106 protein-coding genes and 1 tRNA gene are annotated in these 113,814 nt (G+C 70.2%); 55 read left to right on the top strand and 52 right to left on the bottom strand.

The features are described 5' to 3' along the window. Positions 1-116 precede the first annotated feature (116 nt). Positions 117-1,082, top strand: coding sequence for a DUF5926 family protein (locus ACWCV9_RS23490; RefSeq protein WP_450789417.1), 966 nt, complete (start codon positions 117-119; stop codon positions 1,080-1,082). A gap of 243 nt (positions 1,083-1,325) precedes the next feature. Here ACWCV9_RS23490 and ACWCV9_RS23485 read toward each other — a convergent pair whose 3' ends face one another. Both ACWCV9_RS23485 and ACWCV9_RS23480 read right to left on the bottom strand, forming a co-directional pair. Further along, positions 1,326-1,970, bottom strand: coding sequence for a hypothetical protein (locus ACWCV9_RS23485; protein WP_450789247.1), 645 nt, complete (start codon positions 1,968-1,970; stop codon positions 1,326-1,328). A gap of 55 nt (positions 1,971-2,025) precedes the next feature. After that, positions 2,026-2,700 carry a bifunctional DNA primase/polymerase gene (locus tag ACWCV9_RS23480; RefSeq protein ID WP_450789246.1) on the bottom strand — a complete coding sequence of 225 codons (675 nt, stop codon included), beginning with the start codon at positions 2,698-2,700 and terminating at the stop codon, positions 2,026-2,028. 642 nt (positions 2,701-3,342) lie between these two features. Here ACWCV9_RS23480 and ACWCV9_RS23475 point away from each other — a divergent pair. The 3 genes from ACWCV9_RS23475 to pdxR all read left to right on the top strand — a co-directional run bounded on the left by ACWCV9_RS23475 (position 3,343) and on the right by pdxR (position 7,805). Further along, positions 3,343-4,743, top strand: a complete 1,401-nt coding sequence (locus ACWCV9_RS23475) for a PP2C family protein-serine/threonine phosphatase (RefSeq protein WP_450789244.1) — start codon at positions 3,343-3,345, stop codon at positions 4,741-4,743. A gap of 146 nt (positions 4,744-4,889) precedes the next feature. After that, the gene (locus tag ACWCV9_RS23470) at positions 4,890-6,374 is read left to right on the top strand and encodes an aminopeptidase P family protein (protein WP_450789242.1); all 1,485 of its coding nucleotides are present in this window, start codon (positions 4,890-4,892) and stop codon (positions 6,372-6,374) included. A 66-nt stretch (positions 6,375-6,440) separates the two neighbouring features. Beyond that, complete coding sequence (gene pdxR, locus ACWCV9_RS23465) at positions 6,441-7,805, top strand: MocR-like pyridoxine biosynthesis transcription factor PdxR (RefSeq protein WP_450789241.1); 1,365 nt, start codon at positions 6,441-6,443, stop codon at positions 7,803-7,805. Positions 7,806-7,827: 22 nt separating this feature from the next. On the opposite strand, the gene ACWCV9_RS23460 is transcribed toward pdxR, so the two are convergent. Next, a complete protein-coding gene (locus ACWCV9_RS23460) occupies positions 7,828-8,274 on the bottom strand; it encodes an ATP-binding protein (RefSeq protein ID WP_450789239.1) in 447 nt (148 codons plus the stop codon). A gap of 197 nt (positions 8,275-8,471) precedes the next feature. Here ACWCV9_RS23460 and ACWCV9_RS23455 point away from each other — a divergent pair, with 197 nt between their 5' ends. From ACWCV9_RS23455 to ACWCV9_RS23415, 9 genes are all read left to right on the top strand, one after another. After that, positions 8,472-9,323 (top strand): hypothetical protein, encoded by an 852-nt coding sequence (locus tag ACWCV9_RS23455; RefSeq protein WP_450789238.1) that lies wholly within the window; start codon positions 8,472-8,474, stop codon positions 9,321-9,323. Positions 9,324-9,427: 104 nt separating this feature from the next. After that, the gene (locus tag ACWCV9_RS23450; protein ID WP_450789236.1) at positions 9,428-10,132 is read left to right on the top strand and encodes a YcnI family copper-binding membrane protein; all 705 of its coding nucleotides are present in this window, start codon (positions 9,428-9,430) and stop codon (positions 10,130-10,132) included. Between the two features lie 107 nt (positions 10,133-10,239). Next, complete coding sequence (locus ACWCV9_RS23445; protein ID WP_450789235.1) at positions 10,240-10,896, top strand: SCO family protein; 657 nt, start codon at positions 10,240-10,242, stop codon at positions 10,894-10,896. Continuing rightward, positions 10,893-11,348 carry a copper chaperone PCu(A)C gene (locus ACWCV9_RS23440; protein WP_450789233.1) on the top strand — a complete coding sequence of 152 codons (456 nt, stop codon included), beginning with the start codon at positions 10,893-10,895 and terminating at the stop codon, positions 11,346-11,348. Before ACWCV9_RS23445 ends, ACWCV9_RS23440 begins: the two co-directional genes overlap by 4 nt. Before the next feature lie 13 nt (positions 11,349-11,361). Next, the gene (locus ACWCV9_RS23435) at positions 11,362-13,296 is read left to right on the top strand and encodes a copper resistance CopC/CopD family protein (RefSeq protein ID WP_450789231.1); all 1,935 of its coding nucleotides are present in this window, start codon (positions 11,362-11,364) and stop codon (positions 13,294-13,296) included. An 8-nt stretch (positions 13,297-13,304) separates the two neighbouring features. After that, positions 13,305-14,582: an iron uptake transporter deferrochelatase/peroxidase subunit gene (gene efeB / locus ACWCV9_RS23430; RefSeq protein WP_450789229.1), complete on the top strand. Its 1,278-nt coding sequence runs from the start codon at positions 13,305-13,307 to the stop codon at positions 14,580-14,582. A gap of 140 nt (positions 14,583-14,722) precedes the next feature. Beyond that, positions 14,723-15,655, top strand: coding sequence for a prephenate dehydratase (pheA, locus tag ACWCV9_RS23425; protein ID WP_450789227.1), 933 nt, complete (start codon positions 14,723-14,725; stop codon positions 15,653-15,655). A gap of 589 nt (positions 15,656-16,244) precedes the next feature. After that, complete coding sequence (gene serS, locus ACWCV9_RS23420) at positions 16,245-17,522, top strand: serine--tRNA ligase (protein ID WP_385841485.1); 1,278 nt, start codon at positions 16,245-16,247, stop codon at positions 17,520-17,522. Then, a complete protein-coding gene (locus tag ACWCV9_RS23415) occupies positions 17,519-18,319 on the top strand; it encodes an HAD family hydrolase (protein WP_450789225.1) in 801 nt (266 codons plus the stop codon). The genes serS and ACWCV9_RS23415 overlap by 4 nt, the downstream gene beginning before the upstream one ends. Before the next feature lie 189 nt (positions 18,320-18,508). Here ACWCV9_RS23415 and ACWCV9_RS23410 read toward each other — a convergent pair whose 3' ends face one another. From ACWCV9_RS23410 to ACWCV9_RS23390, 5 genes are all read right to left on the bottom strand, one after another. After that, positions 18,509-18,757, bottom strand: a complete 249-nt coding sequence (locus tag ACWCV9_RS23410; protein ID WP_450789224.1) for an SGM_3592 family protein — start codon at positions 18,755-18,757, stop codon at positions 18,509-18,511. Positions 18,758-18,837: 80 nt separating this feature from the next. After that, positions 18,838-19,557: an ABC transporter permease subunit gene (locus ACWCV9_RS23405; RefSeq protein ID WP_385841488.1), complete on the bottom strand. Its 720-nt coding sequence runs from the start codon at positions 19,555-19,557 to the stop codon at positions 18,838-18,840. Positions 19,558-19,567: 10 nt separating this feature from the next. Beyond that, the gene (locus tag ACWCV9_RS23400) at positions 19,568-20,479 is read right to left on the bottom strand and encodes an ABC transporter ATP-binding protein (RefSeq protein ID WP_450789223.1); all 912 of its coding nucleotides are present in this window, start codon (positions 20,477-20,479) and stop codon (positions 19,568-19,570) included. After that, positions 20,476-21,384, bottom strand: a complete 909-nt coding sequence (locus ACWCV9_RS23395) for an ABC transporter permease subunit (RefSeq protein WP_450789221.1) — start codon at positions 21,382-21,384, stop codon at positions 20,476-20,478. Before ACWCV9_RS23395 ends, ACWCV9_RS23400 begins: the two co-directional genes overlap by 4 nt. Then, positions 21,374-22,354 carry an ABC transporter ATP-binding protein gene (locus ACWCV9_RS23390; protein ID WP_450789415.1) on the bottom strand — a complete coding sequence of 327 codons (981 nt, stop codon included), beginning with the start codon at positions 22,352-22,354 and terminating at the stop codon, positions 21,374-21,376. The genes ACWCV9_RS23395 and ACWCV9_RS23390 overlap by 11 nt, the downstream gene beginning before the upstream one ends. A gap of 227 nt (positions 22,355-22,581) precedes the next feature. Between ACWCV9_RS23390 and ACWCV9_RS23385 the strand changes: the two genes are divergently transcribed. From ACWCV9_RS23385 to ACWCV9_RS23365, 5 genes are all read left to right on the top strand, one after another. After that, positions 22,582-23,424, top strand: a complete 843-nt coding sequence (locus tag ACWCV9_RS23385; RefSeq protein ID WP_450789220.1) for a M24 family metallopeptidase — start codon at positions 22,582-22,584, stop codon at positions 23,422-23,424. After that, entirely contained in the window at positions 23,421-25,175 is a 1,755-nt protein-coding gene (locus tag ACWCV9_RS23380; protein WP_450789219.1) for an SDR family oxidoreductase, read from the top strand. Before ACWCV9_RS23385 ends, ACWCV9_RS23380 begins: the two co-directional genes overlap by 4 nt. 222 nt (positions 25,176-25,397) lie before the next feature. Further along, positions 25,398-25,961: an RNA 2'-phosphotransferase gene (locus ACWCV9_RS23375; RefSeq protein ID WP_450789413.1), complete on the top strand. Its 564-nt coding sequence runs from the start codon at positions 25,398-25,400 to the stop codon at positions 25,959-25,961. 112 nt (positions 25,962-26,073) lie between these two features. Next, positions 26,074-26,976, top strand: coding sequence for an LLM class flavin-dependent oxidoreductase (locus ACWCV9_RS23370; RefSeq protein WP_450789217.1), 903 nt, complete (start codon positions 26,074-26,076; stop codon positions 26,974-26,976). A 59-nt stretch (positions 26,977-27,035) separates the two neighbouring features. Then, on the top strand, positions 27,036-27,920 hold the full coding sequence (locus tag ACWCV9_RS23365; protein ID WP_450789215.1) for a Cof-type HAD-IIB family hydrolase: 885 nt from the start codon (positions 27,036-27,038) through the stop codon (positions 27,918-27,920). A gap of 38 nt (positions 27,921-27,958) precedes the next feature. Here the strand turns inward: ACWCV9_RS23365 and cydD are convergent, their stop codons facing one another. From cydD to ACWCV9_RS23350, 3 genes are read right to left on the bottom strand one after another with little or no spacing between them, the layout of a single operon-like run. Continuing rightward, entirely contained in the window at positions 27,959-31,552 is a 3,594-nt protein-coding gene (cydD, locus tag ACWCV9_RS23360) for a thiol reductant ABC exporter subunit CydD (RefSeq protein WP_450789214.1), read from the bottom strand. Between the two features lie 59 nt (positions 31,553-31,611). Next, a complete protein-coding gene (gene cydB, locus ACWCV9_RS23355; protein WP_450789212.1) occupies positions 31,612-32,631 on the bottom strand; it encodes a cytochrome d ubiquinol oxidase subunit II in 1,020 nt (339 codons plus the stop codon). A 15-nt stretch (positions 32,632-32,646) separates the two neighbouring features. After that, entirely contained in the window at positions 32,647-34,155 is a 1,509-nt protein-coding gene (locus tag ACWCV9_RS23350; RefSeq protein WP_450789210.1) for a cytochrome ubiquinol oxidase subunit I, read from the bottom strand. 207 nt (positions 34,156-34,362) lie between these two features. On the opposite strand from ACWCV9_RS23350, the gene ACWCV9_RS23345 reads away from it, so the two are divergent. Beyond that, entirely contained in the window at positions 34,363-34,740 is a 378-nt protein-coding gene (locus ACWCV9_RS23345) for a cyclophilin-like fold protein (protein ID WP_385841499.1), read from the top strand. A 61-nt stretch (positions 34,741-34,801) separates the two neighbouring features. Here ACWCV9_RS23345 and hisC read toward each other — a convergent pair whose 3' ends face one another. Continuing rightward, positions 34,802-35,881, bottom strand: coding sequence for a histidinol-phosphate transaminase (gene hisC / locus ACWCV9_RS23340; RefSeq protein WP_385841500.1), 1,080 nt, complete (start codon positions 35,879-35,881; stop codon positions 34,802-34,804). Positions 35,882-36,300: 419 nt separating this feature from the next. On the opposite strand from hisC, the gene ACWCV9_RS23335 reads away from it, so the two are divergent. The 3 genes from ACWCV9_RS23335 to ACWCV9_RS23325 all read left to right on the top strand — a co-directional run bounded on the left by ACWCV9_RS23335 (position 36,301) and on the right by ACWCV9_RS23325 (position 39,902). Next, a complete protein-coding gene (locus ACWCV9_RS23335; RefSeq protein WP_385841501.1) occupies positions 36,301-37,413 on the top strand; it encodes a LacI family DNA-binding transcriptional regulator in 1,113 nt (370 codons plus the stop codon). Between the two features lie 366 nt (positions 37,414-37,779). After that, positions 37,780-38,859, top strand: coding sequence for a metallophosphoesterase (locus ACWCV9_RS23330; protein ID WP_385841502.1), 1,080 nt, complete (start codon positions 37,780-37,782; stop codon positions 38,857-38,859). A 182-nt stretch (positions 38,860-39,041) separates the two neighbouring features. Beyond that, positions 39,042-39,902 (top strand): hypothetical protein, encoded by an 861-nt coding sequence (locus ACWCV9_RS23325; protein ID WP_450789207.1) that lies wholly within the window; start codon positions 39,042-39,044, stop codon positions 39,900-39,902. 167 nt (positions 39,903-40,069) lie between these two features. On the opposite strand, the gene thiC is transcribed toward ACWCV9_RS23325, so the two are convergent. Next, positions 40,070-41,854 carry a phosphomethylpyrimidine synthase ThiC gene (gene thiC / locus ACWCV9_RS23320; RefSeq protein WP_450789206.1) on the bottom strand — a complete coding sequence of 595 codons (1,785 nt, stop codon included), beginning with the start codon at positions 41,852-41,854 and terminating at the stop codon, positions 40,070-40,072. 241 nt (positions 41,855-42,095) lie between these two features. Here thiC and ACWCV9_RS23315 point away from each other — a divergent pair, with 241 nt between their 5' ends. Further along, the gene (locus ACWCV9_RS23315) at positions 42,096-43,526 is read left to right on the top strand and encodes a YibE/F family protein (RefSeq protein ID WP_450789204.1); all 1,431 of its coding nucleotides are present in this window, start codon (positions 42,096-42,098) and stop codon (positions 43,524-43,526) included. 107 nt (positions 43,527-43,633) lie between these two features. Here the strand turns inward: ACWCV9_RS23315 and ACWCV9_RS23310 are convergent, their stop codons facing one another. The 4 genes from ACWCV9_RS23310 to ACWCV9_RS23295 all read right to left on the bottom strand — a co-directional run bounded on the left by ACWCV9_RS23310 (position 43,634) and on the right by ACWCV9_RS23295 (position 45,837). Next, positions 43,634-44,071, bottom strand: coding sequence for an SsgA family sporulation/cell division regulator (locus tag ACWCV9_RS23310; RefSeq protein WP_385841507.1), 438 nt, complete (start codon positions 44,069-44,071; stop codon positions 43,634-43,636). 97 nt (positions 44,072-44,168) lie between these two features. Next, positions 44,169-44,882: an IclR family transcriptional regulator gene (locus ACWCV9_RS23305; RefSeq protein WP_450789411.1), complete on the bottom strand. Its 714-nt coding sequence runs from the start codon at positions 44,880-44,882 to the stop codon at positions 44,169-44,171. Positions 44,883-45,167: 285 nt separating this feature from the next. Beyond that, complete coding sequence (locus ACWCV9_RS23300; protein WP_385841510.1) at positions 45,168-45,380, bottom strand: DUF5326 family protein; 213 nt, start codon at positions 45,378-45,380, stop codon at positions 45,168-45,170. A gap of 139 nt (positions 45,381-45,519) precedes the next feature. After that, positions 45,520-45,837, bottom strand: coding sequence for a cupin domain-containing protein (locus ACWCV9_RS23295; RefSeq protein WP_450789409.1), 318 nt, complete (start codon positions 45,835-45,837; stop codon positions 45,520-45,522). Between the two features lie 59 nt (positions 45,838-45,896). On the opposite strand from ACWCV9_RS23295, the gene ACWCV9_RS23290 reads away from it, so the two are divergent. The 5 genes from ACWCV9_RS23290 (at position 45,897) to ACWCV9_RS23270 (ending at position 49,597) form a co-directional block, all read left to right on the top strand. Continuing rightward, positions 45,897-46,274 carry a phage holin family protein gene (locus ACWCV9_RS23290; RefSeq protein WP_385841512.1) on the top strand — a complete coding sequence of 126 codons (378 nt, stop codon included), beginning with the start codon at positions 45,897-45,899 and terminating at the stop codon, positions 46,272-46,274. A gap of 7 nt (positions 46,275-46,281) precedes the next feature. Continuing rightward, positions 46,282-46,773, top strand: coding sequence for a low molecular weight protein-tyrosine-phosphatase (locus tag ACWCV9_RS23285; RefSeq protein WP_450789201.1), 492 nt, complete (start codon positions 46,282-46,284; stop codon positions 46,771-46,773). Next, positions 46,770-47,918, top strand: coding sequence for a cystathionine gamma-lyase (locus ACWCV9_RS23280; RefSeq protein ID WP_450789200.1), 1,149 nt, complete (start codon positions 46,770-46,772; stop codon positions 47,916-47,918). The genes ACWCV9_RS23285 and ACWCV9_RS23280 overlap by 4 nt, the downstream gene beginning before the upstream one ends. A 204-nt stretch (positions 47,919-48,122) precedes the next feature. Continuing rightward, entirely contained in the window at positions 48,123-49,028 is a 906-nt protein-coding gene (locus ACWCV9_RS23275; RefSeq protein ID WP_450789199.1) for a LysR family transcriptional regulator, read from the top strand. Between the two features lie 86 nt (positions 49,029-49,114). Beyond that, a complete protein-coding gene (locus ACWCV9_RS23270; RefSeq protein ID WP_450789197.1) occupies positions 49,115-49,597 on the top strand; it encodes an NUDIX domain-containing protein in 483 nt (160 codons plus the stop codon). Between the two features lie 74 nt (positions 49,598-49,671). Here the strand turns inward: ACWCV9_RS23270 and ACWCV9_RS23265 are convergent, their stop codons facing one another. Then, positions 49,672-50,304, bottom strand: a complete 633-nt coding sequence (locus ACWCV9_RS23265) for an HAD family hydrolase (RefSeq protein ID WP_450789196.1) — start codon at positions 50,302-50,304, stop codon at positions 49,672-49,674. Positions 50,305-50,442: 138 nt separating this feature from the next. On the opposite strand from ACWCV9_RS23265, the gene ACWCV9_RS23260 reads away from it, so the two are divergent. Further along, entirely contained in the window at positions 50,443-51,309 is an 867-nt protein-coding gene (locus ACWCV9_RS23260; protein WP_450789195.1) for a GNAT family N-acetyltransferase, read from the top strand. A gap of 69 nt (positions 51,310-51,378) precedes the next feature. On the opposite strand, the gene ACWCV9_RS23255 is transcribed toward ACWCV9_RS23260, so the two are convergent. Together ACWCV9_RS23255 and ACWCV9_RS23250 are read right to left on the bottom strand one after the other, a co-directional pair. Next, positions 51,379-51,798, bottom strand: a complete 420-nt coding sequence (locus tag ACWCV9_RS23255) for a GlcG/HbpS family heme-binding protein (protein ID WP_450789193.1) — start codon at positions 51,796-51,798, stop codon at positions 51,379-51,381. Positions 51,799-51,898: 100 nt separating this feature from the next. Continuing rightward, positions 51,899-53,107 carry an MFS transporter gene (locus ACWCV9_RS23250; RefSeq protein ID WP_450789192.1) on the bottom strand — a complete coding sequence of 403 codons (1,209 nt, stop codon included), beginning with the start codon at positions 53,105-53,107 and terminating at the stop codon, positions 51,899-51,901. Positions 53,108-53,251: 144 nt separating this feature from the next. Between ACWCV9_RS23250 and ACWCV9_RS23245 the strand changes: the two genes are divergently transcribed. Next, positions 53,252-53,710: a MarR family winged helix-turn-helix transcriptional regulator gene (locus ACWCV9_RS23245; protein WP_450789190.1), complete on the top strand. Its 459-nt coding sequence runs from the start codon at positions 53,252-53,254 to the stop codon at positions 53,708-53,710. A gap of 9 nt (positions 53,711-53,719) precedes the next feature. Next, complete coding sequence (locus ACWCV9_RS23240; protein WP_450789189.1) at positions 53,720-54,172, top strand: GNAT family N-acetyltransferase; 453 nt, start codon at positions 53,720-53,722, stop codon at positions 54,170-54,172. Positions 54,173-54,232: 60 nt separating this feature from the next. On the opposite strand, the gene ACWCV9_RS23235 is transcribed toward ACWCV9_RS23240, so the two are convergent. After that, positions 54,233-55,618, bottom strand: a complete 1,386-nt coding sequence (locus ACWCV9_RS23235) for a serine hydrolase domain-containing protein (RefSeq protein WP_450789187.1) — start codon at positions 55,616-55,618, stop codon at positions 54,233-54,235. 74 nt (positions 55,619-55,692) lie between these two features. After that, positions 55,693-57,168, bottom strand: a complete 1,476-nt coding sequence (dnaB, locus tag ACWCV9_RS23230; protein WP_385841527.1) for a replicative DNA helicase — start codon at positions 57,166-57,168, stop codon at positions 55,693-55,695. Between the two features lie 474 nt (positions 57,169-57,642). On the opposite strand from dnaB, the gene ACWCV9_RS23225 reads away from it, so the two are divergent. Further along, positions 57,643-58,989, top strand: coding sequence for an MATE family efflux transporter (locus ACWCV9_RS23225; RefSeq protein WP_450789186.1), 1,347 nt, complete (start codon positions 57,643-57,645; stop codon positions 58,987-58,989). Positions 58,990-59,072: 83 nt separating this feature from the next. Here the strand turns inward: ACWCV9_RS23225 and rplI are convergent, their stop codons facing one another. The 4 genes from rplI to rpsF form a co-directional block, all read right to left on the bottom strand. Further along, the gene (gene rplI, locus ACWCV9_RS23220) at positions 59,073-59,519 is read right to left on the bottom strand and encodes a 50S ribosomal protein L9 (RefSeq protein ID WP_385841529.1); all 447 of its coding nucleotides are present in this window, start codon (positions 59,517-59,519) and stop codon (positions 59,073-59,075) included. A gap of 18 nt (positions 59,520-59,537) precedes the next feature. Next, positions 59,538-59,774, bottom strand: coding sequence for a 30S ribosomal protein S18 (rpsR, locus tag ACWCV9_RS23215; protein ID WP_003949403.1), 237 nt, complete (start codon positions 59,772-59,774; stop codon positions 59,538-59,540). Between the two features lie 78 nt (positions 59,775-59,852). Further along, positions 59,853-60,434, bottom strand: a complete 582-nt coding sequence (locus ACWCV9_RS23210; protein ID WP_385841530.1) for a single-stranded DNA-binding protein — start codon at positions 60,432-60,434, stop codon at positions 59,853-59,855. 74 nt (positions 60,435-60,508) lie between these two features. Further along, complete coding sequence (gene rpsF / locus ACWCV9_RS23205) at positions 60,509-60,799, bottom strand: 30S ribosomal protein S6 (protein ID WP_014673750.1); 291 nt, start codon at positions 60,797-60,799, stop codon at positions 60,509-60,511. Positions 60,800-61,072: 273 nt separating this feature from the next. On the opposite strand from rpsF, the gene ACWCV9_RS23200 reads away from it, so the two are divergent. From ACWCV9_RS23200 to ACWCV9_RS23190, 3 genes are all read left to right on the top strand, one after another. Further along, a complete protein-coding gene (locus ACWCV9_RS23200; protein WP_450789184.1) occupies positions 61,073-61,387 on the top strand; it encodes a hypothetical protein in 315 nt (104 codons plus the stop codon). A 121-nt stretch (positions 61,388-61,508) separates the two neighbouring features. Further along, complete coding sequence (femX, locus tag ACWCV9_RS23195) at positions 61,509-62,630, top strand: peptidoglycan bridge formation glycyltransferase FemX (RefSeq protein ID WP_385841533.1); 1,122 nt, start codon at positions 61,509-61,511, stop codon at positions 62,628-62,630. An 81-nt stretch (positions 62,631-62,711) separates the two neighbouring features. After that, complete coding sequence (locus ACWCV9_RS23190; RefSeq protein ID WP_450789182.1) at positions 62,712-63,743, top strand: alanine racemase; 1,032 nt, start codon at positions 62,712-62,714, stop codon at positions 63,741-63,743. A 103-nt stretch (positions 63,744-63,846) separates the two neighbouring features. On the opposite strand, the gene ACWCV9_RS23185 is transcribed toward ACWCV9_RS23190, so the two are convergent. Both ACWCV9_RS23185 and ACWCV9_RS23180 read right to left on the bottom strand, forming a co-directional pair. Next, entirely contained in the window at positions 63,847-65,391 is a 1,545-nt protein-coding gene (locus ACWCV9_RS23185; protein WP_450789180.1) for a glycosyltransferase family 87 protein, read from the bottom strand. 128 nt (positions 65,392-65,519) lie between these two features. After that, the gene (locus ACWCV9_RS23180; RefSeq protein ID WP_450789179.1) at positions 65,520-68,246 is read right to left on the bottom strand and encodes a transglycosylase domain-containing protein; all 2,727 of its coding nucleotides are present in this window, start codon (positions 68,244-68,246) and stop codon (positions 65,520-65,522) included. 396 nt (positions 68,247-68,642) lie between these two features. Between ACWCV9_RS23180 and ACWCV9_RS23175 the strand changes: the two genes are divergently transcribed. From ACWCV9_RS23175 to ACWCV9_RS23165, 3 genes are all read left to right on the top strand, one after another. Continuing rightward, positions 68,643-69,326, top strand: coding sequence for a PadR family transcriptional regulator (locus ACWCV9_RS23175; RefSeq protein ID WP_385841539.1), 684 nt, complete (start codon positions 68,643-68,645; stop codon positions 69,324-69,326). Positions 69,327-69,369: 43 nt separating this feature from the next. Further along, positions 69,370-70,452, top strand: coding sequence for an inositol-3-phosphate synthase (locus tag ACWCV9_RS23170; protein ID WP_014673757.1), 1,083 nt, complete (start codon positions 69,370-69,372; stop codon positions 70,450-70,452). Positions 70,453-70,556: 104 nt separating this feature from the next. Beyond that, positions 70,557-71,819 carry an MFS transporter gene (locus tag ACWCV9_RS23165; RefSeq protein WP_450789177.1) on the top strand — a complete coding sequence of 421 codons (1,263 nt, stop codon included), beginning with the start codon at positions 70,557-70,559 and terminating at the stop codon, positions 71,817-71,819. A gap of 116 nt (positions 71,820-71,935) precedes the next feature. Here the strand turns inward: ACWCV9_RS23165 and ACWCV9_RS23160 are convergent, their stop codons facing one another. Beyond that, the gene (locus ACWCV9_RS23160; protein ID WP_450789175.1) at positions 71,936-73,378 is read right to left on the bottom strand and encodes a CCA tRNA nucleotidyltransferase; all 1,443 of its coding nucleotides are present in this window, start codon (positions 73,376-73,378) and stop codon (positions 71,936-71,938) included. A 256-nt stretch (positions 73,379-73,634) separates the two neighbouring features. Here ACWCV9_RS23160 and ACWCV9_RS23155 point away from each other — a divergent pair, with 256 nt between their 5' ends. The 7 genes from ACWCV9_RS23155 to trxA all read left to right on the top strand — a co-directional run bounded on the left by ACWCV9_RS23155 (position 73,635) and on the right by trxA (position 83,452). Continuing rightward, entirely contained in the window at positions 73,635-76,007 is a 2,373-nt protein-coding gene (locus ACWCV9_RS23155) for a DUF6049 family protein (RefSeq protein ID WP_450789174.1), read from the top strand. Positions 76,008-76,052: 45 nt separating this feature from the next. After that, positions 76,053-78,425, top strand: a complete 2,373-nt coding sequence (murJ, locus tag ACWCV9_RS23150; protein WP_450789173.1) for a murein biosynthesis integral membrane protein MurJ — start codon at positions 76,053-76,055, stop codon at positions 78,423-78,425. A gap of 118 nt (positions 78,426-78,543) precedes the next feature. Next, positions 78,544-80,259, top strand: coding sequence for a protein kinase family protein (locus tag ACWCV9_RS23145; protein ID WP_450789171.1), 1,716 nt, complete (start codon positions 78,544-78,546; stop codon positions 80,257-80,259). A 26-nt stretch (positions 80,260-80,285) separates the two neighbouring features. Next, on the top strand, positions 80,286-81,017 hold the full coding sequence (gene sigM / locus ACWCV9_RS23140) for an RNA polymerase sigma factor SigM (RefSeq protein WP_450789170.1): 732 nt from the start codon (positions 80,286-80,288) through the stop codon (positions 81,015-81,017). Further along, complete coding sequence (locus ACWCV9_RS23135) at positions 81,014-81,922, top strand: hypothetical protein (RefSeq protein WP_450789169.1); 909 nt, start codon at positions 81,014-81,016, stop codon at positions 81,920-81,922. Before sigM ends, ACWCV9_RS23135 begins: the two co-directional genes overlap by 4 nt. Positions 81,923-82,103: 181 nt before the next feature. Next, entirely contained in the window at positions 82,104-83,075 is a 972-nt protein-coding gene (gene trxB / locus ACWCV9_RS23130; protein ID WP_450789168.1) for a thioredoxin-disulfide reductase, read from the top strand. A 50-nt stretch (positions 83,076-83,125) separates the two neighbouring features. Further along, a complete protein-coding gene (gene trxA, locus ACWCV9_RS23125) occupies positions 83,126-83,452 on the top strand; it encodes a thioredoxin (RefSeq protein ID WP_450789166.1) in 327 nt (108 codons plus the stop codon). A 70-nt stretch (positions 83,453-83,522) separates the two neighbouring features. Here trxA and ACWCV9_RS23120 read toward each other — a convergent pair whose 3' ends face one another. The 9 genes from ACWCV9_RS23120 to rpmH form a co-directional block, all read right to left on the bottom strand. Then, positions 83,523-84,140: a GNAT family N-acetyltransferase gene (locus ACWCV9_RS23120; protein ID WP_385841549.1), complete on the bottom strand. Its 618-nt coding sequence runs from the start codon at positions 84,138-84,140 to the stop codon at positions 83,523-83,525. Between the two features lie 322 nt (positions 84,141-84,462). After that, positions 84,463-85,563, bottom strand: coding sequence for a ParB/RepB/Spo0J family partition protein (locus ACWCV9_RS23115; RefSeq protein WP_450789164.1), 1,101 nt, complete (start codon positions 85,561-85,563; stop codon positions 84,463-84,465). Further along, complete coding sequence (locus tag ACWCV9_RS23110; protein ID WP_385841805.1) at positions 85,560-86,633, bottom strand: ParA family protein; 1,074 nt, start codon at positions 86,631-86,633, stop codon at positions 85,560-85,562. Before ACWCV9_RS23110 ends, ACWCV9_RS23115 begins: the two co-directional genes overlap by 4 nt. Positions 86,634-86,882: 249 nt before the next feature. Then, a complete protein-coding gene (gene rsmG / locus ACWCV9_RS23105) occupies positions 86,883-87,599 on the bottom strand; it encodes a 16S rRNA (guanine(527)-N(7))-methyltransferase RsmG (protein WP_450789163.1) in 717 nt (238 codons plus the stop codon). 115 nt (positions 87,600-87,714) lie between these two features. Then, positions 87,715-88,227 (bottom strand): Jag family protein, encoded by a 513-nt coding sequence (locus tag ACWCV9_RS23100; RefSeq protein ID WP_385841553.1) that lies wholly within the window; start codon positions 88,225-88,227, stop codon positions 87,715-87,717. Positions 88,228-88,242: 15 nt separating this feature from the next. Further along, the gene (gene yidC, locus ACWCV9_RS23095; protein WP_450789161.1) at positions 88,243-89,520 is read right to left on the bottom strand and encodes a membrane protein insertase YidC; all 1,278 of its coding nucleotides are present in this window, start codon (positions 89,518-89,520) and stop codon (positions 88,243-88,245) included. 3 nt (positions 89,521-89,523) lie between these two features. Further along, entirely contained in the window at positions 89,524-89,898 is a 375-nt protein-coding gene (gene yidD / locus ACWCV9_RS23090; protein WP_450789159.1) for a membrane protein insertion efficiency factor YidD, read from the bottom strand. Next, complete coding sequence (gene rnpA, locus ACWCV9_RS23085; RefSeq protein ID WP_078611778.1) at positions 89,895-90,266, bottom strand: ribonuclease P protein component; 372 nt, start codon at positions 90,264-90,266, stop codon at positions 89,895-89,897. The genes yidD and rnpA overlap by 4 nt, the downstream gene beginning before the upstream one ends. A gap of 21 nt (positions 90,267-90,287) precedes the next feature. Beyond that, positions 90,288-90,425: a 50S ribosomal protein L34 gene (rpmH, locus tag ACWCV9_RS23080; RefSeq protein ID WP_003956500.1), complete on the bottom strand. Its 138-nt coding sequence runs from the start codon at positions 90,423-90,425 to the stop codon at positions 90,288-90,290. A 395-nt stretch (positions 90,426-90,820) separates the two neighbouring features. On the opposite strand from rpmH, the gene dnaA reads away from it, so the two are divergent. From dnaA to ACWCV9_RS23035, 9 genes are all read left to right on the top strand, one after another. Next, complete coding sequence (gene dnaA / locus ACWCV9_RS23075) at positions 90,821-92,797, top strand: chromosomal replication initiator protein DnaA (RefSeq protein WP_450789157.1); 1,977 nt, start codon at positions 90,821-90,823, stop codon at positions 92,795-92,797. Positions 92,798-93,775: 978 nt separating this feature from the next. Continuing rightward, positions 93,776-94,906 carry a DNA polymerase III subunit beta gene (gene dnaN / locus ACWCV9_RS23070; protein ID WP_059250041.1) on the top strand — a complete coding sequence of 377 codons (1,131 nt, stop codon included), beginning with the start codon at positions 93,776-93,778 and terminating at the stop codon, positions 94,904-94,906. A gap of 197 nt (positions 94,907-95,103) precedes the next feature. Then, positions 95,104-95,979 carry a phosphogluconate dehydrogenase (NAD(+)-dependent, decarboxylating) gene (gene gnd / locus ACWCV9_RS23065; RefSeq protein ID WP_385841559.1) on the top strand — a complete coding sequence of 292 codons (876 nt, stop codon included), beginning with the start codon at positions 95,104-95,106 and terminating at the stop codon, positions 95,977-95,979. A 54-nt stretch (positions 95,980-96,033) separates the two neighbouring features. Next, positions 96,034-97,155, top strand: coding sequence for a DNA replication/repair protein RecF (recF, locus tag ACWCV9_RS23060; RefSeq protein ID WP_450789155.1), 1,122 nt, complete (start codon positions 96,034-96,036; stop codon positions 97,153-97,155). Next, positions 97,152-97,685: a DUF721 domain-containing protein gene (locus ACWCV9_RS23055; protein WP_450789153.1), complete on the top strand. Its 534-nt coding sequence runs from the start codon at positions 97,152-97,154 to the stop codon at positions 97,683-97,685. Before recF ends, ACWCV9_RS23055 begins: the two co-directional genes overlap by 4 nt. A gap of 352 nt (positions 97,686-98,037) precedes the next feature. Then, positions 98,038-100,107 carry a DNA topoisomerase (ATP-hydrolyzing) subunit B gene (gyrB, locus tag ACWCV9_RS23050; RefSeq protein ID WP_450789151.1) on the top strand — a complete coding sequence of 690 codons (2,070 nt, stop codon included), beginning with the start codon at positions 98,038-98,040 and terminating at the stop codon, positions 100,105-100,107. Between the two features lie 42 nt (positions 100,108-100,149). Continuing rightward, positions 100,150-102,747 carry a DNA gyrase subunit A gene (gene gyrA, locus ACWCV9_RS23045; protein ID WP_450789149.1) on the top strand — a complete coding sequence of 866 codons (2,598 nt, stop codon included), beginning with the start codon at positions 100,150-100,152 and terminating at the stop codon, positions 102,745-102,747. A 19-nt stretch (positions 102,748-102,766) separates the two neighbouring features. Continuing rightward, entirely contained in the window at positions 102,767-103,549 is a 783-nt protein-coding gene (locus ACWCV9_RS23040) for a DUF3566 domain-containing protein (RefSeq protein ID WP_450789147.1), read from the top strand. Between the two features lie 112 nt (positions 103,550-103,661). Then, positions 103,662-103,738: transfer RNA gene (locus ACWCV9_RS23035), tRNA-Ile, on the top strand. Between the two features lie 78 nt (positions 103,739-103,816). On the opposite strand, the gene ACWCV9_RS23030 is transcribed toward ACWCV9_RS23035, so the two are convergent. The 14 genes from ACWCV9_RS23030 to ACWCV9_RS22965 all read right to left on the bottom strand — a co-directional run bounded on the left by ACWCV9_RS23030 (position 103,817) and on the right by ACWCV9_RS22965 (position 112,522). Then, entirely contained in the window at positions 103,817-104,974 is a 1,158-nt protein-coding gene (locus ACWCV9_RS23030; protein ID WP_450789146.1) for a tyrosine-type recombinase/integrase, read from the bottom strand. Continuing rightward, positions 104,974-105,150: a helix-turn-helix domain-containing protein gene (locus tag ACWCV9_RS23025; protein WP_450789144.1), complete on the bottom strand. Its 177-nt coding sequence runs from the start codon at positions 105,148-105,150 to the stop codon at positions 104,974-104,976. The genes ACWCV9_RS23030 and ACWCV9_RS23025 overlap by 1 nt, the downstream gene beginning before the upstream one ends. Further along, a complete protein-coding gene (locus ACWCV9_RS23020; protein WP_450789143.1) occupies positions 105,143-106,447 on the bottom strand; it encodes a replication initiator in 1,305 nt (434 codons plus the stop codon). Before ACWCV9_RS23020 ends, ACWCV9_RS23025 begins: the two co-directional genes overlap by 8 nt. Before the next feature lie 131 nt (positions 106,448-106,578). Beyond that, complete coding sequence (locus ACWCV9_RS23015) at positions 106,579-106,836, bottom strand: SpdD protein (RefSeq protein WP_450789141.1); 258 nt, start codon at positions 106,834-106,836, stop codon at positions 106,579-106,581. A gap of 14 nt (positions 106,837-106,850) precedes the next feature. Next, entirely contained in the window at positions 106,851-107,045 is a 195-nt protein-coding gene (locus ACWCV9_RS23010; protein WP_450789139.1) for a hypothetical protein, read from the bottom strand. Between the two features lie 9 nt (positions 107,046-107,054). Beyond that, positions 107,055-107,246 carry a mobile element transfer protein gene (locus ACWCV9_RS23005; RefSeq protein ID WP_450789137.1) on the bottom strand — a complete coding sequence of 64 codons (192 nt, stop codon included), beginning with the start codon at positions 107,244-107,246 and terminating at the stop codon, positions 107,055-107,057. After that, the gene (locus tag ACWCV9_RS23000; protein WP_450789135.1) at positions 107,246-107,446 is read right to left on the bottom strand and encodes a hypothetical protein; all 201 of its coding nucleotides are present in this window, start codon (positions 107,444-107,446) and stop codon (positions 107,246-107,248) included. Before ACWCV9_RS23000 ends, ACWCV9_RS23005 begins: the two co-directional genes overlap by 1 nt. A 20-nt stretch (positions 107,447-107,466) precedes the next feature. Then, positions 107,467-108,096 carry a DUF2637 domain-containing protein gene (locus tag ACWCV9_RS22995; RefSeq protein WP_450789133.1) on the bottom strand — a complete coding sequence of 210 codons (630 nt, stop codon included), beginning with the start codon at positions 108,094-108,096 and terminating at the stop codon, positions 107,467-107,469. Continuing rightward, complete coding sequence (locus ACWCV9_RS22990; RefSeq protein ID WP_450789132.1) at positions 108,096-108,302, bottom strand: hypothetical protein; 207 nt, start codon at positions 108,300-108,302, stop codon at positions 108,096-108,098. The genes ACWCV9_RS22995 and ACWCV9_RS22990 overlap by 1 nt, the downstream gene beginning before the upstream one ends. Before the next feature lie 83 nt (positions 108,303-108,385). Continuing rightward, positions 108,386-109,759, bottom strand: a complete 1,374-nt coding sequence (locus ACWCV9_RS22985; protein WP_450789130.1) for an FtsK/SpoIIIE domain-containing protein — start codon at positions 109,757-109,759, stop codon at positions 108,386-108,388. 5 nt (positions 109,760-109,764) lie between these two features. Then, positions 109,765-110,115, bottom strand: a complete 351-nt coding sequence (locus tag ACWCV9_RS22980) for an SCO3933 family regulatory protein (protein WP_450789129.1) — start codon at positions 110,113-110,115, stop codon at positions 109,765-109,767. Positions 110,116-110,248: 133 nt separating this feature from the next. Beyond that, positions 110,249-110,980, bottom strand: a complete 732-nt coding sequence (locus ACWCV9_RS22975) for a GntR family transcriptional regulator (RefSeq protein ID WP_450789127.1) — start codon at positions 110,978-110,980, stop codon at positions 110,249-110,251. A gap of 88 nt (positions 110,981-111,068) precedes the next feature. Then, complete coding sequence (locus ACWCV9_RS22970; RefSeq protein WP_450789125.1) at positions 111,069-111,506, bottom strand: ATP-binding protein; 438 nt, start codon at positions 111,504-111,506, stop codon at positions 111,069-111,071. 275 nt (positions 111,507-111,781) lie between these two features. Next, the gene (locus ACWCV9_RS22965; RefSeq protein WP_450789123.1) at positions 111,782-112,522 is read right to left on the bottom strand and encodes a GntR family transcriptional regulator; all 741 of its coding nucleotides are present in this window, start codon (positions 112,520-112,522) and stop codon (positions 111,782-111,784) included. Positions 112,523-112,602: 80 nt separating this feature from the next. Here ACWCV9_RS22965 and ACWCV9_RS22960 point away from each other — a divergent pair, with 80 nt between their 5' ends. After that, entirely contained in the window at positions 112,603-113,700 is a 1,098-nt protein-coding gene (locus tag ACWCV9_RS22960) for a DUF1152 domain-containing protein (protein ID WP_450789121.1), read from the top strand. Positions 113,701-113,814: the final 114 nt, after the last annotated feature.

Below are 113,814 nucleotides of genomic sequence, written 5' to 3'. Positions count from 1 at the left end.
AAGTTCACACCACCGGCCTCGAACGCACGTGGGTTGTCCACAGGTTCCCGTCGGTCATGGCCGCAGCGGCTAGGCTCGCGCCGTACGAGTTGAGCCGTAACCGGGAGACACCCACGATGGCCAAGAAGCGACCCCAGACGAAGGCCCAGCGGCCGCAGCTCACGGACGGTGAGATCCCGGTCGTCGGTGCCCGCGAGCCCTGCCCGTGCGGCAGCGGCCGTCGGTACAAGGCGTGCCACGGCCGGGCGGCGGCCCAGGCCTCGACCGAGCTGGTGCACCGCCCGTTCGAGGGGCTGCCGGGCGAGTGCGACTGGGTCGCACTGCGCGAGCTGGTCCCGGCGGCGACGGCCGGGCTGACCCTCAAGGAGGGCCTGCCCGAGGACGTCCCGTCCGTCACGCTCGCCACGGTGCTGCCGATGGCCTGGCCCGCGCTGCGCCGCGACGACGGCTCGGTCCTGATCGGTCTCCAGAACGACACGGCGTCCGGCGACATCAGCCGCGACCTCGCCGACACCCTCCAGCGGGCGCTCGTGGCGCAGCCCGGCACCCCGGTGCAGGGCCGCCGCGCCCCGGCCGACGGTCCGCGGCTCCAGGACCTGCTGGACCTCGAGGCCCCGTTCGAGCCGGTCGTGCACAGCGGCTTCGAGTTCTGGGTGCCGGACGCGGAGAACGCCACCCCGGAGGTGGCCGCCTCCCTCGAGCGGGCCAACTCCGCCGCCATCCCGACGGCGAAGCTGGCCGGCGTGGACGCCGCCTACTGGTGCGAGACCCCGGAGAAGAACCACCTGCGCTGGGTCATGCCGCACCCGGAGGAGCAGCTTCTGGACGCTCTCGCGCGGCTGCACGCGGCGGGCCGCTCCAACCTCGGCGAGGGCACCCGGCTCGTGGGCTCCTTCCGTGCTCACGGCCTCACCGTGCCGGTGTGGGACCTGCCGAGCGGGGTCGGTGCCGACGATGTGGAGAAGCCGGCCGCCGAGTTCGCCGAGCGGCTCGCCGCCGCCCTCGCGGTGACGGAACCGCTCACCGCGGACGAGCGCCGGGCGCGCGGCGGACTGACCAACCGGCAGGTCACGCTCAGCTGACGGGCCACGCGGCGGGGTCGCGGCTGACCGGTCGGTCAGCCCCGGCCCCGGGCGGCGGAACGGGTGACTCCTGTCACAACTCCCCTCCTTGAGGGCGAATTCGATGGCCGAATGCCCCGGCAGGAATTTGCGAACGGGCGATCTCTTGTTACCGTTCCAGTAGCCCGGTTGCTGGTGCATCCCCCGTCGCCAGCAACCGGGCCTTTCCATGCCCGCGTCCGCCGGCCGTCCGGCCCCCGGATGTCAACTCCCGCCGGGCCCTTCCGTGTTGCCGTCCCCGGCCGCCGCGTTGCTGCCCGAGCGCAGCAGCAGCTCGCCGTCGGCCCCCGGCTCGGCGAACTCCGTGACGGCCGTATACGCGTCGGGCGCGCCCCTGCTGGGTTCGCGGGGTGTCTCGCAGGTGGCGGGCTCGTCGTCGGCGCCCATGGCGCAGCGCGTCTCGATGCTGCGGCCGCCCGGACCCATGAGGCTCAGCACGGAGTCCAGCGCCGCCCCGGTGGCGTTGCGGTAGTAGGTGCGCGCCCAGGTGTCGGTGCCCTGGGTCAGGACACAGGTCTGCGCCTCGACGCCCTCGGGCGAGCTGAGTTCCGGACCGCAGCGCGCGGCGGTGGCCAGGCCGAGGCCGAGCAGCCGGGGAGCACGGGTACCTGCCGAAGAGCGCTTGGCATCCGCATCCCCCTCGCGGCCCGCCTGCTGTCCGCCCGCGCCGCTCGGCGCGGTCCGCGGAGACGTCCGTACGGCCGTCCGCCCCGCGTCGCCCACCTGCCCGGCGGACGCCACGGCCAGCGGCAGCACGACCGCGGCCAGCGACACGCCCATCAGGGCGAGCAACCGGATCCTTCGGGGGTCCGGGGAGTGTGCGGGGCGGCCCCCGGGGCGATGCAGCATGAGCGGACGATACAGAGCAGGCGGGTCCCGGCCGTCCCCCGCGCGCCGGACACTCCTACAACTCGGGCGCGCTCACACCCGTACGAGTGAGGGCGTCGACCACGGCGTCCACCACGGCCTCCACATCCGGCACCCAGGGCGCGGCCGAACCCGGCAGCGGGGCCCGCTCCCAGCGGACGGCGCCCTGGCCGGTCTCGGACGGCGGCAGGGCGAGATAGCCGCCCTCGCCGTGGAAGCGCAGCGATCCGGGGACGAAGTCCTTGGCGTACAGCAGCTCGCCCAGCTGTTCCAGGGAGTACGGCTTGACCAGCAGCGCCCAGCGGGTCGGCGAGGCCACCACCGGGCCGAGGCGCATGCCCCGGCGGTCGAGCAGGGTCAGGGCGCGGGCGGCGGCGAGCGCCGGCAGGCTCACCGCGCAGGGCGCCTTCCCGCCGGTGGCCAGGACGATCGGCGCGCCGGGCCGGTTGGTCCACCACCAGCGCACCATGCGCTCGTCCGTGGTGGCCGCGAGCAGACCCGGGTCGAAGGGGTGCGCACCGGGCACCGTGCACTCGGGGTCGGGGCAGCCGCACCGGCCCCGCCCCTGCGGGTCCGGGCCCACGCCCGGGAGTACGGGCCACTGCCACCCGGTCGCGAAGGTCAGGGCCGCGCCGATCAGCTCGGTGCTCCCCTCGTTCCGCCTGTTCCGCCTGGACAGGAGCCTGCGTCGCCTTCCGGGGATCTCGCGCATGAGCGCTCGTCCTTTCCGTTGCACCGCTGGCAACACCGTGGTCCACATCACAACATGTGTCGATCACTTCACTGTGCGTACCTGTTGGCGCATCACGCCCCCGCGTCCGGCAGGGGGAACCCCAAGGGGTCGAGCTCGGGCCGCGTCCGCGTCGGTGGCGGGGCCCATGGGGTCCATGGTGCGTCCATCAGCAGAGCGGGTGCGGCCTGGGGGTGGCGAAGTCTGGCGTTTTGCCGTCGCGCGTGGTTCTCTCCGCCTCCGCCACGGGAGGATGGGGCTCGGCCGTCGGTGGCTATGACGCCCGGGTCCGTCGCCAGGTTCCGGGTGGTCCCCAACCACCCCTGGCCTTCTCCGAGTACGTACCCATCACGACCGCTGTGACGCTCCGTGGAGCGAGCCCAGTCGACCGCAATAGGGCGATACCTAAGGCAGTTTTTAGCCAACTTGCCAGTAAGGCAAGGGGTTCGGGAAAAGCGCTGCCAAAACCCCACCCGGCTCACGGACACCAGGAATCCTCGCAGGACAATGCTGGACATCCCCTCACGAGTGCGTGTACATGTGGAGACACTGCTAGCGGCGCAGAATGACATGGGGGTTTGCGATGCTTTTCAGCAATACGCACCGGTCTGAGAGCCGGACGCCATGAACGCCCCGCACCCTCCGAAAGTGGCCGGAATCGATCCCACACTCCCCCCACCCGCACAGACTGTCGCGCCGACCTCTCACACCTCGGGCACCACCCCCGTCCCGGGCGGCCCCGCGGTCCCCGCCCCGAACACCCCCGCTCCCGGCACCCTCCTCCAGGACCGGCTGGCCGGCTGGGTCTCGGACCTCACGACCCTGCACGAACTCACCGAGCGCCTCTCCCGCACCCACGCGCTCGACCCCGCCCTCCACGAACTGCTGCGCGCCGGAGCCGCCCTCGTCGGCGCCCGCCGCGGCCTGGTCGTCCTGGAACCGGGCGACGGACTCGGCCCCCGCACCACCCTCGGCCTCGGCCTCGGCCGCGCCGACCTCGGCCACATCGAGACCGTTCCGCACGGCGCCCTGCCGTACGACACCGCCGCCGCCGGCGAGACGGTCCACGCCGACCTGTTCGCCGAGGACGGCCTCGACCCGCGCCACCGCGAGGTCGCCGCCCGCCTCGGCTACGCCGCCAGCTACGCCCTGCCCCTCGCCGGCGACTGTGCCGGCCGCCTCGGCGCCGCCGTCTGGCTCTACGACGAACCCGCCGAACCGCACGAGCGCCGGCGCCACCTGGCCCGCCTCTACCTGCGCCACGCGGCGGAGCACCTGGCCCGCCTGGTCGAGGTGGAACGCGCACGCGCGCGCGTGGCGACCCTCACCGAGGAACTGCTGCCCTCCCGGCTGCCCCGGGTGGCCGGCGTCCAGCTCGCCGCCCGGCACCGCACCGGCCCGCGCGGCGGCGGCGACTGGTACGACGCGCTGCCGCTGCCCGACGCCGCCCTCGGCCTGGCCGTCGGCTCGGTCACCGGCTCCGGACCGAGCGCCGTGGCCGCCATGGGCCGGCTGCGCGCCAGCCTGCGCGCGTACGCCGTGATGGAGGGCGAGGACCCGGTCGCCGTCCTGTCCGACCTGGAACTGCTGCTGCGGCTGACCGAGCCCGCCCGGTCGGCCACCGCGCTGTTCGCCTACTGCGAGCCCGCCCTGCGCAAGATCACCCTGGCCGGTGCCGGGCACAGCCCGCCGCTGCTGATCGGCGAGCGGCGCACCGAGTTCGCCGAGACCTCCGTCTCCGCGCCGCTCGGCATGCTGGCCTGCTGGGAGGCGCCCAGCGTGGAGATCGAGGCCCAGCCCGGCGAGACGGTGCTGTTCTACACCGACGGGCTGCTGCACCGTACCGGCGACCCCGTGGACCGCGCCTTCACCCGGCTGCACGCCGCCGCCGCGAGCGTGCCGCGCGCGGCCCGCCACGATCCGGCCGCGGTCGCCGACCACGTCCTGCGCACCGTCCTGCCGGACGGCCTGGACGCGGCCGAGAGCGAGGAGGACGTGGTCCTGCTGGCGGCCCGCTTCGACTGAGCCCACCTGCGATGACCGGGCATAACAGGTCATCCGACCCTGTCCCGCCACGGATACGACCGTACGATGATGGGGGTCCCCGCTCGGCCACAAGCAGGAGCGTCGCGGGCCCGGGGGAGATCATCAGGCGTATCGAGGAGGATCACGTGTCCGACGAGCTCAACCCGGCTGTGCCCGACTCCGCTACCGCGGAGGGCCCCGAGACCGAGTCCGAGGAGCCCATCAAGCAGCGGAAGAACGGCCTGTACCCGGGCGTCTCCGACGAGCTGGCCGAGAACATGAAGTCCGGCTGGGCCGACACCGAGCTGCGTGACCTGGAGCCGATCCCGCAGGCCGCCGAGACCGCGCGCCGCCGCGCCGCACTCTCCGCCCGTTTCCCGGGCGAGCGCCTGGTGATCCCGGCGGGCAACCTGAAGACCCGCTCGAACGACACGGAGTACCCCTTCCGCGCCTCGGTCGAGTACGCGTACCTCACCGGCAACCAGACCGAGGACGGCGTCCTGGTGCTGGAGCCGAAGGACGAGGGCCACCAGGAGACGATCTACCTGCTGCCCCGCTCCGACCGCGAGAACGGCGAGTTCTGGCTGTCCGGCCAGGGCGAGCTGTGGGTCGGCCGCCGCCACTCCCTCACCGAGTCCGAGGCGCTCTACGGCATCCCCGCCGCCGATGTGCGCGAGCTGGCCGGCGCGCTGCGCGAGGCCACCGGCCCGGTCCGCGTGGTGCGCGGCTACGACGCCGGCATCGAGGCCGCCCTGACCGACAAGGTCACCGCCGAGCGCGACGAGGAGCTGCGCGTCTTCCTCTCCGAGATGCGGCTGGTCAAGGACGAGTTCGAGATCGGCGAGCTCCAGAAGGCCGTCGACTCGACGGTCCGCGGCTTCGAGGACGTCGTGAAGGTCCTGGACAAGGCCGAGGCGACCAGCGAGCGCTACATCGAGGGCACCTTCTTCCTCCGCGCGCGCGTGGAGGGCAACGACGTCGGTTACGGCTCCATCTGCGCCTCCGGCCCGCACGCCTGCACCCTGCACTGGGTCCGCAACGACGGCCCGGTCCGCTCCGGCGACCTGCTGCTGCTGGACGCGGGCGTGGAGACGCACACCCTCTACACCGCCGACGTCACGCGCACGCTGCCGGTCAACGGCACGTACAGCGAGATCCAGAAGAAGATCTACGACGCCGTGTACGAGGCCCAGGAGGCCGGTATCGCGGCCGTGCAGCCGGGCGCCAAGTTCCGCGACTTCCACGACGCCGCCCAGCGGGTGCTCACCGAGAAGCTGGTCGAGTGGGGCCTGGTCGAGGGCCCGGTCGAGCGCGTCCTGGAGCTGGGCCTCCAGCGCCGCTGGACCCTGCACGGCACCGGCCACATGCTCGGCATGGACGTCCACGACTGCGCGGCCGCGCGGACCGAGACGTACGTCGAGGGCACGCTGGAGCCGGGCATGGTCCTCACCGTCGAGCCGGGTCTGTACTTCCAGGCCGACGACCTGACCGTCCCGGAGGAGTACCGCGGCATCGGCGTCCGTATCGAGGACGACATCCTCGTCACCGAGGACGGCAACCGAAACCTTTCGGCCGGTCTGCCGCGCCGCTCCGACGAGGTCGAGGCATGGATGGCGTCGCTGAAGGGCTGATCTGAGATTCAATGGCCGGGTACCGGGAAGGTGCCCGGCCATTGACATGCCTAGGGGGAGGCTTTCATGGACGACTTCTGGTCGAGCGTCGGTGTGGACCTGCATCTCGAACCCGACGCCGCGGACGGCCGCAGAGCCGGGTTGGAGCGGGCGCTCAGGGACGCCGTACGGGACGGCCGGCTCGCCCCCGGCACCCGGCTGCCGGCCACCCGGCGGCTCGCCGCCGACCTCGGAGTCTCGCGCGGCACGGCAAAGGCGGCGTACGACCAGCTCGTCGCCGAGGGCTATCTGACGGCGCGACAGGGCTCCGGCACCCGGGTCGCCGAGCTGCCGACCGTGGAGTCGGTGGCACCCGGCACGGCGACCCGCAGCCACGCCCCCCGCTTCGACCTGCGCCCCGGCAGCCCGGACGTCGGCGCGTTCCCGGCCGCGGCCTGGCTGCGCGCCCTGCGCCGCGCGATCGCGACGGCACCCTCACTGGCGTACGACTACGGCGACCCGCGCGGCCGGGTCGAACTGCGCACCGCCCTGTCCGGCTATCTGGGCCGGGCGCGCGGGGTCATCGCGCCCCCCGAGCGGATCGTCATCACCTCCGGATACGTGCAGGGGCTCGCGCTCCTCACGCGCGTGCTGGACGGCGCCACCGTCGCCATGGAGGACCCGGGGCTGCCCTTCCACCGGGAGGTCGTCCGGCGCAACGGCTCCCCGGTGCGCCCGGTGCCGGTCGACGCGCGCGGGGTGCGCCCCGAGGAGCTGGGCGAGGCACGGGCCGTGGTGGTCACCCCGGCCCACCAGTACCCGACCGGGGTGACCCTGCACCCGGAGCGGCGCCGCGCGCTCGGCGACTGGGCACGCGCGCACGACGGACTGATCGTGGAGGACGACTACGACGGCGAGTTCCGCTACGACCGTCAGCCGGTCGGCGCGCTCCAGGGCATGGCACCGAACCGGACGGTCTACCTCGGCACCGCCTCCAAGACGCTCGGCCCCGCCCTGCGCCTCGGCTGGATGGTGCTGCCGCCGCACCTGGTCGACGCGGTCGCCGACGCCAAGCTCCACACCGACCTGCACACCGAGACCATCGGCCAGCTCGCCCTCGCCGAGCTGATCGACAGCCACGCCTACGACCGGCACGTGCGCGCGTGCCGACTGCGCTACCGGCGCCGCCGGGACCAGCTCCTGGACCGGCTGGGGGCGCGGCGGGGCGTGCGCGGGATCGCGGCGGGGCTGCACGCGCTGATCGACGTGCCCGACGAGGCGGAGGTGCTGGCCCGGGCGGAGACGGCGGGCCTGGCCGTCGGCGCCCTCGGCGACCACTGGCACACCCCCGCCCCGGACCGCCCCCAGGGCCTGGTCATCGGCTACGGCACCCCGCGCGAGCGGGCCTACCCGGAGGCGCTGGAGGCGCTGGCGAAGGTGCTGGAGGCCTGAGCCGGCCGGCGCGGTGCGGGTGTCAGGCCGTCAGCAGGGAAGGGTCCTTCGTCCACTTGAGCATCTTGTCGAAGCTGACCACCGTCCCGCGGCGGCCCGGTCGCGCGCCGATGTGGACGTGGTCCGCCAGCTCCCGGATCAGCCCGAGCCCCCGGCCGTGCTCGGCGTCCGTGCGGGCCGGGCGGATCTCCTGCACACCACCGAGACCGGGACCGGAATCGGCCACTTCGATCCGGCACTTCTCCCCGTCGAGGTACGCGGTCACCCGGTACGCCTCCGAGGCGCCGCCCCGCACGGCGCCCCCGCCGTGCTCGACGGCGTTCGCGCACGCCTCGCTGAGGGCGACGGACAGGTCGTAGGAGATCTCCGGGTCGACGCCCGCCGTCTCCATGGTGCCGAGCAGCAGGCGCCGGGCCAGCGGCACGCTCGCGGCCTCGCGCCTCAGATGGAGTGACCACCAGATGCTCATGCTCCAGCCTCCTGGCCGCGGCTCGACATACCGATACGTATTGCCGTCCGTAGGGGGCCGTAAGCACGCTGTTGACGTGAGTCCGCTCATTCGGCCGATGCGCGCGGGGAGGAACCGGTGTATGAGGGGCGCGTCGGACGTCGCTGCCGTGCCCTGCCGTACGACGGCGGTAAAGGCAGTGGGATGATGAGCCCGCCATGACTGCCCCCCACCCCCGCACAGCGCGCCCCGGAGCCGGCCTCCGGATGCTGCGGGCCGCGGTGTTCGCCGCGGTCTGCGTCGTGCTGGCCGCGGCCGGGCACACCCTGGCCTCCTGTGCGCGGGTGCCCCTGTGGACGCTCGGGGCGGGCTTCCTCGGCTCGCTGCTGCTGGTGGCTCCGCTCGCCGGGCGGGCCCGCTCGCTGCCGGGCATCGCCGCGCTGCTCGCGCTCGGCCAGACCGTGCTGCACACGCTGTTCGGGCTGGGCCAGCACGGCACCGCGATGTCCATGGGCTCGATGCCCATGGGGTCGGCCGTGGCGGGCTCCCGCGGCTCCGCGGTGAGCGGCGCCGCCCTGGTCGAGCAGGCCGCCCGGCTGGTGTGCGGATCGAGCCCCGCCACCCTCACCCCCGGGCACGCCTACCGGCTGCTGCTGGACGCGCACCTGATCGACCGCTCCGCCCGGCCCCCGGCCGCGTCCGGCGCCCTGCCGCACGCGTACGACGCCGCCGGAGCCTCCGCCTCCCTGCTGCCCTCGCTGCCGATGCTGCTCGGCCACCTCCTCGCGGCCGTCGCCGCGGGCTGGCTGCTGCGCCGGGGCGATCTCGCCCTGCTGCGGCTGATCGAGCTGTCGGCGCACGGAGTCGCCGAGGGGGCGCTCGTACGATCCCTGCGCGCGGCGCTCGCGCTGGCGCACGCCCTGTGTGCGGGTCTGCTGCCCGCCGCCGGGCCCGGCCCGCGCGCACGTCGTACCGACCGGGACGAGGTGCCCGCCCCGCACACCACCGCGCTCCAGCACACGGTGATCCGGCGCGGCCCGCCCGCCGCCGCCTTCCTTCTCGCCGCCTGACGCGACGCGAGCACTCCGCCCCGCTGCCGGGGAGAGGCCGCCGTCGCGCGGCACGCGCATGCGTACCTCTCCTCAGCATCTCTCCCAGTGGAGTACTCCCTGCCATGAAGGCTTCCCGTATCACCGCCGCCGCTGCCGTCGCGGGCACCGCCGTCCTCGCGCTCGCCGCCCCGGCCTTCGCCCATGTCTCCGTGCAGCCCGAGGGCACCGCGGCCAAGGGCGGTTTCGCGGTCGTGGACTTCAAGGTCCCCAACGAGCGCGACAACGCCTCCACCACCAAGCTCGAGGTGACCCTCCCGGCCGACCACCCGCTGGCCTCGGCCATGCCCGAGCCACTGCCCGGCTGGACCGTGCAGGTCACCAAGTCCAAGCTGGACAAGCCGCTGACCCTGCACGGCGAGAAGATCGCCGAGGCCGTCACCAAGGTCACCTGGACCGCCGACGGCAAGGGCATCCAGCCCGGCTACTTCCAGAAGTTCCCGCTCTCCCTCGGCGCGCTGCCCGAGAACACCGACCAGCTGGTGTTCAAGGCGGTCCAGACGTACTCCGACAAGGAGGTCGTCCGCTGGATCGAGGTGCCGCAGCAGGGCCAGGCCGAGCCGGAGAACCCGGCCCCGGTGCTGGAGCTGTCCGCCGCGGCCGACGACCACCACGGCACGACCGTCGCCGGCCGGACCGAGAACGTGGCCGCCGCGACCGCCTCCGACGACACCGACACCACCGCCCGCGTGCTCGGCGTGGCGGGCATCGTCATCGGCGCCGCGGGTGTGGCGTACGGCGTCCTCGCCGGCCGCCGCCGCTCCGCCTAGCCCCCTTCCGGACCGCGCACCGGGGCCGTACCCGCCCGCCCTGCCTGGTCGTGCCCGTCGTACGACCCCGGTGTGCGCCGGAGTTCACACATCTGGGACATTTCTCTATGCGCAAGAAGACGTTCGCCGCGGCCGCCACCCTGCTCGCCGCCGCCACCCTGACCCTGACCGCCTGCGGGAGCGGGAACGACACCGCGTCACCGGTCACCGTCGTCTCGGCGGATTCCGGCTCGGGCAAGGCCGCCACCGTCCTCGACCAGCCGTTCACCAAGCCGGACCTGGTCCTCACCGACACCCACGGCCGTCAGTACGACCTCCGCAAGGAGACCAAGGGCCACCCGACCCTGGTCTACTTCGGCTACACGCACTGCCCGGACATCTGCCCCACCACGATGAGCAACATCGCCGTCGCCAAGAAGGCGCTGCCCAAGGCCGAGCAGGACAACCTCCGGGTCGTCTTCGTCACCACCGACCCCGGCCGCGACACCCCCGCCGAGCTGGGCAAGTGGCTCAAGGGCATCGACCCCCAGTTCATCGGTCTGACCGGTGACTTCGCCACCGTCCAGGCCGGCGCCCGCTCCCTCGGCATCTCCGTGGAGCCGACCACGAAGGACAAGAACGGCAAGACCGTCTCCGTCCACGGCACCCAGGTCATCGCCTTCTCCCCGAAGACCGACGCCGGGTACGTCCTCTACGGCGAGAGCGCCACCGTCGACGACTACACCAAGGACCTGCCCAAGCTCGTCAAGGGGGCCAAGCCGTGAGGCGCCGCGCCGTTCTCGCACCCGCCGCGCTCGCCGGTGCCCTGATCCTCACCGGCTGCTCCGGCTCCCACTCCGCGAAGGCCGAACTGTCGGTGAGCGGGCCCTACATGCCCCAGCCGGTCTCCGCCGACATGGCCGCCGGGTTCCTGACCATCACCAACAAGGGCGGGGCGGACGACCGGCTGACCTCGGTCACCAGCGAGGTGGCCGGCCAGGTCACCATGCACAGCACCGTCGGCGGAGCCATGGCGGAGAAGACCTCCTTCGCCATACCCGCCCATGGTCAACTCGTGTTCAAAAGCGGTGGCAACCACCTGATGTTCGAGAAGCTGAAGCGCGCGCCCAGGCAGGGCCAGACGGTCGCCGTGAAGCTGACCTTCGCCACGTCCGGGCCCCTGACGGTCGAGATGCCGGTGAAGTCCGCCACGTACCACCCACCGACCGGCCACTGAGGGAGGGACCACCGTGATCCGGACCATCACCCCCCGTCTGCGGGCAGTGGTGCTGCTGCTCCTCACCGTCGCCGGCGCCCTGCTGGCGGGCGCCGCACCGGCCTCCGCGCACGCCGCGCTGACCGGCAGCGACCCCGCCCAGGGGGTGGTGGTCAAGCAGGCTCCCACCCAGGTGTCGCTCACCTTCTCCGAGAAGGTGGCGATGAACGACGACTCGCTGCGCGTCCTCGACCCGCGGGGCAGGCCGGTGCAGACCGGCGCCCCCGCCGAGACCGGCGGCACGACCTACGCCGTACGGCTCAAGAGCGGCCTCGGCAAGGGCACCTACACGGTCACCTACCAGGTCGTCTCCGCCGACAGCCACCCCGTCGCCGGCGCCTACACCTTCTCCGTCGGGGCGCCCTCGCCGACCGTGGTCACCGGCACCGGGCCGACCGCGGGCGGCGGCGCCGTCGGCTGGCTCTACGCCCTCGGCCGGTACGCCTCGTACGCGGGGTTCATCGTGCTCGCGGGCGGCGCGGCCTTCGTCCTCGCCTGCTGGCGGCCCGGCGCGGGCGTACGGCCCGTGCAGCGGCTGGTCGTCGGCGGCTGGCTCACCCTCACCGCGGCCACCCTGTGGCTGCTGCTCCTGCGCGGCTCCTACACCACCTCGGGCAAGCTCGCCGACGTCTTCGACCTCGATCTGCTCGGCCAGGTGCTCCAGACCAAGACCGGTGCCGCGCTGGTCTCCCGGCTGCTGCTGCTCGCCGCCGCCGCGCTGTTCATCGCCGTCCTCTTCGGCGCCTACCAGCGGCGCGAGGAGGGCGCGGAGAAGCGGGACCTGACCTTCGGGCTCGCGGTCGGCGGGCTGGTCGTCGCGGCCGGGCTGGCGGCGAGCTGGGCGATGGCCGAGCACGCCTCCACCGGGCTCCAGCCGGGCATCGCCATGCCCGTCGACGTCGTCCATCTGCTCGCCGTCGCCGCCTGGCTGGGCGGGCTCGCCGCCCTGCTGGTGGCGCTGTACCGGGCGCCCGCCGAGACCCCGGTCGAGGCCGCCGCCGTCCACCGCTTCTCCCGGCTGGCCTTCGGCTCCGTCCTCGCACTGGTCGCCACCGGCGCCTATCAGTCCTGGCGCCAGCTCGGCTCCTGGTCGGCGTTCACCGGCACCCGGTACGGCCAGCTGCTGCTGGTCAAGATCGGGCTGGTGGCGCTGATGACCGGTATCGCGGCGGTGTCCCGGCGGTGGACGGCACGGCTCGCCGACCGGGACGCCGATGACACCCTCGCGTCCAGGGCCGCCGTCGCCGCCGCCGAGCAGGCGAAGGAGCCCGCGGCAGCCAAGCGCAGGAGCACTGGCACCAGCAAGACCCGCTCCGGCTCCGGTGACTCGCAGCGTGCCGCCCAGCTCGCCCGGCAGCGGGCCGCGATGGATGCCGCTCGGCAGAAGCGGCTGAGGGACGCCGATCCGAACCGCTTCGGACTGCGCCGCTCGGTGCTGGCCGAGGCCGGTGTCGCCGTCGTCCTGCTCGCCGTCACCACCGCACTGACCCAGACCGAGCCGGGCCGCACCGAGCAGGAGGCCAGGGCCGCCACCTCGTCGTCCGGCACCGCCGCGGTGCCGTCGAACGGCGCACTCACCCTGGACATGCCCTTCGACACCGGCGGCACGGGCGGCAAGGGCGTCGTCAGCGTCGATCTCGACCCCGCGCGCGTCGGCGCCAACGAGATGCACGTCTACGTCCAGAAGCCCGGCGGACAGGCCTTCGACGTCCCCGAGGTGAAGATCGCCTTCACCCTCGACGCGAAGAAGATCGGCCCGCTCCCCGTGACCCCCGACCACATCACCACCGGCCACTGGGCCGCGGAGGGGGTGCAGATCCCGATGGCCGGCGACTGGAAGATCGCCGTCACCGTGCGCACCTCCGACATCGACCAGGTGACCGTCTCCAAGAACGCGCAGATCGGCTGAACGACACCATGCCCGAGCACCAGTCCATTCCGCAGCCCCGCACCTCCGACGCGCCGGTGCAGGAGACCGCTCCCGCGGGCGTCTCCCGGCGCACGCTGCTCGGCACCGCCGGCGCCACCGGGCTGATGCTCGGCGCGGCCGGCGGAGCCGCGGGCTACGCCGCCGCGCCCGCCCGGGCCACCCCGCTGACCTCCGTCGGCACCGGCCGCGCGATGTTTCACGGGAAACATCAGCCCGGCATCACCGAAGGCCTCCAGGCGCGCGGACATCTGATCGCCTTCGACCTGGCGCCGGGCGCGGGCCGCAAGGAGGCGGCGGCCCTGCTGCGCCGCTGGTCGGCGACGGCCGAGCGGCTGATGGCGGGCGAGGCCGCGCCGCACGGCGACACCGACGTGGCCCGGGACGCCGGCCCCTCCTCGCTGACCATCACCTTCGGCTTCGGCCACAGCTTCTTCGGCCGCACCGGACTGGAGAAGCAGCGGCCCACCGCCCTGGACCCGCTGCCCGACTTCTCCTCCGACCGGCTCGACAAGGCGCGCAGCGACGGCGACCTGTGGGTGCAGATCGGCGCGGACGACGCCCTGGTGGCCTTCCACGCCCTGCGCGCCGTCCAGAAGGACGCGGGCGACGCGGCCCGGATCCGCTGGCAGATGAACGGCTTCAACCGCACCCCGGGCGCCACCTCACACCCCATGACCGCCCGCAACCTCATGGGCCAGCTCGACGGCACCCGCAACCCCAAGCCGGCCGAGGCCGACTTCGACCAGCGGATCTTCGTGCCGGCCGGCGGTGAGCCCGCCTGGATGGCGAACGGCTCCTACGCCGTCGTACGCCGGATCCGGATGCTGCTGGACGACTGGGAGAAGCTGTCCCTGTCCGCGCAGGAGCAGGTCATCGGGCGGCGCAAGGACAACGGGGCGCCGCTGTCCGGGGGCACGGAGACGACCCCGATGGACCTGGAGAAGACCGACGCCCGGGGCGGGTACGCGGTCCCGGTCAACGCGCACGCCCGGATCTCCCGGCCCGACCAGAACGGCGGGGCGGCCATGCTGCGGCGCCCCTTCTCCTACCACGACGGCTTCGCCGCGGACGGCACCCCGGACGCCGGTCTGCTCTTCGTCTGCTGGCAGGCGGACCCGCTGCGCGGCTTCGTCCCGGTGCAGCGCAAGCTCGACCGGGGCGACGCGCTGTCGAAGTTCATCCGGCACGAGTCGAGCGGGCTGTTCGCGGTGCCGGGCGGCACGGCGAAGGGCGAATACGTGGGGCAGCGGTTGCTGGAGGGGTGATCCGGGCTGCTACAGGGGGCTCCGGGTTGCGCAAGCGCGGCGCGGCAATTCTGTGCTGATCACGCTTTCAAACCACCCGGTCGAGTGGCGTTTATGAGACGCGGCCGCCGCTTTTCCCTGCGGCCATTAGGGTGAGGGACATGCCAGCCAGCTATGCGTATCTCGGTCCCGAGGGCACCTTCACCGAGGTGGCCCTGCGCACGCTGCCGGAATCGGCCACCCGGGAGCTGATCCCGTATGTGTCGGTGCAGTCCGCGCTGGACGCGGTGCGGGCCGGCGAGGCCGAGGCGGCGTTCGTGCCGATCGAGAACTCGGTCGAGGGCGGTATCACCACCACGCTGGACGAGCTGGTCGCGGGCGAGCCGCTGATGATCTACCGCGAGGTGCTGCTGTCCATCACCTTCGCCCTGCTGGTACGGCCCGGGACCACGCTCGCGGACATCAAGACGGTCTCCGCCCATCCGGCGGCCCAGCCGCAGGTGCGCAACTGGCTGCGGGCCAACCTCCCGGACGCCACCTGGGAGTCCGCCGCCTCCAACGCGGACGCCGCCCGGCTGGTCCAGGAGGGCCGCTACGACGCCGCCTTCGCCGGCGAGTTCGCCGCCGCCCGGTACGGCCTCACGGCCCTGGAGACCGGGATCCACGACGCGGAGAACGCGCAGACCCGGTTCGTGCTGGTCGGCCGCCCGGCCCGGCCCGCCGCGCCGACCGGCGCCGACAAGACCTCGGTGGTGCTGTGGCAGCGCGACGACCACCCCGGCGCGCTGCGCGATCTGCTCGGCGAGTTCGCCACCCGCGGGATCAACCTGATGCTGCTCCAGTCCCGGCCGACCGGCGCCGGTATCGGCAACTACTGCTTCTGCATCGACGCCGAGGGGCACATCACCGACCGGCGGATGGCGGAGGCGCTGACCGGGCTGAAGCGGATCTGTCTCCAGGTGCGTTTCCTCGGCTCCTACCCGCGCGCGGACATCACGGCGAAGGAGGCCCGGCCGGCGCTGCCGGGGACCTCGGACCAGGAGTTCATCGCGGCGGCCGACTGGGTGGCACGCTGCCAGGACGGCCGGTTCTAGGCCGGTTCCAGCCAGTCGCACCCGGGCCGGCGTTATCCACAGACGTTATCCACAGGTCCTCTTCTCGACCTGGGGACAAGTCGACAAGGACGGGCCGGTCGGTCGACAAATCCCCCTTCGCCCCACAGGCGGGTCTACCGACGCATCGGCCACCCTTCGTCCACCTGTTTCCTTTGGTTCATCTTTCAGGGCGACCGTTTTCCACCGAAAGTGGGTGTCGAAGCGGTTTGAGCGGGGAATTCTTCGCTGCGTTCGACACTTCCGGAGTGATCGATTCCGAAATCCACAGATCTTCCGCACAGCCTGTGGATAACTCATCGGAGAGGGGTGAGTCCCTGTGGACAACAGGGGTGCGGCCGGCCCGCCAAGTGCCGCTCTCCACAAGGAAATCCGGTCAACCAGGCACCTCGGACCTGCCCCGTCCCAGGGAGTGAGACACTTTCCCTTGACCGGACTCGTTCCCTTGATCGGGACTCGACCGGACTCGACACAGTCGGCAATTACCGCATAGCGGAACGTATGGAGCGAATCAGAACTCCCCGGAATTGTGATTCGTGAGCGGCAACCCCGCACCGGTAGCCTTGGCCCTGTGATTGACCTTCGCCTGCTTCGTGAGGACCCCGACCGTGTGCGCGCGTCTCAGCGTGCCCGTGGAGAGGATGTCGCGCTCGTCGACGCTCTCCTGTCTGCCGACGAGCGGCGCAGGTCCTCCGGCGTCCGCTTCGACGAGCTGCGCGCCGAGCAGAAGCAGCTCGGCAAGCTCATCCCCAAGGCCACCGGCGACGAGAAGGCCGAACTGCTCAAGCGCGCCGAGCAGCTGAAGGCCGACGTCAAGGCCGCCGACGCCGAGCGCGACGCCGCCGACGCCGAGACCCAGGAACTGCTGCTCCGGCTCGGCAACCTCGTCCACCCCGACGTGCCCGTCGGCGGCGAGGAGGACTTCGTCACGCTGGAGACGCACGGCACCATCCGCGACTTCGCCGCCGAGGGCTTCGAGCCCAAGGACCACCTGGAGCTGGGCCAGCTGCTCGGCGCCATCGACGTCGAGCGCGGCGCCAAGGTCTCCGGCTCCCGCTTCTACTTCCTCACCGGCGTCGGCGCCCTGCTCGAGCTGGCCCTGGTGAACGCGGCGATCGCCCAGGCCACGGCGGCCGGCTTCACCCCCATGCTCACCCCGGCGCTGGTCCGCCCGCAGTCCATGGCGGGCACCGGCTTCCTCGGCCAGGCCGCCCAGGACGTCTACCACCTCGACAAGGACGACCTGTACCTGGTCGGCACCTCCGAGGTCCCGCTGGCGGCCTACCACATGGACGAGATCATCGACGCCGACAAGCTGCCGCTGCGGTACGCGGGCTTCTCGCCCTGCTTCCGCCGCGAGGCCGGCTCGCACGGCAAGGACACCCGGGGCATCTTCCGCGTGCACCAGTTCGACAAGGTCGAGATGTTCTCGTACGTCGCGCCCGAGGACTCCCAGGCCGAGCACCAGCGCCTGCTGGAGTGGGAGAAGCAGTGGCTGACCTCGCTGGAGCTGCCGTTCCGCGTCATCGACGTCGCCTCCGGTGACCTCGGCGCCTCGGCCGCCCGCAAGTACGACTGCGAGGCGTGGGTCCCGACCCAGGGCAAGTACCGCGAGCTGACCTCGACCTCGGACTGCACCGAGTTCCAGTCCCGCCGGCTGTCCATCCGGGTCCGCGACGGCAAGCAGGTCAAGCCGCTCGCCACCCTCAACGGCACGCTGTGCGCCGTACCGCGCACCATCGTGGCGATCCTGGAGAACCACCAGCAGGCCGACGGCTCCGTCCGGGTCCCCGAGGTGCTGCGCCCGTACCTGGGCGGCCGGGAGGTCCTGGAGCCGGTCGCCAAGTGACCGGGTTCCCCTTCCGGCTCATCGCCACCGACCTCGACGGAACGCTCCTGCGCTCCGACGAGTCGGTGTCGCAGCGCACCCGTGAGGCGCTCGCCGCGGCCACCGCGGCGGGCGCGGCCCATATCGTCGTCACCGGCCGCGCGGTCCCCTGGACCCGGCACATCCTGGACGACCTCGGCTACGACGGCCTCGCCGTCTGCGGCCAGGGCGCCCAGGTCTACGACGCCGGCGCGCACCGCCTGCTGACCTCGGTCACCCTGGACCGGCAGCTGGCGGGCGTGGCCCTGGCCAAGATCGAGGCCGAGGTCGGCCCGCTCTATCTGGCGGCCAGCCGGGACGGCCTCGACGGCGAGGTGCTGGTGGGCCCGGGCTACGCGGTCACGGGCAGGCTGCCGGCCACCCCCTTCACCGACGCGTCCGACCTGTGGTCGGCCCCGCTCGGCAAGATCTACATACAGCATCCGACGCTGAGCGACGACGAGCTGGCCGAGGCCGCACGGATCGCGGCCGGCGGTTTCGTCAGCGTGGCCATGGCGGGTGAGGGCATCGTGGAGCTGCTCCCGCTGGGGCTGTCCAAGGCCACGGGTCTGTCTCTCGCCGCCCGCCGCCTCGGTCTGAAGGCCGCCGACACGCTCGCGTTCGGCGACATGCCCAACGACATCCCGATGTTCGCCTGGTCCGCCCGAGGGGTGGCCATGGCCAACGCCCACGAGGAACTGCGCGCGGTGGCCGACGAGGTGACCACCTCCAACGAGGAGGACGGCATCGCGGTGGTGCTGGAGCGGTTGCTGGCGTGACCCGGGGCAGAGTGCCCCCCTTGTGACAAGGGGGGCACTAGGGAGGGCGGCCCACGCGGGCGCGAGGCTCACATGCTCGAAGCGGCCGCCGACAATCCCAGCCCATCCCGCTCGGACACTCCCGGCAGATGGTGCACAACCACTCTGCGCCGACACCGAGTCGACTGCCACCGAATAACGGCGGCTCGGCTAGCGCCGACGCCATCTGCGTCTGCGCGCCTTGCTGAAGAACCAGCCGGCCGGCGGCTCGTCGGACCGCCAGGGCTGCGGCTCAGGCGCCTCGCCCCGCCAGCGGGCGGCGAGCATCCGGGCCCGCGCGGACGGTTCGGCGGTCCCGGCGGCGCGGACGAAGTCCTCGTCCAGGACGAGGTCGTCCCAGGCGTCGCTCCCGGCCGGCGGCTGCCCGCGACCGTCCTGCGGCTCCCTTTCCCCTGCCATTACCGGCCTCCTCGCCGTGTCCGCCGTATCCAGTCTGCGCCAGCCCCGGATGAAGTCCCCGTCAAGGCCGCCGCCGGGGCCTACTCCTCGCCCGCCAGCTTCAGCGAGCGCAGCTTCTGGCCCGCGTACCAGGTGGCCAGCACGGTGACCGCCACCAGCAGCACCACCGCGGTCGGCAGGCCCACCTCGGAGGTGACCAGGTCGCCGCCGGCCAGCTTGTGGGCGACGGCCAGCGACCACTGCTGGACGCTCAGCGTGCGCGCCCCGGGCACCAGGGAGCCGAACAGCGCCTCCCACACGAGCGCGTAGACCAGCCCGAAGACCACGGCGTGCCGGGAGACCGTGCCGAGCAGCAGGAACAGGGCCGAGTACGCGATGGAGGAGACCAGCGCGGCGACGGTGTAGGCGACGGCGATCTGCTGGCCGTTGCCGTTCAGGATCAGACCGGCGATCAGGGTCGGCACCGCCGAGAACACCATGGTCACCGCGATGGCGACGATCAGCTTGGTGAAGATGATCGTCGGCCGCTTCAGCGGCTTGGCCAGCAGATAGACGACGGAGCCGTCGTCTATCTCGGGGCCGATCGCACCGGTGCCCGCGATGACACCGATGATCGGCACCATGGTGGCGAGCGCGAACCCGCCGAGGACGTCGGCGGCGGTCTGGTCGTCCGCGCCGGTCAGGGAGCGCACCACCACGGAGATCACGATGAGCAACAGCGGCAGCGCGCCGAGGATGAGGGCCCGACGGCGGCCGAGCAGGGCCCGGTAGGTGAGCCGGGCGACGGTGGGGTCGTACATCTTCGGCCTCCTACGCCGCGACCAGGTACGAGAAGACGGACTCCAGGGACTCGTCGGACGGCGAGACCGTGAGCAGCCGGATGCCGTGGTCCCTGGCGACCTTCGGCAGCAGGGTGGTGAAGCGGCCGAAGTCGACGGCCTGGATGCGCAGCGCGCCCTCGGCGTGGTCGACCTCGATCCCCGAGGTGGACGGGTCGGCGATCAGCGCGGCGGCGAGGGCGCGGTCGTCGCTGGAGCGGACCAGGTAGCGGTGCGGGCGGTCGGTCATCAGGCGGCGGATCCTGCGGAAGTCGCCGCTGGCCGCGTGCCGTCCGGCGACGACGACCTCGATGTGCCGGGCCAGCTGCTCGACCTCTTCGAGGATGTGCGAGGAGAACAGCACGGTGCGGCCCTCGTCGCCCATCTTCCGCAGCAGTTCCATGAGTTGCAGGCGCTGCCGCGGGTCCATGCCGTTGAACGGCTCGTCGAGCAGCAGCAGCGACGGGTCGTGGACGAGGGCGCTCGCCATCTTCACGCGCTGCCGCATGCCCTTGGAGTAGGTGGAGATCTTCCGGTCCTGCGCGTACTCCATCTCCACCGTGGCGAGGGCGCGCTGGGCGGCCGTGGCGCCGAGGCCGTGCAGCTCGGCGTTGGCGAGCACGAACTCGCGGCCGGTGAGGAAGTCGTACATCGCCTCGCGCTCGGGGACGATGCCGATGTGCCGGTAGATCTCCTCGTTGCGCCAGACCGGCCGTCCGTCGAGGGTGACCGTGCCGGTGGAGGGGGCGAGGAAGCCGCCCATCATGTTGATGAGGGTGGACTTGCCGGCGCCGTTCGGGCCGAGCAGGCCGGTGACTCCGGGGCCGATGGTCATGGTGATGTCGTTGACGGCGACCACGTTGCCGAACCAGCGGGAGACGTGGTCGAGGCTCAGTGTGGTCACAGTCCCACCTTCTTGTAGCGGCGCAGCAGGAGGCCGTAGCTGCCGGCGATGAGGCCGAGGACCACCAGGACGTACACCACGCCCTGTCCGGCCGACGGGTCGACGCCTCCGGGGTTGCGGGCGGTCGCGCCCAGGAAGGCCGACTGGACCCCGTCGATCAGGGTGACCGGCGAGAACAGGCCGATCCAGGGGATGACCCCGCTGTGTCCCTGGGTGTAGGCGATGGCCTGGAGCGTGGAGACCGCGCCATAGGAGATGACCATGACCGCGATCACGGCGGCGATGCCGAAGCCGCGGCGCGGGGTGACGGCTGCGATGACCAGGCCGATACCGGCGAAGAGCAGGGAGAGCAGGGCCACGGAGACCAGTCCCTCGGCGAATTCCTTCGTCTGGTGGGCGAAGTCCAGCTTGGACAGCAGGGCGCCCGCGTACATCACGACCAGCAGGGCGGCGGTGAGGACGAAGACCGCCGAGGCGAGCGCCGCGTACTTGGCACGGACGTAGTCGGCGGTCTCGATGGGCCGCGAGAAGTACAGCGGTACGGTCTTGAACCGCAGGTCGCGGGAGACGGACTGCGGTGCCTGCGCGGCGACGAACAGGCTGATCACGGCCTGGAGCATGATCCCGTAGCGTGTGTAGGCCACCGGCAGTTCGTGCGCCTTGGTGGCGACCGCGACGGCCACCATGATGGCCGCGGGCACGCACATCACCGTGAACAGCAGCATCGGCAGCACCTTGGACTTGGCCGAGCGGCCGAGGCCGTAGGAGCCGCGCAGGGACTGCGAGTACAGCGAGCGGCGGGCGTAGGCGCGGCCGAGGCGGGGGCCGTCGTAGCCGCGGTAGCCGATGTCGTGGATGCGGGTCTGGTCGCCCGCGGATGTGGTCAGGGGCTGCTCAACCGCCATGGCCGACGGCCTCCTTCCGCTGCTCGTCACTGTTGTGTGCGTCCTCGCCGGTGAACACCTCGGAGATGTGGTGCCGGCGCTGCTCCATGCGCACCAGGCCGAGGCCGAGGTCGGCGACCACGTCCCGGACCAGGTCGTAGGTCTCCTCGCCCTGTGCGGTGAGCAGCAGGATGTGGCCCGCGCCGGGCAGTCCGGCGCCCTCCGCGCGGGTGTCCACCCCGCGCGCGTGGAGCGCCTCGCGGACCGCGCGGGTGCCGTCCGGGTGGGTGTCGCTGTCGGTGACCTCGATCGCGAGGGTGGCGGTGCTCTGGGTGAAGTCGGTGGTGGAGCTGGAGCGCAGCAGCTTGCCGCCGTCGATGACGACGACGTGGTCGCAGGTGCGCTCCAGCTCGCCGAGCAGATGGGAGGTGACCAGGACGGAGATGCCGAACTCGGTGTGCACCCGGCGGATCAGGCCGAGCATCTCGTCGCGGCCGACCGGGTCGAGGCCGTTGGTCGGCTCGTCCAGGAAGACCAGCTGCGGGTCGTGCACCAGGGCCTGCGCGAGCTTGACCCGCTGTTTCATGCCGGTGGAGTAGCCGCCGATGGGGCGGTAGCGCTCCTCGTACAGCCCGACGTGGCGCAGGGTGTCCGCGGTGCGCTCGCGGGCCGCGGTGGGCGGCAGGCCGGACATGCGGGCCATGTGGACGACGAACTCGGTGGCCGAGACGTCCGGCGGCAGGCAGTCGTGTTCCGGCATGTAGCCGACGCGCTCACGGATGGCGGCGCCCTCGGTGGCGACGTCGAGGCCGAGCACCGCGGCGCGGCCCTCCGTGGCGGGGGACAGACCCAGCAGGATCTTGATCAGGGTGGACTTGCCGGCGCCGTTGGCCCCGACGAGTCCGGTCACACCGGGTCCGATGTCCACGGACAGCCGGTCGAGCGCGGTCACCCGGGGGAACCGCTTGCTCAGGCTTTCGGTCGCGATCAAAGTCACGTCTACGACGGTAGTGATCCCGGACACGTCCGTCGTCAGACCACAGAGCCGTCTTCACCTCAGACCCAGGTATTACGGGGCCCTAGGGGATTCCCCCCTGCGGGGCCGTTCGGGGGGCCGCCGGCACCCTGCCGACACGCCTATTGACGCCGACTCTAACAAGTGCGAGTGTCACCAGAGTCAAGTTACTGACGCGTACCGCGGACGACGGGACGGGCGGCATGACGACGGCAGTGAGCAGGGAACTCTCCGCGGAACTGCGGGGGTTCAGGCGGGTGCAGCGCCTCGCCTACGAGTGCGCGGAGGCGGTCGCGGCACGCCTGGAGCCGGGCGTGACCGAGCGCGAGGCGGCACGGATGCAGCGTGAGTGGCTGCGCGAGCGCGGGGTGCGGGACTGGTTCCACCTGCCCTTCGCCTGGTTCGGGGACCGTACGGCGTTCGTGAACTTCCGCATCCCGCTCCAGTTCTTCCCCACCGACCGCGCGCTGGCGCCCGGGATGCCGTTCATCCTGGACATGGCGCCGGTGTACGAGGGATACACGGCGGACATCGGCTACTCGGGCTCGCTCGGCGTGAACCCGGTGCAGGACCGGCTGCTGGCCGACCTGGAGGCGCACCGCGAGCTGATCCTGCGCGAGGTGCGCGAGCGGCGCCCGCTGCGGGACATCTACGAGGACGTGGACCGGCTCATGGTCCGCCAGGGCTATGCCAACCGGCACCGGGCGTATCCGTTCGGCGTGATCGCCCACAAGGTGGACCGGGTCGGGCAGCGCCGCTTCTCCCCGCATCTGTTCGGGTTCGGCACCCAGTCCCTGAAGGGCCTCGCCGCCGACGCGCTGCACGGCCACCGCGAGGGCTGGTCGCCCCTGTGGTCGCCGTACCGCTTCTCGGACCACCCGCCGCAGCCGGGCCTGTGGGCGGTCGAACCGCACCTCGGCTTCCGCGGCACGGGCGCCAAGTTCGAGGAGATCCTCGTGGTCACCGACTCGAAGGACCCCGAGGAGAGCGCGTTCTGGCTGGACGACGATCTGCCGCACGTGCGGCGCTGGGCGGAGGAGAAGTGACACTCGAGGGTGCGCGTGAGCGCTGGGTGCGGACCGGCGGGGTCGAGCTGTGCGTGGCCGAGCTGGGCGACCCGGAGCAGCCGACGGTGGTGCTGGTGCACGGCTATCCGGACAGCAAGGAGGTCTGGTCACCGGTCGCGCAGCGCCTGGCCGGCCGCTTCCATGTGGTCCTCTACGACGTCCGGGGCCACGGCCGGTCGACGGCTCCCGAGCCGCTGCGCGGCGGCTTCACGCTCGCCAAGCTGACGGACGACTTCCTGGCCGTGGCGGACGCGGTCAGTCCGGACCGGCCGGTGCACCTGGTCGGCCACGACTGGGGCTCGGTGCAGTCCTGGGAGTTCGCCACGACCGGCCGCACCGAGGGCCGTATCGCCTCCTTCACCTCCATCTCCGGACCGTCCCTGGACCACTTCGGGCACTGGATCAACGCGCGCGTGAAGCGTCCGACGCCCCGCCGGGTGGGCCAGCTCCTCGGCCAGGGCGCCAAGTCCTGGTACGTCTATCTGCTGCACACACCCGCGCTGCCGGAGCTGGCCTGGCGCGGCCCGCTCGGGAAGCGCTGGCCGGGGATCCTGCGGCGCGTCGAGCAGGTCCCCGCCGGCGACTACCCGACCGCCTCCCTGCCCTCGGACGCCGCCCACGGCGCCTGGCTGTACCGGGACAACGTCCGCGCCCGGCTGCGCCGGCCCCGCCCGGACGCGTACGCACACGCGCCCGTGCAGCTCATCACGCCCCAGGGGGACGCGTTCCTCTCCGAGCGCCTCTACGACGACCTGGACGCGTGGGTGCCCCGGTTGACCCGCCGCACCCTCCCGGCCAAGCACTGGGTGCCGCGCACCCGCCCCGACCAAGTGGCCGGCTGGATCGAGGAGTTCGCCACCGGCGTCGAGGGCGGCCGGCCGGACGAGCGGGCCACCGGACGCCACGCCGACCGGTTCGCGGGCCAGTTGGTGCTGGTGACCGGGGCGGGCAGCGGAATCGGCCGGGCCACCGCGTTCGCCTTCGCGGAGGCGGGCGCGCGCGTGATCGCCGTGGACCGCGACGCCGAGACGGCGGCCCGCACCGCCGAACTCGCCCGGCTGATCGGCGCGTCCGGGGCATGGGCCGAGACGGCCGACGTCGCCGACGAGCAGGCCATGGAGAAGCTCGCCGAGAAGGTGCACCGCGAGTACGGCGTACTGGACGTGCTGGTCAACAACGCGGGGATCGGGCTGTCCGGCTCCTTCTTCACCACGACGACCGACGACTGGCGCAGGGTCCTGGACGTCAACCTCTGGGGTGTGATTCATGGTTGCCGCCTCTTCGGCGCCCGCATGGCCGAGCGCGGACAGGGCGGCCATATCGTCAACATCGCGTCGGCGGCCGCCTTCCAGCCGTCCCGCGCGCTGCCGGCCTACAGCACCTCGAAGGCAGCCGTGTTGATGCTCTCCGAGTGCCTGCGCGCCGAACTCGCCGCGCAGGACATCGGGGTGAGCGCGCTCTGCCCCGGCCTGGTCAACACCAACATCACCGCGACCGCCCGCTTCACCGGCGTCGACGAGGCGGAGGAACGCCGCCGCCAGAAGAACTCCGCCCGCTTGTACGGCCTTCGGAACTACCCGCCGGAGAAGGTGGCCGACGCGGTGCTGGACGCGGTCGCCCGCAACAAGGCGGTCGTCCCGGTGACTCCGGAAGCCCGGGGCGCCCATCTGCTGTCCCGCTTCCTGCCGGGTGCGCTGCGCCGACTCGCGCGTGTGGAACCGAAGTTGTGAGAGTGCCTTGAGCGGCTGGGGAGTTGGCCAAACATCCCCATTCCCCGGGCACTTGTCCACAGATCTGCCAACTGGGCTTGTGGATAACTGCACTTGCTTGTGGATCAAACCTCGGAAGGAAAACAACCTGCGTGATCCGCGTCTCTCCCGCACGCTGGACGTATGAACGAGAGACAGGTGAGCGGGAAACGCGTGAGCGAGGGACAGGTGAGCGACAGACGTGTGAGCGAGGACCGGCCGGACGAGAGACGTGCCGTGAAGGTGTCCAAGTACCTCTCCAAACACCTCCGGCACCAGCCCGAGCGCATCGGCCTCACACTGGACCGCGGCGGCTGGGCGGAGATCGACACACTGATCGCCGCGGCCGCCGCGCACGGGTTCCGGTTCACCCGTGCGGAGCTGGACCACGTGGTGGCCGGCAACGACAAACAGCGCTTCGCGATCGAGGGCACCCGCATCCGCGCCAGCCAGGGCCACAGCATCGACGTCGATCTCGGCCTGCCGCCCGCGACCCCGCCGCCGTACCTGTACCACGGCACGGTCGCCCGCAGCCTCGACGCGATCCGCGCCGACGGGCTCAAGCCCATGAACCGGCACGCCGTGCACCTGTCCGCCGACCGGGAGACCGCCACCCGGGTCGGTGCCCGCCGGGGCCGTCCCGTGGTGCTCGCCGTCGACGCCGGTGCCATGCATCGCGACGGCCACGTCTTCCACGTCAGCGCCAACGGCGTCTGGCTGACCGACGCCGTACCGCCCCGCTACCTGCGCTTTCCCGGCCCGCGCTGACGGCGGCCCCATCCATGCGGACCAGCCCCGGCCCCCTGCCCGTCCGTGGTGGAGCGGGCGCGCACGGTGACCGTTTCGTCCGCTGTCCGTGGTGCCGCTTAGTCTCGGACGCATGAGCCTGCGTCTGAGCACCGTGATCCTGCCCTACCGCCGCTGGAGCGAAGGCGGCCGCGCGGCCTGGACGCGCGCCGAGGAGCTCGGCTTCCACACCGCGTACACCTACGACCACCTGTCCTGGCGCAGCTTCCGCGACGGCCCCTGGTTCGGCGCGGTACCGACGCTGACCGCCGCCGCGGCCGCCACCGACACCCTCCGCCTCGGCACCCTGGTCACCTCGCCGAACTTCCGCCACCCGGTGACCCTCGCCAAGGAGCTGATCTCCCTCGACGACATCTCGGGCGGCCGGATCACCCTCGGCATCGGCGCCGGCGGCACCGGCTTCGACGCCACCGCCCTCGGCCAGGAGCCCTGGTCCCCGCGCGAGCGCGCCGACCGGCTCGCCGAGTTCATCCCGCTGCTCGACCGGCTGCTCACCGAGGACGCGGTGACCCAGGAGGGCCGCTTCTACTCGGCGCACGAGGCACGGAACATCCCCGGCTGTGTGCAGCGCCCCCGGCTGCCGTTCGCGGTGGCGGCCACCGGCCCGCGCGGCCTCCGCCTCGCCGCGCGGCACGGCCAGGCCTGGGTGACCACCGGCGACCCGAAGCTGTACGAGACCGGCACCCCCGAGCAGTCCGTAGCGGCCCTGCGCGGGCAGCTCGGCAAGCTGTCCGAGGCGTGCGCGGCCGCCGGGCGCGACGTGGCGGACCTGGACAAGATCCTGCTCACCGGCTTCACCCCGGACCGGAACCAGCCGCTTCGGTCGCTGGACGCCTTCGTGGACTTCGCCGGCCGCCACCGCGAGCTGGGCTTCACCGAGATCGTCGTCCACTGGCCGATCCCGGACTCCGACTTCGCCGCCGACGAGAAGGTCTTCGAGCAGATCGCCATGGAGGCCCTGGCCCAGCTGGGCTGACGGCTCCGGACGTCATCTGTGTCTCATCTGTGCGGAGTTCCGCACGGGCGTGATGGCATATGCGCGACAATGGCCGGGTGACCTCAGCGACCAGACAGCCCGGGACCCCGTCCGCCGCCGTACGGCCGCGGCTGATCGCCACCGACCTCGACGGCACCCTGCTGCGCGACGACAAGTCGGTCTCCCCGCGGACCGTCGCCGCGCTGGCCCGCGCCGAGGAGGCCGGCATCGAGGTCTTCTTCGTCACCGGCCGCCCGGCCCGCTGGATGGACGTCGTCAGCGACCATGTCCACGGCCACGGCCTGGCGATCTGCGGCAACGGCGCCGCCGTCGTCGACCTGCACGGCGGCCCCGGCGCCCACCGCTTCGTGAAGGTGCGCGAACTGGACCGCAAGAACGCCCTGAGTGCCGTCGGACTGCTGCGCGACGCGGCTCCCGGCACGGTGTTCGCGATCGAGCAGACGTACGGCTTCCACCAGGAACCGGCCTATCCCAAGCTGCACATGGAGATACCCGACCGGCTGCTGCCCGCCGAGGACCTCCTCGCTCCCGACGGCCCGGACGCCGACCAGCCCGTCCTGAAGATCCTCGCCTACCACCCCGACCTCGACCCCGACGCCTTCCTGGGCCTCGCCCGGCTCGCCGTCGGCGGCCATGCCAACGTCACCCGCTCCAGCCCCAGCGCCCTGCTGGAACTGAGCGGCCCCGAGGTCTCCAAGGCCAGCACGCTCGCGCTGTGCTGCGCCGAACGCGGCATCTCGCACGAGGAGGTCGTCGCCTTCGGCGACATGCCCAACGACGTCGAGATGCTCACCTGGGCCGGACAGTCGTACGCGATGGGCAACGCCCACCCCGAGGTGATCGCCGCCGCCTCGGGCCGCACGGTCGCCAACAACGACGACGGCGTCGCAGTGATCATCGAGCGCCTGCTGGCGGACCTCTAGCGCATTTCCTCCGCCGGCAAGCTCCGGAAGGAGAGGCCCTAGAAGGACGAGTAGGACGCCCCCACCAGCGACTCCGCCTCCGCCTCCCGGCGTGCCATCGTCCGCAGCGGCCCGTCCACCGCGGCCAGCTCCGCGTACGGACCCCGCTGCACCACCCGGCCGCCGTCCAGCACGATCACCTCGTCCACCGCCTCCAGACCCGCCAGCCGATGGGTGATCAGCAGGGTCGTACGGCCCTCCGTCGCGGCCAGCAGATCGGCAGTGAGCGCGTCGGCCGTCGGCAGGTCCAGATGCTCGGCCGGCTCGTCCAGGACCAGTACGGGGAAGTCGGCCAGCAGGGCGCGGGCCAGCGCCAGCCGCTGCCGCTGACCGCCCGACAGCCGGGCCCCGTGCTCTCCCACCAGCGTGTCCAGGCCGTCGGGCAGCCCGTCCAACCAGTCCAGCAGCCGCGCCCGCGCCAGCACCCGGCGAAGCTCGTCCTCGGTGGCGTCCTTCCTGGCCAGCAGCAGGTTCTCGCGCACCGAGCTGTCGAAGAGATGCGCGTCCTGCGCGCACAGTCCGACCAGCCGCCGTACGTCGTCGTCGGCCACCGTGTGCGCGTCCACACCGGCGAGCGTGTACGAGCCCGCTTCGGCGTCGAGGAACCGCAGCAGCACCTGGGCGAGAGTCGTCTTGCCGGAACCCGACGGCCCCACCACGGCGATCCGGCGGCCCTGCTCCAGCGTGAGATCGACCCCGGCCAGCGCCTCCCGCCGCTGTCCCTCGTGCCGCGCGGACAGCCCCTTGAGGACCACGGGGAAAGGCACGGCGGGCGCCTGCCGCGGCCGCTCCGGCTCGCGCACCGGCTCCGGGGCGTCCAGCACCTCGTACACCCGCTCCGCGCTGCCCCGCACCCGCTGGCGGTAGCGCACGGCGAGCGGCAGCCCCAGGACGGCCTCGAAGGCGGCCAGCGGAGTGAGGACCACCACGGCCATGGCCACCCCGCCGAGCCGGCCCGCGGCCACCGCCTGGGCGCCGAACAGTGCCGCGGCGGTGACGGTCAGGCCGGAGACCAGGGCGGTGAGCCCGTCGCCGAGCGCGGTGACGGCCGCCGCCCGCGAGGCGATCCGGGTGAGGGTCGCGTCGGCCCGCCGGGCCGCCTCGGCACGGGCGGGCAGCGCACCGGCGACGGTCAGCTCGGCGGTGCCGGTGAGCAGGTCGGTCACCCGGGTGGCGAGCACCCCCCGCGCGGGCGCCAGCCGCCGCTCGGTGCGCCGGGCCGCCGTCGCGGTCACCAGCGGCACCCCCACGCCGGCCACCAGCAAGCCGGCCGCAAGGGCGGCCCCCGCCTCGGGCAGCAGCCACGCCGTGAAGCCGACGGAAGCGGCGGAGACGACCAGAGCGACCCCGGCCGGCAGCAGCCAGCGCAGCCAGTAGTCCTGAAGCGCGTCCACATCGGCGACCAGCCGGGTGAGCAGGTCACCCCGGCGCACGGTCCGGAGCCCGGCGGGCGCGAGCCGCTCCAGCCGCCGGTACACCGCGACCCGGGTGTCGGCCAGCATCCGCAGTACGGCGTCGTGCGACACCAGCCGCTCCGCGTACCGGAAGACGGCCCGCCCGATACCGAAGGCCCGGGTCGCCGTCACGGCCACCATCAGATACAGCACCGGCGGCTGCTGCGAGGCCCGCGAGATGAGCCACCCGGAGGTCGCCATCAGCCCGACGGCACACCCCAGCGCCAGACTCCCGAGCCCCAGGGCCAACCCCAGCCGCCCCCACCACTCCCCGGCCAGCCCCCGAACCCACCTCAACCCCCGAGCCCTCGCCGCGGAAGACGCAGCAGGCTCACCATCCAGCCGAGCGAGCGGAGACGCCGTGGGCTCACCATCCAGCCGACCGAGTCGGGTGGCGGGTGGTCGAGGACGGGGGTCCAGGGGGCGGAGCCCCCTGGAACGCTCACTGCCACCCCGGCCACCCAACATCTCCGCGCCACTCACCACCCCACCGCCCACACCCAACCGCACCACCCGCCCGGCAACCCCCAGCAACGCCGGCCGATGCACCACAAGCAACACCGTCCGCCCAGCGGCCAGCCTCCGCACCGCCGCCACAACCTCCGCCTCCGTCGCCCCATCCAGCGCAGCCGTCGGCTCATCCAGCAACAGCACCGGCCGATCCGCCAGAAACGCCCGCGCCAACGCGAGCCGCTGCCGCTGCCCCGCCGACAACCCGGCCCCGTCCTCACCGAGAACCGTCTCGGCCCCCTCCGGCAGCGCATCCACGAACTCCAGCGCCCCCGCGTCCCGCAGCGCCTGCCGCACCGCAGCGTCGTCCGCACCGGGCTGGGCCAGCCGTACGTTCTCCGCGATGGTCCCGGCGTACAGATGCGGCCGCTGCGGCACCCAGGCGATCCGCGCCCGCCACGCCTCCGGGTCGAGGTCGGCGAGATCGGCTCCCCCGACCCGCACCCGGCCCCCGGTGGGCCGGACGAACCCCAACAACACGTTCAGCAGCGTCGACTTACCCGCCCCGCTCGGCCCGACCAGCGCCACGGTCTCACCCGGCTCCACCCAGAAGGACACATCGGTCACGGCATCGGCCGACCGCCCCGGATAGCGAACGGTGACCCCCTCGAAGACCACCGCACCCACCGAGCCCTCCGCGGACACCGGCACCGCACCCTCGCCCGCCGCCGGAACCGGCGTCTCCAGCACCGAGAAGATCTCCTCCGCAGCGGCGAGCCCCTCCGCCGCCGCGTGATACTGCGCCCCCACCTGCCGCAGCGGCAGATACGCCTCGGGCGCCAGGATCAGGATCACCAGACCGATGGACAGATCCATCTCGCCATGGACGAGCCGCATCCCGATCGTCACGGCGACCAGCGCGACCGACAGCGTGGCCAGCAGTTCCAGCGCGAAGGAGGACAGGAAGGCGATCCGCAGGGTCCGCATGGTCGCCTGCCGGTACTCCCCGGTGATCCGGCGGACGGACGCGGCCTGTGCCTTGGCCCGGCCGAACACCTTCAGCGTGGGCAGCCCTGCGACGACGTCCAGGAAATGGCCGGACAGCCGGGACAACAGCTGCCACTGCCGGTCCATCCGGGACTGCGTGGCCCAGCCGATCAGCACCATGAAGAGCGGGATCAGCGGCAGCGTGCCGACGATGATCGCCGCCGACACCCAGTCCTCGGTGACGATCCGCGCCAGCACGGCCACCGGTACGACCACCGCAAGCCCCAGCTGCGGCAGATAGCGCGCGAAGTAGTCATCGAGGGCATCGACGCCCCGCGTGGCCAGAGTGACGAGCGAACCCGTCCGCTGACCGCTCAGCCACCCGGGGCCAAGAGCGGCCGCCCGCTCGAGGAGCCGCCCCCGCAGCTCCGACTTCACCGCCGCACTGGCCCGGTGGGCCGCGCGTTCGGTGAGCCACGCCACCACCGACCGCCCCACCGCCACGCCCGCCAGCAACAGCAGTGGACTGCGCAGCTCAGCGACCGACTGCCCCTGCTGGAAGGCCCCGACGACGATGTCGGCGATGAGCATCGCCTGAGCGATGACCAGCCCGGCACCGACCGCCCCGAGGGCGATGACCGCCACCAGGAAGACGCGGGTGGCGCGGGCGTACCGCAGAAGACGCGGATCGATGGGTTTCACGTGAAACATGCCCTTCGGTCCAGAGGGTGTGTTTCACGTGAAACACACCCTCGGCGGACTCAGTGTGCGGCGCCGGCAGCAGCGTCAGGAGCGATGTGCTGCGTACCGATCCGCTTGCGGAACACCCAGTAGGTCCAGCCCTGGTAGAGCAGGACGATCGGCATGGCGATCGCTGCGCACCAGGTCATGATCTTCAGGGTGTAGGGGCTCGACGAGGCGTTGGAGACCGTCAGGCTCCACTCCCCGTTGAGCGTCGACGGCATGACGTTCGGGAAGAGCGAGAGGAAGAGCATCGCCACGGCGGCCACGATGGTGACCCCGGACAGTGCGAATGACCAGCCCTCCCGGCCTGCCTGGTTGGCCACGAGGGCGGCCACCAGCGCGACGACCGCGACGATCAGAGCCACCAGGCTCGCGCTGTCACCGCTGTGGGCCTGTGTCCACAGCAGGAAGGCGAGTGCCACCACGGCCGTGGCCAGACCGACCCAGAGCGCCAGCTTCCGCGCCCGCACCCGGATGTCACCGACGGTCTTGAGCGCGGTGAACACCGCTCCGTGGAAGGTGAACAACGTGAGCGTCACCAGGCCGCCCAGCAGGGCGTAGGGGTGGAGCAGATCCCCGACGCTGCCGACGTACTCGAAGTTCCGGTCGATCTTCACGCCCCAGGCGATGTTCGCGAAGGCCACGCCCCACAGGAACGCCGGGATCAGCGAGGTCCAGAAGATCGCCGTCTCCCAGTTGCGCTGCCAGTTCTCCTCAGGTCGCTTCGCCCGGTACTCGAAGGCGACCCCCCGGATGATCAGGCAGACCAGAATGACCAGCAGGGGCAGGTAGAAGCCGGAGAAGAGGGTGGCGTACCACTCGGGGAAGGCGGCGAAGGTCGCGCCGCCGGCGGTGAGCAGCCACACCTCGTTGCCGTCCCAGACCGGGCCGATGGTGTTGATCAGCACCCGGCGCTCGGACCGGTTCCGGGCCAGCAGCTTGGTGAGGATGCCGACCCCGAAGTCGAATCCCTCCAGGAAGAAGTAGCCGGTCCACAGGACGGCGATCAGGACGAACCAGACGTCGTGAAGTTCCATGACTGTCCCCTCGGCCTAGTACGAGAAGGCCATCGGCTTGTCGGCGTCACGGGTGTCGCCGCCGATCTTCGTGGGCGGGTTGAGGTCGGCTTCGGTCAGCTCGGGCGGACCGGCCTTGACGTACTTCGCGAGCAGCTTGACCTCGACCACGGCGAGGACCGCGTACAGCGTCGTGAAGACGATCATCGAGGTGAGGATCTCGCCCTGGGAGACACCGCGGGAGACCGCCTGCCGGGTCTGGAAGACGCCGTAGACGACCCACGGCTGCCGGCCCATCTCGGTGAAGATCCAGCCCCAGGAGTTGGCGATCAGCGGGAAGGCCAGGGTCCAGGTCGCGATGTGCCAGTACCAAGGGGTGAGCTTCGGGCTGAGCGCCTTGCTCTTGAAGAGCACCAGGTGCGGCACCTCGTCCTCACCGACCCGCAGATGCCGGGGGAGCATGAACTTCTTGCGGGTCAGCCAGAGCCCGGCCAGGCCCAGGGCGAAGGAGGCCATGCCGAAGCCGATCATCCAGCGGAAGCCCCAGAAGGCGACGGGGATGTTGGGCCGGTAGTCACCGGGCCCGAACTTCTGCTGCTCGGCCTTGTTGACGTCGTTGATACCGGGGACGTACGAGGTGAAGTCGTCGTTGGCGAGGAAGGACAGCAGGCCGGGGATCTCCACGGCCACGGTGTTGTGGCCCTTCTGCACATCGCCGTACGCGAAGATCGAGAACGGCGCCGGCTTCTGGCCGTCCCACAGCGCCTCGGCGGCCGCCATCTTCATCGGCTGCTGCTTGAACATCACCTTGCCGAGCACATCGCCGCTGACGGCGGTGAGCAGACCGGCGATGACCACCGTGACCAGGCCCAGCCGCAGCGAGGTCTTCATCACGCGCACATGCTTCTTGCGGGCCAGGTGGTAGGCCGCGATGCCCACCATGAAGGCGCCACCGGTCAGGAAGGCGGCGGACAGGGTGTGGAAGACCTGGCTCAGTGCGGTGTTCTGGGTCAGCACGGCCCAGAAGTCGGTCAGCTCGGCACGGCCCTTGGCCTTGTTGATCCGGTAGCCGACGGGGTGCTGCATCCAGGAGTTGGCCGCGAGGATGAAGTACGCCGACAGGATCGTGCCGATCGACACCATCCAGATGCAGGCCAGGTGGATCTTCTTGGGCAGCTTGTCCCAGCCGAAGATCCACAGCCCGATGAACGTGGACTCGAAGAAGAACGCGATCAGCGCCTCGAAGGCGAGCGGCGCGCCGAAGATGTCACCGACGAAGCGGGAGTACTCGGACCAGTTCATGCCGAACTGGAACTCCTGCACGATGCCGGTGACCACACCCATGGCGATGTTGATCAGGAAAAGCTTGCCCCAGAACTTGGTGGCCCTGAGGTACTTCTCCTTGTCCGTTCGGACCCAGGCGGTCTGGAGCCCGGCCGTGAGCGCGGCCAGGGAGATCGTCAGCGGGACGAACAGGAAGTGGTAGACGGTGGTGATGCCGAACTGCCAGCGCGCCAGTGTCTCCGGCGCCAAAGCCAAGTCCACGTCGTCAGCTCCTTACTTCGCCGTGGTAGCGGCGGTTTGCCCCTTTTGTCGCGCACATAGTGGAGCAACCGGGACACGCTTGTGAACGCGTTCACATTCACAAGCCATTATGACGCACTGATTTTCAGCCTGGCAGGGCGGGGTGGCTCTATCGCCATGGCGTCAAGGTCTTGGCAGCGACTTCAACATCTTGTTGAATTGCGCGCCATGCAGATACGGATCTCCTGGCCCGCGGGAAACCTCACGGCGACCCTCGACGGCACCACACCGACCGCGCAGGCCCTGGCGAAGGCACTGCCTCTCACCTCCACCGCCCAGACATGGGGCGAGGAGGTCTATTTCGACACAGGCGTCTCTGTTTCACGTGAAACGGACGCCCGGCAGGTCGTGGAGCCGGGCACGGTGGCGTTCTGGACGGACGGCGACTCGCTCGCCCTCCCCTACGGCCCCACACCGATCTCACGAGGGACCGAGTGCCGCCTCGCGAGCCCGTGCAACATCCTCGGACGGGTGGACGGGGACGCCGGCGTCCTGGCGACCGCACGGGCCGGCGACCCCATCCGGGTGGAACTGATCGACGAGTAGAGCGGGGAGCGAGGCACCCGCCCCCCGCCGACGTCGGGCTACAGCCACTGCGGACGCGGAGCTACAGCTCCTTGTGGAACGCCTCCGTCACCTTAAGGAAGATGTCGTTCGCCTCGGTCTCGCCGATCGTGACCCGCACACCCTCGCCCGGGAACGGCCGGACCACCACTCCGTGCTCCTCACAGGCCTGCGCGAACGCGACCGTCCGCTCCCCCAGCCGCAGCCACACGAAGTTGGCCTGCGTCTCCGGCACCGTCCAGCCCTGAGCCCGCAGCGCGTCGACCACGCGCGTGCGCTCGCACACCAGCGAGCCGACCCGGCCCAGCAGTTCGTCCTCGGCCCGCAGCGAGGCGATCGCCGCCTCCTGCGCCAGCTGGCTCACGCCGAACGGCACCGCCGTCTTGCGCAGCGCCGCCGCCACCGGCTCATGGGCGATCGCAAACCCGACACGCAGCCCGGCAAGGCCGTACGCCTTGGAGAACGTCCGCAGGACGCAGACGTTGGGCCGCTCCCGGTACAGCTCGACACCATCGGGCACCTCGGGATCCCGGATGAACTCGCGGTACGCCTCGTCCAGCACCACCAGCACATCGCTGGGCACCCGGTCGAGGAAGCGCTCCAGCTCGGCCCGCCGCACCACCGTGCCGGTCGGGTTGTTCGGGTTGCAGACGAAAATCAGCCGGGTCCGGTCGGTGATCGCCTCCGCCATCGCGTCCAGGTCGTGCACATCGCCCGGCGTGAGCGGCACCGGCACCGCCCGGGCACCGCTGATCTGCGTGATGATCGGGTACGCCTCGAAGGAGCGCCAGGCGAAGATCACCTCGTCGCCGGGTCCGCTGGTCGCCTGGAGCAGCTGCTGGGCCACACCGACCGAGCCGGTGCCGGTGGCCAGGTGGGAGACCGGGACGCCGAACCGGTCCGACAGCTCGTCCATCAGGCCGGTGCAGGCCATGTCGGGGTAGCGGTTGAAGTTGCAGGCCGCCGCGGTCACCGACTCCATGACGCCCGGCAGCGGCGGGTACGGGTTCTCGTTGGAGGACAGCTTGTAGGCGACCGGCCCGCCGGCCGCGGCGGGCTTGCCCGGCTTATAGGTGGGGATACCCTCCAGCTCGGCGCGCAGCTTGGGGCTCGTCTCGCTCACCGCAGTCCTCCTCGCGACCACCGGCGGACCGTCGACGCCGCCGGCTTCCAATACTCCTCACCTTATGAGGATTCGGCAGTCCTGAGTACCGGCTGCGGGCAAACCCCGTCGATCACACTGTCATCACGGGCATCACCGCACGAAGGCGTACGTTTCAGGGGGCGCGCCGTACATATATCTACGCGCCGGTGGCTCACGCCGTGGCGCGCGTCCCCCGTGAAGGTGAGTTGAGACCTCTTCGAGACATCGGGCACTTGGCAGGTTCATACGCTTCACCACGACACGTCCTTCTACTGAACCGCTCAACTACCTTTGCTTCCAAGGCAGTTGAGCATCCATGACCTTGCAGAAACGTGCCTGTCAACGCGTGCATATGCGTCCGCACTACCCCACCGCATGAGCCCTACTATCGGCTCGCCATGACAGCAGCAGGGAAGCATCAGGTGAGCCGCGCGGAAACCTCACGCCGAGGCAGCCGGCCGGGCCGGGCGGGCATCAGGGACGTGGCCGCCGCCGCCGGAGTCTCCATCACTACCGTCTCCGACGCCCTCAACGGCAAGGGCCGGCTCCCGGATGCCACCCGGCGCCATGTCCGTGAGGTCGCCGACCGGCTGGGGTATCGACCCTCGGCCGCCGCCCGAACCCTCCGTACCGGCAAGTCCGGCCTCATCGGCCTGACGGTGACCACGTACGGGGATGAACCTTTCACCTTCACGGAGTTCGCGTACTTCGCCGAGATGGCACGGGCCGCGACCTCGGCCGCGCTCGCCCGCGGCTACGCCCTCGTCATCCTGCCCGCGACCTCCCGGCACGACGTGTGGTCCAACGTCGCCCTGGACGGCACCGTCGTGATCGACCCCTCCGACCAGGACCCGATGGTCAGCGAACTGGTCCGCCAGGGACTGCCCGTCGTCTCCGACGGCCGCCCGGTCGGCTCCCTCCCCGTGACCGCCTGGGTCGACAACGACCACGAGGCCGCCGTCCTCGGCATCCTCGACCACCTCGCCGACGCCGGCGCCCGCCGTATCGGGCTGCTCACGGGCACCACGACGGACACCTACACCCATCTGTCCACCACCGCCTACCTGCGCTGGTGCGAGCGCGTCGGCCAGGATCCGGTCTACGAGGCCTACCCCGCGCACGACCCGTGCGCCGGTGCCGTCGCCGCCGACCGGCTGCTCGCCCGCCCCGACCGGCCCGACGCCGTCTACGGCCTGTTCGACCCCAACGGCACCGACCTGCTCGCCGCCGCCCGCCGCTACGGGCTCCGGGTCCCGGAGGATCTGCTGCTGGTGTGCTGTAGCGAGTCCACGGTGTACGCCAGTACCGAGCCGCCCATCACCACGCTCTCGCTGAAGCCGCGCCGCATCGGCACCGCCGTGGTGCAGCTGCTCATCGACGCCATCGAGGGCGTCGACTCGGACCACCCGGTCGAGCAGGTGATACCGACCGAACTGATCGTGCGCACCTCCTCCCAGCGCCGCCCCCCGCGGACCACGGTCAGCCCACCGCGGTCACCGGACGAGGCATAGCCGCCGGGCGAGCGGCGCCCGGGCAGCGGAGGCCGGGACGGCGCGCGGACGACGGATCACCCACGGTCGTGGAGAGTCGTCCATCGCGTGCCCGACCGGTCGCCGCGCGTCGGCCGGCACGCCACGACGACCGGTCGTACCCGGCACCGCACGACCGGCAAGCGGCCGACAGCGCCTCCGCTACCAGCCGAACACCTGCCCAAACGGGGCGAAAGCCGCGGCGAACCGGAGTCTTGTTCCGATTCACCACCCCTGGGTCATCACACGGCGCGACGCGCATTCCTATGATGGGCCCACGACACCGCGGACCGCTGCGACCAGGCAGTCCGAAGCGGTGCAGATGCGGCGCGATGGTGGAGGGGTCTGATGACTCAGGGGGCCGGTCAGGGACCCGAGGTGGAGCGGACGGCGACGCTGCGCGACTTCCGGGTACCCGCGTACGTCCACGAGACCGGTCCGTACGTCCACCAGGTCCATCCCGGCGACGCCGTCCCGCCCGCCGACACGGCCTACCCGGGGGACTACACACCCACCCAGCGCGACCTGCCCGTCATCAACCGAGGTGACACGCTCCAGCTGCCCGTGGACCCGGCGCCCGCCGCCCCGGCTCCGCAGCCGGCGGCCGGTCCCGGACCGCTGTACGTCGTCGGCGACGTCCACGGCTACCTCGCCGAACTGGTGGCCGCCTTGCAGGACCGGGGGCTGATCGACGCCTCCGGCCAGTGGTGCGCGGGCACCACCCGGCTGTGGTTCCTCGGCGACTTCACCGACCGCGGTCCGGACGGCATCGGCGTCATCGACCTGGTCATGCGGCTGTCCGCCGAGGCGGCCGCGGCCGGCGGCTACTGCAAGGCCCTCATGGGCAACCACGAGCTGCTGCTGCTCGGCGCCAAGCGGTTCGGCGACACCCCCGTCAACTCCGGCGCGGGCACCGCCACCTTCCAGGCGGCCTGGCTGCTCAACGGCGGCCAGAAGACCGACATGGACCGTCTCCAGGACCACCACCTTCAGTGGATGGCCCGCCTGGACGCCGTGGAGGAGGTCGACGGCTATCTGCTGCTGCACTCCGACACCACCGCGTATCTCGACTACGGGGACTCGATCGAGGCCGTCAACGACACCGTCCGCGAGACCCTGACCCGCAACGACGCCGACGAGGTCTGGGATCTCTTCCGCAAGTTCACCAAGCGCTTCTCCTTCCGCGACGAGGGCGGCGCCGCCGCCGTGCGCTCCCTTCTCGATACGTACGGCGGCACCCGGGTCGTTCACGGGCACAGCCCCATTCCCTACCTGCTCGGCGAGGTCGGCTCCGAGGACGGCGAGGAGGGCACCGGCCCGGTCGTCGAGGGACCGCATGTCTACGCCGACGGGCTCGCCATCGCCATGGACGGCGGAGTGACCATGGCCGGAAAGCTGCTCGTCGAACAACTCCCTCTGGAGAATTGACCGTTCGCCGGGCAGGCGTCCCCCGGCGGAGATACGTGCAGGCCGGACCCCAATTTCCGGCAACCCCCTGTCACCGTGTGCCGTCACGGCTCTACCATCGGCGTATCCGTAGCAGGCTCCCCTCCGTTTCTGCCCGACGGCTCGCCGGCGTGCGAGCCCCAAGCCCTACGGAGCACCGGGGGATGCACATGAACAGCGTTCCGCAGCATCTTCAGAGCGAGGACCGCCAGGAATTCGAGCGGCTCCTCGATGAGGCGCTGCGCTCCGCACCACACCGACCGGAACTGACCGGTGTCGGACAGCGGCTCAATCCCGAGCAGCTGCGCACCATGGCCCTCAACGCCACCGCGCTGATCACCCAGGCCGCGGCGGCCGAGTACCAGCACTATGTGAAACTCCGCCAGGAGCTGCGCCAGCCGGCGATGACCCCCTCGTCGCCGGCCGACTCCGGCTCCGCGGAACCGGACGAGGACACGACGGGCTCCGCCACCGGCCTCGGCGACGACGCCGAGAGCAGCGGCGCGGGCGCCCTCGCGGTCGTCGCCGTACTGGCGCCCGTCCTCTCGGGCACGGCCGCGGCGATCTTCCTGCTCGTCGGCTACATCCTGAAGATGCTGAACCCGGAGCAGTCCCTCGCCCAGACCATGCTCACCACCGGCTGGGTGTTCGGCGCGGTGACCGCGGCCGCGATCCTGCTCGCCGCCGTCGGCCTGCTGCTGACCGCACTGCGCAACAGCACCTCGCCCGAGGCGCAGGCCCGCGACGCGGCGAACGAGGAGCTGGCCAGGGCCAGGCAGGCCTGGCTGGGCGCGCTGCTGGAGCGCGGCATCCTGCCGTTTCTGCGGGAGGCGCTCGCCGCGTCCGGCCCGCCCGCGCTCCATCGCACGACTCCGACGGCCCCGAGCGGCCGCATACCGCGTCTGGGCTACGACCGTCCCGGCTTCAGCAGCCCCGACGCCGGCAGCGCGTCCGGCCGCCCGGGCTTCACCAGCCCGGACTACACGAGCCCGGACTTCGACGGCCCGGACCACCAGCCCGACTAGCCCGGCCCGCCTGCTGGGCGGATGTGAGCCGAGCGGACGTGAGCCCAGTGGGGCGGGCCGCGCGGCCGAGCCGGTGTGGCACCACCACTCCGGTCAGCCGCGAGCCCGCTCGTGTGCCGGACCCCCTCAAGGGGTCCTGTGGCGGGGTGAGTTCACCGCGCCCCGGATCAGTCGGCGATCGGCAGATAGACCCGGTTGCCCGCGGCCGCGAACTCCTGGGACTTCTGCGCCATCCCCTCCTCGATCTCGGCCTGGCTGCCGCCGTGCTCGCGGCGGATGTCCTGCGAGATCTTCATGCTGCAGAACTTCGGCCCGCACATGGAGCAGAAGTGGGCCGTCTTGGCGGGCTCGGCCGGCAGGGTCTCGTCGTGGAACTCCCGCGCCGTGTCCGGGTCCAGGGCGAGGTTGAACTGGTCCTCCCACCGGAACTCGAAGCGGGCGTCGGACAGCGCGTCGTCCCACTCCTGCGCCCCGGGGTGCCCCTTGGCGAGGTCCGCCGCATGGGCGGCGATCTTGTAGGTGATGACACCCGTCTTGACGTCGTCCCGGTTGGGCAGGCCCAGGTGCTCCTTGGGCGTGACGTAGCAGAGCATCGCCGTGCCCCACCAGGCGATCATCGCGGCGCCGATGCCGGAGGTGATGTGGTCGTAGGCCGGCGCGACGTCCGTGGTCAGCGGGCCGAGCGTATAGAACGGAGCTTCATCGCAGATCTCCTGCTGAAGGTCGATGTTCTCCTTGATCTTGTGCATCGGGACGTGCCCGGGGCCCTCGATCATCGTCTGTACGTTGAAACGCTTGGCGATCCGGTTGAGTTCCCCGAGCGTCCTCAACTCCGCGAACTGCGCCTCGTCGTTGGCGTCGGCGATCGAACCGGGCCGGAGGCCGTCACCCAGCGAGTACGTGACGTCGTAGGCGGCGAGGATCTCGCACAGCTCCTCGAAGTTCTCGTACAGGAACGACTCCTTGTGGTGCGCCAGGCACCACGCGGCCATGATCGAGCCGCCACGCGAGACGATGCCCGTCTTGCGGTTGGCGGTGAGCGGCACGTACGGCAGCCGGACGCCCGCGTGGACGGTCATGTAGTCCACGCCCTGCTCGGCCTGCTCGATGACGGTGTCCTTGTAGATCTCCCAGGTCAGTTCCTCGGCCTTGCCGTCGACCTTCTCCAGCGCCTGGTAGAGCGGCACCGTGCCGATGGGGACGGGGGAGTTGCGCAGCACCCACTCGCGGGTGGTGTGGATGTTGCGGCCGGTGGACAGGTCCATGACCGTGTCGGCACCCCAGCGGGTCGCCCAGGTCATCTTCTCCACCTCCTCCTCGATGGAGGAGGTCACCGCGGAGTTGCCGATGTTGGCGTTGACCTTCACCAGGAACCGCTTGCCGATGATCATCGGCTCGATCTCCGGGTGGTTGACGTTGGCGGGCAGCACCGCGCGGCCCGCCGCGATCTCCTCGCGGACCACCTCGGGAGAGACGCTCTCCCGGAGGGCCACGAACTCCATCTCGGGAGTGATCTCGCCCCGGCGCGCGTAGGCGAGCTGCGTCACCGCCTGGCCGTCCCGGCCCCGGCGCGGCTGGCGCGGCCGGCCGGGGAAGACGGCGTCGAGATTGCGCAGTCCGCCCCGGGGCGAGGTGTGCTTGATCCCGTCGTCCTCGGGACGGACGGGACGGCCCGCGTACTCCTCGGTGTCGCCGCGGGCGATGATCCAGTTCTCCCGCAGGGCCGGCAGTCCCCGGCGGACGTCGGTCTCCTGGAGTGGATCGGTGTACGGGCCTGACGTGTCGTACAGCGTGACCGACTGCCCGTTGGTGAGGTGCACCTGGCGGACCGGCACGCGCAGGTCGGGGCGGGAGCCCTCGACGTATGCCTTGTGCCATCCGATGGACTTCCCGGCCTCCTGGGACTTCTCGTCCTGAACAGAGGCAGGCGTGCGTGCGTCCTTGTTGGTCATAAGACCTACTCCCTACGCCGGCATTACCCGGTAACAGGTTCGGCGGTCGACGCAGCGGCTTCCGTCCACCGATGTTTCACGTGGAACATCGCTCGTTCCCTGCGAAACATCGCGAGTACGGAGGTCAGCGCCCTCTCAGCCCGGTGCTCCGAGCTCCCGCGTGTGCAAAGGTGCCCCCACGCTAGCGTCATGTGTGGCGTGATGAACAGTGGGCCCCCACCGTTCTTGCGATGATGCGGCGATGACCAGCATGGAGCAGTACCCGTATCAGCCGCCCGAGCCGCCCCGCCCGGACAGGTCGGTCCGGGACGGCGAACGGGACCACGGCAGCCGTGCGGTCGGTGGTGGACATGGCCAGGGGCACGCTCATGGCCATGGACACAGTCACAGCCACGGCCCCGCCGCACCGGTCTCCCGGCATCTCCGCAAGGTCATCGCGGCGATCCTGATCCCGTTCACCGCGGCGGTCGTGGTCGGCCTGGTCGTTCTCTGGCCCGGGGGAGCTCCTTCGCACAAGCGCAGCGGTGTCGGCTTCGACCGGCAGACGCAGCAGGCCACGGTCACCCGGGTCGTCGAAGTGAGCTGCCGTTCGGTGAACGCCTCTGGTGAGACCCCGACCGGTGACACCTCCACCGCCGAGGGCACCTCCGCGGTCCAGGAGGCGGGCGGTTCCTGCAAGAAGGCCACCGTCCGGGTCGACACCGGCAAGGACCAGGGCCGTACGTTCACCGAGATCGTGCAGCCGGACCAGTCACGCCAGCTGGAGCAGGGCGAGAAGGTCGTCGTCGCCTACGAGCCGTCGGCACCGAAGGACCTCCAGTACTCGGTGACCGATGTGAACCGGAAGTTCCCGATGGCTCTGCTCGCGGGGATCTTCGCGATCGCCGTCGTGGTGGTGGGCCGGCTGCGCGGTGTCATGGCACTGGTGGCGCTGGCCGTGAGTTTCCTCGTGCTGACCATGTTCATCCTGCCGGCGGTCCTCCAGGGCTCGAACCCGCTGCTCGTGGCCGTGGTCGGCTCCAGCGCCATCATGTTGATAGCTCTGTACATGTGCCACGGCCTGTCGGCGCGTACCTCGGTGGCCGTGCTCGGCACGCTGATCTCGTTGTCGCTGATCGGTCTGCTCGGCTCGCTGTTCATCGGCTGGGCCGCGCTGACCGGAAACACCGACGACAGCACCGGCCTGATCCATGGCCTATATCCGAAGATCGACATGAGTGGTCTGCTGCTGGCGGGTGTCATCATCGGCTCGCTCGGCGTCCTGGACGATGTGACCGTGACGCAGACGTCGGCCGTCTGGGAACTGCACGAGGCCAACCCCTCGATGGGCTGGCGCGGGCTGTACCGGGCGGGCATCCGCATCGGCCGCGACCACATCGCCTCCGTGGTCAACACGCTCGTCCTCGCCTATGCCGGTGCCGCGCTGCCGCTGCTTCTGCTGTTCTCGATCGCCCAGAGCAGTGTGGGCACCGTGGCCAACAGCGAGCTGGTCGCCGAGGAGATCGTGCGCACGCTGGTGGGATCGATCGGTCTGGTCGCCTCGGTCCCGGTCACCACCGCGCTCGCCGCGCTGGTGGTGGCGGCCGACCGTCCGGGGCCGGACGGCCAGGCGCTCGCCGGCGCCCAGCCGGTACCGGCGCGGGGCGGCCGGGGCCGCCGCCGCAAGCGATGAGCCCTGGGGGCGTCGGCCGCCTCGCCGCGTGACCCGCATCCGCAGAAGCGTTACTGCACCGTTCCATGCGGTGTGGCGGAGCGTCCGACGCCCTGTGCCTCGTCTTCTCAGCCGGCGCTCTGTTCCTCGGCCAGGATCCGGTCCAGGGCCTCGTCCAGGTGAGCGTCGAAATCGGCCAGCGCGCCCTCCTGGCCGAGCGGCACCAGCTTGTCCGTACGGTCCAGGAAGGCGACGAGCGGCGGCGCCGAGGAACGGAACAGGGCGTGGTCGCTGCCGACCTGAAGCCTGATCAGCACCTCACCGAGCACCTCGGAATCCGCGGGGGCGATGTGCACATCACCCTCCCCGCAAGGCCGGCCGACCCCGTCGATCAGCAGTTCACGTCCGAAAGCCCAGGTCACCGGCGCATCACCGGGCAGGTGGAAGGTGAGCCGCACCGCATAGGGATCATCTGTCTCGTAGCGCAACTCCACCGGAATGCGGAAGGAGAGTTCCTCCGAGACGAGAAAATTCATCATGACCTCTGCCTGTACGGACTCGTGCATCGCCTACCCCGTCTTACGACATCGATTGGCCGGGATTAGTCCCTCTGACCGGTCAAATCTTGCTGAACGTACACGGCAGATCACAAGGAGTAAGTTTTCAGATACTGATAGAGAGGGCGAGCGACCCCAGATGACGCCCGATCTCCGCCTGGAGCAGACGGGCGGCGGGAAGCAGACGGTCGGCCTGGTGGAGGGGGAGCGAGATGGCCATGGTGGCCGCCATGGTGCCGACCGTGATCGGGACCGCCGCGCAGACCGTGCCCAGCGCGTACTCCTGGCGTTCCACCACGGGCTCCGTGCGGGGGATCCGGGCCAGCCGCCGCAGCAGGGTCTCGTCGTCCTGCACCGTGTACGGGGTGACGGCCTGCACGGGATAGCGGGCGAGATGGTCGCGCCGCGCCTCCTCGTCCAGCTGTGAGAGCAAGCACTGCCCGATGGCGTGCGCGTGGCCGGTCGCACGGAAGTCGGCCCACTCCTCGACCGCGGGGGCGGCAGGCGAGTCGGAGACGCACATGACCTCGATCTCGCCGTCCCGGTACATGGCGTAGTAGACCGGGACACCGATGGAATCGCGCCAGTGCGCAAGAGTGTCGGCGACGGTGCTGCGACGTTTCTGCCGTGCCGCGCTGCCGCTCAGCCGTTCGACCGCGTCGCCGAGGAAGAACAGGCCCTTGTCACGGCGCAGATAGCCCTCGTGCACCAGCGTGCGCAGCAGGTGGTAGGTCGTGGGCAGCGCCAGCCCCGTCTCCCGGGCGAGCCGTTTGGCGGGCACGCCCTGGTCATGGACGGCGACGGTCTCCAGCAGGCGCAGGGCGCGCTGGACGGACCCGATGAGGGTGGCGGCGGCCGGTGAAGGGGGCGGTGCTGGGGCTGTTGCCGCTGCGACGTCAACCGTGGCCAAGGGTCACTCCCGGAGCGCGAGGGGGCAGCCGTGCGGGAATGCGCACGGAGGGGGCTGCGCTGCCCACGGGGCCGGATCCCGCGGGGAGTTCCGGACTCTAACCGCCTGGCGCCGGGTGCAGACCGCCTCGCGGGGAAACTTCCCTCGGCCGAGGGAACCGGCGATCCTCCTGAGGGTCACCGGCTCCCGCTTCGCTCACCAGTCGCTGCGCGACGAGGAGTTGGACATGAACTTGCGCACGATGTAGATGAGTCCGCCGACCAGAGCGACGAAGACCAGCGCCTTGAACAGCAGGCTGATCACGAAGCCGAGCACCGACAGAATCAGGCCGCCGAACACCATCAGGGCGATGACCGGCACCGCGACCCACTTCACCCACCACGGAAGTCCCGCGAAGATCTCTCGCATCGCCCTCGTCCTTTTCGTCTCGTGCGTTGTCTGGTTTCTGCGTTCTGCACTCGATGCTAGGACCGCGAGGGGGTGGTGCGGGGGCCTCGCGACCCCTGTCCTCCCCTGACCTGTCCCCTAGGGAACCCCGGGGCCGGAGTCACGCCTCGGGCGGAGAGAAGACGACGAGAACCCTCAGATCCTCGCTGATGTGGTGGAACTTGTGCGCGACGCCGGCGGGCACGTAGACCACGCTGCCCCGGGCCACCTCGGTCGTCTCCAGGCCGACGGTGATCGAGGCGCGGCCGCTGACGACGAAGTACACCTCGTCCTGGTTGTGCGGTTTCTGGGGGTCGTGCTCGCCCGCGTTCAGGGCGTACAGGCCGACCGACATGTTCCGCTCCCGCAGGAACTGAAGGTAGGCACCCTCATGGGCGGCGCGCTCCGCCTCCAGTTCGTCCAGCCGGAATGCCTTCATCGCCGTTGCCGCCCTACTCTCACTGCTCATCACCGACCTGGTCTGCCACGATCAGACACATGAAGAATTTCGTAGTCAAGACGATCGCCAACGCGGGCGCCCTCGCGGTCGCCGTGTGGCTGCTCGACAAGATCACCCTCACCGGTGACAACACGGCCAAGAAGGCCGGCACCCTGATCGTGGTCGCGCTGATCTTCGGCTTGGTGAACTCCCTGGTCAAGCCGATCCTGAAGGTACTGACCTTCCCGTTGTTCATCCTGACCCTCGGGCTGATCACTCTGGTCGTCAACGCGCTGATGCTGCTGCTGACCTCCTGGGTGTGCGGCAAGCTCCAGCTGAGCTTCCATGTCGAGGGCTTCTGGACGGCCGTGGTCGGCGGCCTGATCATCTCGGTCGTCTCCTGGGCCCTGCACATGATCCTCCCGGACGAGGACTGAGCCCGCCATGAGCTACCGCGTCTGCTTCGTGTGCACCGGCAACATCTGCCGTTCCCCGATGGCCGAATCCGTCTTCCGCGCGCGCGTGGCGGAGGCCGGGCTCGAGGATCTCGTGGTGGTGGACAGCGCCGGCACCGGTGGCTGGCACGAGGGCGAGGCCGCCGATCCGCGTACCGTTTCGGTCCTCGACGAGAACGGGTACGGCACCGAGCACGTCGCGCGCCAGTTCCAGCCCTCGTGGTTCGACCGCCTCGATCTCGTCATCGCCCTCGACACCAGCCACCTCAAGGCCCTGCGCCGCCTCGCACCCACGGAGGAGGCCGCCCGCAAGATCCGCCTCCTGCGCTCGTACGACCCCACCGCCGGCGACGACCTCGACGTACCCGACCCGTACTACGGAGGCCCAGACGGCTTCGAGGAGTGCCTCGCCATGGTCGAGGCCGCGAGCACCGGCCTGCTCAGCGCCGTACGGGAGCAACTGGAGGGGCGGGCCGCATGACCGACGCCACCCACGACGACGCCCGGCCCGGCGAGGGCACCCGCGCTGTGCGGGCCGGTCTGCCCGAGCCGGTCAAGAACGAGCCGTCCCTGCCCGGGCCCGTGTTCGCCGCGCACTACCACCTGCCGGGCGAGGTGTCGGGACCGTACGCCTACGCCCGGGACGACAACCCGACCTGGACCCATCTGGAGCGCGCGATCGGGGAGCTGGAGGCACCCGGCCGCGACGGCGTCGAGACGCTGGTGTTCGCCTCCGGCATGGCCGCGATCTCCGCCGTGCTGTTCTCCCAGCTGTGCGCCGGGGACGCGGTCGTCCTGCCCTCCGACGGCTACCAGGTGCTGCCGCTGGTCGGCGCCCAGCTGGAGGCCTACGGCATCGAGGTACGCACCGCGCCGACCGGCGGTGACGCGCAGCTCGAGGTGCTCGACGGCGCCCGGCTGCTGTGGATCGAGTCGCCGGCGAACCCCGGTCTCGACGTGTGCGACATCCGTCGCCTGGTGGCGGCGGCCCACGCGCGCGGCGCCCTGGTCGCCGTCGACAACACCCTCGCCACCCCGCTCGGCCAGCGCCCGCTGGAGCTGGGCGCCGACTTCTCCGTGGCCAGCGGCACCAAGCAGCTCACCGGCCATGGAGACCTGCTGCTGGGCTACGTCACCGGCCGCGACGCCGATGCGATGGCGGCCGTACGCCGCTGGCGCAAGATCGTCGGGGCGATCTCCGGCCCGATGGAGGCCTGGCTCGCCCACCGGTCCCTCGCCACGCTCCAGTTGCGCGTCGACCGCCAGAACGCCACCGCCCTGGCCGTCGCCCGGGCCCTGCGGCAGCGGCCCGAGGTGTCCGGTCTGCGCTACCCGGGGCTGCCCGACGACCCCGCGCACAAGATCGCGGCTCAGCAGATGCGCCGTTTCGGCTGCGTCGTCTCGTTCACCTTGCCCACGCGCGCGCGTGCCGAGCGTTTTCTCGCCTCCCTGCGCCTGGTGGAGGACGCGACGAGCTTCGGCGGAGTCCGCTCCACGGCCGAGCGGCGCGGCCGCTGGGGCGGAGACCCGGTCCCGGAGGGCTTCATCCGCATGTCCGTCGGCGCCGAAGACCCCGAGGACCTGATCGCCGACCTCCTGCGCGCCCTGGACGAATCGGCGGCATGAGCGCGGGTGCCTCGGACGCACCGACGGTCCGAACCTCCCCCCTCGTGGCTCGGACCGTCGTCGGTTCCGTGTGCGAAGAACCGCGCGACCAAGGCTAGTTGACTCAGTGTCAGTGTCCAATCACGCTAGCGACAGGGACGTATCGACATATTTATAGTTGATGCCTGCCTGGACCGGAGGAGGGCAGGGACAGGGAGGCATGCCATGGATCTGGCCTTGCTGCGCACGTTCGTCACCGTGCACCGGGCCGGGTCCTTCACGCGTGCCGCAGCCCTGCTCGGACTCTCCCAGCCCGCCGTCACCGCGCAGATCCGCTCCCTGGAACACCAGCTGGGCAAGCCGCTCTTCCTCCGCCAGGCGCGCGGGGTGACCCCCACGACCATCGGTGACGAACTCGCGCACAAGGCCGCGCCCCATCTGGACGCCCTGGTGGAGATAGCGGAAAGCGGCCTGGACGACGAGTCCTCGTTACGGACGCTGCATCTCGTCGGCCCGCCGGAGTTCATCGCCGAACGTGCCTTGCCCGCCCTCACGGAGCTGGCCGGCGAGGACAGCCAGGGTTTCGCGCTGCGGGCCTCCTTCGGCACCGCGGAGGAGGCACTGGAGGGCCTGGCCGCCGGACATCATGACCTGGCCATCGCCACGGCCCGGCCGCGTGGCGCCCTGCTCACCGCCACCGCGCTCTGCGACGAGGAGCATGTGCTGGTCGCCGCCCCGCGCTGGGCCGAGCGGATCGACCCGGACGCGCTACGGCTGAAGGGCGCGTCGGCGCTGGAGCATCTGCCCGTCGTCGAGGTCCATGAGTCTCTGCCCTTCGTCTCGCGCTACTGGGCCTCCGTCTTCGACTCCCGTCCGGCCGCCTCGGGCACGGTCATCGTTCCCGATCTACGGGCGGTCCTCGCCTGTGCGACCGCAGGCGCCGGCCTGGCGGTGCTGCCCCGCTATCTGTGCGGTCCGGCCCTCGGCCGTAGGGCGATCGCCGCCCTGCACGAACCGGCGGTGCCGCCACTGCGCACCTACTTCCTGGTGGTGCGTACCGGCACACTGGCCATGCCGCATATCGCGCGCGCCCACGAGTGGCTGCTGCGGGCGGCCGCGGGCTGGTGTTGACACCGGTACTCCGGGTGCACGCGGTGCGCTCGGACGGTGGCGCTTTGCGATGTTTCACGTGGAACCAGCCGGGCCACATTTCTCCCATGACCGTCCGACCCGTGGTCAAGCGCACCGCCCGTGCCGTTCTTCTGGACGGTGACGACCTGATCCTGATCAAACGAACCAAGCCCGGCGTCGATCCCTACTGGGTCACCCCCGGTGGCGGGGTCGAATCCCGGGACCCGACCGTCGTGGACGCCCTGCACCGAGAGGTGTACGAGGAGCTGGGCGCCAAGATCACCGATGTGGTCCCGTGTTTCGTGGACACCGTGGAGCACATCGGCGAGGACGGCGGCGCGACCGGCGTGAAGGTGCAGCACTTCTTCGTCTGCCGGCTGGAGTCCATGGACCCGTCCCTGCGTCATGGGCCCGAGGTGGAGGAACCGGCCGGCGAGTACGAGATCGTCCGCGTCCCGTTCACACGCGTCGGCATCGCCTCCGTCCATCTCGTCCCCCTGTCGCTGCGCCACTACCTGGACGGCAACATCGAGGGGGTACGGGCCATGCACGCACCCGACCTGGGATAGGGAGGCTTCTTCCAGGGCGACGGAAATGCGCTGGCCGGCGACCGGCGGGTGACAGCCCCTCCGCCCTCCTTCGCTCACCCCGCGGCGCCGACCAGTTCATAGGCGTCCCACAGGTCCCTGCCGGAGTAGGAGTGGGTCGCGAGGCCGGACAGGTGCGCGTCCGCGTTGACCGCGACGGAGACCGGGACGACAGCGAACAGTTCCTTGTCCGACGACGAGTCGCCGTACGCCACACAGTCCGCGCGTGCCACGCCGAACTCCGCGCAGAGCCGGTCCGCGATGGTCACCTTGGCCGCAGCGCTCATCACCCCTGCCGGATCGACCGGCTCGGTGAACGGTATGACCGGGAAACGGGACCCATGGGCCGCATGCGCGCCCCAGCCGAGCAGCCGCTCCACGAAGAAGGAGGGCGAGAGAGACACCACGGCGCAGTAGTCGCCCACTCGCCGGATATCGGCCCAGACCTCTCGGATCCGGGCGAGCCAGGGCGCCCCCTGGAACGCGGCGCTGACATGCGCCTCGGTCAGCTCGGCCCACAGCTCGTACACCCGCAGGGCGTACTCCGGCGGACCGATCCGCCCTTGCGAGATCGCCCGCTCCAACGCGACCGTCTCCGCTTCCCGTCCCAACTGCCGGGAAATCTCCAGCGGTGCGGTGGTGCCGTGCAGCAACGTGCCGTCCAGATCGAACAGATGCAGTCTCGCCATGGCCCGAGGCTAAACGCCTGCCGATGTTTCACGTGAAACACTCCGAGCTGTCCACGCGGCGACGGCATGACCAAAAGCACGTGTGTCTGTATCGAAACGGGTGGACGCCGGGGGTGCTGGTCGGCCAGCCTGACGTGCGTGCCAACTCCTTCCCTCGCCGCACTGCCCATCCGACGTCTGACCCTTCGCGATCGCGCCGCCTGCGCCGACCTGTCCGAAGATCGGGGGTGGCCACGCGAGGAACACAAGTGGGGCTTCCTCCTCACGGCCGGAAAGGGCTACGGCATCGATGACCCCGAGGGTGGTCTCGTCGCCGCCTGCGTCGTCACGGAGTACGGCTCATGGGAGCGCACCGACCTCGGCGCCATCGGCATGGTGCTGGTGGCCGAGCGGCATGCCCGTCAGGGCGTCGGACGCCGTCTGATGCGGCATGTCCTGGAGTCGATGGGGACCACCCCGCTCACCCTGCACGCCACGCCGAACGGTCAGCCCCTCTACGAGGAGCTGGGCTTCAAGCAGACGGGCCGGGCGGAGATGCTGATGGGCCGCTTCGTCCCCGGCGGAGCCGAACCGGCCGTCATGACACGCCCCGCGACCGCCGAGGATCTTCCCTCGGTCCTGCGGCTCGACGAGGAGGTGTTCGGCGTCGATCGCACCCCTCTCATCACCCGGCTGCCGGCCTTCGCCGACCAGCTGCGGGTGGCCGAGGAGAACGGCCGGATCATCGGCTACGCCGCGGTGTGGCCCAATATGCACACCCATGTCGTCGGCCCGCTGATCGCCCGTGACACAGAGGTCGCGAAGGCTCTCATCGCCTCGCTGGCCGCAGGGACGGACCGCCCGCTGCGCACCGATATCGACGTACGCCACCAGTCGCTGCTGACCTGGGCGAAGGCCCGGGGGCTGGCGTCGGTGGCCTTCAACGCGGTGATGACGTACGGCATCGCGGAGCTCCCGGGGGACTGGACCCGGCGCTTCGCGCCGCTGACGGTGGCTGCGGGCTGAGTCGGGGCACCGCGAACGCCGGCCCCGGCTTCGAGAGCCGGGGCCGGCGTCGTGTGTCCGGGCCGGTGCTCAGCCGAGGGCGCGTACGGCCGCGGTGGCGAAGGCGTGGTCCTGCTCCGGCGTGCCGCCGCCGACGCCGATCGAGCCGATCAGCCGGCCGTCACGGTGGACCGGGACACCGCCCGCGATGAACAGCAGCGGCCGGTCGAGCGCCGTGGGCAGGGTGTGGAAGAGACCGCCCGGCTGGACGGCGTCGACCAGGTCGGCGGTGGGCGTGTTCAGCTGGAGCGCGGTGTAGGCCTTGCGGGTGCTGGTCTCGCCGGAGATCAGCACGGCTCGGTCGTCCCGGCGGAAGGCGAGCAGGTGGCCGCCGGCATCGAGGACGGTGACGCTGACGGTGGCTCCGGCCTCCTCGGCCGCTCGGCGCGCGGTGGTGACGAGCAGCTCGGCGTCCTCGACGGTGATCGGGGCTACGGCGGTGCTGGGCATGGGGATGTCTCCTCGGGGGTGCTGAGGGTGGGCGCCGGCGTATCGGACCGGCGGTCCCGGTACGTGGCTGGTGGGGGTGGAGAGGCGGTGTTGCGGCGGCTCAGTGGTGCACGGGGGTCCGCTGCCCGGCGGGGGCCCCGGAGGCGACCACGGTGCTGCGGGCGCTGTCACGGCGTTCCAGGGCCGCGGACAGGACGGCGAGGAGCAGGGCGGCCGCGGCGAGCACGGCGCCGACCCAGTTGGGGGCGGTGTAGCCGTAGCCGGCCGCGATCACCAGGCCGCCGAGCCAGGCGGACAGGGCGTTGCCGAGGTTGAAGGCGCCGATGTTCACGGCCGACGCGAGCGTCGGGGCGCCGTGCGCCTGGTCGAGGACGCGCTTCTGAAGCGGCGGGACGGTGGCGAAGCCCAGCGCGCCGATCAGGGCGATGTTCACGGCGGCCGCGATCTTGTTGTGGGCCGTGAGCGAGAAGAGCGCCAGGACGAGGGCGAGCGCGCCCAGGGAGATGTACAGCATCGGCATCAGGGCGCGGTCGGCGAACCTGCCGCCGACGAGGTTGCCGCCGACCATGCCGAGGCCGAACAGGACCAGCAGCCAGGTGACCGAGCCGTCGGCGAAGCCGGCGATGTGGGTCATCATCGGCGCGATGTAGGTGATGGCGGCGAACACACCGCCGAAGCCGAGGACCGTCATCGCCATGGCGAGCAGAACCTGGGTGTTCTTGAAGGCGGCCAGTTCATGCCGGAGATGCACACCCGCGGGCCGCGGCAGCTCCGGTACCAGCCGCGCGATACCGGCGAGCCCGACGACGCCGAGGGCCGCGACGATGCCGAAGGTGACGCGCCAGCCGACGTGCTGCCCGATGAGCGTGCCCAGCGGGACGCCGACGACGTTGGCGACGGTCAGTCCGGTGAACATCATGGCGATGGCGCCGGCCTTCTTGTCGGGGGCCACCAGACCGGCGGCGACGACCGAGCCGATACCGAAGAAGGCTCCGTGGGCGAGCGAGGCGACCACTCGGCCGATCAGCATCACCGCGAAGACCGGGGCCACCGCCGAGATCAGGTTGCCGGCGATGAAGAGGCCCATCAGCAGCATCAGCATCCGCTTGCGCGGCACCTTCGTCCCGAGGACGGTCATCAGCGGAGCGCCGATCACCACCCCGAGTGCATAGCCGGTGACGAGCAGGCCCGCCGTGGGGATGGACACCCCGAAGTCACCCGCGACCTCGGGCAGCAGACCCATGATCACGAACTCGGTCGTGCCGATTCCGAAGGCCCCGATCGCGAGGGCCAGAAGCGCGAGAGGCATGAAGGGGTACACCTTCCCTAACGATTGCAGGAGCGCTTTTCGTGCGTCCACAATAGTTGCAGACGCGGGATACTTGCAAGCGATGACTATTGCAGAGGTGCCCTACCCTGGAGACAGCCGCTCCTGGACGGAGGAAAAGGACCCATGACAGCGACGGACCCCGCGCTCACCGCCCTCGCCCAGGGCTGGTGCGCCCTCTCTGCGCTGCACGGACGGATCGAGGCGCACATCGAGCGCGCCCTCCAGGCTCGGCACGACCTGAGCGTGCGCGAGTACTCCCTGCTGGACGTGCTCAGCCGGCAGCACGACGGCGAAGGCGGACATCTACAGATGAAGCAGGTCGCCGACGCGGTCGTCCTCAGCCAGAGCGCCACCACCCGCCTGGTGACCCGCCTGGAGGACCGCGGGCTGCTGGAGCGCTACCTGTGCCCCACCGACCGGCGTGGCATCTACACCAACGTGACCGAGTCCGGTCTGCGGTTGCTGGAGGAGGCCCGGCCCACCAATGACGCCGCCCTCCGCGAAGCCCTCGACCAGGCGTCCCGGAATCCCGAACTGGCCCCGCTGGTACGCGTCGTGGAGTCCCTCGACGTATCCGCCTAGGCTGCGGCCATGGACGATCTTGAGATACGGGATGCGACCGCCGAGGACCTCCCGGCCATCGTCGCGCTGCTCGCCGACGATCCCCTGGGCGCCCAGCGCGAGTCACCCGACGACCTGACCCCGTACCAGGCTGCATGGCAGAGCCTGGAGGCGGACCCGAACCAGCACCTCGTCGTCGCTGTGCGCGCAGACCGGGTGATCGGGACCCTCCAGCTCACGATCATCCCCGGCCTCTCCCGCAAGGGGGCGACCCGGGCGCTCATCGAGGCCGTGCGCATCCACGCCGACGAACGGGGCAGCGGACTGGGCAGCCGGCTCATCGAGTGGGCGGTCGACACGGCTCGCCGACTGAACTGCCAGATGGTGCAGCTGACCTCGGACAAGACCCGCCCCGACGCCCACCGCTTCTATGAGCGGCTCGGATTCACCGCCTCCCACGAGGGATTCAAGCTCCAGCTCTGAAGGGCCGGACGCCCACAGGGCGGGGTGTGTTTCACGTGAAACACACCCCCGGCTCATCACTCAGCCGATCCCCCGCCACCCCTCCGGGTCCACCCCACCGGGCACGGCGACCTCCGGGTCGTAGGGCTGCCGAGTGAATACAAACGAGCCAAGATCGAAATGGCTCACCGTGCCGTCGGAGCGCCGTACCGGTGTCAGCAGCTCACCGGCCCAGTACCCCTCCAGCCCGGTCCAGGTGCCGTCTCCGTTCGCTCGCAGACGGGAGCGCCGGCCACCACCGCTCAGCGGGCCCAGCACGAGCAGACCGTCGGACGTCACGCGCAGCCCGAAGGCGTTGGTCCCCCAGTACCACTGCCCCGCCAGTTCCAGAACCGCCGGATCGACCACGCGCAGCGGCCGCCAGGGCTCGGGGATCCGGGGTTCCGCCTCGGCGACGATCCGTACGAGGTCGGCGCCCACGCCTCCGAGCAGCGGCCCGCTGGTGCAGTTGGCGAGCACCACCGCGGCGACATCGTCCTCCGTGCTGATGGTGAGGTTCGCCAGAAAGCCCGGCAGCGAGCCCGAGTGACCGGCGAGCACCCTGCCGTCGCGAAGCTGGATCTGCATACCGAGGCCGTAGGTGGCCCCGTCCAGCAGGTCCACCGGCTCGGCCGGCGCCGCCGGTGTGCGCATCTCCTGGACCGATGCCGCGCTGAGCACACGGTCGTCCCCCCGGACCAGGAAGGCGGCGAACCGCGCCAGGTCCCCCGTGGTCGACCACAGTTGACCCGCCGGTGCCATCCGGCCGAGATCCTCCAGCGGCTCGGGCAGCAGGGCGTCGGCCCAGGGATGCACGGCCCATCCATCCGTGTGCGGAGCCTGTGGCTGCGCGCTCGTACGGTGCAGGCCGAGCGGTTCCAGCACCTCGCCGCGCAGCACCTCCTCCCAGGGCGCGCCGCGCAGTTTCTCCACCAGCGCACCGAGCAGGGTGTAGCCGGTGTTGGAGTAGTGGTGGCGAAGACCCACCGGATGGACCAGCGGCTGCTCGCCGAGCACATCGCTCAGCTCGGGCCGCAGCGAACCCGGGGTCCGCTCCCACCACGGCGCGGGCGACTCGGCCGCCAGACCGGCGGTGTGCGCGAGGAGTTCGGCGATCGTCGCCTCCCCCACACCGGTACCCGGCAGATGCTTCTCCAGCGGGTCACCGAGGCCGAGCACCCCCTCGTCACGCAGCCTCAGCACGAGGACGGCGGTGAAGGTCTTGGTGATAGAACCGATCCTGTACTGCACGTCCTCGTCCGGAGCCTGGCCGTCCACCGAGCTCCGCGACCCGTGCCACACGGCCTGTCCGCCCCGCACCACCGCGGCGACCAGCGAGGGCGCCCGCCCTTCGGACTGGGCGACGGCGATCCGGTGCAGCAGGGCACGCCGCGTGCCGGGCAGCAACAGTTCCTGAGATGTCGTCATGCGGCCAAGTCCACCGGTTGACGGGACAACCGTCGAATCCAACACCCGGCCGCAGCTCCACCGCGCCCCGCGGATCAGGTCTGGGCCATGTCCACGAAACGGGAGTAGTGGCCCTGGAAGGCGACCGTGATGGTGGCCGTGGGGCCGTTACGGTGCTTGGCCACGATCAGGTCCGCCTCGCCCGCGCGCGGTGACTCCTTCTCGTACGCGTCCTCACGGTGCAGCAGGATGACCATGTCGGCGTCCTGCTCGATGGAGCCGGACTCACGCAGGTCGGAGACCATCGGCTTCTTGTCGGTGCGCTGCTCCGGGCCACGGTTCAGCTGCGACAGCGCGATGACCGGGATCTCCAGCTCCTTCGCGAGCAGCTTGAGGTTACGGGACATGTCCGAGACCTCCTGCTGACGGGACTCGGCGCGCTTGGAGCCGCCGGACTGCATCAGCTGGAGATAGTCGATGACGACGAGCTTCAGGTCGTTGCGCTGCTTCAGGCGCCGGCACTTGGCGCGGATCTCCATCATCGACAGGTTCGGGGAGTCGTCGATGTAGAGGGGGGCGGCCGAGACGTCCGGCATCCGGCGGGCGAGCCGCGTCCAGTCCTCGTCGGTCATCGTGCCGGACCGCATGTGGTGCAGGGCCACCCGCGCCTCGGCGGACAGCAGACGCATCGCGATCTCGTTGCGGCCCATTTCGAGGGAGAAGATGACGCTGGGCAGGTTGTTCTTGATCGCGGCTGCTCGCGCGAAGTCCAGTGCGAGGGTCGACTTACCCATGGCCGGACGGGCCGCGATGACGATCATCTGTCCCGGGTGCAGGCCGTTCGTCAGCGAGTCGAAGTCGGTGAAGCCGGTGGGCACGCCCGTCATCTCGCCGCTGCGCGAGCCGATCGCCTCGATCTCGTCGAGGGCGCCTTCCATGATGTCGCCGAGCGGCAGGTAGTCCTCGCTGGTGCGCTGCTCGGTGACGGCGTAGATCTCCGCCTGGGCGCGGTTGACGATCTCGTCCACGTCTCCGTCGGCCGCGTATCCCATCTGCGTGATGCGCGTGCCGGCTTCGACCAGACGGCGCAGCACGGCGCGCTCGTGGACGATCTCGGCGTAGTACTCGGCGTTGGCCGCCGTCGGCACGGTCTGGACGAGGGTGTGCAGATACGCTGCGCCGCCGACCTTGTTGATCTCACCGCGCTTGGTCAGCTCCGCGGCGATGGTGATGGGGTCGGCCGGCTCGCCCTTGGCGTAGACGTCCAGGATGGCCTGGTAGATCGTCTCGTGCGCGGGCTTGTAGAAGTCGTGGCCCTTGAGGATCTCCACGACGTCGGCGATCGCGTCCTTGGACAGCAGCATGCCGCCCAGCACGGACTGTTCCGCGTCCAGGTCCTGCGGGGGCACCCGCTCGAAGGACGAGCCCCCGGAGTCCCAGTCCCCGTTCTCCCGGCCCCGGTCATGCTGTTCGTCACGACCCCGGCCGCCGTCAGCGCGCCGACGGGCAGGCAGACGATCGCTGGGTCCGCTGTCGGCCCACGGATCGTCCAGGGGCTCGGAAATGCTCACCGAGCGACCTCCTCCCGTCCGCACGGCGGACCTCGCCGTGCCCTCAGTTGTACGGCACGACACTGACAAATCGAGATGCCCAACTCCACTTGTGGCACGTCGGTTTTGTGCTGGTTCCCGGACCGTGGAAGCGGTGCTTCCCGGGCCGGGGGAAGGGAGCGGGCGCCGGACCACGGTAGGCCCGTCGGCACCGTCAGCCAATCTGGTTATCCACAGGCCATGTGGACGACGGCCCGGATGCTGTGGAGAACTGCCCGTAACCTGTGCACGACCCGGTGGACAGCGCTGTGAACAAGCCCTCGATCTCGCCGGGGTGAAGACGCTGACCTGCGGCTTTAGCGTCCACCGGCTGTGCAGAAGAAAAACTTCCCCACTCGGCCCACCCTCGCTTCGAACGGTGCGCGAAAGGACACAGCCCGAGACCCGAAGTAAGGGTCTCAATACCTTTGCATCTCTTACCTGTGGACGATTACATTGGTGCACATGACACAGGCGCCCGAGATACCCAAGGCCACCCGGCGACGACACGACCGAGAAATAGTCGCCCTGGCCGTTCCTGCCTTCGGAGCCCTCGTCGCCGAGCCGCTTTTCGTCATGGCCGACAGCGCGATCGTCGGACACCTCGGGACCGCTCAGCTCGCCGGCCTCGGTGTCGCCTCGGCCCTGCTCACCACCGCCGTGAGCGTCTTCGTCTTCCTCGCCTACGCCACCACGGCCGCGGTGGCCCGCCGCCTGGGCGCCGGTGATCTCCGGGCAGCCCTCCGTCAGGGCATGGACGGCATCTGGCTGGCACTGCTCCTCGGCGCCGCCGTCATCGCCGTCGTCCTGCCACTGGCCCCCGGCATCGTAGACCTCCTCGGCGCCTCCCCGACCTCGGCGCCGTACGCCACGACCTATCTGCGGATCTCCTCGCTAGGCATTCCGCCCATGCTCATGGTCCTGGCCGCCACCGGTGTTCTGCGTGGCCTCCAGGACACCCGGACCCCGCTCTACGTCGCCATCGCCGGCTTCATCGCCAACGCCGGCCTCAACGTGGGCCTCATCTACGGCGCCGGCCTCGGCATCGCGGGGTCGGCCTGGGGCACGGTCATCGCCCAGTGCGGCATGGCGGCCGTCTATCTGCTGGTCGTCGTGCGGGGGGCGCGTCGGCACGGCGCCTCGCTCCGTCCGGACGCCGCCGGTATCCGGGCGTCGGCCCAGGCCGGCGCCCCGCTGCTGGTCCGCACCCTGTCACTGCGAGCCATCTTCGTGCTCGCCACCGCTGTCGCGGCGCACCTCGGAGACGCGGACATCGCCGCGCATCAGATCATCCTGTCCCTCTGGAACCTGCTGGCCTTCGCGCTCGACGCGATAGCGATCGCGGGGCAGGCCATCATCGGCCGCTATCTCGGGGCGGACGACGCCATGGGCGCCCGCGAGGCCTGCCGACGCATGGTCCACTGGGGCATCGCCACCGGTGTCGTCCTCGGTCTGCTCGTGGTGGCCGCCCGACCGCTCTTCCTCCCGCTGTTCACCAGTGACACCGCGGTCCGGGAGGCGGCGCTGCCCGCGCTTGTGATGGTGGCCCTGTCACAGCCCGTCTGCGGGATCGTGTTCGTCCTGGACGGCGTTCTGATGGGCGCGGGCGACGGACCGTATCTGGCCTGGGCGATGGTCGTCACCCTGGCGGTGTTCGCCCCGGTGGCCCTGCTCGTCCCGGCACTCGGCGGCGGCCTCACCGCGCTCTGGGCGGCGATGACCCTGATGATGGCCGTCCGCATGGTGACCCTGTGGCTGCGCAGCCGCTCCGGCCGCTGGATCGTCACCGGTGCCACCCGCTGACCGTTTCACGTGAAACATGCGACAGGGGCCGCACCCCGGAAGGGTGCGGCCCCTGTCGTCACTGCTCAGACCGAGCGCAGCGGTCAGGCCGCGACGACCTCGATGTTGACCTTGGCGGCAACCTCGGGGTGCAGACGCACGGACGTCTCGTGGGCGCCCAGGGTCTTGATCGGCGAACCGACCTCGATGCGGCGCTTGTCCACCTCGGGGCCACCGGCAGCCTTGATCGCCGAAGCGATGTCGGCCTGGGTGACGGAACCGAAGAGACGGCCGGCCTCGCCGGCACGGACGGCCAGGCGGACCTTGACGCCCTCGAGCTGGGCCTTCACCTGGTTGGCCTGCTCGATGGTCTGGATCTCGTGGATCTTGCGAGCACGACGGATCTGCTCGACGTCCTTCTCGCCGCCCTTGGTCCAGCGGATAGCGAACTTCCGCGGGATCAGGTAGTTGCGAGCGTAGCCGTCCTTGACGTCCACGACGTCGCCCGCGGCACCGAGGCCGGTGACCTCGTGGGTGAGGATGATCTTCATGTGTCGGTCACCCTTCCCTTAGCGCGCGGTGGAGGTGTAGGGCAGCAGCGCCATCTCACGGCTGTTCTTCACAGCCGTGGCGACGTCACGCTGGTGCTGGGTGCAGTTGCCGGTCACGCGGCGGGCACGGATCTTGCCGCGGTCGGAAATGAACTTCCGCAGCATGTTCGTGTCCTTGTAGTCCACGTACGTGACCTTGTCCTTGCAGAACGCGCAGACCTTCTTCTTCGGCTTGCGCACAGGCGGCTTCGCCATGGTGTTTCTCCTGTGTGATCAAGAAGTTGGGGTGGGCCCGCCTTCGACCGGCCGGTCCCGCAGGACCGGATCCAAGGCCTAGAAGGGGGGCTCGTCCGAGTAGCCGCCACCGCCGCCGGAGCCGCCGCCCCAGCCGCCGCCGCCCTGGTTGCCACCGGCGGGAGCGCCGGTCGCCCAGGGGTCGTCGGCCGGAGCACCGCCCTGACCGCCGCCGGGGCCGCCGCCCCAGCCGCCGCCCTGACCGCCGCCCTGGCCACCGCCGCCGTAACCGCCCTGGCCACCGCGAGCGCCACCACCGGCGGTCTTGGTGACCTTGGCCGTGGCGTTGCGCAGGCTGGGGCCGACTTCCTCGACGTCCAGCTCGTAGACCGTGCGCTTGACGCCCTCACGGTCCTCGTAGGACCGCTGCTTCAGCCGGCCCTGCACGATGACGCGCATGCCTCGCTGGAGCGACTCGGCGACGTTCTCCGCCGCCTGACGCCAGACCGAGCAGGTCAGGAACAGGCTCTCGCCGTCCTTCCACTCGTTCGTCTGACGGTCGAAGGTGCGCGGAGTGGACGCGACGCGAAACTTCGCGACCGCCGCACCGGAAGGGGTGAAGCGCAGCTCGGGGTCGTCGACAAGATTGCCGATGACCGTGATGACGGTCTCGCCTGCCATGGGGGAACCTCTCGGCGGGTTTGCTGCTGGCTGCTTGGTGCTACTCGAATCCCGAGATCAGCTGAGCGAGAGGCTCAGTGGGTCTCGGGGCGGAGGACCTTGGTCCGGAGGACCGACTCGTTCAGGTTCATCTGGCGGTCGAGCTCCTTGACGACCGCAGGCTCGGCCTGAAGGTCGATGACCGAGTAGATGCCCTCGGGCTTCTTCTTGATCTCGTAGGCGAGACGACGACGGCCCCAGGTGTCGACCTTCTCAACCTTGCCGCCGCCGTCACGGACGACAGACAGGAAGTTCTCGATCAGCGGGGAGACCGCACGCTCCTCGAGATCGGGGTCGAGGATGACCATCACCTCGTAGTGACGCATGTGGAACCCACCTCCTTTGGACTCAGCGGCCACGGTCGTTCCGTGGCAGGAGGGTTGTGATGCGTACGCAACGGTATCGGCCGCCACTGACAATGGGGGTCCCTCAGGGAGATCCCGCAGTGTGACCTGGGCAGGTCTGGGCAGACACCAGTGCAGACGGTACAGACTACCCGCACACCCGCTTCCGGTTGAAATCCGGCGGCAGGGGCGGTCACTCTGTACACATCGGGTGTGTGCGGCGCTACTGTGCGCCGCTGTCCGCAGGAGGTGCCCATGACACAGGCATTGCGACCCAACACCGCAGGTTCCCTCTTCGCCACCGACGGCAAGCCCCATCCGCTCGAGGACGGCCTCACGGCGGCCACGTTCGTCCTCGGGCTGCTGTCCTTCATCACGTCTTTCTTCCCCGGCCTCCACCTGCTCGCCTCATGGGCCGGCCTGGTGGGAATCGGCATCGGCGCGTACGGACAGTGGATCTCGGTGACCACGCGGGAGCGCTTCTTCCTGATCCTGGGTCTCGGTGCCTCGGGGGTCGGTTTCCTGATCGGCATGGCCCACGGCGGGCTGTTCGGCGGGATCATCGGCTGAACCCGTCCGGACCCAAGGCCCGTACGCCCCAGTCGGGGCGCTCGCACGGCGCAGTAGGCTTCGGCGCGAGAGCCGGAGCCCCTGTACCCATGGGGACACACCAGCCCGAGGAGCGCCCCGAATGAGCCTGACCCTGAGGACCATCAGTCGCGAGCAGCATCTGGCATACATCCAGAGCCTGCCGTCGGCGAGCCACATGCAGGTTCCGGCCTGGGCTGACGTGAAGGCGGAGTGGCGCTCGGAGAACCTCGGCTGGTTCGACGACCGCACCGGTGAGATGGTCGGCGCGGGCCTGGTCCTCTACCGGCAGCTGCCCAAGATCAAGCGCTACCTCGCGTATCTCCCCGAGGGCCCGGTCATCAACTGGTTCGCGCCGAACCTGGACGACTGGATCCAGCCGATGCTGGCCCACCTGAAGCAGCAGGGCGCCTTCTCCGTGAAGATGGGCCCCCCGGTGATCATCCGTCGCTGGAACGCGGAGACCATCAAGAAGGGCATCCAGGACCAGGACGTGAAGCGCCTGCGCGACCTGGAGGCCGACTTCATCGAGCCGCGCGCCTTCGAGGTGGCCGACAAGCTGCGCCGCATGGGCTGGCAGCAGGGCGAGGACGGCGGCGCCGGCTTCGGCGACGTCCAGCCGCGCTACGTCTACCAGGTGCCGCTCGCGAACCGGTCCCTGGAAGAGGTCCACAAGAACTTCAACCAGCTGTGGCGCCGCAACATCAAGAAGGCCGAGAAGGCCGGCGTGGAGGTCGTCCAGGGCGGCTACCAGGACCTCGCCGAGTGGCAGCGGCTGTACGAGATCACGGCGGTGCGCGACCACTTCCGGCCCCGCCCGCTGTCGTACTTCCAGCGCATGTGGACGGCCCTCAACACCGAGGACCCCAACCGGATGCGGCTGTACTTCGCGCGGCACAACGGCGTGAACCTCTCGGCCGCGACGATGCTGATCGTCGGCGGGCACGTCTGGTACTCCTACGGCGCCTCCGACAACATCGGCCGCGAGGTCCGGCCGTCGAACGCCATGCAGTGGCGGATGCTGCGCGACGCCTACGCGATGGGCGCCACCGTCTACGACCTGCGCGGCATCTCCGACTCGCTGGACGAGACGGACCACCTGTTCGGCCTGATCCAGTTCAAGGTCGGCACGGGCGGGCAGGCCGCCGAGTACCTCGGCGAGTGGGACTTCCCGCTGAACAAGCTGCTCCACAAGGCGCTGGACATCTACATGTCGCGCCGCTGAGCCGCGGCCGTTTGATTCCATAGCCTCACAGTTCGCACCCCTTCGATCCACCGCAGCCACGAGAAAGGTCCTGGTCCGGCCATGGCGCTCACGCTTTACGTCGACACCGCGCGCTGGCGGGCGCACCACAAGCACGTGCAGGAGCAGTTCCCGGGGCTCGTCCCGGTCTGCAAGGGCAACGGCTACGGCTTCGGACACGAACGGCTGGCGGAGGAGGCCACCCGGCTCGGGACGGACCTGCTCGCCGTGGGCACGACCTACGAGGCCGCGCGCATCAAGGACTTCTACGGCGGCGACCTGCTGGTGCTGACGCCGTACCGGCGCGGCGAGGAGCCCGTGCCGCTGCCCGACCGGGTGGTGCGCTCGGTGTCGTCGGTCGACGGTGTGTACGGCCTCGTGGGCGCCCGCGTGGTCATCGAGGTGATGTCCTCGATGAAGCGGCACGGCATCAGCGAGCAGGAGCTGCCGCAGCTGCACCAGGCCATAGAGAACGTCCGCCTGGAGGGTTTCGCGATCCACCTGCCGCTGGACCGCACCGATGGTTCGGACGCCGTCGAGGAGGTCATCGGCTGGATGGACCGGCTGCGCGCGGCGCGGCTGCCGCTGCACACGATGTTCGTCAGCCACCTCAAGGCGGACGAACTCGTCCGGCTCCAGCAGCAGTTCCCGCAGACCCGGTTCCGCGCCCGGATCGGCACCCGGCTGTGGCTGGGGGACCACGAGGCCACCCAGTACCGCGGCGCCGTCCTGGACGTCACCCGTGTCTCCAAGGGCGACCGGTTCGGCTACCGGCAGCAGAAGGCGGCCTCCGACGGCTTCCTGGTGGTCGTGGCGGGCGGCACGTCGCACGGGGTGGGCCTGGAGGCCCCGAAGGCCCTGCACGGCGTCATGCCGCGCGCCAAGGGCGTCGCCCGGGCCGGCCTGGCCACGGTCAACCGGAACCTTTCTCCGTTCGTCTGGGGCGGCAAGCAGCGCTGGTTCGCCGAGCCGCCGCACATGCAGGTGTCGATCCTGTTCGTGCCGTCGGACGCGCCGGAGCCGAAGGTCGGTGACGAACTGGTGGCCCACCTGCGGCACACCACCACGCAGTTCGACCGTCTCGTGGACAACTGAGCCCTGCCCGGGGCAGCTCCGCACCGAACAGCGGGAAGGCCGTACACGATTCCTCGTGTACGGCCTTCTTCATGCCCTCGGATGCGCCGCCCAGCATGTTCGCTCAGAACGAACCGTCCTGGTGGGGTGCCACTTCCGGGCGCCCCCAGTCCACCTGCGGAGCGCCGAACTGGGCCGCGTGCCGCGGGGTGTGGGCCGCACTGGTGAGCACGAAGACGTCCTCCGCGCCGTCGAGTACCCCGCCCGAGGGATCGTCGTCACCGGACCGGCGCACCACGTCCCGCTCCGGCATCAGGATGTCCCGTACGACGACGGTGCACAGGTACAGCGTGCCGAGCAGATGCAGCGCGATCGCCCAGTGGTAGCCGTGCGGCGGCAGGCCCTTGTGGGCTTCTCCGCTCGTCGTGTAGGCGAGGTACATCCAGATGCCCAGGAAGTACGCCACCTCGCAGGCCTGCCAGATCAGGAAGTCCCGCCACTTGGGCCGGGCGAGGACGGCCAGCGGCACCAGCCACAGGACGTACTGCGGGGAGTAGACCTTGTTGGTGAGGATGAAGGCCGCGACCATCAGGAAGGCCAGCTGGGCGAAGCGCGGCCGACGCGGGGCGACGAACGTCAGCGCGCCGATCCCCAGGAAGCACAGCACCACCAGCACCATGGCGGCGGAGTTCACGAAGTCGGTGCTGGGCGGGTTGGTCGTGTTCTGGGCCCAGATCAGCCAGAAGGAACCGAAGTCCACGCCCCGTTCCTGGCTGAAGGTGTAGAACTTCGACCAGCCCTCCCAGGCGAAGAGCATCACCGGCAGGTTCACCACGAGCCAGGCGATCACCGCACCGCCCACCGCCTGGCCGTACTCCCGCCATTTTCCGGCCCGCCAGCACAGCACGAACAGCGGGGCGAGCAGGAACACCGGATAGAGCTTGGCGGCCGTGGCGAGCCCCAGGAGGACACCGAAGGCCACCGGACGGCTCCGGGCCCACATCAGCATCGCTGCGGCCGTCAGCGCCACCGCCAGCAGGTCCCAGTTGATGGTCGCCGTCAGCGCGAAGGCGGGCGCCAGCGCGACGAGCAGCCCGTCCCAGGGACGCCGGCGGTGCGTACGGGCCACGCATACGGCGATGACGGCCGCGCAGGCCATCAGCATCCCGGCGTTGGCGAACCAGTACCACTGCTCCTGGTGCTGGATGGTGCCGCTGTGCGGTGTCAGCCAGGAGGCCACCTCCATGAACACGCCGGTCAGCACCGGGTATTCGAGGTAGTCCATGCCCCCGGAGATGGTGTCCGGGAGTCTGTCGAAGTAGGGCACGAGATGGTCGGCGAACCCGCGCCCCTGGTAGAGGTGCGGGATGTCCGAGTAGCAGGCCTTCGTGTACTGGCTGCTCGCGCCGTAGAACCACGCGGTGTGGTAGCACGGCGCCTTCTGGACCAGTCCGAGGGCGAACATGCCGATCGCCACGAGTGCGACGACTCGGACAGGGGTCCACCAGGAGGTCCCGAGCAGGGCGCGCCGCCCGATGGGACCACCGATCAGCTCACTGCCGGCCGCGGCGACCTCGTCCTCCTTGGTCGGCTGCACCGTTTCCGCCGGGGCGGGCCGCCCGTACTCGGGCTCATGCACGCTCGCGGGCGTCGTCTCTGCACTGGGCATGGGCCACATCCTGCCGTACCTGCCCAGGAAAACGCCGAGGGCCGCCGCACCTGGCGGTGCGGCGGCCCATGTTTCACGTGAAACACCCGGGGCGGGCCTGAGCGCCGCCCATCGGTCAGACCGCTTGGTTAACCGGTCGGACCAGCGAAGATGCCTCCGTTGCCATTGCCGTTGCCGTTGCCCCGGGTGGTACCTCCGGTCGTGGAGGTGTCCGTGACGCTGGGCGACGGCGACGGGCCGCCATCGGTACCACCGCCCGTGTCGGTGCCTCCGGTGGTGTCACACTTCCAGCCCCAGCCGTTGCACGTCTGGCTCGCCGACGGCGAGGGGGAGGGCGAGGACGCGCTGGGCGACGGACTCGGCGACGCGCTCTGGCTCGGGCTCTGGGTGGCCGACGGCGTCGGTGCCGGGCTGGGCGCCGCGTTGAGCACCTTGCCGATCGGCTCCGGGGTCGGGAACGGCTGCGCCGGCTGGCCCTTCAGCGCCTGGAACATGTAGTCGTGCCAGATCTCGGCCGGGAACGACGCACCGTGGATCTTCTCCTGGCCGCCGGTCCCGTACATCTCCAGGAAGGTCCGCGCCTTGTTGTTCGCGTTGTCGTCCAGGCGGAACATGCTGATCGCGGTGGAGAGCTGCGGGGTGTAGCCGACGAACCAGGCGGACTTGTTGCCGTCCGTGGTACCGGTCTTACCGGCCACCTCACGGCCGGGCAGCTGGGCGTTGGTACCGGTGCCCTTCTCGACCACGGTCTTCAGGACGTCGGTGACGTTGTCCGCCACGGCCGGGGTGAAGACGTCATGGGCCTCGGCGGTGTGCCGGAAGACAAGACCGTCCTTGTTCTCGACCTTCTGGACCGAGTAGGGGTCGTTCTGCTCGCCGCTGGCGGCGAAGGTGGCATAGGCACCGGCCATCCGGATCGCGCTCGGGGAGGAGGTACCGATCGAGAACGACGGGTAGTTCGCGCTGGCGAGGCTGCTGTCCAGGATGCCCGCGTCCAGGGCAGTCGACTTCACCTTGTCGAGCCCGACGTCCATGCCGAGCTGGACGTACGCGGAGTTGACCGAGTACTGCATGGCCTCACGCAGGTCGATCTTGTAGTCGGGCGCGTGACCGATGGACTCGCCGCCGTCGTTCGTCTGGAGCCACTCGTTGCCGTCCTTGTCCTTCCAGACGGTGTGGTCGTAGTTCCGGATCTTGAGCTTGTTCTCGCCGCTGTAGAGGCTCTTGGGGGAGGCGATGGTGCGTTCGTCCTGGGCCTGGTTGGGCGGCCCGTCCGGGTTGCGCACGCCCCACTTCATGGCCGCCGCCAGCACGAACGGCTTGAACGTCGAGCCCACCTGGGCACCGGTCGAGTCGGCGTTGTCGGTGAAGTGCTTGGTCGCGTCCTCACCGCCGTAGATGGCCCGGATGGCACCCGTGGACGGCTCCACCGAGGCGCCGCCGAACTGGACGTGGGTGTCGGTCTTCGGCCGCAGCTTGGGCTTGATGTTCGTCTTCTGGACGTTCTTCACCGCGGCTTCGAGCGCCTGGACCTTCTTCTTGTCGAAGGTCGTGTAGATCCGGTAGCCGCCCTTCTGGAGATCGTCCGCGGTGACGTGGGTCTTGTCGCTGTTGTTGATCAGGTAGGACTTGGCGAGGTCGACCAGGTAACCGATCTGACCGCTCAGCCGACTGTTCGACCGGGGGTTCTGGACCTTCGGCAGGGTCGTGTACTTGGCCCGCTCCGCCTGGCTCAGATGGCCGTACTTCACCATCTTGTCGAGGGTGTCCTGCATCTGTAGCTGGGCACGCTTCTTGTTCGCGTCGGGAGTGGCCGCCGGGTCCAGTGAGACCGCGCCCGCCGGGTCGTAGTAGGTGGCGCCCTTCAGCATGGCCGCGAGGAAGGCGCACTGGCCCGGGTTCAGGTTCTTGGCCTCCTCGTTGAAGTAGGCACGGGAGGCGGCTTCGAGGCCGTAGGCACCCCGGCCGAAGTAGGCCGAGTTCAGGTAGCCCGCCATGATGTCTTTCTTCTTGACGGTGGCGCCTACCTTGATCGCGACGAAGATCTCCTTGAACTTGCGGGAGATCGTCTGCGACTGGTCGTTCAGCATGGCGTTCTTCACGTACTGCTGGGTGATCGTCGAACCACCCTGCGTCTCGCCGCCCCGCGCCATGTTCAGGACGGCGCGCGCGATGCCCTTCGGGTCCACGCCGCTGTCCGTCTCGAAGGTCTTGTTCTCCTGGGAGATGACGGCGTAGCGCATCTCCTTGGGGATGTCGGCGTAGTTGATGATCTGCCGGTTGACCTCGCCACCGGTGGCGACCATCTGTGAGCCGTCGGACCAGTAGTAGACGTTGTTCTGCGCCGTCGCGATCTGCTGGACGTTCGGCACGCTCACCATCGCGTACCCGATGCCCGCGACCGCCACCAGACTTCCGAGGAAACCGATGAACAGGCCCGTCACGAGCTTCCAGGACGGGACCCAGCGCCGCCACCCGAACTTCTCGGCCCGGGGGTAGTCGATGATCCGCTTCTTGCCGGGCGCCGTCGCCGCACGGCCCCTGCCGCGGCCGGGGCCCGTCGGACCGCCCGGACCACCGCGCCTGCCGCCGGGGCCCGCGTTGTCGGCGCCTCTGCGCCGTCCGCCCTTCTGCGCCGCCCGGCGGGCCTCGGCCCGGCCACCGGGGGGACGCTGTTCACCTCCCGGGTCAGGGGAGCCGGTCCCATAGGAACTGGACCCATAGGAGTCGGCAGAAGACCCGGTGGCGCTTCGCGGTGCCGCACGGCGACCGGAGGACGAGCCGGACTGGCCGCGCCGGGCCGCGGCACGTCCGCCATCCTGCGGCTGCGGCGGTTTGCGACGGTGCTCGCTCATCGAACGATTACTCCTCGGGCAGGCGCGCCCGTGCGCGCCTGGAACAGCGGCTGGTTTCCGGTCCCCCCGAAGTACGGATGTGGTCGGTTGCGCATTCACCCGTACTGCACCGAGGACGACGACGCTCCCCAGGCGTCGCTTGGTTCCCGGTGGTCTGCATGCCGCACAGACTACGCACCGCCAAAACCCGCCGAGCCCCGAAGTTCACCGCAAATCAGGCAACTCACCTCCTACGAATCGGTGATGTGATCCCGTTCACCGCGGCTCCTCTTGTCGCATACCTCAGGCCGTTCTATCGTGCTGATGTATCGAGTCGATACATCAGCACGAGATAAAGACGCTGAGAAGCACTGCGAGGCCCGCGGGACCGACCTGTGGGACCGAGAGGAGGCGACCATGAGCCGGCGCTCCGGCATCCTTGAGTTCGCCGTGCTCGGCCTGCTCCGCGAGTCCCCGATGCACGGCTATGAGCTGCGCAAACGACTCAATACGTCTCTGGGTGTGTTCCGAGCCTTCAGCTACGGGACCCTGTATCCCTGCCTCAAGACGCTGCTCGCCAACGGCTGGTTGACCGAGGAGCCCGGAAGCACCCATGAGGACGCCCTCGCCGCTCCGCTCGCCGGACGCCGCGCCAAGATCGTCTATCGGCTGACGGCGGCAGGTAAGGAGCACTTCGAGGAGCTGCTCTCGCAGACCGGCCCCGACGCGTACGAGGACGAGCACTTCGCCGCGCGGTTCGCCTTCTTCGGGCAGACCTCGCGCGATGTGCGCATGCGCGTGCTGGAGGGCCGGCGCAGCCGCCTGGAGGAGCGCCTGGAGAAGATGCGCGCCTCCGTGGCGCGCACCCGGGAGCGCCTCGACGACTACACGCTTGAGCTCCAGCGCCACGGGATGGAGTCCGTGGAGCGCGAAGTGCGCTGGCTGAACGAGCTCATCGAGAGCGAGCGGGCCGGGCGGGACCTGAGGGGTTCCGCATCCGGGGAGTCCGCTCAGCAGGACACCACCACTGGATCGACGGGCGGCCTGCCCCGTACCGGGGAAACCCCCCGGACGGATACGCCCGACGACACCGCCACGTGAGACCCATTCAGGGCCTCACTCGTACACACAGGGAGCAACCGGAATGGGTTCGGTTCGCGTAGCCATCGTCGGCGTGGGCAACTGCGCCGCGTCGCTGGTGCAGGGAGTCGAGTACTACAAGGACGCCGACCCGGCGTCCAAGGTCCCCGGCCTGATGCATGTCCAGTTCGGTGACTACCACGTCCGTGACGTCGAGTTCGTCGCCGCGTTCGACGTGGACGCCAAGAAGGTCGGCCTCGACCTCGCGGACGCGATCGGCGCCTCCGAGAACAACACCATCAAGATCTGCGACGTGCCCACCACCGGTGTCACCGTCCAGCGCGGCCACACCCTCGACGGCCTCGGCAAGTACTACCGCGCCACCATCGAGGAGTCGGACGCCGAGCCGGTCGACGTCGTCCAGGTCCTGAAGGACAAGCAGGTCGACGTCCTGGTCTGCTACCTGCCCGTGGGCTCCGAGGACGCTGCGAAGTTCTACGCGCAGTGCGCCATCGACGCCAAGGTCGCCTTCGTCAACGCCCTCCCGGTCTTCATCGCCGGCACCAAGGAGTGGGCGGACAAGTTCACCGAGGCGGGCGTCCCGATCGTCGGTGACGACATCAAGTCCCAGGTCGGCGCCACCATCACGCACCGCGTCATGGCGAAGCTGTTCGAGGACCGCGGTGTCATCCTGGACCGCACCATGCAGCTGAACGTCGGCGGCAACATGGACTTCAAGAACATGCTCGAGCGCGAGCGCCTGGAGTCCAAGAAGATCTCCAAGACGCAGGCCGTCACCTCCCAGATCCCCGACCGGGACCTCGGTGAGAAGAACGTCCACATCGGCCCGTCCGACTACGTGGCCTGGCTGGACGACCGCAAGTGGGCCTACGTCCGCCTCGAGGGCCGTGCCTTCGGTGACGTTCCGCTGAACCTGGAGTACAAGCTCGAGGTCTGGGACTCCCCGAACTCCGCGGGTGTCATCATCGACGCCCTGCGCGCCGCGAAGATCGCCAAGGACCGCGGCATCGGCGGCCCGATCCTGTCGGCGTCCTCGTACTTCATGAAGTCCCCGCCGGTCCAGTACTTCGACGACGAGGCCCGCGAGAACGTCGAGAAGTTCATCCGCGGCGAGGTCGAGCGCTAAGACGCCTGACGGCGACCGCTCGCACGAGAACGCTCCTGCCAGGGCTGTGAAGGTCCCCGGGTCGCCCGACCCGGGGACCTTCCGCATGTGTGAGGCTGTGCCCCATGCCCGTCGTCCGTGACCTGCGTGTCCTGCTGCGCCTGCGGCACTTCCGGCGTCTGCTCTGCGTTCGCCTGCTCTCCCAGGGCGCCGACGGCGTCTACCAGGTCGCGCTCGCCGCGTACGTCGTCTTCTCCCCGGAGAAGCAGACCTCGGCCACGGCGATCGCCTCGGCGATGGCCGTCCTGCTGCTCCCCTACTCGCTGGTCGGTCCCTTCGCGGGCATCCTGCTCGACCACTGGCGGCGCCGTCAGGTCTTCCTGTACGGCAATCTGCTGCGCGCCCTGCTGGCCACGGTCACGGCCGCGCTGATGCTCGGCCCCGCCCCGAGCTGGCTCTTCTACCTCTCCGCCCTGTGCGTCACGGCAGTCAACCGCTTCGTCCTCGCCGGTCTGTCCGCCGCCCTGCCCCGGGTGGTCGACAGCGAACGCCTGGTGCTCGCCAACTCCCTCTCCCCGACGGCCGGGACACTCGCCGCGACCGCCGGCGGCGGCCTCGCCTTCCTCGTCCGGCTCGCGGCATCCGGCTCCGATGCCGCCGTCGTGCTGCTGGGCGCCTTTCTCTATCTGTGCGCCGGCCTCGCGGCCCTGAGCATGCCGCCCGCTCTCCTCGGCCCCGAGCCACAGCCCGACCGGCCCCGGCTGGGGACGGCGCTCGCCCGCACGGCCCGCGAGCTGCTCGCCGCCGTCCGGCACCTGACCACCCCCGGCCGGAGAAACGCGGCCTGGGCGCTGGCCGCGATGACGCTGATGCGCTTCTGCTACGGCGCGCTCCTCGTCCTGCTGCTCATGCTGTGCCGCTACACCCTGTCCTCCAGTCCGGACGAAGGACTCCGGCTGCTCGGTCTGGCACTCGCACTGTCCGGGGCGGGATTCTTCGCGGCGGCCGTGGTGACACCCTGGGCAGCGGGACGGCTCGGCCCGGGCCGCTGGATCGTGGTGTGCTCCGGCTCCGCCGCCGTACTTGAACCCGCCCTCGGCCTGCCCTTCGCCACCGGGCCGCTCCTGGTCGCGGCGTTCGTCCTGGGTCTGATCACCCAGGGCGCGAAGATCGCCACGGACACGATCGTGCAGGCCTGTGTCGACGACGGCTTCCGCGGCCGGATCTTCTCCGTGTACGACGTCCTCTTCAATGTGGCGTTCGTGGGGGCAGCCGGAGTGGCCGCCCTCATGCTCCCGCCGGACGGCCGCTCCACAGCTCTGGTCGTCCTGGTGGCCCTCATCTACGGCGGGGTCGCCGTGGCCCTGGCTCGCTTCCAGCGGCACTGAGACGGTCGGCACAACGGCAAAGGGGTCGATGTTTCACGTGAAACATCGACCCCTCGGCTTCTCGGGACGGCGGAGTGTTTCACGTGAAACATCCCCCGCGCCCGGGCCGAAGCGGCTCAGCTCTGCTCAGCCCACCACTCCTTGAGCGCCGCCACCGCGGCGTCATGCTCCATCGGGCCGTTCTCCAGGCGCAGCTCCAGCATGTGCTTGTACGCCTTGCCGACGGCCGGGCCGGGGCCGACGCCCAGAATCTCCATGATCTGGTTGCCGTCCAGGTCCGGGCGGATCGCGTCCAGCTCCTCCTGCTCCTGGAGCTGTGCGATGCGCTCCTCCAGGCCGTCGTAGGCCCGGGACAGCGCGGCCGCCTTCCGCTTGTTGCGGGTGGTGCAGTCGGAGCGGGTCAGCTTGTGCAGCCGGTCCAGCAGCGGGCCCGCGTCGCGGACGTAGCGGCGGACGGCCGAGTCCGTCCACTCCCCGGTGCCATAGCCATGGAAGCGCAGGTGGAGCTCGACCAGCCGGGAGACGTCCTTCACCAGCTCGTTGGAGTACTTCAAGGCGGTCATGCGCTTCTTGGTCATCTTGGCGCCGACCACCTCGTGGTGGTGGAACGAGACCCGGCCGTCCTTCTCGAAGCGGCGCGTCCGCGGCTTGCCGATGTCGTGCAGCAGGGCGGCCAGCCGCAGCGTGAGGTCGGGGCCGTCCTGCTCCAGCTCGATCGCCTGCTCCAGAACGATCAGCGTGTGCTCGTAGACATCCTTGTGCCGGTGGTGCTCGTCGCGCTCCAGACGCAGCGCCGGCAGCTCGGGCAGCACACGGTCGGCCAGCCCGGTGTCGACCAGCAGGGTCAGGCCCTGGCGCGGGTGCGCGGAGAGGACCAGCTTGTTCAGCTCGTCACGGACCCGCTCCGCGGAGACGATCTCGATACGCCCGGCCATGTCGGTCATGGCGGTGATGACCTCGGGGGCGACCGTGAAGTCCAGCTGGGCGGCGAAGCGGGCGGCCCTCATCATCCGCAGCGGATCGTCCGAGAACGACTCCTCCGGGGTGCCCGGCGTCCGCAGCACCCGCGCCGCGAGATCCTCCAGGCCACCGTGCGGGTCGATGAACTCCTTCTGCGGCAGCGCCACGGCCATCGCGTTGACCGTGAAGTCACGGCGGACCAGGTCGTCCTCGATGGAGTCGCCGTAAGACACCTCGGGCTTGCGCGAGGTGCGGTCGTACGCCTCCGACCGGTAGGTGGTGATCTCGATCTGGTAGCCACCCTTGTGCGCGCCGACGGTGCCGAAGGCGATCCCCACCTCCCAGACGGCGTCCGCCCATGGTCGGACGATCTTCAGTACGTCCTCGGGACGGGCGTCGGTGGTGAAGTCCAGGTCGTTGCCGAGCCGGCCGAGCAGCGCGTCGCGGACCGATCCGCCGACCAGGGCGAGCGAGAACCCGGCCTCCTGGAATCGGCGGGCGAGGTCGTCGGCGACGGGCGCCACCCGCAGCAGCTCGGCGACCGCGCGGTGCTGCGCCTGGCTCAGGGCAGAGGGAGTGTCTTCGTTGGGGTTCGGCACAACAGAAGAGGGTACGTGCCCCCGGCGTCCGGAGGCTCCCGCATAAGGGGCCGGGGACACTCTCTGCCATACCGGCCGCAAGCACGGTGCTTGCGGCGCATAGCGGCTCTTCCCCCGATACTGGATAGAGAGGACGGCAGACCTCAGCTCCCCGATCTTGTGGAGGAGACCGCGGCACTTCCTCTTCGCGCGCATCGTTACCATGCGTGGACGCACAATCCGACGACCACTGACACGACGAGGGACGGGCGAGCGCGTGGCCGAGGCGGCTGACTTGCACGGGACCAGTGCCGCACCTGGCCGCCGGTGGCTCCGGCGTACAGGAGCGCTGTTCGCCGGGGCGCCGCTGCTGGCCGGTCTGTTCCAGCTGCCCGCCGCGGCGCCCGCACAGGCGGCCTCCTCGGACACGGTGGCCGTCTCCCTGGACTCCCTCACGCCGAACGCCCCCACGGACGGCGACACACTGACCGTCTCGGGCACGGTGACCAACAACGGCAAACAGCCCGTCACCGGCGCCCATGTCGATCTGGAGGTCGGCGCCCCGCTGACCACCCGCGCGGCGATCGACGACGTCGCCCGGCACGCCGACGATCTCCAGAGCGGTACGGGTTCCCAGGTCGGCGGCAAGTACCAGCAGAAGTTCGCCAAGCTGGCCCCGGGCGTCGCCGAGCGCTTCAGCATCTCCGTGCCCGTGGACAAGCTCGACCTCGGTGACGAGGGCGTCTACGAGTTCGGTGTCTCCCTGTCCGGCAAGACCGCCGCCCAGCCCTGGGACCAGCCGCTGGGCATCCAGCGGACCTTCCTGCCGTGGCAGCCGTCCGACGCCGACACCAAGACGAAGACGACGTTCCTGTGGCCGCTGCTCTCCACGGTCCATATGACGGCCAAGACCGGCGCCGGTGAGTTGCAGACACCGGTGTTCCTCGACGACGACCTGGCCAAGGAGCTGGCACCCGGCGGCCGGCTGGCCCGGATGGTGGACCTCGGCAAGGACCTCGACGTCACCTGGGTGATCGACCCGGACCTGCTGGCCTCGGTCGACAGGATGGCGACCGGCAACTACCGGCTCCAGGGCGCCGGTGGCACCACCACGCCCGGCTCGGCCGAGCACCAGGCCGTCGCCAAGCAGTGGCTGGCGAACCTGCAACAGGCGGTGACGGGCAAGGAGGTCGTCGCGCTGCCGTTCGCGGACCCGGACCTGGCCTCCCTCGCGCACAACGGCACCCGCGTCACCGGCTCGCTCAGCCACCTCAAGGACGCCACCGACGTCGCCGCCACCACCGTGAAGACGGTGCTGCACGTCACACCCACCACCGACTTCGCCTGGCCGGTGGACGGCGCCGTGGACCCGTCGATCATCAAGGTCGCGACCTCCGCCGGAGCCGACCGGGTGATCGCCCGCAGCGACAGCCTCCAGGAGACCGCGGGGCTGTCCTACACGCCCTCCGCCGCCCGTCCGGTCGGCGGCGGCACCACGGCGGTGGTCGCGGACGCCCGGCTGTCCACCGCCTTCGACGGCGATCTGTCGAAGGCGGGTGCCGCCACGCTCGCGGTGCAGCAGTTCCTGGCTCAGAGCCTCGAGGTGAACGAGCAGACGGACAAGCAGCGCAGCATCGTCGTCGCCCCGCAGCGGATGCCCACGGCGGGCCAGGCGCAGGCGATGGCGACGGCGCTGAAGGCGCTCCAGGGCGGCACCTGGTCGCAGTCCGAGGACCTCAGCGCGGCCGCCAAGGACAAGCCGGACCCGAACGCCACCACGCGGATTCCGTCGACGTCCGGCTACCCCTCGTCGCTGCGCCGGCAGGAGCTGCCGCAGGCGGCGTTCGAGGAGATCGCGAGCACCCAGGAGAAGCTCGACAACTTCCGGGTGATCCTCTCCGACCAGTCCCGGGTGGTGACCCCGTTCGGGCTGGCCATAAACCGGGAGATGTCCACGTCGTGGCGTGGTCGCAGCGGCCGGGCCGACGCCTACCGCAGTGGCGTGAAGGCATGGCTCGACGAGCTGGCCGACCAGGTCAAGCTGATCGACAAGTCGGAGACCAAGCTCTCCGGCCGCAGCGCCACCATCCCGGTGACCGTCCAGAACAACCTGGTGCAGCCGGTCGGCCACCTGGTGCTGCGCCTCACCTCGACCATGCCGACCCGCCTGAAGATCGGCGGCAAGGCCTACGACGAGGAGCCCGTCGAGATCTCCGGCGGACACAGCCAGTCGGTGAAGTTCACCACCTCGGCCAATGCCAACGGCCGGGTCACGGTCGTCGCACGGCTCTACACCGAGGACGGCCAGCCGTACGGTGACGCGGTCACCTTCGACGTGAAGGTCACCGAGGTCACGCCCACCGTGATGCTGGTCATCGGCGGCGGCGTGCTGCTGCTGGTCCTCGCCGGCTTCCGGATGTACACCCAGCGCAAGCGCGCGGCCGCCCGCCGGGCCGAGGAGTCCGGTCCCGACGCCGCGGGTGAGGGCGCCGAGGAGCCGGGGAACCCCGGACCGTCCGGCGACCGTCTCCCGGAGGAGTCCGACTCCGTGTCCGGGGCAGACGACCCGGAGCAGCCGAGTGACCCTGCGCCGGACACCGCACCGGAAAGCGCCGACCCGTCCGGGACGGGTGAGAGAGTGGACCGTTGAGCGATGTCGTGGCCGGTGGGCCCGGGACGATGAGGTGGGGTAAGCATGAACGCGCCGTACGACGGTGATCGCGGCCAGGGCGCGGCCGGCTCGGGCTACCCCGAGCCGCCGCCCGAGCCCGGCCAGGTGCCGCCGCAGCACGCGGCGGACATGTACCTCCAGGACGCCTACGACCAGGACCCCTACCGCGCACAGGACCTTTCCGCGCAGGACCCGGTCGCCGAGGCGCTCTACGACCGTGCCGCGCACCCGCCGCCGGCTCCCGGCCCGCACGACCGCCAGCAGCCGCTGTACGCCGCGCCCGCCCAGTCCCCGTACGCCCCCGACCCCCAGGTGTGGGCGCAGACCCCGGCTCCCGAGCCGGAGAGCCCGTCCCCGTACCTGCCCTACGGCGACGACCCGCGCACCACCCAGTACGTGGGCGTGGACGACCTTGTCTCGCACTCCGGCGAGGAGTACCACGAGCCGGACGCCTTCGCGCATCTCTTCAAGGACCAGCAGCACAGCGGCGGGCACACGCCCCTGGACCCCACCGCCGTCCCGGGCCCCGCCGTCCCGCCCGGCCCCGCTCAGGGACCCGGAGCGCCGGGGCCGTACCAGGCCCAGCCCGGTCAGGCCCCGCAGCAGCCCGACCCGTACGCCGAGGCGGCCTACGCGTCCGCTGCCGCCGCCGGCCGGCCGGGGCAGCCCCCGGTGCCGGGTCCGGTCGGGGTGCCGGAGCCCGTCGGCCCGGCCGTGACCGTCGAGCCCGAAGCGGCCGTGGCCACCGCCGCTCCCGCGAAGAAGGGCGGCAAGGCGGCCAACCTGCTCAAGTCCAGCGCCGTCATGGCGGCGGGCACGATGGTCTCCCGCCTCACCGGCTTCGTGCGCTCCGCGCTGATCGTCTCCGCGCTCGGCCTCGGCTTCCTCGGCGACTCCTTCCAGGTCGCCTACCAGCTGCCGACGATGATCTACATCCTCACCGTCGGCGGCGGTCTGAACTCCGTCTTCGTGCCCCAGCTGGTGCGGGCGATGAAGGAGGACGACGACGGCGGCGAGGCCTTCGCCAACCGGCTGCTCACCCTGGTGATGGTGGCCCTGGCCGCACTGACCGGTCTCGCGATGTTCGCGGCGCCGCTGCTGGTGCGCATGCTGTCCAACCCGGTCGCCACCAACCCGGCGGCCAACGACGTCGCGGTCACCTTCACCCGCTACTTCCTGCCCTCGATCTTCTTCATGGGCATCCATGTGGTGATGGGTCAGATCCTCAACGCCCGCGGCAAGTTCGGCGCGATGATGTGGACCCCGGTCCTGAACAACATCGTCATCATCGTGACGCTCGGCATGTTCATCTGGGTCTACGGCACCGCCGCCGACTCCCACATGAAGGTCACCAACATCCCGCCGCAGGGGCAGCGCCTGCTCGGCGTCGGGGTGCTGCTCGGCCTGGTGGTGCAGGCGCTGGCGATGATCCCGTATCTGCGCGAGACCGGGTTCCGGATCCGGCTGCGGTTCGACTGGCGGGGCCACGGCCTGGGCAAGGCCGCGATGCTCGCCAAGTGGACGGTGCTGTTCGTCCTCGCCAACCAGGCCGGCGCCATGATCGTCACCCAGCTGTCCACGGCGGCCGGCAAGGACTCCGGCGTCGCGGGCACCGGCTTCGCCGCCTACGCCAACGCCCAGCTGATCTGGGGCCTGCCGCAGGCCATCATCACCGTCTCCCTGATGGCCGCCCTGCTGCCGCGCATCTCCCGCTCGGCCGCCGAGGGCGACGGCGGCGCCGTACGCGACGACATCTCCCAGGGCCTGCGCACCACCGCCGTCGCGATCGTCCCGATCGCCTTCGGCTTCCTCTCGCTCGGCATCCCGATGTGCACGCTGATCTTCGGCTCCTCGGGTACCGGCGAGGCCACCAACATGGGCTACATGCTGATGGCCTTCGGCCTCGGCCTGATCCCGTACTCGGTGCAGTACGTCGTCCTCCGCGCGTTCTACGCCTACGAGGACACCCGCACCCCCTTCTACAACACCGTCATCGTGGCCGTGGTGAACGCCGGAGCCTCCGCGCTCTGCTACTTCCTGCTCCCGGCCCGCTGGGCCGTCGCCGGCATGGCCGCCGCGTACGGCCTCGCCTACGCCATCGGGGTGGGGGTCGCCTGGCGGCGGCTGCGCAAGCGGCTCGCCGGCGACCTGGACGGCTCCCGGGTACTGCGGACCTACGCGCGCCTGTGCATCGCCTCGATCCCGGCAGCCCTGCTCAGTGGCGCGGCCTGCTACGGCATCGGGCACACTCTCGGCCAGGGCGTCGTCGGCTCGTTCGCCGCGCTGATCGTCGGTGGTGCCGTCCTGCTCGGTGTCTTCTTCGTCGCCGCTCGCAGGATGCGCATCGAGGAACTCAACTCGCTCGTGGGAATGGTCCGCGGGCGTCTGGGGCGCTGAGGCGAGGGTAGGGGCACAACCATCGTCCGCCGCTGTGTGTCGTGCATAGCAGCGGACTGTGGGCACAATTGGTTTCGGCGTCGGACAGCGCGCAACGGATGGGGAGGCAGGGACGACGGTGGCGGAACGGAGCACGGCTGCCGTCGACGTGGCAGACACCAGCGGTGAGCAACCGCTGACCGCCAAGGCGGACCAGTCCACGGCCGACGGGGTGGCCCAGAACCCGGAGCGGGATACGGACAGCGACGAAGGAATGAGCGGCGGCACCGACGGTGCCGCGAAGAAGGCCTCGCCTCCCGAACTGCACAGCGGGCACAAGCTGGCCAGACGGTACCGCCTGGAGGAGTGCGTCACCCGTCTGGACGGATTCAGCAGCTGGCGTGCGGTCGACGAGAAACTCCGCCGGGCCGTCGGCGTCCACATCCTGCCCGCGGACCATGCACGGGCCCGTTCCGTCCTGGCCGCCGCGCGGGCCTCCGCGCTGCTCGGCGACCCCCGCTTCGTGCAGGTCCTCGACGCCGTCGAGGAGAACGACCTCGTGTACGTCGTGCACGAATGGCTGCCCGACGCGACCGAGCTGACCACGCTCCTCGCGGCCGGACCGCTGGAACCGCACGACGCCTACCAGATGGTCAGTCAGGTGGCCTCCGCCATGGCCGCCGCGCACCGCGAAGGCCTCGCCCATCTGCGGCTGAACCCGAACGCCGTGCTGCGTACCTCCACCGGCCAGTGGCGGCTGCGCGGCCTCGCGGTCAACGCCGCGCTGCGCGGCATCAGCTCCGACACCCCGCAGCGCACCGACACCGAGTCCATCGGCGCCCTGCTGTACGCCGCGCTGACCCAGCGCTGGCCGTACGAGAACGACGCCTACGGGCTGTCCGGCCTGCCCAAGGACATCGGTCTGATCGCACCGGACCAGGTACGGGCCGGGGTCCACCGCGGCCTGTCCGAGCTGGCCATGCGCGCCCTCGCCAACGACGGCGCCACCGCCTCCCGCCACGAGTCCCCCTGCACCACGCCGGAGGAACTCGTCAAGGCGATCGGCGAGATGCCGCGCATCCGCCCGCCGGAGCCGGCGTTCACCGCTCCTCCGGAGTACCAGCGCACCGCCTACCAGCAGGGCACGTACGGCCGTACCGCACCGCACCCGGGCGCCACGCAGCCGATCACGGCCCCGCCGCCGCCGTTGCAGAGCCGCACCGGCAAGGCCCTGAAGTGGGCGGTCTCCGCCCTCCTCATCGCCGCCCTCGGCCTGGGCAGCTGGCAGTTGGCGGACGCGCTGATGGGCCACGACAAGTCGAACGACACCAACAAGAGCCAGACCTCGGACAACGGCGACAAGAACAACCCCGCGCCGAAGCCGACGAGGATAAGCATCAAGGACAGCCGGGAGTTCATCGCCGAGGGAGGCGCCCAGCACCCCAGCGACGCGGCCAAGACGTACGACGGGAACCCGTCCACGTACTGGCGCACCAGGAGCTTCACCGAGGGCCCGGAGCTGGCGCCCTACAAGCCGGGCGTGGGAATCGTCTACGACCTGGGCTCGGCGCGGAATCTCAGCACGGCCACCCTCAGCCTGCGCTACGGCAACGACCACACCACGGTCGAGCTCTACTCGGCCGACTCGCTGACGCCGCCGTCCCTGGCCTCGATGCACCGGATCGGCTCGGCCCAGACCAGCGGCACCTCCGTCACGGTGAAGCTCGGCAAGCCGGTGAAGACGCAGTACGTCCTCGTGTGGCTGACCGCCGTGCCGTACTCGGGAGAGGACCCGCAGACGTACTCCATGGCCGGCTACAAGCAGGCCATCGGCGAAGTGCAGTTCACGGGCTGACGTCTCACCCGGAGCGGAGGGGGCAGATGGCGGAGGGCACCGGCTACGACGGAGTGGGCGACCAGGATCTGCTCGCCCGCCATGTGCAGGGCGACCCCGACGCCTTCGGTGAGATCGTGCGGCGGCATCGGGACCGGCTCTGGGCGGTCGCGCTGCGGACGCTCGGGGACCGCGAGGAGGCCGCCGACGCGGTCCAGGACGCCCTGGTGTCGGCCTACCGGGCCGCTCACACCTTCCGGGGCCAGTCGGCCGTCACGACGTGGCTGCACCGGATCACCGTGAACGCCTGCCTGGATCGTGCCCGCAAGGCCGCCTCACGCAAGACCGCCCCGGTCGACGACACCGAGCGGCTGGAGCAGCTGCTGGAGCCGCACGAATCGGCATCGGCACCGGCCGAGCGGAACGACGTGCACCGCCAGCTCCTCGAAGCGCTCGGCACCCTTCCCAAGGAACAGCGGGCGGCGCTCGTCCTCGTCGACATGCAGGGTTACCCGGTCGCCGAGGCCGCACGGATCCTCGAGGTGCCGGCGGGAACGGTGAAGAGCCGGTGTGCCCGGGGGAGAGCCAGACTCCTGCCGCTGCTCACCCATCTACGGCCCGAAGGCGGCCCGGGCGGGCGCTCAAGCGAATCCGCCGCGGAACGGAACCGGATGCAGCAGGCATCCGTCACACCGGCAACGGAGCCTCCTGGCGCACGCCCCAGGAACGCGGGACCGAATGATTCAGCCGTAGTGAAGGGCGGAGGTGGGCGAGCGTGACTTCCACGACAGACACGGCCGGGCACCCGGACGTCGCGGAGATCTCCGAGCTTGCCGAAGGCCTTCTCCCTCCGGAGCGCGCCGCGGATCTACGGCGACACCTGGACGACTGCGAGCTGTGCGCGGATGTACAGGTGTCGCTGGAGGAGATCCGGGGGCTGCTGGGATCCGTGCCGGTGCCGGACCGCATGCCCGACGACGTGGCCCTCCGTATCGATGCCGCCCTCGCCGCCGAGGCGGCACAGGCTGCCGACACCGCCCCGGCCGCCGACACCGCGCAGGCTGACGAGGCAGCGCATGTTTCACGTGAAACATCGCTCGCGCCGGACCGGCCGGCCGGACGTCCGCACGCGGCGACCGGGCCTGGACGCAAGGGGCACGACCGGGGCCGACGCCGTAGGCGCCTGGCGCTCGGCACTGTCCTCACCGTGGCCGCGCTGGGCGCCGGATCCCTGGTGATCCAGTCGCTCGCCGGCCACTCCTCGCGCTCCACCGCTCACGACCAGGTGCCGCCGCCTGCCGTGGCCTTCTCCGGCAGCAGCGTCCACCACCAGGTGGACTCCCTGCTCGCCACGGAGAAGAACCCGGACGCGGCCAACAGCCCGCGCTCCCGGAAGGGCACCGAGACCGAGCAGAACGTCCCGGGCTCGACCGCAAGCGCGCACACCCTTCTGGGAACCAACACGGCCGTCCCCGAGTGTGTGAAGCAGGCGATCCTTCCGGACAAGGACGTCCTGGGTGCCAAGACCGGCACCTACGCCGGGAAGTCCGCCTATCTGGTCGTGGTGCCCGACGCGGCCGACAGCCGACAGGTCACGGCCTATGTCGTCGACGCGGCCTGCGTCGGCCGACAGCCCGGCTCCACCGGCACGGTGCTGCTGAAGCAGTCCTTCCACAGGCTCTGAACCCGCCGGAGCCCTCCCTGGGCTCCGTGACCGGCCGGGCGGCTCCGCCCCACGGCATGCGCACGCGTGTGCCCGGACACAGTGGGAATGCGCGCCCCGTAGGATCCGTTGGGTGGGGTGAGAGTTCCGAAAGGGGCTCCCCCCGGTCGATCGACGCAGACCAGAGACGAGGAATCAAGCCGTGAGCGATGTCCGTAACGTGATCATCATCGGCTCCGGGCCCGCAGGCTACACGGCGGCGCTGTACACCGCCCGTGCGTCGCTGAAGCCCCTGGTGTTCGAGGGTGCCGTCACCGCTGGTGGTGCGCTGATGAACACCACCGAGGTCGAGAACTTCCCGGGCTTCCGCGACGGCATCATGGGCCCCGACCTCATGGACAACATGCGCGCGCAGGCCGAGCGCTTCGGCGCCGAGCTGGTGCCGGACGACATCGTCTCCGTCGACGTGACCGGTGAGATCAAGACCGTCACCGACTCCGCCGGTACCGTGCACCGGGCGAAGGCCGTCATCGTCACCACCGGCTCCCAGCACCGCAAGCTGGGCCTGCCGAACGAGGACGCTCTCTCCGGCCGCGGTGTCTCCTGGTGCGCCACCTGTGACGGGTTCTTCTTCAAGGACCACGACATCGCCGTGATCGGCGGCGGCGACACCGCGATGGAGGAGGCCACCTTCCTCTCGCGTTTCGCCAAGTCCGTGACGATCGTCCACCGCCGGGACACCCTGCGCGCCTCCAAGGCGATGCAGGAGCGCGCCTTCGCCGACCCGAAGATCAAGTTCGTCTGGGACAGCGAGGTCGCCGAGGTCCAGGGCGAGCAGAAGCTGTCGGGCCTGAAGCTGCGCAACGTCAAGACCGGCGAGCTGTCCGAGCTGCCCGTCACGGGTCTGTTCATCGCGATCGGCCACGACCCGCGCACCGAGCTGTTCAAGGGGCAGCTGGACCTGGACGAGGAGGGCTACCTCAAGGTCGCCTCGCCGTCCACCCGCACCAATGTGACCGGTGTCTTCGCCGCCGGTGACGTGGTCGACCACACGTACCGTCAGGCGATCACCGCGGCCGGCACCGGCTGCTCTGCCGCCCTCGACGCCGAGCGCTTCCTCGCCGCCCTCGCGGACGAGGAGAAGGCGGAGCCCGAGAAGACCGCCGCTGTCTGATCTTTCGCCCCTTCCCCGCCCCACCGCATGATCAAGATAAGGAGCCAGCCGTGGCCCTGAAGGCAGTGACCGACGCCGATTTCGATGAGGCCGTTCTCAAGAGTGGCAAGCCCGTCCTGGTGGACTTCTGGGCCGCGTGGTGCGGTCCGTGCCGTCAGATCGCCCCGTCCCTCGAGGCCATCGCCGCCGAGCACGGCGAGAAGATCGAGATCGTCAAGCTGAACATCGACGAGAACCCGGCGACGGCCGCCAAGTACGGCGTCATGTCCATCCCGACCCTGAACGTCTACCAGGGTGGGGAGGTCGTCAAGACGATCGTCGGCGCCAAGCCGAAGGCGGCGATCGAGCGCGACCTCGCCGACTTCATCGCCGAGTGACGTTTCACGTGAAACACGAATGGGCCAACCCCGAGGGGTTGGCCCATTCGCTTGTGTCAGCGTCCTGACGCTACAGCGGCCTGAGCGCGGGCTCCTTGTGGACCGCCCCCAGAAGCCGGTCGAGCGCCATCTCCACGTCTTCCTTCCAGGAGAGCGTGGATCGCAGCTCCAGCCTCAGCCGAGGGTGTGCGGGATGCTGCCGGACCGTCTTGAAGCCCACGGCGAGGAGATGCTCGGCCGGCAGCAGGCAGGCAGGCTCCTTCCAGCGGGCGTCACCGAAGGCCTCGATCGCCTTGAAGCCCCGGCGCAGCAGATCCTTGGCGACCGTCTGCACCAGCACCCGGCCCAGTCCCTGGCCCTGGTACCCCGGCAGGACGAAGCCGGTTATCAGCTGGACGGCGTCCGGCGAGAGCGGGCTGGTGGGAAAGGCCGCCGAGCGCGGGACATAGGCCGGCGGGGCGTAGAGCACATAGCCGACCGGCAGGTCGTCCACATAGACGATCCGGCCGCACGAGCCCCAGTCCAGCAGGACGGCCGAGATCCAGGACTCCTTCTCGAGCGCGGAGGTGCCCGCCTTCACCGCCGCTTCGCCGCTGACGGGATCCAGCTCCCAGAAGACGCACGAGCGACAGCGTGGGGGAAGGTCCTGAAGGTTGTCCAGCGTGAGCGGTACGAGCCGACGCCCCATGAAGGCTGATCCTCGCTTCCTTCGCCCGCCGCAGACCGAGCGGCTGTCAGAGCGCTCCGTTCCCTGAGCAGGCTGCCGACGAATCCGCCGACCGCTCCAAGGCCCAGGCCCGCGCTCACCAGTCCGGTGCGGCTCATCGTTCGCATGGCCCCGTCTCCCCACTCAGAGATGCAGATGCTGTCCGGTGGATGCGCCATACCCGTTCGCATCGTATCCACGATGCGATGCACTCGATACTGCATGCCAGCAAAGAGCGGGCCGTGTTCCGGTGCACACCGGACACGGCCCGCTCCTCACACGGTCGGGCGGGGTCGCACGAGGATCAGTCCTCCTGCTCCTCCCCCTCACTGTCCTGCATCTCCTGGTGCAGGACCGGACCCTCTCCCGGGGCGAGGGTGCTCAGGATCCGCTGCAAGTCCTCCACGGAGGCGAACTCCACGGTGATCTTGCCCTTCTTCTGACCGAGGTCGACCTTCACCCGGGTCTCGAAGCGGTCCGACAGCCGGGTCGCCAGCTCGTTCAGTGCCGGAGAGAGCCGGGAGCCGGCCCGCGGCCCCTTGGGGCGCTGAGGCTTCTGCGGTCGGGAGCCCATGAGGGTCACGATCTCCTCGACGGCCCGCACGGACAGCCCCTCGGCGACGATGCGGTGGGCCAGCCGGTCCTGCTCCTCCGAGTCCGTCACGGACAGCAGAGCCCGGGCATGACCGGCGGACAGCACCCCGGCGGCGACCCTCTTCTGCACCGTCGGCGACAGCTTCAGCAGCCGCAGGGTGTTGGAGACCTGGGGGCGCGAGCGCCCGATCCGGTCGGCCAGCTGGTCGTGGGTGCAGTTGAAGTCCTTCAGGAGCTGGTCGTAGGCGGCGGCCTCTTCCAGCGGGTTCAGCTGCGCGCGGTGCAGGTTCTCCAGCAGCGCGTCCAGAAGGAGCTTCTCGTCCTCGGTGGCCCGGACGATGGCCGGGATGGCCTCCAGGCCGGCCTCACGGCAGGCGCGCCAGCGGCGCTCACCCATGATGAGTTCATAGCGGGCCGGGCCCAGCTGCCGTACGACGACGGGCTGGAGAAGGCCGACCTCCTTGATGGAGGTCACCAGCTCGTGCAGCGCGTCCTCGTCGAAGACGTCGCGCGGCTGGCGCGGGTTCGGCGTGATCGCGTCGAGGGGGATCTCGGCGAAGTGCGCACCTACCGGCGCCGCGGGCAGGTCCGTGGTCGGACCCGCCGGACGCGCCTCGGTTTCACGTGAAACAGGTGGCAGGGTGGCCACCTTCGCCGCGGCCACGCCACGGTCGGTCGTCAGCACCGGGACGGCTGCGGGGGAGGCGGATGCGGCCCCTCCCAGTGCGGCCGGGGCCGGGTTCTTCTCGGTCGGGGCAGCGGGGATCAGTGCGCCGAGACCACGGCCCAGCCCCCTCCGTCGCTCACTCACTGGATCCCCTCCACCATGCTCGGGTCGTTCTGGGCGCCGATGTGGGCATGGCTCGCGTCATAGCTGATGCCGACGCCCCTCAGCGCGATTTCTCGGGCCGCCTCAAGATACGAGAGGGCGCCGCTCGATCCTGGATCGTAGGTCAGCACCGTCTGTCCATAGCTCGGCGCCTCGGAGATACGGACCGAGCGGGGAATGCTCGTCCGCAGCACCTCGTCACCGAAGTGGGTGCGCACCTCTTCCGCGACCTGGGAGGCGAGACGCGTCCGGCCGTCGTACATGGTGAGCAGGATGGTCGACACATGCAGCCCGGGATTCAGGTGGCCCCGCACCAGGTCGACATTGCGCAGCAGCTGTCCCAGCCCTTCGAGTGCGTAGTACTCGCACTGGATCGGGATGAGGACCTCCTGGCCCGCAACCAGTGCGTTGACCGTCAACAGACCGAGCGAGGGCGGACAGTCGATGAGGATGTAGTCCAGCGGCTGCTCATACGCCTGGATCGCACGGTGGAGCCGGCTTTCGCGGGCGACCAGCGACACCAGCTCGATCTCCGCACCGGCGAGATCGATGGTGGCGGGGGCGCAGAAGAGGCCTTCGACGTCCGGGACGGGCTGGACGACCTCGGCGAGCGGCTTACTCTCGACCAACACGTCGTAGATGGAGGGCACTTCCGCGTGGTGGTCGATCCCGAGGGCCGTGGATGCGTTGCCCTGCGGGTCGAGGTCGATCACGAGGACGCGGCCCCCGTGCAGAGCCAGCGAAGCGGCAAGGTTGACGGTCGTCGTCGTCTTGCCCACGCCGCCCTTCTGGTTGGCGACCACGATGACACGGGTCTGCTCCGGTCGTGGCAGGCCTTCACCGGCGCGACCGAGAGCCTCCACCGCCAGTTGGGCCGCACGACCGATCGGAGTGTCGTCCATCGGGGGCGGTGTTTCACGTGAAACATCCGCCCCCATCGACTCGGTACGGGGACCGGGGACCGGATCGGTCATCGGTCCCGCGATGTTGGCGTCGGACCGCAAGGATTCACTCTCCTCGACTTCAGGCTCGCAATGAACAGAGCCTCCCATGTCTTCGGGGTCGCGAACCAGTGAGGTCTGGCGTTCTGTGGAGAAATCCACCTCTGTGGACAACTCCGATGCCCCTCCGAGTGAACCGAGGGGCTTACGGTCGCGAGGTTCGGCCGCGGCGCGGCCACGACTGATGATGCCGTGCAGCAGTGAGCGACGTTTCACGTGAAACACGATGCACAGCGCCGTGGGCCGGACCTTCGCGACACTCCGACTTGAGTGGGTTGGGCAGCTTGTGTGGAGTACGTCTCAGCGACGGCGGCGGGCTCGGCCGATCCGCGCCGCCTTCGCGCGCTTGGCGGCGAAGCGGACACCGCCGGGGCTCTCCCCGACCTCCACCCGCACCACCGTCGACAGCGGGTCCACGACGCCCTCGCCCACATGCAGGATCGACGTCTCCACCGCACCCAGCTTGGTGAGCGCGGTGGCCGCGGCCTTCAGCTCCTCCTCGGCCGTGTCGCCCTTCAGGGCGAGCATCTCGCCGTACGGGCGCAGCAGCGGGATGCCCCAGGTGGCCAGGCGGTCCAGCGGGGCGACGGCCCGGGCGGTCACCACATGGACCGGGGGCAGCTTGCCCATGACCTCCTCGGCACGGCCGCGCACCACGGTGACATGGTCCAGGCCGAGCAGCTCGACGACCTCGGTCAGGAAGTTGGTGCGCCGCAGCAGCGGCTCCAGGAGGGTGATGTTGAGGTCCTCCCGGACCAGGGCGAGCGGGATGCCCGGGAGCCCCGCGCCGGAGCCGACATCGCAGACCGTCACTCCCTCGGGGACGGCCTCGGAGAGCACCGCGCAGTTCAGCAGATGCCGCTCCCACAGGCGGGGCACTTCCCGCGGGCCGATCAGTCCGCGCTGCACGCCGGCCTCGGCGAGCAGCTCCGCATAGCGGACCGCATCGGCGAAGCGATCACCAAACACTTCCCGAGCCTGCTCGGGCGCGGGGGGAAGCTCCGCTGCCTCCGTCACGGGGACCGTCCTTCCGTACAGCACCGGCGCTTCGCGCGCCGGCCACCAGAACTACAGGCTGACAAAGTTCGGCCCCGTCTGCGCTACAGACGGGGCCGGTGAAACGTGGGACCGATCAGGCGGGCAGCACGACGACGAACCGCTGCGGCTCCTCGCCCTCGGACTCGCTGCGCAGCCCGGCCGCCTTGACCGCGTCGTGCACGACCTTGCGCTCGAACGGGGTCATCGGCTTGAGCTTCACGGGCTCGCCATTGGCTTTCACCTCGGCGGCGGCCTTGGCGCCCAGCTCGGACAGCTCGGACCGCTTCTTGGCCCGGAAGCCCGCGATGTCCAGCATCAGCCGGCTGCGGTCACCGGTCTCCCGGTGCACGGCCAGACGCGTCAGCTCTTGCAGCGCCTCCAGCACCTCGCCGTCGTGGCCGACGAGCTTCAGCAGGTCGCGGCTGCCGGCGTCGCTGATGATCGACACGGAGGCGCGGTCGCCCTCGACGTCCATGTCGATGTCGCCGTCGAGGTCGGCGATGTCGAGCAGACCCTCCAGGTAGTCCGCTGCGATGTCACCCTCCTGCTCCAGGCGGGTGAGGGCGTCTGCACCCTCGGCAGCGGCGGAGGTGGTGCCTTCCGTCACGGGATGGGCTCCTTCTTACTTCTTGGACGGGGACTTGGGCCGCTGCGGGCCACCCTTGCGCTGGCCGGACTGGGCCCGGCTGCGGGTGCCGGAACCGCTCTTCGGCGCCTGCTTGGCGGCGGCGGGCTTGGCGTCCTGCGGCTCGTCGGACTTCTCCAGCGAGGTGGTCTCGTCGGCCTGCTTGGCCCCGCCGGACTGGCGCTGGGACTTGGTCTGGCGCTTGGGCTGCTGACGCCGGGCGGCGGCGCCGGCGGCCGTCTCGGTGATCACCGCGCCGTCCTCGGTCTGCGCCGCGGCCTGGGCCGCGCTCTTCACCACGCTGCCGTCGGGCTGGGCGGCGAGACCCGCCTTGTTCAGCGCATTGATGAACTTGCGCTCGAACTCGTTGCGGTCCCGGCCCTTGCTGACGATCGCCTTGACGATGGTCTTCTCGCTGCGCCGGCGGACCTTGCCGTGCTGCGTGACGTGCTTGGTCAGACGCTCCAGGTAGGCGGCCTGAGCCTTGGAACCCGGGGTGGGGTTGTTGCGGATGACGTACATCTGCTGGCCCATGGTCCACACGTTGGTGGTCAGCCAGTAGACGAGGACACCGACCGGGAAGTTGATGCCGAAGATGGCGAACATGACCGGGAAGACGTACATCAGCATCTTCTGCTGCTGCATGAACGGCGTCTTCACCGTGGTGTCGACGTTCTTCGTCATCAGCTGGCGCTGCGTGTAGAACTGCGACAGCGACATCAGGACGATCATGAGCGCGGTGACGACGCGGACGTCGGTCAGCGAGGCGCCCAGCGCGGCGACCTGCGCCTCGCTGTTCATGAACTTCGCGGCGAGCGGGGCGCCGAAGATGTGCGCGTGCCGGGCGCTGTTGAGCAGCGACTCGTTGATGGCGCCGATCTGCGTGCCCGTCGCGATGCCGTTGAGCACGTGGTACAGGGCGAAGAAGAACGGGGACTGCGCCAGGATGGGAAGGCACGAGGAGAGCGGGTTGGTACCCGTCTCCTTGTACAGCTTCATCATCTCTTCGGACTGGCGCTGCCGGTCGTTCTTGTAGCGCTCCTGGATCTTCTTCATCTCCGGCTGGAGCGTCTGCATCGCACGCGTGGCCTTGATCTGCTTCACGAAGAGCGGGATCAGGCAGATGCGGATCAGGATCACCAGGGACACGATGGACAGGCCCCAGGCCCACCCGGTGTCAGGTCCGAAGATCGCCCCGTACACCGCGTGGAACTGGACGATGACCCAGGAGACGGGCCAGGTGATGAAACTGAACAGGCTGGCAATCGTGTCCACTAATCATGCTCCTTGGGCATGGGACGAGGTCTCTGCGGCCGGGCTCGAGCCAAGCTCGGAAGAGTCGGAGGAGAGCTTCGCTTCGGTGGCCGGTTCGGCGGCGGAGGACCCGCCCCTGCGTGCGCGCCAGGCGTTGCGCAGCATTTCGTGCCACCGCGGTCGCTTGCGCGGCGGGACATGGTCCACACCGCCGAGCGACCACGGATTGCACCGGAGGATGCGCCAAGCGGTCAGTGCCGTTCCCTTGATCGCACCATGCCGGTCGATGGCCGTATATCCGTAGTGGGAGCACGACGGGTAGTACTTGCACACCGGCCCCAGCAGCGGACTGATCGTCCACTGGTACAGCTTGATCAGAGCCAGCAGCGGGTACTTCATCGCGCGCCCCCTCCCAGTAGCCGCTGAAGGGCGGCGTCCAGGTCTCGGGCCAGCTGTGCGTGGTCTGCGTCGCCCGCTCCGGGCAGCGCTCGTACGACTACCAGGCTACCGGGGGGAAACAGGGCGACTCGGTCACGCATCAGATGACGCAGTCTGCGCTTCACTGTGTTGCGCACGACCGCGCCACCCACGGCCTTGCTCACGACGAAACCCGCACGCGTCGGAGGAGCGCTCTCCCCAGGCGCGTGCGGGTCCGTGGCACCGCTACGAAGGTGGACGACGAGGGTCGGGCGACCTGCCCTGCGCCCTCGCCGTACCGCGGTCGCGAAGTCCTCGCGCCGCCTCAGCCGGTTCTCGGTGGGCAGCACGACGTCATGACCTGATCGGGATCAGGCGGACAGGCGGGCGCGACCCTTGCTACGGCGGGACGCGAGAATCGCGCGGCCGGCACGGGTGCGCATACGCAGCCGGAAGCCGTGGGTCTTCGCGCGACGACGGTTGTTCGGCTGGAAGGTGCGCTTGCTCACTCGGGGGCTCCAGAAAGGTTCAGTAGTGGCGGGGTGCCGTCCTGGCTGTCACCGTGCGCCCACGAGTAGCTCGCTTCACGCCCGAGTGCACCGCTTACCGATCACCTGACGTGACCTGTGCCCATCGGAGGCAGGCGGCAGCAGCCATCGACAACTCGACCTGGTTACGGTACGCGGGACTGCGCCATTCGGTCAAACCGAGGGTCACCGAGAGACACTATCCACAGGCTGGGGACAACAACTTGAACCGTACCCGCCGCGCTGACTACCGTGGCTGAACTCCCATTCGTTCTTTTGTCCCCCGCCCCGGCGGGTTTGCCCCACCGACCACCCGCTGTACCCCCCGACCCGTCCCGCGATCACACGTTCGTGGGACCTGTGAGAGAGCGTGCCCTGTGGCTGACGTACCTGCCGATCTTGCCGCAGTGTGGCCACGCGTACTGGAGCAGCTCCTCGGCGAGGGCCGCGGACAGGGTGTCGAGGCGAAGGACGAGCACTGGATCCGACGCTGCCAGCCCCTCGCGCTGGTCGCCGACACCGCGCTGCTCGCCGTACCGAACGAGTTCGCGAAGGGCGTACTGGAGGGACGTCTCGCGCCGATCGTCAGCGAGACCCTGAGCCGTGAGTGCGGCCGCCCCATCCGCATCGCGATCACCGTGGACGACACCGCGGGCGAGCCGCCGGCCCCCGCCGCGCCGCCCGCCCCGCAGCCGCCCAAGCCGCGCTACGAGGAGCCCGAGCTGCCCTCCGGGCAGGCGTACGAGGGCTACGGCCGGCACCGCGCCCCCGAACCGCTGCCGGGCACCGAGCCCCAGCCGCGCGGCGACCAGTCGCCGTCCGGCCGCGCGGACCGCCAGATGCCCACGGTCCGGCCCGCCTACCCTTCGGAGTACCAGCGCCCCGAGCCCGGCGGATGGCCGCGTCCCGGACAGGACGACTACGGCTGGCAGCAGCCGCGGCTCGGCTTCCCCGAGCGCGACCCCTACGCCTCGCCGTCGTCCCAGGACGCCTACGGCTCGGGCCCGGACAGCTACGGCACGCACGACTACCGCTCGCAGGGCAGGGAGCGGCCGTCGTACGAGCAGCAGCGCGGCGAGTACGAGGGCCCGCGCGGCGACTACGAACCGCCCCGGCAGGACTACGACTCCGGGCGCGACGCCTACGACCCCTCCCGCGCCGAGTACGACCAGCGCGACCCCGTCCGCCGCGAGCTGCCCGAGCAGCCGGCGGGCGGCCCGGCGCACCGCGGCGGCCCCGGACGCCCGGACCTGCCCCCGGCGGGTGCGCCCGGTGGTGCGCCGTCGGCGCCGTCCGCGGCCGCGAGCGGGCCCGGTGAGCCGACGGCACGGCTGAACCCCAAGTACCTGTTCGACACGTTCGTCATCGGCGCCTCCAACCGGTTCGCGCACGCGGCCGCGGTGGCGGTCGCCGAAGCGCCGGCCAAGGCGTACAACCCCCTGTTCATCTACGGGGAGTCCGGGCTCGGCAAGACCCATCTGCTGCACGCGATCGGGCACTACGCGCGCAGCCTCTACCCGGGCACGCGGGTGCGGTACGTCAGCTCGGAGGAGTTCACCAACGAGTTCATCAACTCGATCCGCGACGGCAAGGGCGACAGCTTCCGCAAGCGGTACCGGGAGATGGACATCCTGCTCGTCGACGACATCCAGTTCCTCGCGGACAAGGAGTCGACGCAGGAGGAGTTCTTCCACACCTTCAACACGCTGCACAACGCCAACAAGCAGATCGTGCTCTCCAGCGACCGGCCGCCCAAGCAGCTGGTCACGCTGGAGGACCGGCTGCGGAACCGTTTCGAGTGGGGCCTGATCACCGACGTCCAGCCGCCCGAGCTGGAGACGCGGATCGCGATCCTGCGCAAGAAGGCGGTGCAGGAGCAGCTCAACGCCCCGCCGGAGGTGCTGGAGTTCATCGCCTCCCGGATCTCGCGGAACATCCGTGAGCTGGAGGGCGCGCTGATCCGGGTGACGGCGTTCGCCTCGCTCAACCGGCAGCCGGTGGACCTGGGCCTGACCGAGATCGTGCTGAAGGATCTGATCCCGGGGGGCGAGGACTCGGCGCCCGAGATCACGGCCACGGCGATCATGGCGGCGACCGCGGACTACTTCGGGCTGACCGTGGAGGACCTGTGCGGCACCTCGCGCGGGCGGGCACTGGTCACCGCGCGGCAGATCGCCATGTACCTGTGCCGTGAGCTGACGGATCTGTCGCTGCCGAAGATCGGGGCGCAGTTCGGGGGACGGGACCATACGACCGTCATGCACGCGGATCGCAAGATCCGGGCGTTGATGGCCGAGCGGCGGTCGATCTACAACCAGGTGACCGAGCTGACGAACCGCATCAAGAACGGCTGAGGCCGGCGGCGAGGCCTGGCTTAGGGCGCCTTCGGGGATTTGCTCCCCGAAGGCGCTCTTTGCGTTCCCGGGGGCGTCTCGGCGTGTGGTGCCCGGCGCTGTGGCTGGGCGGGGGCCGGTGGAAGCGCTGCTCGCTGAGAGGTGCCGCTGCGCCCACCCGTGCCGCCCCAGCGGCACGACTGCCCGCAGCTGGGGCGACATGGCGGCCGCTGGGTGTTCGATTTTGGGGTGGGTTACGGGGGCTCTCCACAGATTTGCGGACTTTCTTGTGTCCACACGCTGGGGACTGCGAAGTTGTCCCGAACGGTGTCCACAGGGAGCCTGTGAGTGTGGCGTTCGCCCAGCTCAAGGGCCTGTGGAATCGTGGACGAAGACTCTCCACAGGGTGTGGAAAAACTGGAGATCCACAGGCTGTGCATGAGGTTTTCCACCGCTACCCCACAGGCTGGAGCCGGTTGTCCCCAGCGATCACCGGCTTCTCCACATGACTGTCCACTGTTCGGCAAGGCGACGCCCCCTCTCACCACGTCGAGTGAAAGGCGTCACACGAAGGTGCCGGATTGGGGTGTGGGAAACGTGGGTAAACCTGGGGACGCAGCTGGGGAGAACTGCCCTCACCCTGTGGGCGGTGTGTGCAGAACTTTCTGTTCTCCACAGAAGAGCCCAGTTGTCCACTGCCTCCACCCACAGGACCGGTGGACAAAATTCCCGCGCTGAGCTGGGCAAACGTGGTTATCCACGGTATCCACAGCCCCTACTACTACTCCCGACTAGAGAGAGCTCGGCAATCGCTTTGAAGCGGGGGCTGTGCACAACTCGCGGTCTCGCGTCCGGCTGCCTCCCGGACCGACTTGACCCCGACGGGCACCTACTGTCAGTGGGGTGCGTCAGACTGGTCCCCGGTGTCCTTCCCTTCGCAGGGTGCGGTGACACCGAGTCGGAGGACTCGAGAGCAACAGCAGCAGGAGGCGGCTTACGGTGAAGATCCGGGTGGAACGCGACGTACTCGCGGAGGCAGTGGCCTGGGCGGCACGCAGCCTCCCGGCCCGTCCGCCGGCGCCTGTCCTCGCCGGCCTGCTGCTCAAGGCCGAGGACGGCCAGCTGAGCCTGTCGAGCTTCGACTACGAGGTCTCCGCGCGGGTGAACGTCGAGGCCGAGGTCGAGGAGGAGGGCACGGTCCTCGTCTCCGGCCGGCTGCTCGCCGACATCTCCCGGGCCCTGCCCAACCGGCCGGTGGAGATTTCCACAGACGGTGTACGGGCGACGGTGGTCTGTGGATCCTCCCGCTTCACCCTGCACACGCTGCCCGTGGAGGAGTACCCGGCGCTGCCGCAGATGCCGAACGCGACCGGCACCGTGCCGGGCGAGGTGTTCGCCGCCGCCGTCTCCCAGGTGGCCATCGCCGCCGGCCGTGACGACACGCTGCCCGTGCTCACCGGTGTGCGCATCGAGATCGAGGGCGACACGGTCACCCTGGCCTCCACCGACCGCTACCGCTTCGCGGTCCGGGAGTTCCTGTGGAAGCCGGAGAACCCGGACGCCTCCGCGGTCGCCCTGGTGCCCGCCAAGACGCTGCTGGACACCGCCAAGTCGCTGGGCGCGGGTGACAGCGTCACGCTGGCGCTGTCGGGCTCGGGCGCGGGCGAGGGCCTGATCGGTTTCGAGGGCGCCGGGCGGCGTACGACCACGCGGCTGCTCGAGGGCGATCTGCCGAAGTACCGGACGCTGTTCCCGACCGAGTTCAACTCCGTGGCCGTGATCGAGACCGCGCCGTTCGTCGAGGCCGTCAAGCGTGTGGCGCTGGTGGCCGAGCGGAACACCCCGGTGCGGCTGAGCTTCGAGCAGGGCGTGCTGATCCTGGAGGCGGGCTCCAGCGACGACGCACAGGCTGTGGAAAGGGTGGACGCGCAGCTGGAGGGCGATGACATCTCCATCGCCTTCAACCCGACCTTCCTGCTGGACGGTCTGAGCGCGATCGACTCCCCGGTGGCCCAGCTGTCGTTCACGACGTCCACCAAGCCGGCGCTGCTGAGCGGCAAGCCCGCCGTGGACGCCGAGGCGGACGACGCGTACAAGTACCTGATCATGCCGGTGCGGCTCAGCGGCTGAGCCGGCCGCGGTTGTCCACAGCGCCGGGTGCCCCTGTGGGTGCCCGGCGCTGCGAGTCGGCGGGGACGGGCGGCCGCCGTGTGTGTTCTCCCAGGTGAGCGTGTATGCCCACAACTGTGCAGGAGTGGGCGGGTTTAGGCTCGGCTCGGCACGTGGGTGCCTCTCACGCCACACAGCGACCTTAAGGAACACCACTGATGGAGCTCGGTCTCGTCGGACTCGGGAAGATGGGCGGCAACATGCGCGAGCGGATCCGCCGCGCGGGCCACACCGTCATCGGTTACGACCGCAATCCCGACCTCGCGGATGTCCACAGCCTGGAAGAGCTTGTGGGCAAGCTCAGCGGTCCGCGGGTGGTCTGGGTGATGGTTCCGGCCGGCGAGGCCACCCAGTCGACCATCGACCGGCTCGCCGAGCTGCTGGAGCCCGGTGACGTGGTCGTGGACGGCGGGAACTCCCGCTGGACCGACGACGAGAAGCACGCCGAGGAGCTGGCCGCCAAGGGCATAGGCTTCGTCGACTGCGGTGTCTCCGGCGGCGTCTGGGGCCTGGAGAACGGGTACGCGCTGATGTACGGCGGCGACGCCGAGAACGTCGCCAAGGTGCAGCCGGTCTTCGACGCGCTGAAGCCGGAGGGCGACTTCGGTGCGGTGCACGCCGGCAAGGTCGGCGCGGGCCACTTCGCGAAGATGGTCCACAACGGCATCGAGTACGCGATGATGCAGGCCTACGCCGAGGGCTGGGAGCTGCTGGAGAAGGTCGACTCCGTCACGGACGTCCGCGAGGTGTTCCGCTCCTGGCAGGAGGGCACCGTCATCCGGTCCTGGCTGCTCGACCTGGCCGTCAACGCGCTGGACGAGGACGAGCACCTGGACGGGCTGCGCGGTTACGCACAGGACTCCGGTGAGGGACGCTGGACTGTGGAGGCCGCGATCGACAACGCGGTGCCGCTGCCGGCGATCACCGCGTCGCTGTTCGCCCGGTTCGCCTCGCGGCAGGAGGACTCGCCGCAGATGAAGATGATCGCCGCGCTGCGCAACCAGTTCGGCGGTCACGCAGTGGAGAAGAAGTAAGGCCCACCGGCGGGCCGTACAGCCGTAGAGAAGCAGGGAGGTCGGCGGACGACCATGCACGTCACGCATCTTTCGCTGGCCGACTTCCGCTCGTACGCCCGGGCCGAGGTCCCGCTCGACCCGGGCGTCACCGCCTTCGTCGGCCCCAACGGGCAGGGGAAGACCAATCTGGTCGAGGCCGTCGGCTATCTGGCGACCCTGGGCAGCCATCGGGTCTCCTCCGACGCGCCGCTGGTGCGCATGGGCGCCGAGCGGGCGGTGATCCGGGCGCAGGTCCGGCAGGGTGAGCGGCAGCAGCTGGTCGAGCTGGAGCTGAACCCGGGCCGGGCCAACCGAGCCCGGATCAACCGGTCCTCGCAGGTCAGACCCCGGGATGTGCTGGGGATCGTACGGACCGTGCTGTTCGCGCCCGAGGATCTCGCGCTGGTGAAGGGCGATCCCGGGGAGCGGCGACGGTTCCTCGACGAGCTGATCACCGCGCGGTCGCCGCGGATGGCAGGGGTGCGATCCGACTACGAGCGGGTGCTCAAGCAGCGGAACACCCTGCTGAAGACCGCCGCGCTGGCCCGTCGGCACGGCGGGCGGTCGATGGACCTGTCCACGCTGGACGTGTGGGACCAGCATCTGGCGCGGGCGGGTGCCGAGCTGCTGGCCCAGCGGCTCGATCTGATCGCCGCGCTCCAGCCGCTGGCGGACAAGGCGTACGAGCAGCTGGCGCCGGGCGGTGGTCCGGTGGCGCTGGAGTACAAGCCGTCCGCGCCGGGGGAGGCGCACACCCGCGAGGAGCTGTACGGGCAGCTGATGGCGGCCCTGGCGGAGGCGCGCAGGCAGGAGATCGAGCGGGGGGTCACGCTGGTCGGGCCGCACCGGGACGAACTGCTGCTCAAGCTGGGGCAGCTGCCGGCCAAGGGGTACGCCTCGCACGGCGAGTCCTGGTCGTACGCGCTGGCGCTGCGGCTGGCCTCGTACGACCTGCTGCGCGCCGAGGGCAACGAGCCGGTGCTGATCCTGGACGATGTCTTCGCCGAGCTGGACGCCCGCCGCCGGGAGCGGCTGGCGGAGCTGGTCGCGCCCGGTGAGCAGGTGCTGGTCACCGCGGCCGTGGACGACGACGTACCGCATGTGCTGGCCGGGGCGCGGTTCGCCGTGTCCGGCGGGAGCGTGGAGCGCGTATGAGCACCGACGACAGCAAAGGGAAGAAGGCCGAGCCCTCCGGTGTCGACCTCGCGCGCGTGGCGTTGCGCGCGGCGAAGGAGCAGGCACGCGCGCGGGGGGACGCGGTGCGGCAGAAGAAGCAGGCCAGGCGGGGCGGCGGGCTGCGCTCCGGGGCGCGCGCCGACGGCCGTGATCCGATGGCGCTCGGCGCGGCGATCAACCGGCTGATCAGCGAGCGCGGCTGGGAGACGCCCGCGGCGGTGGGCGGGGTCATGGGCCGCTGGCCGCAGATCGTCGGCGAGGACCTGGCCAAGCACTGTGTGCCGCAGCGGTACGACGAGGACGAGCGCGTGCTGACGGTGCAGTGCGATTCGACGGCGTGGGCGACGCAGTTGCGGCTGCTGGCCCCGGAGCTGGTCCGCCGGCTCAACGAGGATCTCGGGCACGGCACGGTCCGGTTGCTCAAGGTGCAGGGTCCGGGTGGTCCGGCCCGCCGGTACGGGCCTTTGCGGGCTCCGGGAAGCGGCGGTTCCGGCGACACCTATGGGTGACGTACCTCACGTAGATCGTGCTGATGCGGGGCGTTGTCGTACGTCCGTACACGGGTGCGACCGGTGAGCTGACCCCCCAGTAGCCAAGGGATGACGGCCCGAAGCGCTGAGCGCCGCTGTGAGCCCCTTGGAGCCCCCTTCCGCATATCGGGACCCGGTCGAGGCCGGTTCAGGGCGGCACATGGGGACTCAGGTACCGGCAAACCCCCATCGATGTCAGTGCTACCGGTAGACTGGAAGACAATCCCGCCCCAACGTGGGGACCGCCCGGGAAAAGCTGAGCAACGCTGATCAAGGCTTACCAACGCAACATGCCGCAGCCGCTCCGGCAACCCGCCGAGAAGCCCGGCTCGTGCTGTGCCAGAAAGGGCGCTTCGTGGCCGATTCCGGCAACCCCAACGAGAACATCCCGTCCACCGACGCCGGCGTCGCCGCCGAGGCCGGCACCCCCGCCTCGTACGACGCCAGCGCCATCACCGTGCTCGAAGGGCTGGACGCGGTCCGCAAGCGGCCCGGCATGTACATCGGCTCCACGGGCGAGCGCGGTCTGCACCACCTCGTGTACGAGGTCGTCGACAACTCGGTCGACGAGGCGCTGGCCGGGTACGCGGACACGATCGACGTGACGATCCTCGCCGACGGCGGGGTGCGCGTCACCGACAACGGCCGTGGCATCCCCGTCGGCATCGTGGCCTCCGAGGGCAAGCCGGCCGTCGAGGTCGTGCTGACCGTGCTGCACGCGGGCGGCAAGTTCGGCGGCGGCGGCTACGCGGTCTCCGGTGGTCTGCACGGCGTCGGCGTTTCCGTCGTCAACGCGCTGTCGACCAAGGTCTCCGTCGAGATCAAGACCGACGGCCACCGCTGGACGCAGGACTACAAGCTGGGCGTCCCGACGGCTCCCCTGGCCCAGCACGAGGCCACGGACGAGACCGGCACCTCGGTCACCTTCTGGGCCGACCCGGACATCTTCGAGACCACCGAGTACTCCTTCGAGACGCTGTCGCGGCGTTTCCAGGAGATGGCGTTCCTCAACAAGGGTTTGACGATCAAACTCACCGACGAGCGCGAGTCGGCGAAGGCCACCAGCGGTGCGGACGAGGCGGGCGCGGACGAGACCGCCGAGGTCAAGACGGTCACGTACCACTACGAGGGCGGCATCGTCGACTTCGTGAAGTACCTCAACTCCCGCAAGGGCGAGGTGGTGCACCCCACCGTCATCGACCTGGAGGCCGAGGACAAGGACAAGAGCCTGTCCCTCGAGGTCGCGATGCAGTGGAACAGCGGCTACAGCGAGGGCGTGTACTCCTTCGCGAACATCATCCACACCCATGAGGGCGGTACCCACGAAGAGGGCTTCCGGGCCGCGCTCACCTCGCTGATCAACAAGTACGCGCGCGACAAGAAGCTGCTGCGGGAGAAGGACGACAACCTCACGGGTGACGACATCCGCGAGGGTCTGACCGCGATCATCTCGGTGAAGCTGAGCGAGCCGCAGTTCGAGGGCCAGACCAAGACCAAGCTGGGCAACACGGAGGCCAAGACCTTCGTGCAGAAGGCGGTCTACGAGCACCTCAACGACTGGCTGGACCGCAACCCGAACGAGGCCGCGGACATCATCCGCAAGGGCATCCAGGCGGCCACCGCGCGCGTGGCGGCCCGCAAGGCGCGCGACCTGACCCGCCGCAAGGGTCTGCTGGAGTCGGCCTCGCTGCCGGGCAAGCTGTCCGACTGCCAGTCGAACGACCCCACCAAGTGCGAGATCTTCATCGTCGAGGGTGACTCCGCCGGCGGCTCGGCCAAGTCCGGCCGGAACCCGCAGTACCAGGCGATCCTCCCGATCCGCGGCAAGATCCTCAATGTCGAGAAGGCCAGGATCGACAAGATCCTCCAGAACCAGGAGATCCAGGCGCTGATCTCCGCCTTCGGCACGGGTGTGCACGAGGACTTCGACATCGAGAAGCTCCGCTATCACAAGATCATCCTGATGGCGGACGCCGACGTCGACGGCCAGCACATCAGCACCCTGCTGCTGACCTTCCTGTTCCGCTTCATGCGGCCGCTGGTCGAGGCCGGGCACGTGTACCTCTCCCGCCCCCCGCTGTACAAGATCAAGTGGGGCCGGGACGACATCGAGTACGCGTACTCGGACCGCGAGCGCGACGCGCTGATCGAGATGGGCCGCCAGCGCGGCAAGCGGGTGCGCGAGGACTCGATCCAGCGCTTCAAGGGGCTCGGCGAGATGAACGCCGAGGAGCTGCGGGTGACCACGATGGACCAGGAGCACCGGGTCCTCGGCCAGGTCACCCTGGACGACGCCGCCCAGGCCGACGACCTGTTCTCGGTCCTGATGGGCGAGGACGTCGAGGCCCGCCGCCAGTTCATCCAGCGCAACGCCAAGGACGTCCGCTTCCTCGACATCTGAGTCGGTCTCAGCTGACCGCACCAGGAAGGATCTTCACCAGCAATGGCCGACGAGAACACTCCAGAGACTCCCGGGACCGAGGGCGGCGAGGCCGTCCTGCGCGTCGAGCCGGTCGGGCTCGAGACGGAGATGCAGCGTTCGTACCTGGACTACGCGATGTCCGTCATCGTGTCCCGTGCGCTGCCGGACGTCCGGGACGGTCTCAAGCCCGTCCACCGCCGCGTGCTGTACGCGATGTACGACGGCGGCTACCGCCCCGAGCGCGGCTTCTACAAGTGCGCCCGTGTCGTCGGCGACGTCATGGGCAACTACCACCCGCACGGCGACTCCTCCATCTACGACGCCCTGGTGCGGCTGGCCCAGCCGTGGGCGATGCGGATGCCGCTGGTGGACTCCAACGGCAACTTCGGCTCGCCGGGCAACGACCCGGCGGCGGCCATGCGCTACACCGAGTGCAAGATGGCGCCGCTGTCGATGGAGATGGTCCGGGACATCGACGAGGAGACCGTCGACTTCACGGACAACTACGACGGCCGCTCCCAGGAGCCGACCGTCCTGCCGGCCCGCTTCCCGAACCTGCTGATCAACGGCTCCGCCGGTATCGCGGTCGGTATGGCGACCAACATCCCGCCGCACAACCTGCGCGAGGTCGCGGCCGGCGCCCAGTGGTACCTGGAGAACCCGGACGTCAGCCACGAGGAGCTGCTCGACGCGCTGATCGAGCGCATCAAGGGCCCGGACTTCCCGACCGGCGCGCTGGTCGTGGGCCGCAAGGGCATCGAGGAGGCGTACCGCACCGGGCGCGGCTCCATCACCATGCGCGCGGTGGTCGAGGTCGAGGAGATCCAGGGCCGGCAGTGCCTGGTGGTCACCGAGCTGCCGTACCAGGTGAACCCGGACAACCTGGCGCAGAAGATCGCCGACCTGGTGAAGGACGGCAAGATCGGCGGCATCGCCGACGTCCGTGACGAGACGTCCTCGCGCACCGGTCAGCGCCTGGTCATCGTGCTCAAGCGGGACGCGGTCGCCAAGGTCGTCCTGAACAACCTGTACAAGCACACCGACCTCCAGACGAACTTCGGCGCGAACATGCTCGCGCTGGTCGACGGCGTGCCGCGCACCCTCTCCCTGGACGCGTTCATCCGGCACTGGGTGACGCACCAGATCGAGGTCATCGTCCGCCGTACCCGCTTCCGGCTGCGCAAGGCCGAGGAGCGCGCGCACATCCTGCGCGGTCTGCTCAAGGCCCTGGACGCCATCGACGAGGTCATCGCGCTGATCCGGCGCAGCGACACCGTCGACGTCGCGCGCACCGGCCTGATGGACCTCCTGGAGATCGACGAGATCCAGGCCAACGCGATCCTCGAGATGCAGCTGCGGCGCCTGGCGGCCCTGGAGCGGCAGAAGATCGTCCAGGAGCACGACGAACTCCAGGCGAAGATCAACGAGTACAACGAGATCCTCGCCTCGCCGGTGCGCCAGCGCGGGATCGTCAGCGAGGAGCTGGCGGCGATCGTCGAGAAGTACGGCGACGACCGCAAGACCAAGCTGATCCCGTACGAGGGCGACATGTCCATCGAGGACCTGATCGCCGAGGAGGACATCGTCGTCACCGTCACGCGCGGCGGCTATGTCAAGCGGACCAAGACGGACGACTACCGGGCGCAGAAGCGCGGCGGCAAGGGCGTGCGGGGTACGAAGCTGAAGGAAGACGACATCGTCGACCACTTCTTCGTCTCCACCACGCACCACTGGCTGCTGTTCTTCACCAACAAGGGGCGGGTGTACCGGGCGAAGGCGTACGAGCTGCCCGAGGCCGGCCGGGACGCGCGCGGCCAGCACGTGGCGAACCTGCTCGCCTTCCAGCCGGACGAGGCGATCGCCGAGATCCTCGCGATCCGGGACTACGAGGCGGCGCCGTACCTGGTGCTGGCCACCAAGTCCGGCTTGGTCAAGAAGACGCCTCTGAAGGATTACGATTCGCCCCGCTCCGGCGGTGTGATCGCGATCAACCTGCGCGAGCGGGAGGACGGCGGCGGCGACGAGCTGATCGGCGCGGAGCTGGTCTCGGCGGACGACGATCTGCTGCTGATCAGCAAGAAGGCACAGTCGATCCGGTTCACCGCCTCGGACGAGTCCCTGCGCCCGATGGGCCGCGCCACCTCCGGCGTCAAGGGGATGAGTTTCCGGGAGGGCGACGAGCTTCTCTCGATGAATGTCGTTCGACCCGGTACGTTCGTGTTCACTGCCACGGACGGTGGGTACGCGAAGCGGACCGCCGTCGACGAGTACCGCGTCCAGGGTCGCGGTGGCCTCGGCATCAAGGCCGCCAAGATCGTGGAGGACCGTGGTTCGCTGGTCGGCGCGCTGGTGGTCGAGGAGACCGACGAGATCCTCGCCATCACCCTGTCCGGCGGTGTGATTCGTACGCGAGTCAACGAGATCAGGGAGACGGGCCGTGACACCATGGGCGTCCAACTGATCAACCTGGGCAAGCGCGATGCCGTGGTCGGTATCGCACGTAACGCCGAGGCGGGGCGTGAGGCGGAGGAGGTCGACGGCGAGGAGGCCGTCGGCGAGGCCGCCGAGGACGCCGTGACCATCGGCACGGACGAGGGTGAGGCGCCCTCGGCCGAGTAGGCACGAGGAGTGAGTCATCGTGAGCGGAGCCACGGGCGCCGGATCGGCCGGTACCTCCAGGGGTACGGAAACGGACGGCGGCGGCCGTGGCTCCGCCGCGTCTGCCGCCTCCACCGGGGGTGTTCAGAGCGCGGCGGGTGCGCCGGGCGCGTCCCAGGGCGCTGCTCTCGCGACCGACCCGCAGACGACCAACCTCAAGCCGGTGAAGGTGTCCGCGCAGGACTCCGCCGGTCCATCCGCTTCCCAGGGGGGAACAGTGACGGACACCCGAGGCCCGGCCGCGTCCGGCGAGGCGCGTCCGGCGTCGCCGCTGCCCGGTGAGCGACGCCCGCAGCAGCCCGACGGGCCGTACCACCCGCCGCAGGCGTATGTGGCGCAGCAGTCCACCGGCGGGGTGCGCGTGCCGCGTACGGGCGTGCGCACGGCCCCGCGGACCCGCAAGGCGCGGCTGCGGGTGGCCAAGGCCGACCCGTGGTCGGTGATGAAGGTCAGCTTCCTGCTCTCCATCGCGCTGGGCATCTGCACGGTCGTCGCCTCGGCGGTGCTGTGGATGGTGATGGACGCGATGGGTGTGTTCTCCACGGTGGGCGGCACCATCTCGGAGGCGACGGGCTCGAACGAGGCGAACGGCTTCGACCTCCAGTCCTTCCTGTCGCTCCCCCATGTGCTGACGTTCACGTCGATCATCGCGGTCATCGACGTCGTCCTGGCGACGGCGCTGGCGACGCTCGGCGCGTTCATCTACAACCTCTCCGCGGGCTTCGTGGGCGGCGTCGAGCTGACCCTCGCGGAGGACGAGTGACCGCCTGCGGGCCCCTGACCTGACGGTCCCCCGACAACCGATTTTGGGACTGGCGTGGTCGTGCGCTAATCTTCAGGAGTCAGCGCGCGGGACACACACCGCACAGCGCGGCGGGGCTATAGCTCAGTTGGTTAGAGCGCATCCCTGATAAGGATGAGGCCACAGGTTCAAATCCTGTTAGCCCCACCAGCGAGAAGACCCCCAACCGATCATGGTTGGGGGTCTTTGACATCTACGGCTGACATCAACGGCCGTGAACTGCGACGGTCAGCCGAGGAGCGGGTCCTCCAGGAGTTCGGCGAGCATCCCGACGGCTTCCCTTTCGCTGTCACCCACCACGTGTGTGTAGACGTCCATGGTCATGCTGATCTGGCTGTGCCGGAGGATCGCCTGCGCCACCTTGGGGTGCACCTTCAGGAAGGCCAGCAGGGTTCCGCAGGTGTGCCGGGCGAGGCGGACCGTGATGCGGCGGACGCCGGCGCGCTTCACAAGGCGGTCGAAGGTGCGGGAGAAGCCGACCGGATCGATCATGCCACCGTGCTCCGAGGAGAAGATCAGGTCATGGTCCGGCTCCTGCGACCAGTGCTCACCGGCGATCTTCCGTTCCAGCTCTTGCAGCTCCCGGCGCTCCTCCAGGGCGCGGGCGCAGAACTCCGGCAGCGGCAGCACGGCTTGCGAGGACTCCGTCTTGAGGTCCTTGAGGACCAGGCCGACGCCCTTGACCCGCTGTACCTGCTTGACCGGTGTGAACTGGTGCGCCTCGAAGTCGATGTCCTGCCAGCGAAGGCCCAGTACCTCACCACGGCGGAGGCCGAGGACGAGGACCAGGACGCAGGCCGCGTAGAGGCGGTGAGCACGGGTCGAGCGGAGGAATACGATTGCCTCACGGGCGCTCCAGGCCTTCCCCTTGTCCTTGCTGACCTTGGGCATGTCGACCAGGAGGGCGACGTTGCGCGTCAGCAGTTCCTCGCGCATGGCCCGGTTGAGGGCGTTCCGGAGGACGCGCAGCACCTCGAAGCGGGTGGCGGCGCCGACCTTCTCGCGCTTCAGCGTTGCCATGAAGGTCCGGATCTGGGCTGGGGTGAGCTTGGTCAAGGGCTTCTTGGCCAGGTGCGGCAACAGGTAGAGCCTGATCTTGGACTCGTACTTGACGTACGTGTTGTGCTCGCGCTCCGGCTTGACGATGTGCTCCACCCAGTACGTCAGCCACTCGCCGAGCGTCCAGGAGCGGGACGGCACGGGGATGCCGTTGCGCTCCTGGTCCTGGAGCTTGCCGAGCTTCTCGTTCGCCTCGTCCCAGGTGGCGCCGTAGACGTATTTCCGGACCCGGTTGCCGTCGGTGTCGGTGACGTAGGCGGCGCCCTGGTAGCGGCCGTCCTTGCGCTTGCTGATCGTTCCCCCGCCGTTGGGGCGCTTCTTCGCCATCAGGCAGCCTCCCCCATCCCCCGGCGGATGAAGTCCTGAACGGCGTCATCCGGGATACGACGGCAGTTGTCGACCTTGATGGAGACCAGCCGGTTCGTGCGGATCAGGTCGTAGATCTTGGTTCGGCCGACCCTGAGCCGGGCCGCGGCCTCCGGCACGGTGAGCAGTTCAGCCATGAGTGGGTTCTCCTTCCGTTCCGGGGGCGGGTTCGAGGGAAGCGGCGAGCCAGGCTTCGGCGGGGCTGAGGCCGGTGCCGGCGAAGACCCAGTGGGCGAGGACGAGCGTGGTTTCGCCGTCCTGTGGGACGGCCGGTGAGGCTTGGGCACGGCGCCAGGCCGCTCGCGCATCCCGAAGGGCACCGAGCGTGGTGGAGTAGCGGCGGGACTTGGTGGAGAAGTGGCCGCGGAAGCCGAGCATGTGGGCCCAGGCGCGCAGGCGCAGGTCTGCCAGCTCGGGGCGTGCGCCGAGGGTCCAGGCGGTGCGGATCAGTCGCTGGGCGTGTTCGCTGATCCGGGCTTGGGCCAGCTCGGCCAGGAAGCGGATCGGCCGGTCCAGAGTGCCGGTCGCTGTCTCGGCGCCCTTGGTGGCGTACTTGGCGATGTACCCCGCTACCGCCCGCTCGGTGAGTTCCTGACCGCCGTCGAAGTCGGCGGAGCGGATCGGGCGGACGTCGAGCTGACGGCCGAAGGCGAACGCATGAGCCCGGCCGTCGATCTCCGGCCCGTCGATGCGGGCAGCAGCGGCAGCCGCGCGGATGGCGTCGGTCAGCAGCTCGGTGCTCGCCCAGGCCGGCGGGGGTGTGTAGCCGCCCTCGGGGCCGTCGAGGCGGATGACCGCGTGGAAGTGGACGGCGCCGCGCTTCTGGTACTCGGCGACCTTGGCGAACGAGATCCGGGCGTGGTCGCGGAAGTCGCGTTGGGTGAGCCCGGCGCGCCTGGCGACCTCTCGGCGAAGGTAGATCGAGAAGCGCCGCCATAGGGCTCCGGCGTGCGCGTTCCAGAGCACGGCCGCTTCGTAGTCGTAGGTGTCGGGGTCGAGGGGAGAGCCCAGAGCCGGGTCCGTTTCGTCATGCCGGAAGCCGCAGCGGCAGGACCGGCCGCTGCTGGGGCGGTTGTGGACAGGGCCGAAGCTCGGGGCCGTGAAGGTGGCGAAGACCCGCGGGTGCGTGCCGACCTGTTCCGGGGTGCCCTTGCCGCCGCGGAGACCGGCGGTGATCAGGTGGAAGGTGTCGCGGCGGTAGGTCTCGGCGCAGGCAGCGCAGCGGGTGGCACGGCGGTTGTTGCAGCGGACCAGGAGCTGGCCGGCGGCGAGCGAGCCGGAATCGAGGTGGTGCAGGACTCGGCCGATCTCACCGGTCGCCGCGTCGACCGCGTATTCGGTGCGGTGGCCGTCGAGGCGTACAGGGTTGGTGCAGCCACCCAGTCCGGAGAGCTGCCGAGCCAGCTCGGGCATGGTCCCCAGCGAGGCCAGCATGGAGAGTTCCGCCAGCGGAGGCGGAGTCTGCCGGGTGATGATGGGACTTCCTTTCGGCTGTTTCTGCGGTCGGGAGAGACGGCCCCGGGGCGACGGGATGCTTGGCGGCTTGTTGTCGCCCCGGAGGCCGGTCAGCGCTTGTGCGTGCTGCTGACGAGGGAGCGCAGGACCACGGCGGCGACGGCCACGGACACGGCCGAGACGGCGACCGCCGCCAGGAGCGCGGTGAGCACGACGCCGACCACGACCACGGCAGCGACAGCGCCGACACCGACGCCCACGAACGGGGCAACCGGACGGCCGGCGGAGGGGGCCGGAGCCTGGACCTGCTGAGGCGTGACGATCGTGGTCGGCAGGGTCGGAACGTCGGGCAGCTTGGGGCGGAACATTGCGGACCTCCTTGTCACTTGTGGGTGCCGTCGACGACGCCGACCCCGGAGCGGGTGCCGGTCTCGATGGCGGGGGCGAGGAAGGTGTGGGAGAGGTAGAAGCCGAACAGGGCGATCACGACGGCGACCCAGAGGCGGATGCCGAGGAACTTGATTGCGGCCCAGGCGATGACGCCCAGGACGAAGACGAGCGGGAGTGAGACGGTCACCGGCCCCCCTCAGCGGACCGAGCAGCGGTGAGTGCGCGCGGCCAGCTCGGCGGCGGCGCGGCTGTCGTGGTCCGTCGAGAAGCCGCAGCGCGGGGCGGTGCAGGCGGCGGTGTGCTTCTCGCGGCCCCGGCCGTCGTAGTACGTGGCGACCTGGACGGGGCCGATGCGAACGACGTTGCGGAAGCGGCGGTTGGCGGGCATCAGTCGATCTCCTTCGAGTCCGGGTCGTTCTCGCCGGTGAAGTCGGTGACGTGCTCGGCGAGCCAGCGCAAGATCTCGTCGCCCTCGTAGCTGTCGGCGGCGAGGGTCACCGGTTCGGCGATCAGCACGGCTTCGGTCAGGCGGTTCTGTCGGGTCAGCTCGGCGGCGCGCTTCAGCGCTCGGAGCGTGGACGGACGCATGGACGGAAGGTCCTCCGGGATCAGGTCAGTTGGGCAGCGATGGCTTCGGCCAGCGGCAGCGGGACGCCGAGCCGGGCGCGAAGGGCCGGCGTTTCGATGTCGGTTCCGGTCCGGGTCCGGTGTTCGTCGGCGACCTTGCGAGCGAGGGCGACGAGCGCGGGCGGGACGGGGGCGGTCGAGGGCGGAGCCGGTTCCCGGGATTCCGCCGTGGGCAGTTCTGGTCCAGTAGGGGCCACCGCTGCCGTGGTGTTCGCGTCCTCTTGTGGGGTCGGCAGCTCTTCGGGCTTCGGGGATCCGTGGACGAGCAGGGTTCCGCCGAGGAAGGCGACCGCGGGCCATCCGGCGACGAGGATCCGCAGCCAGGCGGGTACGGCGCCCAGGTCGAGCAGGCCGGCCGTGGCGACGTTGGCGCCGAGCGAGGCGGTCAGCGCGACGAGGAACCAGCACCAGGCAGCCGCTTTGGCGCCGCCGGAGCGGAGCCGCCGCCAGGCGGCGACCAGGAGCAGGTCGACGCTGATCGGGTAAGCCCATGCCTTCCAACCGGCCTGCCCAGCGGCGGCAGCGAGGTCATGCAGATGAGCGAAGGACAGGGCTCCGGCGATGACGGCCTGGACCAGGACCGCGTCCACCCGCATGGCGGGGCGGGTCATCAGGAGGCCCCGCCGGGATAGTCGGGACCGTCCTCCGGGTCGTAACCGGACGGGAAAATGCCCGGCGGAGGCTCCGGCAGGGACGCAGCCAGCGACGGTGCCACGGCCGCGATGAAGTCCTCATCAGCACCGATCGTTTCGGCGTAGAGGGCGAGTTGGCCGAGCAGAAGGACGGTCAGGGCGAAGTCCTCACAGCTGGGGCACATGGCGAGTGCTCTTCCTTCTCCAGGCATGGGTGGGGTAGGGACTTGGCGCGGGACGGCCGCGCCGGCCGATGGATCAGGGGTGGTTACTCGGCGAGCGGGTACGGCGTGGCGACCGGCCCGGACGCCTCCACGGGCGCGGGCGGGGCGTACGGCCGGAAGGGCACGAGCGCCGGTTCGTCGGGGGCGAGGTGCGCCGACTTTCGGCATGCGGCCGCGGCGTCGGCGAGGGAGAGATACGGGGTGCGGATACGGGACCAGCCGCCGGAGGTGTCGCCCGCCACGGCCAAGCCGGGACGCTCGGCAGCGATGGCGCAGGCGGCGACGGCCGCGTCAGGTGCGATGTCGCCGAGAGCCATCTTCGCGGAGGCTTCGTCGTTGACCCGGTGGCAGACCCGGCCGGTGAGCTGGGCACGCAGCATGGTCGCGCCCTTGCCCAGCTCGGCGCCGAAGCGCTGCCCGCATACCTCCAGGTAGATGCCGGCCGCGCGACCGAGCTGCGCGAGCCTGATGAGCTGGGTGACCATCTCGTCCCGCCGATCCTCTTCCTTCCGTGTGGCGACGAGGAAGAGTTCGGCCACCTCATCGATGAACAGAACGATGGGAGCGGGCCGCTCGCTCTCGGGCAGGCCCCAGATGTCCGAGGTGATCAGCTCATTCGGAGTGCCGAGCGCGATGCCCTGTCGGGCCTTGATCAGGTCGTAACGGTCCTCCATTTCCTTGACGAGGACGGGCAGCAGCTCGGCCGCCTGTTCCGGGTCGGTCGCGAGGGCGGAGAGCCGGGCGGCGAAGGGCGCCAGCTCGACCCCGCGCTTGCAGTCGATGCCGACCAGGACCACGGGCTGAGTCGCCAGTCCGGTGAGCAGGTTGCGCAGGTACATGGACTTGCCGGACAGGGTGGCGCCGAGAACGAGTTCATGCGGCACGGCGCGGTAGTCGCGAACGAACGCTGTCGCGTCCTCCCGCAAGGCCACCGGCACCCGGAGAAGCCCGCCATCGATCCGGCGAGGCATCCGCACCCTCCGCAGGACGTCAAAGCCGACGAGCCGGAGTTCCACGACGCCGGGCTTGACGTCCCGTACGTACACGGCGTGCACGCCCCAGGCGTGCCGGAGCCGTTCGGTCGAAGCCGCCACGTCCGCCGGCTCCTGGCCCGGAGCCAGCCGCAGCCGGATCCGGAGGCCGGTCGAGGTCGGCCGGATCAGGCCCCGGCGGGGCGGGACGGGCTGGACCTCACGGCGAGTGGTCGCCCTGACGGCCAGTGCCCGCCAGCGGGACGGTTCGACGGTCAGGCCGCAGGCGTCCATGGTCGAGGAGTACGAGGCCATCAGCCGGGCCGCCGAGACCGGCAGTCCGACGGTGGACCAGTACGCCGCAGGGTGGGCGTGCCGGGCGTAGGCCACACCGCCTATCGCGGTGAGCGCCCCGCCCAGCTCGGCCGCCGTCATCAGGTCGGTCACGTCGATCAGCCCGCCTGAGCCATCGGAAAGGCGCCCGGAGCAATGGCAGTGGCCCGGTAGGCGATGCCGTGCCGCTGCTGGCCGTTGAACACGCTCTCCCAGGGTCGCGCCACCAGCCCCGGCAGCGAGACGGGAGCGCCGACGGTCAGCCCCTCCGTCACACCGCTCTCGGGGACCGTGACCTGGATCAGCGACGACTCGCCCTCGTCGATGTAGACGACGCCGACGGTCATCAGAGCCTCGCCGCTCAGCGCGTCCTTGGCGATCTCACCGGTCTGCCGGTCGCGCACCTTGGGCGCCGGAGCTTCGGTCAGCAGGATCGTGGCGGACGAGGTGTCAACGCGAATCACACGCACAGGAAGTCTCTCCTTCAAAGTCGGCAACCTGTCACCTGACAAGTTGACTTAGCAAGTTTGAAGCTAGAGATGCCAGGTTGACTTGTCAAGTGGAATAGGGAAGGAGTCGTTCGAGGCGCGCCTCGGCGCAGGCTCAGTTCAAGGGATAGGTGTCTTCCAGTTCATGCTGATCGGCAGGAAGCAGCACCTCAGAGACTTGCAGGGCCTGTCCGGCGGCGTCGCAGGCGATGACCAGGACACTGAGGACGGGAACATCGGCGGGAAGCCCCCCGAGGAGCTCCGCTTCGTCGCTCTCGGGCATACGGGCAGAGACCCGCTCCGTCACGTGGTCGAAGCGGACCTTCTTCCGGGCTTCCAGGTGTTCACGGGCGCCGCCTGCCAGGGCTTCCGCGCTCCCCAGCTCGGTGCCCTCGACCAGGCCGGCGGGGAAGTATGACGAGATCAGCTCGACCGGTTCGCCGTCCTGCTCGACCACGAAGCGGCGTTGCAGGGCCTTGGCCCGCTTGGGGAGACCCAGCGCCGAGGCGACACGGGCCGGGACGGGGACTTCGCCGACATGGACGAGACGCCCAGGGGTGCCCGCCTCGTCGCGCTCCAGCGCCTCACGGCCCCGACGGTCCTTCTGTTCGATGACGGCCGGGCGACCGCGGACGATGGTGCCGTAGCCCTGGCGAGACTCCAGCCAACCGTCCCTCTTCAGCAGCTCCAGGGCCCGTACGACGGTCGGGCGCGACATCCCGAAGGACTGCACGAGCTGGTTCTCACTGGGAACGCGGGTACCCGGCGCGTAGGTACCGTCCTCGATGCGGCGCTGAATCGTCTGCGCGAGGCGAACGTACTTCGGTGCCTCGACTTCATAGGCCATGAGCGCCGCCCGTCAGGAATAGCCAAGTCAACTGGTCAACCAGACTACCCCGGGACGCATCTATGGATGCGTTAGGGTGGGGCACTTTTCAAGAGGCCCAAGCATCGGCCATCGCGAAGGACACGACCGTCCCACCAAAGCAGCTCGGGCCGGAGTGCCACGAGTCGGCGATGGAGTCGACCAGGAGGAGGCCGCGCCCGTGCGCGTCGTCGGCGTCGGGCCGGCGCAGCCGTACGTTCGCCGGGAAGCCGGGGTTGTGCACCTCCACCCGGAGCGAAGTTCCCTCGCGGTACCACTCCACCCGGACGACCCAGGAGTCGTCCGACCTGCCGTAGAGGATCGCGTTGGTCACCAGTTCGGAGATCAGCAGCGCGCAGTCCTCGACCGAGCAGGCCGGGTTGTACGGGGCGATGAACTTTTGGAACCAGCGCCGGGCCCGCGGGACGGATTCCGGGATCGGGTGCAAGGTCATCGCCCCGAGGCGGGGCGAGTCCGGACCGGGGTGCTTGTTGATCATGTAGGCCATCCGTGCTCACTCCTTGCCGGTGCCGTCGCAATCGAGGCACCGCCGCTTCGACGTGGCACGGGCACGGTCGTTGACGGTGGAGAGCGCCAGCGTCGTGCGCGAGCTGACGCGTTTCCAACCCCGCCCCCGGCATCCCCGGCAGGCTAAGCGTGGGCTCTTGTCCGACCGCTGACTCGTCACGCCGTGCCCCTTCCCTGAAGTGGCCTTAGCCACTTACTGGATAGTGGCATTAGCCACTCACGATGTGCAAGCACTTCGGTGCAACTGGTGAACCGTCAGGTGAGCGGGTAGCCCTGCTCGAACGCCCAGCGATGGGGCGGGTAGGTGGCTTCGGCGAACTCCAGCGGCCGGTCCTGGAGGTCGAAGACGACGTGATGGACGATCAGTACAGCCGAACCGGGCTCCAGTCGAAGGTCGGCAGCTTCCTCGTCCGTCGCGGACCGAGCGCACATCCGGTCTTCGGCATAACTGCCCTGACGTCCGGTCATGTTCTCGACGTACATCAGGGTGCCTTCCTGGATCCGCTCGGGCTCCAGGAGCTTGGGCGCCCTCTGGCCGACGTCCGGCGCGAACCAGGAAGTGGACAACGTGATGGGCCCGTCCTGGTTGTTGGTCACGCGCCGTCGGTGCACGGCCCGTCGGTCCTTGGTGAGTCCCAGCGCCTCGGCGACGTGATCCGGCGCCTCCAGCCAGCCGGCCGACGTGATGACCGCGTACTCGCCAGCGGTGTAGATCTTCCCGGTCTGCCGGGCCCGCCCGTACAGCTCACGCGCCCGCCGGTTGACCTCCAGGCTCCGCACATAGGTGCCCGATCCCTGCCGCTTCTCGACCAGGCCCTGATGACTCAGCGCCTCCAGTGAGCGAGCGGCCGTAGGCCTCGACACCTTCCAGTCCGCCGCGAGTTGCCGTTCCGAGGGGACCTCGTCCCCCGGTCGCAGGTCTCCGCGAAGGATCTGGTCGCGGATGAAGTGGGCAATCTGGAGATACTTCGGTAGTGCTTCCTCAAGCTGAGGCATGCTCCCTCCTCCTCCAAGTGGCTATGGCCTCTAGCCACTATAGGGTGGGTGGCCAATCTTGAAACCCGTACGCTGTCCGCATGACGCGGTTGATCGTCGCAGCAGGAGGAGGGGGCGACGCAGTCGCCGCCGCAATGCTCGATGCGGCCCTGTACGGCGCCGATGACAGAGCGGTGATCTTCACGTACGCGTGGGACCGCCTGCTGGTCGACCCTCTTCCGGGTCCCCGGGGCGTCGCCAACTTCACTGGCCTCGAACCCCTCACACCCGCCGTCTGGTCAGTGCCGGCCACGGCCCACCCGATCGCTCCGGCAGGATCGACCCTCCCTCGACTTGCCGCAGAACTCCCGCACACTTTCGCCCTTATCGACCCGCACCACGGGGTCGAGGGAGTCACGCGCCAGCTTGAAGAGCTGGTGAGCCACCTGGAGCCGGAGTCGATCGACCTCCTGGACGTGGGCGGTGACATCCTCGCGCGAGGCGACGAGCCGACGCTCAAGAGCCCGCTTGCTGACGCCCTCACCTTGGCCGCGTGCTGCCAGGTGAATGCGACCGTCCGTCTCCTGGTGGCTGGCCCCGGCCTGGACGGCGAACTCCCGATCGAGGTCCTGCGCGGCACGCTCGGCCCCCTCGTACACACCCTCACGGCGAAGGACGCTGAGCCGATCAGCTCGGTTCTGGAGTGGCACCCGTCGGAGGCGACCGGGATGCTCGCGGCGACCGCGCGAGGGGTTCGGGGCACCTGCGAGGTACGGGACGCCGGACTTCCCGTGCCACTCACGGAGGAGGGGCCGAGGGTCCACGAAGCCGACATGGACGAGGCACTGAGCCGCAACCAGTTGGCCCGCGCGATCATGGCGACGAAGGACCTCGACCAGGTGGAAGCGCTCAGCCGCGAAATCTGCGGTTACTCGGAGATCGACTACGAACGCAACAAGGCGGCATGGCTCAGCGAGCAGCCCCCGGTGAAGCTGGACTCGACGGCGGTCTTGGCTCAGCTGGACCACTTCGAGGCCGAGGCCCGCAGCCGCGGAGTCACCCACACGACGTTCCGCCACATCACCGAGGCCCTGAACCTCCCCGGCACCCAGCGCTACGACCTACGCGAGCTGCTCATCAACAACCGCCCGGAGCAGTACGACGCGCCCTTGTGGCGCATCACGGCGAAGCCTGAGTAACAACTTTCTCTACGGGTTCAAGGCGGCTCGCTCCGCTCCCCGCGCGCGGCCCGGCCCCCGGCCGGGCCTGCGCTCCTGTCTCCGCCCCGCTCCAGCCCGGCCGGGGGCCGGGCC

It is taken from the genome of Streptomyces sp. NPDC001606 (genome assembly GCF_053596835.1).
This window is presented reverse-complemented; position numbering and strand designations above follow the sequence as displayed.

Excerpts from the sequence above, each read along its gene's own strand:
- pheA (WP_450789227.1), top strand. The coding sequence starts at position 14,723 with ATGCCAGCCAGCTATGCGTATCTCGGTCCCGAGGGCACCTTCACCGAG.
- thiC (WP_450789206.1), bottom strand. The coding sequence starts at position 41,854 with ATGACCAACAAGGACGCACGCACGCCTGCCTCTGTTCAGGACGAGAAG.
- rpsR (WP_003949403.1), bottom strand. The coding sequence starts at position 59,774 with ATGGCGAAGCCGCCTGTGCGCAAGCCGAAGAAGAAGGTCTGCGCGTTC.
- ACWCV9_RS23300 (WP_385841510.1), bottom strand. The coding sequence starts at position 45,380 with ATGCGAGAGATCTTCGCGGGACTTCCGTGGTGGGTGAAGTGGGTCGCG.
- ACWCV9_RS23170 (WP_014673757.1), top strand. The coding sequence starts at position 69,370 with ATGGGTTCGGTTCGCGTAGCCATCGTCGGCGTGGGCAACTGCGCCGCG.
- ACWCV9_RS23015 (WP_450789141.1), bottom strand. The coding sequence starts at position 106,836 with ATGTTCCGCCCCAAGCTGCCCGACGTTCCGACCCTGCCGACCACGATC.
- ACWCV9_RS23240 (WP_450789189.1), top strand. The coding sequence starts at position 53,720 with ATGGACGATCTTGAGATACGGGATGCGACCGCCGAGGACCTCCCGGCC.
- ACWCV9_RS22990 (WP_450789132.1), bottom strand. The coding sequence starts at position 108,302 with ATGTGCCCCAGCTGTGAGGACTTCGCCCTGACCGTCCTTCTGCTCGGC.
- ACWCV9_RS23235 (WP_450789187.1), bottom strand. The coding sequence starts at position 55,618 with ATGACGACATCTCAGGAACTGTTGCTGCCCGGCACGCGGCGTGCCCTG.
- ACWCV9_RS23490 (WP_450789417.1), top strand. The coding sequence starts at position 117 with ATGGCCAAGAAGCGACCCCAGACGAAGGCCCAGCGGCCGCAGCTCACG.
- gyrA (WP_450789149.1), top strand. The coding sequence starts at position 100,150 with ATGGCCGACGAGAACACTCCAGAGACTCCCGGGACCGAGGGCGGCGAG.
- ACWCV9_RS23445 (WP_450789235.1), top strand. The coding sequence starts at position 10,240 with ATGCGCAAGAAGACGTTCGCCGCGGCCGCCACCCTGCTCGCCGCCGCC.
- femX (WP_385841533.1), top strand. The coding sequence starts at position 61,509 with ATGAGCCTGACCCTGAGGACCATCAGTCGCGAGCAGCATCTGGCATAC.
- sigM (WP_450789170.1), top strand. The coding sequence starts at position 80,286 with ATGGCGGAGGGCACCGGCTACGACGGAGTGGGCGACCAGGATCTGCTC.
- ACWCV9_RS23250 (WP_450789192.1), bottom strand. The coding sequence starts at position 53,107 with ATGCCTCTCGCGCTTCTGGCCCTCGCGATCGGGGCCTTCGGAATCGGC.
- ACWCV9_RS23270 (WP_450789197.1), top strand. The coding sequence starts at position 49,115 with ATGACCGTCCGACCCGTGGTCAAGCGCACCGCCCGTGCCGTTCTTCTG.
- ACWCV9_RS23255 (WP_450789193.1), bottom strand. The coding sequence starts at position 51,798 with ATGCCCAGCACCGCCGTAGCCCCGATCACCGTCGAGGACGCCGAGCTG.
- ACWCV9_RS23335 (WP_385841501.1), top strand. The coding sequence starts at position 36,301 with ATGACAGCAGCAGGGAAGCATCAGGTGAGCCGCGCGGAAACCTCACGC.
- ACWCV9_RS23395 (WP_450789221.1), bottom strand. The coding sequence starts at position 21,384 with ATGGCGGTTGAGCAGCCCCTGACCACATCCGCGGGCGACCAGACCCGC.
- ACWCV9_RS23405 (WP_385841488.1), bottom strand. The coding sequence starts at position 19,557 with ATGTACGACCCCACCGTCGCCCGGCTCACCTACCGGGCCCTGCTCGGC.
- pdxR (WP_450789241.1), top strand. The coding sequence starts at position 6,441 with ATGGACGACTTCTGGTCGAGCGTCGGTGTGGACCTGCATCTCGAACCC.
- ACWCV9_RS23020 (WP_450789143.1), bottom strand. The coding sequence starts at position 106,447 with ATGCTGGCCTCGCTGGGGACCATGCCCGAGCTGGCTCGGCAGCTCTCC.
- ACWCV9_RS23480 (WP_450789246.1), bottom strand. The coding sequence starts at position 2,700 with ATGCGCGAGATCCCCGGAAGGCGACGCAGGCTCCTGTCCAGGCGGAAC.
- ACWCV9_RS23120 (WP_385841549.1), bottom strand. The coding sequence starts at position 84,140 with ATGGGGCGTCGGCTCGTACCGCTCACGCTGGACAACCTTCAGGACCTT.
- ACWCV9_RS23180 (WP_450789179.1), bottom strand. The coding sequence starts at position 68,246 with ATGAGCGAGCACCGTCGCAAACCGCCGCAGCCGCAGGATGGCGGACGT.
- efeB (WP_450789229.1), top strand. The coding sequence starts at position 13,305 with ATGCCCGAGCACCAGTCCATTCCGCAGCCCCGCACCTCCGACGCGCCG.
- ACWCV9_RS23310 (WP_385841507.1), bottom strand. The coding sequence starts at position 44,071 with ATGCACGAGTCCGTACAGGCAGAGGTCATGATGAATTTTCTCGTCTCG.
- ACWCV9_RS23245 (WP_450789190.1), top strand. The coding sequence starts at position 53,252 with ATGACAGCGACGGACCCCGCGCTCACCGCCCTCGCCCAGGGCTGGTGC.
- ACWCV9_RS23345 (WP_385841499.1), top strand. The coding sequence starts at position 34,363 with ATGCAGATACGGATCTCCTGGCCCGCGGGAAACCTCACGGCGACCCTC.
- ACWCV9_RS22975 (WP_450789127.1), bottom strand. The coding sequence starts at position 110,980 with ATGGCCTATGAAGTCGAGGCACCGAAGTACGTTCGCCTCGCGCAGACG.
- ACWCV9_RS23315 (WP_450789204.1), top strand. The coding sequence starts at position 42,096 with ATGACCAGCATGGAGCAGTACCCGTATCAGCCGCCCGAGCCGCCCCGC.
- ACWCV9_RS23185 (WP_450789180.1), bottom strand. The coding sequence starts at position 65,391 with ATGCCCAGTGCAGAGACGACGCCCGCGAGCGTGCATGAGCCCGAGTAC.
- ACWCV9_RS23475 (WP_450789244.1), top strand. The coding sequence starts at position 3,343 with ATGAACGCCCCGCACCCTCCGAAAGTGGCCGGAATCGATCCCACACTC.
- ACWCV9_RS22965 (WP_450789123.1), bottom strand. The coding sequence starts at position 112,522 with ATGCCTCAGCTTGAGGAAGCACTACCGAAGTATCTCCAGATTGCCCAC.
- ACWCV9_RS22995 (WP_450789133.1), bottom strand. The coding sequence starts at position 108,096 with ATGACCCGCCCCGCCATGCGGGTGGACGCGGTCCTGGTCCAGGCCGTC.
- rplI (WP_385841529.1), bottom strand. The coding sequence starts at position 59,519 with ATGAAGATCATCCTCACCCACGAGGTCACCGGCCTCGGTGCCGCGGGC.
- yidD (WP_450789159.1), bottom strand. The coding sequence starts at position 89,898 with ATGAAGTACCCGCTGCTGGCTCTGATCAAGCTGTACCAGTGGACGATC.
- ACWCV9_RS23025 (WP_450789144.1), bottom strand. The coding sequence starts at position 105,150 with ATGGCTGAACTGCTCACCGTGCCGGAGGCCGCGGCCCGGCTCAGGGTC.
- cydB (WP_450789212.1), bottom strand. The coding sequence starts at position 32,631 with ATGGAACTTCACGACGTCTGGTTCGTCCTGATCGCCGTCCTGTGGACC.
- murJ (WP_450789173.1), top strand. The coding sequence starts at position 76,053 with ATGAACGCGCCGTACGACGGTGATCGCGGCCAGGGCGCGGCCGGCTCG.
- ACWCV9_RS23330 (WP_385841502.1), top strand. The coding sequence starts at position 37,780 with ATGACTCAGGGGGCCGGTCAGGGACCCGAGGTGGAGCGGACGGCGACG.
- ACWCV9_RS23265 (WP_450789196.1), bottom strand. The coding sequence starts at position 50,304 with ATGGCGAGACTGCATCTGTTCGATCTGGACGGCACGTTGCTGCACGGC.
- ACWCV9_RS23370 (WP_450789217.1), top strand. The coding sequence starts at position 26,074 with ATGAGCCTGCGTCTGAGCACCGTGATCCTGCCCTACCGCCGCTGGAGC.
- ACWCV9_RS23175 (WP_385841539.1), top strand. The coding sequence starts at position 68,643 with ATGAGCCGGCGCTCCGGCATCCTTGAGTTCGCCGTGCTCGGCCTGCTC.
- ACWCV9_RS23325 (WP_450789207.1), top strand. The coding sequence starts at position 39,042 with ATGCACATGAACAGCGTTCCGCAGCATCTTCAGAGCGAGGACCGCCAG.
- ACWCV9_RS23190 (WP_450789182.1), top strand. The coding sequence starts at position 62,712 with ATGGCGCTCACGCTTTACGTCGACACCGCGCGCTGGCGGGCGCACCAC.
- ACWCV9_RS22970 (WP_450789125.1), bottom strand. The coding sequence starts at position 111,506 with ATGGCCTACATGATCAACAAGCACCCCGGTCCGGACTCGCCCCGCCTC.
- ACWCV9_RS23455 (WP_450789238.1), top strand. The coding sequence starts at position 8,472 with ATGACTGCCCCCCACCCCCGCACAGCGCGCCCCGGAGCCGGCCTCCGG.
- ACWCV9_RS23275 (WP_450789199.1), top strand. The coding sequence starts at position 48,123 with ATGGATCTGGCCTTGCTGCGCACGTTCGTCACCGTGCACCGGGCCGGG.
- gnd (WP_385841559.1), top strand. The coding sequence starts at position 95,104 with ATGGAGCTCGGTCTCGTCGGACTCGGGAAGATGGGCGGCAACATGCGC.
- ACWCV9_RS22960 (WP_450789121.1), top strand. The coding sequence starts at position 112,603 with ATGACGCGGTTGATCGTCGCAGCAGGAGGAGGGGGCGACGCAGTCGCC.
- ACWCV9_RS23450 (WP_450789236.1), top strand. The coding sequence starts at position 9,428 with ATGAAGGCTTCCCGTATCACCGCCGCCGCTGCCGTCGCGGGCACCGCC.
- ACWCV9_RS23110 (WP_385841805.1), bottom strand. The coding sequence starts at position 86,633 with ATGGGAGGCTCTGTTCATTGCGAGCCTGAAGTCGAGGAGAGTGAATCC.
- ACWCV9_RS23210 (WP_385841530.1), bottom strand. The coding sequence starts at position 60,434 with ATGGCAGGCGAGACCGTCATCACGGTCATCGGCAATCTTGTCGACGAC.
- ACWCV9_RS23285 (WP_450789201.1), top strand. The coding sequence starts at position 46,282 with ATGAGCTACCGCGTCTGCTTCGTGTGCACCGGCAACATCTGCCGTTCC.
- ACWCV9_RS23280 (WP_450789200.1), top strand. The coding sequence starts at position 46,770 with ATGACCGACGCCACCCACGACGACGCCCGGCCCGGCGAGGGCACCCGC.
- ACWCV9_RS23030 (WP_450789146.1), bottom strand. The coding sequence starts at position 104,974 with ATGGCGAAGAAGCGCCCCAACGGCGGGGGAACGATCAGCAAGCGCAAG.
- ACWCV9_RS23460 (WP_450789239.1), bottom strand. The coding sequence starts at position 8,274 with ATGAGCATCTGGTGGTCACTCCATCTGAGGCGCGAGGCCGCGAGCGTG.
- ACWCV9_RS23200 (WP_450789184.1), top strand. The coding sequence starts at position 61,073 with ATGACACAGGCATTGCGACCCAACACCGCAGGTTCCCTCTTCGCCACC.
- ACWCV9_RS23165 (WP_450789177.1), top strand. The coding sequence starts at position 70,557 with ATGCCCGTCGTCCGTGACCTGCGTGTCCTGCTGCGCCTGCGGCACTTC.
- ACWCV9_RS23055 (WP_450789153.1), top strand. The coding sequence starts at position 97,152 with ATGAGCACCGACGACAGCAAAGGGAAGAAGGCCGAGCCCTCCGGTGTC.
- ACWCV9_RS23295 (WP_450789409.1), bottom strand. The coding sequence starts at position 45,837 with ATGAAGGCATTCCGGCTGGACGAACTGGAGGCGGAGCGCGCCGCCCAT.
- recF (WP_450789155.1), top strand. The coding sequence starts at position 96,034 with ATGCACGTCACGCATCTTTCGCTGGCCGACTTCCGCTCGTACGCCCGG.
- ACWCV9_RS23365 (WP_450789215.1), top strand. The coding sequence starts at position 27,036 with ATGCGCGACAATGGCCGGGTGACCTCAGCGACCAGACAGCCCGGGACC.
- ACWCV9_RS23485 (WP_450789247.1), bottom strand. The coding sequence starts at position 1,970 with ATGCTGCATCGCCCCGGGGGCCGCCCCGCACACTCCCCGGACCCCCGA.
- rpsF (WP_014673750.1), bottom strand. The coding sequence starts at position 60,799 with ATGCGTCACTACGAGGTGATGGTCATCCTCGACCCCGATCTCGAGGAG.
- ACWCV9_RS23410 (WP_450789224.1), bottom strand. The coding sequence starts at position 18,757 with ATGGCAGGGGAAAGGGAGCCGCAGGACGGTCGCGGGCAGCCGCCGGCC.
- ACWCV9_RS23290 (WP_385841512.1), top strand. The coding sequence starts at position 45,897 with ATGAAGAATTTCGTAGTCAAGACGATCGCCAACGCGGGCGCCCTCGCG.
- ACWCV9_RS23385 (WP_450789220.1), top strand. The coding sequence starts at position 22,582 with ATGACGACGGCAGTGAGCAGGGAACTCTCCGCGGAACTGCGGGGGTTC.
- ACWCV9_RS23000 (WP_450789135.1), bottom strand. The coding sequence starts at position 107,446 with ATGCGTCCGTCCACGCTCCGAGCGCTGAAGCGCGCCGCCGAGCTGACC.
- ACWCV9_RS23005 (WP_450789137.1), bottom strand. The coding sequence starts at position 107,246 with ATGCCCGCCAACCGCCGCTTCCGCAACGTCGTTCGCATCGGCCCCGTC.